This window comes from Algoriphagus sp. UBA3586 (assembly GCF_002376385.1).
Taxonomy (GTDB): Bacteria; Bacteroidota; Bacteroidia; order Cytophagales; family Cyclobacteriaceae; genus Algoriphagus; species Algoriphagus ornithinivorans.
Window position 1 is genome coordinate 314,277 of sequence record NZ_DFMT01000016.1, and the last position, 89,314, is coordinate 403,590.

The 89,314-nt window shown below is 39.5% G+C and carries 79 protein-coding genes (1 of these 79 running past the window's edge); 55 read left to right on the forward strand and 24 right to left on the reverse strand.

Annotated elements, in window-relative coordinates:
- From aceK to B2906_RS05980, 4 genes are all read left to right on the forward strand, one after another.
- Positions 1–221: the end of a bifunctional isocitrate dehydrogenase kinase/phosphatase gene (gene aceK / locus B2906_RS05965; protein WP_286935930.1), read on the forward strand. The gene continues 1,504 nt to the left of window position 1, outside the view; 221 of the gene's 1,725 nt are visible here — the last part of the coding sequence; its start codon lies beyond the left edge, outside the window; its stop codon occupies positions 219–221.
- Positions 222–282: 61 nt separating this feature from the next.
- Entirely contained in the window at positions 283–1,407 is a 1,125-nt protein-coding gene (locus tag B2906_RS05970; protein ID WP_286935931.1) for an alpha/beta hydrolase, read from the forward strand.
- Positions 1,408–1,412: 5 nt separating this feature from the next.
- Positions 1,413–2,834: a leucyl aminopeptidase family protein gene (locus tag B2906_RS05975; RefSeq protein ID WP_286935932.1), complete on the forward strand. Its 1,422-nt coding sequence runs from the start codon at positions 1,413–1,415 to the stop codon at positions 2,832–2,834.
- Position 2,835: 1 nt separating this feature from the next.
- Positions 2,836–4,053 carry an ATP-grasp domain-containing protein gene (locus tag B2906_RS05980; protein ID WP_286935933.1) on the forward strand — a complete coding sequence of 406 codons (1,218 nt, stop codon included), beginning with the start codon at positions 2,836–2,838 and terminating at the stop codon, positions 4,051–4,053.
- A gap of 2 nt (positions 4,054–4,055) precedes the next feature.
- On the opposite strand, the gene B2906_RS05985 is transcribed toward B2906_RS05980, so the two are convergent.
- The 4 genes from B2906_RS05985 to B2906_RS06000 form a co-directional block, all read right to left on the reverse strand.
- Complete coding sequence (locus tag B2906_RS05985) at positions 4,056–4,823, reverse strand: TIGR02757 family protein (RefSeq protein WP_219959078.1); 768 nt, start codon at positions 4,821–4,823, stop codon at positions 4,056–4,058.
- Positions 4,823–5,377 (reverse strand): hypothetical protein, encoded by a 555-nt coding sequence (locus B2906_RS05990; protein ID WP_091650090.1) that lies wholly within the window; start codon positions 5,375–5,377, stop codon positions 4,823–4,825. The genes B2906_RS05985 and B2906_RS05990 overlap by 1 nt, the downstream gene beginning before the upstream one ends.
- A gap of 95 nt (positions 5,378–5,472) precedes the next feature.
- A complete protein-coding gene (locus B2906_RS05995; RefSeq protein WP_219959079.1) occupies positions 5,473–6,075 on the reverse strand; it encodes a DUF6992 family protein in 603 nt (200 codons plus the stop codon).
- A gap of 90 nt (positions 6,076–6,165) precedes the next feature.
- Entirely contained in the window at positions 6,166–7,311 is a 1,146-nt protein-coding gene (locus B2906_RS06000; RefSeq protein WP_219959080.1) for a LysM peptidoglycan-binding domain-containing protein, read from the reverse strand.
- 220 nt (positions 7,312–7,531) lie between these two features.
- On the opposite strand from B2906_RS06000, the gene B2906_RS06005 reads away from it, so the two are divergent.
- The 8 genes from B2906_RS06005 to B2906_RS06040 all read left to right on the forward strand — a co-directional run bounded on the left by B2906_RS06005 (position 7,532) and on the right by B2906_RS06040 (position 15,628).
- Entirely contained in the window at positions 7,532–8,884 is a 1,353-nt protein-coding gene (locus B2906_RS06005; RefSeq protein WP_414631663.1) for an NfeD family protein, read from the forward strand.
- Positions 8,885–8,910: 26 nt separating this feature from the next.
- Complete coding sequence (locus B2906_RS06010) at positions 8,911–9,288, forward strand: cyanoglobin (protein WP_219959081.1); 378 nt, start codon at positions 8,911–8,913, stop codon at positions 9,286–9,288.
- On the forward strand, positions 9,281–10,027 hold the full coding sequence (locus tag B2906_RS06015; protein ID WP_339815813.1) for a lysophospholipid acyltransferase family protein: 747 nt from the start codon (positions 9,281–9,283) through the stop codon (positions 10,025–10,027). Before B2906_RS06010 ends, B2906_RS06015 begins: the two co-directional genes overlap by 8 nt.
- Positions 10,017–10,304, forward strand: a complete 288-nt coding sequence (gene gatC / locus B2906_RS06020) for an Asp-tRNA(Asn)/Glu-tRNA(Gln) amidotransferase subunit GatC (protein WP_286935934.1) — start codon at positions 10,017–10,019, stop codon at positions 10,302–10,304. The genes B2906_RS06015 and gatC overlap by 11 nt, the downstream gene beginning before the upstream one ends.
- Complete coding sequence (locus tag B2906_RS06025; RefSeq protein ID WP_286935935.1) at positions 10,304–13,093, forward strand: hypothetical protein; 2,790 nt, start codon at positions 10,304–10,306, stop codon at positions 13,091–13,093. Before gatC ends, B2906_RS06025 begins: the two co-directional genes overlap by 1 nt.
- A 71-nt stretch (positions 13,094–13,164) precedes the next feature.
- Positions 13,165–13,881, forward strand: a complete 717-nt coding sequence (locus B2906_RS06030) for an ABC transporter ATP-binding protein (RefSeq protein ID WP_091650073.1) — start codon at positions 13,165–13,167, stop codon at positions 13,879–13,881.
- Positions 13,882–13,940: 59 nt separating this feature from the next.
- Positions 13,941–14,489, forward strand: coding sequence for a cob(I)yrinic acid a,c-diamide adenosyltransferase (locus B2906_RS06035; RefSeq protein ID WP_286935936.1), 549 nt, complete (start codon positions 13,941–13,943; stop codon positions 14,487–14,489).
- 71 nt (positions 14,490–14,560) lie between these two features.
- Complete coding sequence (locus B2906_RS06040) at positions 14,561–15,628, forward strand: branched-chain amino acid aminotransferase (protein ID WP_219959084.1); 1,068 nt, start codon at positions 14,561–14,563, stop codon at positions 15,626–15,628.
- 214 nt (positions 15,629–15,842) lie between these two features.
- Here the strand turns inward: B2906_RS06040 and B2906_RS06045 are convergent, their stop codons facing one another.
- Positions 15,843–17,057 (reverse strand): arginine deiminase family protein, encoded by a 1,215-nt coding sequence (locus tag B2906_RS06045; RefSeq protein WP_091650065.1) that lies wholly within the window; start codon positions 17,055–17,057, stop codon positions 15,843–15,845.
- A gap of 194 nt (positions 17,058–17,251) precedes the next feature.
- On the opposite strand from B2906_RS06045, the gene B2906_RS06050 reads away from it, so the two are divergent.
- The 3 genes from B2906_RS06050 to B2906_RS06060 all read left to right on the forward strand — a co-directional run bounded on the left by B2906_RS06050 (position 17,252) and on the right by B2906_RS06060 (position 19,520).
- The gene (locus tag B2906_RS06050) at positions 17,252–18,013 is read left to right on the forward strand and encodes a DUF4197 domain-containing protein (protein WP_286935937.1); all 762 of its coding nucleotides are present in this window, start codon (positions 17,252–17,254) and stop codon (positions 18,011–18,013) included.
- A gap of 185 nt (positions 18,014–18,198) precedes the next feature.
- Positions 18,199–18,585 (forward strand): transposase, encoded by a 387-nt coding sequence (locus tag B2906_RS06055; protein ID WP_286935938.1) that lies wholly within the window; start codon positions 18,199–18,201, stop codon positions 18,583–18,585.
- A complete protein-coding gene (locus tag B2906_RS06060; RefSeq protein WP_286935939.1) occupies positions 18,582–19,520 on the forward strand; it encodes a DDE-type integrase/transposase/recombinase in 939 nt (312 codons plus the stop codon). The genes B2906_RS06055 and B2906_RS06060 overlap by 4 nt, the downstream gene beginning before the upstream one ends.
- Positions 19,521–19,636: 116 nt before the next feature.
- Here B2906_RS06060 and lysS read toward each other — a convergent pair whose 3' ends face one another.
- The gene (gene lysS, locus B2906_RS06065; RefSeq protein ID WP_286935940.1) at positions 19,637–21,343 is read right to left on the reverse strand and encodes a lysine--tRNA ligase; all 1,707 of its coding nucleotides are present in this window, start codon (positions 21,341–21,343) and stop codon (positions 19,637–19,639) included.
- Between the two features lie 100 nt (positions 21,344–21,443).
- Positions 21,444–22,619 carry a proline dehydrogenase family protein gene (locus B2906_RS06070; RefSeq protein ID WP_286935941.1) on the reverse strand — a complete coding sequence of 392 codons (1,176 nt, stop codon included), beginning with the start codon at positions 22,617–22,619 and terminating at the stop codon, positions 21,444–21,446.
- A gap of 157 nt (positions 22,620–22,776) precedes the next feature.
- Here B2906_RS06070 and B2906_RS06075 point away from each other — a divergent pair, with 157 nt between their 5' ends.
- From B2906_RS06075 to B2906_RS06160, 18 genes are all read left to right on the forward strand, one after another.
- The gene (locus B2906_RS06075; protein WP_286935942.1) at positions 22,777–23,856 is read left to right on the forward strand and encodes a bifunctional 3-deoxy-7-phosphoheptulonate synthase/chorismate mutase type II; all 1,080 of its coding nucleotides are present in this window, start codon (positions 22,777–22,779) and stop codon (positions 23,854–23,856) included.
- 391 nt (positions 23,857–24,247) lie between these two features.
- Positions 24,248–25,345 carry a chorismate mutase gene (locus B2906_RS06080; RefSeq protein WP_091650053.1) on the forward strand — a complete coding sequence of 366 codons (1,098 nt, stop codon included), beginning with the start codon at positions 24,248–24,250 and terminating at the stop codon, positions 25,343–25,345.
- An 89-nt stretch (positions 25,346–25,434) separates the two neighbouring features.
- Positions 25,435–26,469 (forward strand): 3-dehydroquinate synthase, encoded by a 1,035-nt coding sequence (gene aroB / locus B2906_RS06085; protein WP_339815821.1) that lies wholly within the window; start codon positions 25,435–25,437, stop codon positions 26,467–26,469.
- A gap of 25 nt (positions 26,470–26,494) precedes the next feature.
- On the forward strand, positions 26,495–27,724 hold the full coding sequence (locus tag B2906_RS06090) for a 3-phosphoshikimate 1-carboxyvinyltransferase (RefSeq protein WP_286935943.1): 1,230 nt from the start codon (positions 26,495–26,497) through the stop codon (positions 27,722–27,724).
- Positions 27,714–28,535: a prephenate dehydratase gene (locus B2906_RS06095; protein ID WP_219959092.1), complete on the forward strand. Its 822-nt coding sequence runs from the start codon at positions 27,714–27,716 to the stop codon at positions 28,533–28,535. The genes B2906_RS06090 and B2906_RS06095 overlap by 11 nt, the downstream gene beginning before the upstream one ends.
- The gene (locus B2906_RS06100; RefSeq protein ID WP_219959093.1) at positions 28,535–29,677 is read left to right on the forward strand and encodes a pyridoxal phosphate-dependent aminotransferase; all 1,143 of its coding nucleotides are present in this window, start codon (positions 28,535–28,537) and stop codon (positions 29,675–29,677) included. The genes B2906_RS06095 and B2906_RS06100 overlap by 1 nt, the downstream gene beginning before the upstream one ends.
- Positions 29,678–29,681: 4 nt before the next feature.
- Positions 29,682–30,530, forward strand: coding sequence for a prephenate dehydrogenase (locus tag B2906_RS06105; protein WP_286935944.1), 849 nt, complete (start codon positions 29,682–29,684; stop codon positions 30,528–30,530).
- Positions 30,531–30,640: 110 nt separating this feature from the next.
- Positions 30,641–31,642 (forward strand): Kelch repeat-containing protein, encoded by a 1,002-nt coding sequence (locus B2906_RS06110; RefSeq protein WP_219959095.1) that lies wholly within the window; start codon positions 30,641–30,643, stop codon positions 31,640–31,642.
- A gap of 37 nt (positions 31,643–31,679) precedes the next feature.
- On the forward strand, positions 31,680–31,889 hold the full coding sequence (locus B2906_RS06115; protein WP_144602665.1) for a heavy-metal-associated domain-containing protein: 210 nt from the start codon (positions 31,680–31,682) through the stop codon (positions 31,887–31,889).
- Positions 31,890–32,043: 154 nt separating this feature from the next.
- Positions 32,044–32,376, forward strand: coding sequence for an HYC_CC_PP family protein (locus B2906_RS06120; RefSeq protein ID WP_219959096.1), 333 nt, complete (start codon positions 32,044–32,046; stop codon positions 32,374–32,376).
- 81 nt (positions 32,377–32,457) lie between these two features.
- Positions 32,458–36,291, forward strand: a complete 3,834-nt coding sequence (locus B2906_RS06125) for an efflux RND transporter permease subunit (protein ID WP_286935945.1) — start codon at positions 32,458–32,460, stop codon at positions 36,289–36,291.
- Between the two features lie 4 nt (positions 36,292–36,295).
- Positions 36,296–37,702: a TolC family protein gene (locus tag B2906_RS06130; protein ID WP_219959097.1), complete on the forward strand. Its 1,407-nt coding sequence runs from the start codon at positions 36,296–36,298 to the stop codon at positions 37,700–37,702.
- Positions 37,703–37,705: 3 nt separating this feature from the next.
- Positions 37,706–39,481, forward strand: a complete 1,776-nt coding sequence (locus B2906_RS06135) for an efflux RND transporter periplasmic adaptor subunit (RefSeq protein WP_286935949.1) — start codon at positions 37,706–37,708, stop codon at positions 39,479–39,481.
- A 10-nt stretch (positions 39,482–39,491) separates the two neighbouring features.
- On the forward strand, positions 39,492–40,064 hold the full coding sequence (locus tag B2906_RS06140) for a DUF3347 domain-containing protein (protein WP_286935952.1): 573 nt from the start codon (positions 39,492–39,494) through the stop codon (positions 40,062–40,064).
- 43 nt (positions 40,065–40,107) lie between these two features.
- On the forward strand, positions 40,108–40,539 hold the full coding sequence (locus B2906_RS06145) for a CHY zinc finger protein (protein WP_286935956.1): 432 nt from the start codon (positions 40,108–40,110) through the stop codon (positions 40,537–40,539).
- Between the two features lie 51 nt (positions 40,540–40,590).
- On the forward strand, positions 40,591–42,564 hold the full coding sequence (locus B2906_RS06150) for a copper-translocating P-type ATPase (RefSeq protein ID WP_219959101.1): 1,974 nt from the start codon (positions 40,591–40,593) through the stop codon (positions 42,562–42,564).
- Positions 42,565–42,664: 100 nt separating this feature from the next.
- On the forward strand, positions 42,665–43,249 hold the full coding sequence (locus B2906_RS06155) for a DUF2911 domain-containing protein (RefSeq protein ID WP_219959102.1): 585 nt from the start codon (positions 42,665–42,667) through the stop codon (positions 43,247–43,249).
- Positions 43,250–43,295: 46 nt separating this feature from the next.
- Complete coding sequence (locus B2906_RS06160) at positions 43,296–43,994, forward strand: PepSY domain-containing protein (RefSeq protein WP_144602689.1); 699 nt, start codon at positions 43,296–43,298, stop codon at positions 43,992–43,994.
- Positions 43,995–44,128: 134 nt separating this feature from the next.
- Here B2906_RS06160 and B2906_RS06165 read toward each other — a convergent pair whose 3' ends face one another.
- Positions 44,129–46,405, reverse strand: coding sequence for a TonB-dependent receptor (locus tag B2906_RS06165; protein WP_219959103.1), 2,277 nt, complete (start codon positions 46,403–46,405; stop codon positions 44,129–44,131).
- A 131-nt stretch (positions 46,406–46,536) separates the two neighbouring features.
- Between B2906_RS06165 and B2906_RS06170 the strand changes: the two genes are divergently transcribed.
- Positions 46,537–47,205: a metal-dependent transcriptional regulator gene (locus B2906_RS06170; protein ID WP_219959104.1), complete on the forward strand. Its 669-nt coding sequence runs from the start codon at positions 46,537–46,539 to the stop codon at positions 47,203–47,205.
- Positions 47,206–47,208: 3 nt separating this feature from the next.
- Here B2906_RS06170 and arfB read toward each other — a convergent pair whose 3' ends face one another.
- From arfB to B2906_RS06190, 4 genes are read right to left on the reverse strand one after another with little or no spacing between them, the layout of a single operon-like run.
- Positions 47,209–47,634 (reverse strand): alternative ribosome rescue aminoacyl-tRNA hydrolase ArfB, encoded by a 426-nt coding sequence (gene arfB, locus B2906_RS06175; protein ID WP_144602697.1) that lies wholly within the window; start codon positions 47,632–47,634, stop codon positions 47,209–47,211.
- A 9-nt stretch (positions 47,635–47,643) separates the two neighbouring features.
- Positions 47,644–48,360: a LytR/AlgR family response regulator transcription factor gene (locus tag B2906_RS06180; protein WP_219959105.1), complete on the reverse strand. Its 717-nt coding sequence runs from the start codon at positions 48,358–48,360 to the stop codon at positions 47,644–47,646.
- Position 48,361: 1 nt separating this feature from the next.
- The gene (locus B2906_RS06185) at positions 48,362–49,414 is read right to left on the reverse strand and encodes a sensor histidine kinase (protein WP_286935964.1); all 1,053 of its coding nucleotides are present in this window, start codon (positions 49,412–49,414) and stop codon (positions 48,362–48,364) included.
- Between the two features lie 16 nt (positions 49,415–49,430).
- A complete protein-coding gene (locus B2906_RS06190; protein ID WP_219959107.1) occupies positions 49,431–50,300 on the reverse strand; it encodes a TraB/GumN family protein in 870 nt (289 codons plus the stop codon).
- A 283-nt stretch (positions 50,301–50,583) separates the two neighbouring features.
- On the opposite strand from B2906_RS06190, the gene B2906_RS06195 reads away from it, so the two are divergent.
- Positions 50,584–51,612, forward strand: coding sequence for a sugar phosphate isomerase/epimerase family protein (locus B2906_RS06195; protein WP_219959108.1), 1,029 nt, complete (start codon positions 50,584–50,586; stop codon positions 51,610–51,612).
- A gap of 49 nt (positions 51,613–51,661) precedes the next feature.
- Here B2906_RS06195 and B2906_RS06200 read toward each other — a convergent pair whose 3' ends face one another.
- On the reverse strand, positions 51,662–52,816 hold the full coding sequence (locus B2906_RS06200) for a methionine aminotransferase (RefSeq protein ID WP_219959109.1): 1,155 nt from the start codon (positions 52,814–52,816) through the stop codon (positions 51,662–51,664).
- A 134-nt stretch (positions 52,817–52,950) separates the two neighbouring features.
- Here B2906_RS06200 and B2906_RS06205 point away from each other — a divergent pair, with 134 nt between their 5' ends.
- Both B2906_RS06205 and B2906_RS06210 read left to right on the forward strand, forming a co-directional pair.
- Complete coding sequence (locus B2906_RS06205; protein WP_219959434.1) at positions 52,951–53,460, forward strand: YdeI/OmpD-associated family protein; 510 nt, start codon at positions 52,951–52,953, stop codon at positions 53,458–53,460.
- 4 nt (positions 53,461–53,464) lie between these two features.
- Positions 53,465–54,016, forward strand: a complete 552-nt coding sequence (locus tag B2906_RS06210; protein ID WP_219959110.1) for a dihydrofolate reductase family protein — start codon at positions 53,465–53,467, stop codon at positions 54,014–54,016.
- A 37-nt stretch (positions 54,017–54,053) separates the two neighbouring features.
- Here the strand turns inward: B2906_RS06210 and B2906_RS06215 are convergent, their stop codons facing one another.
- The gene (locus tag B2906_RS06215; RefSeq protein ID WP_219959111.1) at positions 54,054–54,179 is read right to left on the reverse strand and encodes a 30S ribosomal protein THX; all 126 of its coding nucleotides are present in this window, start codon (positions 54,177–54,179) and stop codon (positions 54,054–54,056) included.
- A 106-nt stretch (positions 54,180–54,285) separates the two neighbouring features.
- Here B2906_RS06215 and B2906_RS06220 point away from each other — a divergent pair, with 106 nt between their 5' ends.
- The 4 genes from B2906_RS06220 to B2906_RS06235 all read left to right on the forward strand — a co-directional run bounded on the left by B2906_RS06220 (position 54,286) and on the right by B2906_RS06235 (position 58,194).
- Positions 54,286–55,008 carry a LamB/YcsF family protein gene (locus tag B2906_RS06220; protein WP_091649985.1) on the forward strand — a complete coding sequence of 241 codons (723 nt, stop codon included), beginning with the start codon at positions 54,286–54,288 and terminating at the stop codon, positions 55,006–55,008.
- Positions 54,996–55,694: a 5-oxoprolinase subunit PxpB gene (gene pxpB / locus B2906_RS06225; protein ID WP_219959112.1), complete on the forward strand. Its 699-nt coding sequence runs from the start codon at positions 54,996–54,998 to the stop codon at positions 55,692–55,694. The genes B2906_RS06220 and pxpB overlap by 13 nt, the downstream gene beginning before the upstream one ends.
- Positions 55,691–56,566: a biotin-dependent carboxyltransferase family protein gene (locus B2906_RS06230; protein WP_219959113.1), complete on the forward strand. Its 876-nt coding sequence runs from the start codon at positions 55,691–55,693 to the stop codon at positions 56,564–56,566. The genes pxpB and B2906_RS06230 overlap by 4 nt, the downstream gene beginning before the upstream one ends.
- A 116-nt stretch (positions 56,567–56,682) precedes the next feature.
- Entirely contained in the window at positions 56,683–58,194 is a 1,512-nt protein-coding gene (locus tag B2906_RS06235) for a DUF4301 family protein (RefSeq protein ID WP_219959114.1), read from the forward strand.
- Between the two features lie 66 nt (positions 58,195–58,260).
- Here the strand turns inward: B2906_RS06235 and B2906_RS06240 are convergent, their stop codons facing one another.
- On the reverse strand, positions 58,261–59,421 hold the full coding sequence (locus B2906_RS06240) for a THUMP domain-containing class I SAM-dependent RNA methyltransferase (RefSeq protein ID WP_144602722.1): 1,161 nt from the start codon (positions 59,419–59,421) through the stop codon (positions 58,261–58,263).
- A 164-nt stretch (positions 59,422–59,585) separates the two neighbouring features.
- Between B2906_RS06240 and B2906_RS06245 the strand changes: the two genes are divergently transcribed.
- The 4 genes from B2906_RS06245 (at position 59,586) to B2906_RS06260 (ending at position 67,376) form a co-directional block, all read left to right on the forward strand.
- On the forward strand, positions 59,586–60,971 hold the full coding sequence (locus tag B2906_RS06245) for a 3-keto-disaccharide hydrolase (protein WP_219959115.1): 1,386 nt from the start codon (positions 59,586–59,588) through the stop codon (positions 60,969–60,971).
- 12 nt (positions 60,972–60,983) lie between these two features.
- The gene (locus tag B2906_RS06250; RefSeq protein ID WP_286935987.1) at positions 60,984–62,333 is read left to right on the forward strand and encodes a Gfo/Idh/MocA family protein; all 1,350 of its coding nucleotides are present in this window, start codon (positions 60,984–60,986) and stop codon (positions 62,331–62,333) included.
- Positions 62,334–62,667: 334 nt separating this feature from the next.
- Positions 62,668–65,685: a SusC/RagA family TonB-linked outer membrane protein gene (locus B2906_RS06255; protein ID WP_286935992.1), complete on the forward strand. Its 3,018-nt coding sequence runs from the start codon at positions 62,668–62,670 to the stop codon at positions 65,683–65,685.
- A 17-nt stretch (positions 65,686–65,702) separates the two neighbouring features.
- Complete coding sequence (locus B2906_RS06260; RefSeq protein ID WP_286935997.1) at positions 65,703–67,376, forward strand: RagB/SusD family nutrient uptake outer membrane protein; 1,674 nt, start codon at positions 65,703–65,705, stop codon at positions 67,374–67,376.
- A 95-nt stretch (positions 67,377–67,471) separates the two neighbouring features.
- Here B2906_RS06260 and B2906_RS06265 read toward each other — a convergent pair whose 3' ends face one another.
- Positions 67,472–68,494, reverse strand: a complete 1,023-nt coding sequence (locus B2906_RS06265; RefSeq protein ID WP_091650900.1) for a LacI family DNA-binding transcriptional regulator — start codon at positions 68,492–68,494, stop codon at positions 67,472–67,474.
- Between the two features lie 174 nt (positions 68,495–68,668).
- Here B2906_RS06265 and uxaC point away from each other — a divergent pair, with 174 nt between their 5' ends.
- From uxaC to B2906_RS06295, 6 genes are all read left to right on the forward strand, one after another.
- The gene (uxaC, locus tag B2906_RS06270) at positions 68,669–70,108 is read left to right on the forward strand and encodes a glucuronate isomerase (RefSeq protein WP_286935999.1); all 1,440 of its coding nucleotides are present in this window, start codon (positions 68,669–68,671) and stop codon (positions 70,106–70,108) included.
- Between the two features lie 2 nt (positions 70,109–70,110).
- The gene (locus B2906_RS06275) at positions 70,111–70,929 is read left to right on the forward strand and encodes an SDR family oxidoreductase (RefSeq protein WP_286936002.1); all 819 of its coding nucleotides are present in this window, start codon (positions 70,111–70,113) and stop codon (positions 70,927–70,929) included.
- Between the two features lie 41 nt (positions 70,930–70,970).
- Positions 70,971–72,149 (forward strand): mannonate dehydratase, encoded by a 1,179-nt coding sequence (uxuA, locus tag B2906_RS06280; RefSeq protein ID WP_286936012.1) that lies wholly within the window; start codon positions 70,971–70,973, stop codon positions 72,147–72,149.
- Positions 72,146–72,697 (forward strand): sugar O-acetyltransferase, encoded by a 552-nt coding sequence (locus B2906_RS06285; protein ID WP_286936014.1) that lies wholly within the window; start codon positions 72,146–72,148, stop codon positions 72,695–72,697. The genes uxuA and B2906_RS06285 overlap by 4 nt, the downstream gene beginning before the upstream one ends.
- Before the next feature lie 10 nt (positions 72,698–72,707).
- The gene (locus tag B2906_RS06290) at positions 72,708–74,483 is read left to right on the forward strand and encodes an acyl-CoA dehydrogenase (protein ID WP_286936016.1); all 1,776 of its coding nucleotides are present in this window, start codon (positions 72,708–72,710) and stop codon (positions 74,481–74,483) included.
- 104 nt (positions 74,484–74,587) lie between these two features.
- Entirely contained in the window at positions 74,588–75,520 is a 933-nt protein-coding gene (locus B2906_RS06295; RefSeq protein WP_091649949.1) for a UDP-glucuronic acid decarboxylase family protein, read from the forward strand.
- Positions 75,521–75,552: 32 nt separating this feature from the next.
- Here the strand turns inward: B2906_RS06295 and B2906_RS06300 are convergent, their stop codons facing one another.
- Entirely contained in the window at positions 75,553–77,238 is a 1,686-nt protein-coding gene (locus B2906_RS06300; protein WP_286936021.1) for an AMP-binding protein, read from the reverse strand.
- A 52-nt stretch (positions 77,239–77,290) separates the two neighbouring features.
- The gene (locus B2906_RS06305; protein WP_286936024.1) at positions 77,291–78,448 is read right to left on the reverse strand and encodes an acyl-CoA dehydrogenase family protein; all 1,158 of its coding nucleotides are present in this window, start codon (positions 78,446–78,448) and stop codon (positions 77,291–77,293) included.
- Positions 78,449–78,610: 162 nt separating this feature from the next.
- Between B2906_RS06305 and B2906_RS06310 the strand changes: the two genes are divergently transcribed.
- Positions 78,611–79,573: a phosphotransferase gene (locus tag B2906_RS06310; RefSeq protein WP_286936025.1), complete on the forward strand. Its 963-nt coding sequence runs from the start codon at positions 78,611–78,613 to the stop codon at positions 79,571–79,573.
- Between the two features lie 66 nt (positions 79,574–79,639).
- Here the strand turns inward: B2906_RS06310 and B2906_RS06315 are convergent, their stop codons facing one another.
- From B2906_RS06315 to B2906_RS06330, 4 genes are all read right to left on the reverse strand, one after another.
- On the reverse strand, positions 79,640–80,227 hold the full coding sequence (locus tag B2906_RS06315; protein WP_091649934.1) for a hypothetical protein: 588 nt from the start codon (positions 80,225–80,227) through the stop codon (positions 79,640–79,642).
- Between the two features lie 375 nt (positions 80,228–80,602).
- On the reverse strand, positions 80,603–81,118 hold the full coding sequence (locus B2906_RS06320) for an acyl-CoA thioesterase (RefSeq protein ID WP_144603206.1): 516 nt from the start codon (positions 81,116–81,118) through the stop codon (positions 80,603–80,605).
- 4 nt (positions 81,119–81,122) lie between these two features.
- Positions 81,123–81,752 (reverse strand): bifunctional nicotinamidase/pyrazinamidase, encoded by a 630-nt coding sequence (pncA, locus tag B2906_RS06325; protein WP_370627665.1) that lies wholly within the window; start codon positions 81,750–81,752, stop codon positions 81,123–81,125.
- Entirely contained in the window at positions 81,739–83,226 is a 1,488-nt protein-coding gene (locus B2906_RS06330) for a nicotinate phosphoribosyltransferase (RefSeq protein ID WP_144603203.1), read from the reverse strand. Before B2906_RS06330 ends, pncA begins: the two co-directional genes overlap by 14 nt.
- Positions 83,227–83,455: 229 nt before the next feature.
- On the opposite strand from B2906_RS06330, the gene B2906_RS06335 reads away from it, so the two are divergent.
- The 3 genes from B2906_RS06335 (at position 83,456) to B2906_RS06345 (ending at position 85,580) form a co-directional block, all read left to right on the forward strand.
- Positions 83,456–83,995 (forward strand): RNA polymerase sigma factor, encoded by a 540-nt coding sequence (locus tag B2906_RS06335; protein WP_250161269.1) that lies wholly within the window; start codon positions 83,456–83,458, stop codon positions 83,993–83,995.
- Entirely contained in the window at positions 83,988–84,737 is a 750-nt protein-coding gene (locus B2906_RS06340) for a hypothetical protein (protein WP_144603199.1), read from the forward strand. The genes B2906_RS06335 and B2906_RS06340 overlap by 8 nt, the downstream gene beginning before the upstream one ends.
- Before the next feature lie 108 nt (positions 84,738–84,845).
- Positions 84,846–85,580: a hypothetical protein gene (locus B2906_RS06345; RefSeq protein WP_245756357.1), complete on the forward strand. Its 735-nt coding sequence runs from the start codon at positions 84,846–84,848 to the stop codon at positions 85,578–85,580.
- A 48-nt stretch (positions 85,581–85,628) separates the two neighbouring features.
- Here B2906_RS06345 and B2906_RS06350 read toward each other — a convergent pair whose 3' ends face one another.
- Both B2906_RS06350 and B2906_RS06355 read right to left on the reverse strand, forming a co-directional pair.
- The gene (locus B2906_RS06350) at positions 85,629–88,289 is read right to left on the reverse strand and encodes a CHAT domain-containing protein (RefSeq protein ID WP_286936041.1); all 2,661 of its coding nucleotides are present in this window, start codon (positions 88,287–88,289) and stop codon (positions 85,629–85,631) included.
- A gap of 101 nt (positions 88,290–88,390) precedes the next feature.
- On the reverse strand, positions 88,391–89,314 hold a 924-nt coding region (locus B2906_RS06355), incomplete at its 5' end, for a hypothetical protein (RefSeq protein WP_286936043.1).

Below are 89,314 nucleotides of genomic sequence, written 5' to 3' on the forward strand. Positions count from 1 at the left end.
AACCTTGGTATGATATAGCTAAAAACGATGTGTTTCCGGAAGATTTTAGGCGTTGGATGATTGGAAGAAGTGATTTGAAGGAACATTTTTTAAGCTATCATCAGAATCTTTTTGATCCAGAGCATTGGAAAAAGATTCAACAAAGGATTTTGAAAGGCGAGCTTATACATGCCTTCCCATATCCGGATGAAATCCGCTTTAGGCCAGAAGAAAAAGTTTAAGTTTCTTATTAATGGTTCAAAGCTTACTTTTGCAAAGATTGAAAGGCAGCTCGCCTCACCTATGATTTCCCTAGAGACAGACCTAAAAGATAGCAGTATCAAAACCCGTAAACTGATTTTGCACACCCCCGATGATGATGAAAGACCTGTTTATATTTCAGGTAATTTCAATAATTGGGCTACGCAAGATTATCGGTTTAAAATGAAAAAAATCGATGAGGGAAAGTATGAGTTCGAATTTCCTGAGGAGGAGATTTTTCAGGGAGAATTGATTTACAAATTCACCAAAGGAGACTGGTCAGAAGTAGAAATAGATAGATATGGCAATAGAACTCCCAATAGAATATGGAGTGACTCCAAAACCTCACGAATTGAAAAAGTTGCCAAATGGAGAAAAAACTGGCTCCCTTATCGCCCTAGTCAACTTCCAAAAATTCATTTGATCTCTGAGGAATTTGAGATTCCTCAATTGAACAAAAAAAGAAAAATCTGGGCATTGCTACCTCACGATTATGAGAGTAGCGATGAACATTATCCGGTTCTTTATCTCCAGGACGCTCAAAACCTTTTCAACGAAAACGCTGAATTTGGAAACTGGCAGATCGACAAAAAACTGGCTGTTATGTCAGATTATGGAATTGGGAAAATTATCATCATCGCAGTAGAACATGCTGAATCAGAAAGAATTCAGGAATACAATGTTGGCAAAACTCTTTTAGGTAAGGGACAGGGGAAGCAGTATATCAGATTTATAACAGATACGCTTAAGCCATTTGTAGATAAAACCTTTAGAACCAAAACCGAAAGAGAGCACACAGGAATTGGTGGAAGCTCTATGGGAGGATTGGTCAGTATCTTTTCAGGCTTGATTTATCCAGAGGTGTTTGGCAAACTCATGGTATTTTCTCCTTCTCTTTGGGTAATTCCCAAAATCAAACTAGGGTTCTTAGATTTCTTTGATCCGCAAGAAACCAGACTTTATCTATATGCTGGAGGAGATGAGAGTGAAACCATGGTTGAGCATGTCAGTAAACTCCGAAAAAGGCTACTTAAAAGAGAGAGCCTACAAGGAAAAATGAAAATCCGGCTATCCATCAATGAGCAGGGGAAACATAATGAAAGCTACTGGAGTGATGAATTCCCCAAAGCGATAGAATGGCTTTTTTTTAGCAATAAAGAAGAATAAGACTTATGAAAATTCAAATTAATACTCAAGTTTCCAGCTCAACCTTTTTAAGAGTAATTCCATTTTTGGAGAAGGAAGAAATCAGCTTTTCTGCATCAAACGGAGTTTCTGTAAATGTGAAAAGCCCCATTTTTTCCGGGAAAAAAGACAGTTTTTATGTCCTGGAAGCGGAAAAGGAAATGGTGCTGCTTGTTGGCTTGGGAAAGGACCCTGAATACAAATCCATAGAAAATTCATTCAGAAAAGTGCTTCACAAGCATGATCATCTAATCGATCAAAGTATCCTGCTTGAATTCCCGGAAGGCTTTGATGAAAATTTCCTTGAACCAGCCTTAGTTGGCTTATTTCTAGGAGACTATCATCTTGATTTTTTCAAAAAAGAACGTAAAAATAATTTCGAAGAGCTAGAGGTGCATATCAAGTTGGCACATAAAAACGCTGAGAAATTGGTACAACGAGCTGAAAAAATCGCTAATGCAAAGAAGGAAGCATTTAGGCTTGTAGACTTACCTCCCAATAACCTTACCCCAGAATACTTGGCAGAATGGGCCGTAGAAATGGCAGGAAAATATTCCTTAAAATCAGAAGTAATTAGCGGAATAGATGCCAAAGATAAAGGATTGGAAGCTTTTTTGGCTGTGGGAAGAGGCTCGGCTAAGGAACCCAAATTCATTATTTTAGAATATAGGCACCCTGAAGCAAAAACTCATTTAGGCTTGGTCGGTAAAGGAGTAACCTTCGATACTGGAGGCCTGAATATCAAAACTCAGGGAATGCATCATATGAAATCAGATATGGGAGGAGCTGCTGCAGTATTGGGGGCAACTCAGGTGATTGCAGATTTGAAAATCCCTATCAATCTCACTACCATTGTTCCGGCTGTGGAAAATGCAGTAGACAAGGATGCCTATTTACCTTCCGAAATTATTGCATCTCATGCAGGATTAAGCATCGAGGTAGTGGATACTGACGCAGAAGGTAGACTGATTTTGGCGGATGGTCTCTCCTATCTCATAGAAACCTACAAACCTGATCAAGTCATTGATATGGCTACCTTAACAGGTAGCGCAGTAGGAACCTTTGGCTATGAGTGTGCAGCTCTTTTTTCCAATGATTCCAAGCTTTCTGAAACTATTCAAAACGCTGGAAAAGGTATAGGGGAAAAAACCTGGCCACTTCCAATTTGGGAAGAATATGCCAAAGAGATGGACTCCGAAATTGCTGATATCAGAAATTATCATGGAAAGCCAATTGCAGGAGCCATAACAGCTGCAAAGTTTTTGCAAGCCTTCACTCATGAGCATCCTTCTTGGGCTCATTTGGATATTGCTGGGGTGGCTTTTGCGGATACTGATTTTGCAAAAACCAAATCTGGAACTGCCTTTGGTGTGGGATTATTGCTTAAATTCATAGAAAATCAATTGTAATATGAATCAACAAGGCAAAACTTTTCTGTGCATTTCCAACTTTTTCAAAGGCAATGCATTTTTAACAGCATTGAAGAAACAGGGAAATCGAGTTTTTCTAGTTACCTCTGAAAAATTGAAAGACAAACCTTGGGTCTATGAATACATAGATGAAGTATTTTTTATGCCTGGACAGGATTTAGATTGGGATTTAAACCTGTTGCTTCAGGGAGTTGGTGGACTAATGAAAAACCATAAAATTGAATCCATCATTGCCTTGGATGATTATGATGTTGAAAAGGCCACTTACCTGAGGGAAAGTTTGAGAATACCGGGAATGGGACAGACCACCGGAAGATTTTTCAGAGATAAGTTGGCCATGAGAATTAAAGCTCAGGACTCTGGTCTTCGGGTTCCTGCCTTCTCCCCTCTTTTCAATGATGAGGACATCAATTTATTTGCAGATCATATTTCCGCACCTTGGGTCCTTAAACCTAGATCTGAGGCTTCTGCACACGGGATCATCAAGGTAAATTCGAAAGAAGAACTTTGGCACCATATCAACGAGTTGGGAGATAATCGCTTATACTATCTTGTCGAACAGTTCAAACCGGGAGATGTCTATCATGCGGATGGCTTACTATTAAATGGAAAAAGTCTGTTTTTAACTGTTTCAAAGTATTTGGCGACTCCTATGGAAATCTCCCAAGGAGGTGGAATTTTTCGTTCTGCAAATATCAAATACGGGTCTTCGGATGATAAAGCAATTAAGAAGGCCAATTTGGAAATTATGAAGGCATTTGGGATGAAATCAGGAGCAACGCATACTGAATTTATCAAATGCCATGAAGATGGAGAAATCTACTTTTTGGAAACATCATCCAGAGTTGGCGGGGCTCATTTGGCTGAAATGGTGGAAGCAGCAACAGACATCAATTTATGGGCTGAGTGGGCCAAAATTGAAGACTCTTTAGCCAAAGGCTACAAGTATGAATTGCCAAAAGTAGCTAAAAACTATGCGGGTATTGTACTTACTTTATCCAAGTATGAACATCCTGATTTGAGCAGTTTTGACGATCCCGAGGTATATTTTAGAGTTCCCTTAGAATATCATGCGGGGCTGATAGTTAGATCCAAAAACCAGCAAAAAATCATGGACTTGTTGGACAACTATGCAGAAAGATTTGCAAATGAATTTTCTACCTCAGCGGCTGCTCCAGAGATCAAAAAATTTCATTAAGCCTAGAACTTTTCTTCGATTCCAAGTCCAAAAAGAGCAAAATCATATTTGACTGGATCCATTGGATCAAAGGTTCTCAATTGCTCTGTCAGTTCCAGAGCTGTTAGCCAATCCGTTTGTTTACGTGTGATTAAGCCAAGTTTCCTCGCGACCCTATCTACATGCAGATCACAGGGACAAATCAATTGAGCCGGCTTAATCTGTTCCCAAATTCCAAAATCGACACCCTTCGAATCCTTTCTTACCATCCATCGCAAATACATGGTAATGCGCTTACATGCTGCTTTTCTTGCGGGAGTTGCTATATGTTTGCGGGTTCTAGATGGAGCATCGGGGAGGGAAAAGAAAAACTCATGGAATCGGGATAGAATTGATTCCATAGCATCAATTTCCCCGTTTTGTCCCAGCAAAAAGGCCTGTTCCAAGGAATCGTATTTTTTATAAAACCAAGTCAAAAAGTGGATGAAATAAAGCGTATCCACATCATTAAAGGTTCTATGTTTGAAACTGAGAAATGGCTTCAAGTCATCTTCCTGATGATTCATCAAAAATTCATGGGGAGCATTATCCATTTTCTCAAAAAGCTCCAAGCATTTATTGATGATGGTCTTTCTTTGACCCCAGGCTAATATTGCAGCAAAAAAACCTGAAATTTCTATATCCTGCTTTTTTGAAAAGCGATGCGGGATAGAAATCGGATCGTTGGCTATAAATCCCGGCTGATTGTAGAGTTCGACTTTTTCGTCTAAAAATCCCTTGATATCATTCATTAAAGAGCAACTTTCACCTCTCCGCCTTGAGTTCCGTCAAACCATTTAAAAGAAAGCTCATTTTCTACTTTCTCAGAAACATGCCAGTCAAAGCACTTAATATTTGTAAGCGATCTCAAGGAATCTTCATCTGGATTATACAAGCAAATGTCAAAGTCAGGAAGATCCTTGGATTCAGTGCTATTCCATTTTTCTAAAATAAATCCCTCTTCTATAACTCTGATTTTATTTCCAAAGACAAAATCCGATAAAACCGATGGAACCCCATCCATTCTTCTTAGTCTAAAACCAGAAGGGCCAAACATGATCTGTTTAACCAATTTAGCCTCCAGCATGTCATTGGAATAAGGGAGAACTTCCCATTCACTTTCCTTAATGACTATTTTTTTACCCTCAGGTCTCAACTTGGTCAAGAGTTGGGAAAGTTTGGAAAAGAGCCAAGTAAGGCCAATAAATAGCAAGCCAAAGCTTGCAAGGATTGGATAAGATACCACGAATATCAAATTCCAGATAAATCTAAATACGTGGTGAAAGAAGAGTTGTACTTTGTTCATAATGGGGTACTTGCATGCAAAGGTACCCTGACTAAATAAGAATGACAAACTAGAGCTACAGAGTAATAACTAAAATCTATTCAAAAAAATATGATTTATCTCAGGGGAATTCTCAAGGCTACTCCTGTTGGGCTTAAACTAATGTTTTGAACTATTCCAGGTAAGTCTTTTGCATTCGCACTGTGGAAGCTATACATGATGCCATCAAAGGCCAATAAAAATGCACCTTGTAAAATTACCGACTTCCCAAATCCAATCAATCGCTCATTTGATTTTCTCAGCCCTCTTTCTTTCAAGTATAAGCCTCCTCCCATATAAGCTAAATCTAATGCAGCATTAAAAAGGAGAATTTTTTCAATTCCATTTTGAGCATCCATTGTTTGCCAAAAATCGGTACCTGGACTCTCCTTGGTAGCTTGCCAATAACCCAACCCTGCAATAATCAGATTCACGGAGTTCCAATACAGGTTCATTTGGTGAAAGGCCTTGTTTTCTCCCATGCTTTGGCTTGCTCCTATCCCACCCCAAATCATATTTCCCACAGCCCAAGAGCCTAAAATCAACATCCCTTTTTGATTGTAATCTAATCGGGTCTGATTAAAAGATTCTAATGCAGGAATTTCCTGACTGAGGCTTTCAAAAGCAATAAAAAATAGTGCTAGAAAAAGGAGAGTTCGAAGTGGAGAAATAGCTTTCATATCAAACAAACTTACTGAAAAGCGGATAGTTATGATAATTAAAAAAAAAGCTCCGATAATTCGGAGCTCCAATTAATTTATCAAAACTTCTTAATACATCACCTCAACAGGGAATCTTCCATTCACAGCTTTGAGTTGATCAAATGCAGCTTGTGAAAGTTTAATGACCAACTTGGAGTTATCTCCAGTTTCAGGAAGTGTTCCCACCACTCTGGCAAAAATGGTCACGTCATTTTCTTCATTTTTCACTCGCATGATAGTTCCTACAGGCGCTGTTCTGTGAAGAACCAAATATTTTTTATGACCTCCTGTACCTTCTATCAGTTCAGCTTGGCCTGTTTCTCTAATATTTTTAAATCCACCTGAGTTCGCTCCATCAGGAACAACATGCATTTCTTCAGGGCTACTTACCACCTTCGGCTCACCTACAATCGGCACGTCTGATTGTTTGAGCTCTGCTCTCCCAACTTTCAACACCTGTCCGACAGTTAGATTATTTGAGACCAAACCATTCCAGTTGATAATGTCTTCCACTTTTGCATTGTACTGCCCAGCAATTGAAAACAAGGTCTGTCCGGTTTTAACTTCATGTGAAATCCAGTCTCCAGGAACCAAAACCTGACCTGTTGGTTGGGTTTTCGGCTCAGTCATTGGTCTTGTTTCTTCCTTTCTTGCAGGAGCTTCCTGCTTTACAGGACTCGGCTTTGGCTCCGGCTTTGGAGTAGTTTCTTTTTTTGCAGGAACACTAGCAGTGGTAGGTGCAGGTGTAGTTTCTTTCACTTCAGCTACCGTCTTTTGAGGAGCTGCTTGTGGTTTTTGAATGACCAATGCCTGGCCGACACTTAGATCATTTCCTTTTAAACCATTCCACTCCATGATCTCAGAAACTGTCACATCATATTTTTTGGAAATCGCAAATAGCGTTTCACCTGGAACTACTTTATGCAAGGCTGCACCTGAAGGAACAGTTTCTTTGGATACATAGGGAACTCTGATTTGCTGTCCGATTTTTAAACCCGATTTCAAAGAGGAATTTGCATCTACAATTTCTCCTACCGGGGTTTGATATCTTCTTGAAATTCCGAAAAGAGTCTCCTTAGGCTCAACATTATGGATTATAAAGGTTTTATCACCCACCCTTTCGATTCCTACAGAGTCCATTTCAGTCATAGCGAAGGTTGAAATGGAGATAAAAAGTGCAGGAACTAGGTAGAAAGTGCGTTTATTAATTTGCATATAGAAAGCTGATTTTGATGGGTTGTACTAAAATTCTATCCATATAAACATCAATAATTATGCTAAAAGACTAATTTTCTCGAATAAGAATCCCAGGTTATGGATCAAACGTCTTAAATCAACTGAAAGTCAAGGAATTTTAGAAAAAAAGCCTGATATCTTTCAAAAAATAAGTCCTAAAGGAAATTCATGCGTATCTTTTGTTTCTGATTAACTAACCATGAAAACATTATTCTACTGCCTTTTAATGTCAATTTTCTTTAGCAGCTTCTCAAGCACTAATGCCCAAGAAGCTGAAATAAAGAAAATATTCACTTTTAAAATTGACAGAGATATTGATCCTGCAATGAATAGAAGAGTGAAGCTGGCTTTGGAAGATGCAAAAGAAAAAAAAGCAGACTTGATTATCATCGAAATGGACACCTACGGAGGTGCGGTCAATGATGCAGATGATATTCGAACCATGCTTTTGGAATCAGAAATTTCGATTTACACCTTTATCAATAAGGATGCAGCCTCAGCAGGAGCCTTGATTTCGATTGCTACCGATAGTATTTACATGGCACCCGGAGCAAGCATTGGTGCTGCCACTGTGGTCAATGGGGCAGATGGAGCCGCAGCACCTGATAAGTATCAGTCCTACATGCGATCCATGATGAGAAGTACTGCCGAAGCGAAAGGAAGAGACCCCAAAATCGCTGAAGGAATGGTAGACGAAAAATTGGAGATTGAAGGTGTATCTGAAGCAGGTTCAGTCATTACACTTTCCGTTTCTGAAGCCATTAAGCTGGGTTTTTGTGAAGGAGAATACCGCTCCATCAACGCCATCCTTGAGGCCCAGGGGCTTCAAGACGCTGAGATTATTGAATATGAAGTTTCTCACACAGAACAAATCATTTCCTTTTTCCTAAACCCTGCAATCAGTGGGATATTGATCTTAATTATTATAGGAGGAATCTATTTCGAACTTCAAACTCCCGGAGTTGGCTTTCCACTTCTAGCATCAATCGTTGCCACCATCCTCTACTTCATCCCTTATTATTTAAATGGACTAGCTGAAAACTGGGAAGTAATTGTATTTGTGGCAGGTGTGATTTTATTGGCAATCGAGCTATTTGTCATACCAGGTTTTGGAATTTTTGGGGTTCTAGGGATCACTTGTATCCTTGCAGGTTTGGTCTTGGGTATGCTTCCGAATCAGAATTTCGACTTTGAATTTGTACCTGCCTCTCAATTATTCACTGCCTTGCTCACCGTGATCCTTTCGGCAATTGCTGCTGTGAGTTTGATCTTTTGGCTCACTCCCAAGGTGAATAAATGGCAGGCATTTCAAACCATTACTTTGGCCAGTACCCAACAGAGAACAGAGGGGTATACTTCCAGTTTTTACAAAGATGATTTAAAGGGAAAATCAGGTATCGTACATTCCAGACTAAGGCCCAGCGGAAGGGTAGAAATTGACGGAGAGATTTATGATGCCTATTCCAGAGGAGATTTTATAGACCAAGGTGAAAAAGTGATTGTAATATCCACAGAAGGAACATCTTTGAAAGTCAAAAAACTGGAATCCTAATTCCTGGCTTTTGTTAAGTTTGCGAAATGAACCCATTTCAGAGCATATATGAAGCAGTCGGAGAAGAAAAAATAAAACAACTGACCGCTTATTTTTATGAGGAAGTGTCCCAGAACGAAGAGTTGAGAAGACTTTATCCAGAAAAAGATCTGGCTCCAGCAGAAAGGAGACTTTTCTTATTTCTAATGCAGGTATTTGGTGGACCTCAAACCTATTCGGAAGAGCGGGGACATCCTCGGCTTAGAATGAGACATTTTCAGTGGAAAATAGATGGTAAAATGAGGAATCACTGGATGAATGCCATGCTCACAGCTTTGGATAAAATTCAGGTGGAACAGGAAGTCAGAGAGTTGATGATGAATTATTTTATCAAGGTGGCAAATCATATGGTCAATCATGATTAAACTTCTACGGATCATTTATTCAGTCTATGCCGGCTTATTATTCATTGGAAGCTTTTTGGCGATATTCCCTTTCTTTTTGATCTGTATTTGGATTCCTGGATGGCAAAGATTTGGAAGAAAAATCAACCGCTATTGGGCTAAAGTTTATTTCACCTTGATTTTTCTCCCCGTTCACATGGAGAAAAAATGCAAGCTAGAAAAAGGCAAACCTTACCTTTTTTTAGCCAATCACTTCTCTTACCTGGACATTGCCATGATGGGATTTATTCCTGGTGACGTGCAGTTTGTGGGAAAAGCCTCAATTAGGAAAGCTCCTCTTTTCGGCTACTATTTTAAAAAACTCCACATCGCAGTTGACAGGTCAAGACTTAAAAGCCGGGCTGAAACTATGAGGAGAGCAGGTTTAGCACTGGATAATGGAAGCAGTATTGTTCTTTTTCCAGAAGGAGGAATCTATTCCACGCAACCACCACAAATGGTTCCTTTCAAAAATGGGGCGTTTCGGCTAGCTGTTGAGAAACAAATACCCATCATTCCTGTCACTTTATCCTTTAATCATCTAATTTTGCCTGAAGGAAAAGGGCTCTTGCTCAACTTGAAAAGAGCAAAAATGGTCTTACATGAGGCCATACTTCCTACAGTAGAAGATACAGAAGACAGCCTGAAAGAGAAGTGTTTTGAAGTGATTCAAGCTCAACTCAATCGGGATAATTTAGGTAATGACACACATGAAGATTGACAAAGAAGCAATCAAAAAAATAGCGCATTTGGCAAGGCTAGAATTCGATGAAAGCAGTGCTGAAAAAATGTCGCAAGATATGAGTCAGATTTTGGACTGGGTGGAAAAGCTCAATGAATTAAATACAGATTCAGTGGAGCCATTGACCACTATGTCATCCGAAGTCAATGACATGCGGGAAGATCAGTTAGGTAAGCATTTAGACCACGAAGCAGGTTTGAAAAACGCCCCAAAAAGAGATTCTGATTATTTCCGCGTTCCAAAGGTTTTAGAATAATGCTGCAAAACTCCACCAACTTACTTTCTAAAAAAGCAATTATCCCGGCCCTCCTTTTGATTATTACGGGAGGGCTTTTTGCTTACTATTACTTTCTTTTCAATCCCTTACCTTACAGAAATATCCAAGCCGGGTACTTTTTGGATAGTATTTCTATCCCTTTTGATTGGTCTCAATTTGGACCCGTATCATTTCCTATTTTGGTAGATAATTTCCTGATTTTTCAGGAATTCAAAGATTTGGGGCCCAATATTTTTGTTGCTGAGTCTTTATTCTTTGGTATTTTAATGGGGCTCATTCTTGCCCTGATTTTGACATTAGTCAGCGAATTGAAAAAGTACTTTTTTCTGGCTTTTGGAATAGTTTGGATTGCCATTCTCACTTTTTCTAATCTGAACGGATTGAATATTGGGAGTCCAAGTAGCAACTACCCCCTCATCATTGCCATAGTTGGCACCTTAGTAATTCCTGTTTTTTTCCATATAACTGGCAAATCTCTTCGATTTGAGTTCAGGTTTCTTCTCAATTTGATTTGTTTGATGGTCACTGGCTATGCGTTGGAAACCTTGAGTCCGATTTCCAGACCCGAGCTTTTTCTAGCAGAACATCTAACTATGCCAGCTATACTTTTATCAATTGCTTGGCTCTTATGGAATGGACACGGAGTGATTTCAGGCATTTATATTTTACTGCTAAAAGCAGGAAGAAATTTATCATTGAAAGTATCCATTCAAATCACTCTAATAACAGCTGTTTACCTACTATTAATGGTAAATATTTTGATGGATTTCACAGGCTTCCCTATGGATTTTCTACCAAGCTTCAATCCACTGTTTCTTCTATTTCCATTAGGAATATTGGGCTGGTTTACTTTGAAAGAAAGAGTTGAATCAGGTCAGTATTTGGTGGGGTCTGAAAAGGCGTTGAAAGGACTGTATCTGATTGGCTTTGGACTGGTTTTATGGTTGAGCTGGAAACTCAAAATCTCCGGAAACCAACCCGCAGAAGAGTTTCTCAAACATATTTTCACTTACTCTCAAATCGGTTTCAGTCTATTTTTCTTGGTCTATATTCTTACCAATTTCTATGAGGTAATGAATTCCGGAAAAGCTGCCGAAAAAGTATTATTCAAGCCTCATTCCTTGCCTTATTATCATTTAAGAATTGGAGGTTTGATTGCCATGTTGGTAGCCACTGCTTACTCAGAAGGAATAGTTGGAGTGCAAGCCAATGCTATGAGCAGTAATATTTTGGGTGATTATTATTACGGATCAGGTCAAAAACTAGAGGCTAGTATTATTTATGAAAACTCCTGGTCCAGGTATAGAAATAACCCAAAAGCCAAGAATGCTACAGCACAGCTTCTTTTTCAATTAAACCAGCCTACTTTGGCTAAACAACACTTGGAAGAAAGCTTTTCTGAAGCTCCTCAGGTAGACAATATTATCCTTCTGGCAGACAGGCTTCATAGAGAAAATAAGATTTTTGAATCTATATTTTATTTAGAACGAGGCCTTCGATTTTTCCCTGAAAATGAATTATTGCTGAATAATTTGGCACTATTGCTCACCAAGGTAAACCGTGCTGAAGAGGCTTTGGCATTATTGGATTCAAGTTCAGTCTCACACCCTGTTTCCCAAAGTAATCTATTGGCTTTGAAAGCCAAAATGGGTCAAATTGAGGGTGAGTCCAAGGCCTTGAATTCATTGGCAGAAAAAATCAATGAAATAGCCAGACAAAACGCTCTGGGAAACTTTCCTGAAGAGAAACTTCTAGCGGAATTGAAGAATGAAATAGAAAAAGAAAATTCCCCCCTTTTGGTACAGGCTGCATGGAGAAATATCTTTTCTCAAAAAAACCATATCAACATTGAGTCCGACATTGCAATGCTTGACAGCTTGTGGAAGCAAGAGGAAATGCAGGATTATATCATGCAACTTCAGGAGACGGCTGTCATCAGAAGTCTGGGGGCAGGCAGGATAGCAGATGCAATCAAAAACCTGAATGGCTTGGCTTTTAGAAATCCCGGAGATGCTGGCTATTTTCTACATTTATCGACCAGCATTTTAGCTCAGCAAATGGACTTTAAAAAAGCTTCCAAAGAATTACTGGCGGCAGAGGAAAAGGGATTTCAGGCTTTTCAGTCTTACCATTGGAGTATTTTGAGCTTTGGTGGATATTATGAAAATGCGGAACTGATTCGAGTAAAATATGGTCTTCAAATGCCGGAATATCTAACTCAGCCAGATGAAGCAACCTTGTTTTACCTCGAGTTAATTCAAAAATTCCACGAAAGCCTGCCAAAAACTTTATACGATGAATGGAAAACTCTTCCTGATTCAGAGCTCAAAACTGATTTCGCAATTCGATTGATAGCCTTTAAAAGTCATGGAATCGACGCGTCTGATTTGAGGGAATTAGGGAAGCATATTCAAGATAAAAAGGGTATTCAGGAAGATCTGAGTAAATTTTTGGCCAATCCGGATTTGAAGAATAAAGAGTCTGTAGAAGCCCTGCTCAATTGGCTTCAATTGGGAGATGAGTTGACAGGCAACCCCTATTACAGCCCCTTGATTTGGTCCGCTGTAGCTATCAATCCAGATCCTTTGGCTCAATATGAAATCATCAATGCAGCTACTGAATTCAACCGAGACCCTATTCTCTGGACCAAAAAAGTTCAACTGGCAAGAGCAATAGGTTTGAGCAATTACGCAACAGATGCCCTGGTTGAAATGGCCCAATGGATAGATCCTGCCACTTTAGAAAGACTCCAATTAACCAACTATTAGAAGATAATCTCGTATTTTGACAGAAATGCTGTATTTTTAAAATTCAGCTGAAACCACTAACCCAACTTACCATGAGCAGAGTTATTGAGACCCATAATATCAACCGAACCTACAAAATGGGGGCAGAAATTATTCAAGCCCTTAAATCCGTTTCTATCACAGTGGATAGAGGGGAATATGTAGCTTTTATGGGTCCTTCAGGATCAGGTAAATCTACCTTGATGAATATCATCGGTTGCCTTGATACCCCTACTTCCGGCACATACATTCTCAATAATAAGGATGTCAGTGACATGACTGAGAATGAGCTGGCGGAGATCAGAAATAAAGAAATAGGCTTCGTGTTCCAAACTTTTAACCTTCTTCCGAGAGCCAGTTGCCTGGAGAATGTAGCCCTGCCCTTGGTTTATGCAGGTTTTAGCAGAGCCGAGAGAGAAGAAATGGCATTTCAGGCTTTGAGCAATGTTGGACTTGGTGATCGAACCAAGCACAGACCAAATGAACTTTCCGGTGGACAAAGACAAAGAGTTGCGATTGCAAGAGCTTTGGTCAACAATCCATCTATCATATTGGCGGATGAACCTACCGGAAACCTAGACTCTAAGACTTCCTATGATATCATGGAGCTTTTTCATGAGCTACACTCAAAAGGAAATACCATCATCATGGTAACTCACGAAGACGATATTGCCCACTATGCGCATAGAATTGTCAGATTAAGAGACGGCTTGGTAGAAAGTGATACGGTGAACCCAAATCCAACCCGAGGGGTAGGCGTTCACGCTTAAGTCAAACAAAGTATTATCAAATAGATTCTTATTTTTGTCGGAGAATTGAAGGGCTATTCATGAAAATTTATACAAAAACCGGAGATCAGGGAATTACCTCATTGTTGGGAGGAGTCAGAGTACCAAAATCAGATTTAAGAATCGATGCTTATGGTACCATTGACGAACTCAACTCTTATGTGGGACTTCTCAGAGATCAGGAAGTAAATAATTCCAGATCTGATATTTTGAAAGAAATTCAGGATAGACTCTTTACAATTGGAGCTGATTTAGCCACTGTTCCGGGAAAGGATAAAGTAAAAAAGCCAGATTTGCATGCTGAAGACATCCAAATGCTAGAGCATCAAATGGATGGTATGGAAGCTGATTTGGCTCCTCTTACAGCATTTATCTTACCAGGTGGACACCAATCTGTTTCATTTTGCCACTTAGCAAGGACGGTGTGTAGAAGAGCTGAAAGATTGGCAGTTGAACTCGCCTCTTACGAACAAGTGAATGAAATGGTGATCCAATATTTGAATAGACTTTCGGACTACTTCTTTGTTTTGGGAAGAAAAATGGCCCAAGAACTAGAGGTAGAGGAAGTAACTTGGAAACCTAGAGTTTAAAAAACTGGGTAAATTTTGCCCGTAGTAAAATAAAATTTCAACAAAGGCTTTTGGCCTGAATCCGATTTAGCATGAAAACCTCGCTAGCCATACCGGTACACAAGACAGCATCTTCCAGATTACCGCAAACTGATTTTTCCAATTTGGTTTTTGGAAAAACCATCTCTGATCACATGTTTGTGGCAGATTATAAAAATGGAGAGTGGACTGACTTGAGAATTGAACCTTATGCACCATTACAGCTAAACCCATCCAATGCCGCTCTTCACTATGGGCAGTCCATTTTTGAAGGAATGAAAGCATATAAAAATGAAGAAGGTGAAATTTTGATTTTCCGAGCGGATGCTAACTGGAAAAGAATGAATGAATCAGCTGAAAGGATGTGCATGCCATCATTGCCTGAAGAGGTCTTTATGGAGGGTATGCTTCAGCTTTTGGATTTGGATAGAGACTGGGTTCCGACTGCCAAAGGAGCCTCCCTTTATATTCGACCATTCATGTTTGCTACGGATGACTACATCGGGGTAAAACCATCTGACACCTATAAATTCATCATTTTCACCTGCCCAGTAGGAAATTATTACTCTAAGCCTGTTTCTGTAAAAGTAGAAACCAAGTTTACGAGAGCAACTGAAGGAGGAACGGGAGCTGCAAAAACAGCTGGAAACTACGCTGCTTCCTTATATCCGGCCTTACAGGCACAAAAAGCTGGTTACGATCAACTACTTTGGACAGATGGAAAAAGTCACAGTAACATAGAAGAAAGTGGTACTATGAATGTGATGTTTAAAATAAATGGAACACTCATTACAGCTCCTCTTCACACGGGTACGATCCTGAAGGGAATTACCAGAAATTCGGTGGTTCAATTGGCAAATGACTGGAATCAGCCAATCGAAGAACGATTTTTAAGCGTTTCTGAGTTGAAAGAAGCTTTGGAAAATGGAACTTTGGAAGAAGCATTTGGAACGGGAACTGCGGCGACTATTGCTCATATTGCCAAAATCCATATTGATGGAAAGGATTATGTCTTGCCAGAAAAACCAGCAGATGCTTTTTCACACAAAGTTTTAGCCGCATTGGATGGCATTAAATATGGAAGCCAAAAAGATCCACACAATTGGATCATTAAATTATAAAAATAAAGGCCAGTTGACTTAACTGGCCTTTTTTGTTCCTACACCCTAGCTCGGCTCAGTGGCATAGTCATACATCTCGGACCTCCCAACCTCGGGTTCTCTTTTCAGCCTGAGCGGAGTCGAAGGCAGTCCCCAATTATTCTGAATAAATTTCACCCGACTACAGGTAACTAGCCGCTAAAGGTCACATAAATTAATAGTCACTTTTTTATCCCTACACCCTAGCTCGGCTCAGTGGCATAGTCATACATCTCGGACCTCCCAAACCTCGGGATAATTCTGAGGAAGGAATTTCCAATACCTCCACTCCCATATTCCGTAAGGCTCTGTTGGTGTGAATGTTCCTATTATAGGATATCACTCTTCTCGGTCCAATAGCAAAAACATTAGCTCCATCAAACCATTGCTCACGCATAGAATAGTCTGGATTTCCATCTGCAGTTGCCAAAACCTCTAAATGAGGAATCTCCCTTTCCAAAACCGTTAAAAGTGACTCCTTCAGTACTTCGCGTTTGATATGCACCTTATCATCCTGCACCTCCTTTAAAGTGTAAAGAGATGTTTGAAGGACAGCATTCATAGCATCAGGATATGTCAGCACCAGGTTTTCATCTAAAACGGTAAAAACTGTGTCCAAATGCATATAATTTCGCTTTTCAGGCAAGTGAACCTCATAAACCCTTTTCACAGATCCCTCTGCCAGAAGAGCTTTGGCTGCATGGTAAATAGCTTTTTCATCAGTCCGCTCAGAGTTCCCTATAGCTACTGCCTCATGGGATAAGACTATGACATCTCCCCCTTCAATACTTGGAGGATTATCATGACCATTGATGGGGTATAATTTATTGACGTGGTCTTTGAACTCCGGGTGATTTTCAAAAACGGTCCTTAACAAATTTGCTTCTCGCTGTCTACCTTCCATTTTCATGGAAGAAAAAATAATTCCGCCCGGCGTGAGTGCCATAGGATCTCTTTGAAAATACAAATTAGGACAAGGAGTTATCACAAAAGCATAATCCAAAAGTTCTCCCTGATTCAAGTTTGGAATTTTTCTTTTCAATTCATGCACTTTTAAGCCCGCTGTCAAAATCCCTGCACATTCAGCTGTAGAATATCGCTCCAAAATATCCTCAGCCAAATGAACCATGTTGGATCGTCTAAGAGATTCCCTCATCAGTCTCAGCAATATCTCCCCGTCATATAATACGCGGATTAACAATTCTCTGAGTTGGTAAACCGTAGCTCCGGTTGATTCTTTAATTAAATTGGAAAAAACGTCATGTTCTTTTTGCAATGCCTCTAAGTAAGGAACATCTTCAAATAGTAAAAAGTCTTTGTTATAGGGAGTTAGCCTATCAATTTCCTTTCCCGGCCTATGCATCAACACTGCCCTGAGAGTTCCAAACTCCGAGTTTAATCTTAAATTCATTTATCAATATTTCATTAAATGACTCACTTTATTAAATTTTATCAATGATATCATCAATTTTAATAAAAAATTCTCAAAATTTTAAGACTTCCTGATTTTATCGTAAAACTTAAACTTCCCCTTGATATGGCTTGCTTTTAAAATCTTTTTGGCGTTTTTTCCGTTCTTTCAATCATACAATCAACCATCATCCCATGACCATGAGTCGACCATATAGAAATTTACTGTTTTTTTTAGGATTACTAATCTTCAGTTCTTGTCAATCCACAGCTCAGATAAACAAAGTAATCCAACAAACCTTAGGTACACCGAATAATTCTGAAATTGCAACGGGGCTGAAAGAGGCTTTGGAAAAAGGAACCGGAGTTAGTACAGAGCGATTATCTGCCGTTGACGGATATTTTAAAAATCCTGATGTGAAGATTCTATTTCCTGAAGAGGCCAAAAATGTTGAAAAAACACTTCGATCAATCGGCTTGGGCTCAGTTTGCGATCAAGCTATTGAAAGCTTAAACAAAGCCGCAGAGGAAGCAGCTAAGGAAGCTAAACCCATTTTTACCGCGGCTATTAAGCAGATGACCTTGCAGGATGTCCGGGGAATCTTATTGGGAGAAAATGATGCGGCGACTCAGTATTTCGCGCGAACCACCATTCAGGAGCTTACTAAGAAATTTTCACCCATAATTAATAGCAGCCTACAAAAAGTGAACGCCACCAACTATTGGTCTGATGTGATGACTCAGTATAACAAGATTCCTTTAGTAAAACCTGTTAATACCGACTTGACTGCTTATGTTACCCAGAAAGCTATAGATGGCTTATTTGTAGAAATCGCCAAAGAAGAATACAAAATCCGGGAATTGGTGACTGAGAGAACCAGTCCTCTACTTCTTAAAGTTTTTAGCTACGCAGAGAGGGAAAAAGAAGCGCGTAAAAAAGATAATCCAGGATTCTAAACAAAGACCCCGGCAATCAGAAATTGACCGGGGTCTTTTATTTATTCAATAATATGGATATCCGCCTTCTTACCTGAATTGACAAAAATATGGCTTATTGTCTGCTGAAAGGATCAGAATCCAGAAGCTTCTGACAATGCCTGAAAAAAGTTGACACATTTTGTTGGGACGATAAACCAAATAAGATGACAAAAAGATTTCAACTTAAAGCTCAGCGGATTTTCAGTGAGGATTTGCGTAGGCAGATTGTAGGTCAGATAGAACGGAAAGAGTTAACAGTTCTCCAGGCTGTTCGTGAATACGGAATAGGCGGAAAACAGACTGTATATACTTGGCTTTACAAATATTCGACTACCTTGAAGAAGGGGACAAGAATGGTTATGGAAAAAGACAGTCAGGACAATAGGGTTCAGGTATTAAAAAGTAGGATCAAGGAGCTGGAAGCTGCTTTGGGACGTAAATCACTGGAGGCAGATCTGTACCGGATCATAGTAGAGCAGGCATCAGATGAATTTCGTGTGGATTTAAAAAAAAGTTTTGGCGATCCAGCATCAAAGTCTCAGAAAAAATGATCCATCCGTATTCTTTTGAGATCAGCTCAGCCTGTAAGATATTGGGTTACAGCCGTCAGTCCTATTATAAAGTTGCCGCTGGTAAGCCAGAAATTGAAGATGAGGTCATTCGGCTGGCAGAATTGAACCTGCGTAAAGTCCGTAAAACTTGTCCCAGTCAAGGCTGCCGGAGTATGTATGAAGAGTTTGGTGATCAATTGCCCATAGGAAGGGACAAAAGTATAGCATTATTTATGGCGTTGGGTTACCGTGTCAAATATCCCAAACGTTATGGGAGAGCCACGCAATCAGGTACCCGGGAGTTTTCTAACCTGCTGGTTCAGAAAGATGTGAATGGAGTAAATCAAGTCTGGCAGGCAGATATGGCCCATTATCTATACGGAGACACTAAGCTTTACACGATCTATATCACCGATGTGTACAACCAAGAAATCGTAGGCTATGGAGCTTATGATTCCAATCATGCGCTCAATTATAGAGCAGTGATGCGAAAAGCAATCAGCAGAGCCGTGGGGAATGGAGTAAAACTTAAAGGGATGATTCATCATAGCGATGGAGGCAAGCAGTATGAGAGCGAGGTATACAAGGAGTTGTGTAATCGACACGGAATTCTCCAAAGTATGTGCATGTACTCTTACGAGAACCCCTATGCAGAGAAAACAAACGATCTGATAAATAGTGGATACTTGAATTACTGGAAGCCAAAGAAACTTGAAGAATTGAGAAAATGTCAGAAAAAAGCAGTCGCTGACCACAACAAGAAAAGAAGAAAGAAAGTACTCAATGGACTTTCTCCCCTCCAATATAAATCAATGTTGCAAACTCAACCTTCAATGGCATATACCTTGAAATTGAAGCCCAGAAATCCTGAACAACCAAGAAAAAGAGTACCTCAAAATATAAACAAATTAACAGTTCACAAGACGGAATTGTGACAACCAAAATCAGGCAAGGTCATTCCGTCTTCGGTCATCGGTCTTCCAACCTGTCAAGCAAGGAAAATAAGGCAGCTGGCATGATTGCGGATAATCAGATTCAATAATTAAGAGAACTACTCTGCCAAATCAATAAAAAGGTTTTCCCCTTCTTTTCGAACAGATACCACTCCTTTTTTGCTTAAGCCTTTCATAGCAACATCCCATTTTTTATTGCTCAAATCAGTCATACCCTTGATTTCAGGCAATAAAGCAGGCTGATTTCCCTTTACTAATTCAAAAATCATCTTTTCTTCCTCAGTCATTTCCACCTGCTTTTTCTCAGGTCTCATTTGAGGGAAGAATAATACTTCCTGAATAGTAGTCTTATTGGTCAGCAACATGGTCAATCTATCGATTCCAATACCCAATCCCGAAGTAGGTGGCATTCCATATTCCAAAGATCTCAAGAAATCCTCATCCATGGCCATCGCCTCATCATCTCCTCTTTCGGCTAGTTTCAACTGGTCTTCAAATCTCTCTCGCTGATCAATTGGATCATTTAATTCCGTGTAGGCATTTGCTATTTCTTTTCCATTCACGAACAATTCAAATCGCTCCACCAAGCCAGGTTCAGTTCTGTGCTTTTTCGCCAAGGGAGTCATTTCAATTGGGTAGTCAGTGATATAAGTTGGCTGAACTAAGTGTTCCTCAACTTTTTCTCCGAAAATCTCATCAATCAGTTTGCCTTTGCCCATAGAATCATCTACTTCAATGCCTAGCTCAGTACAAACTTTTCGGAGTTCTTCTTCTCCCATTTTACTCACGTCGATACCAGCATATTCCTTAATCGAATCGTACATTGTCAAACGACGGTATGGACCTGCAAAATCAATTTCCTTCTCTCCTACTTTGACTTTGGTATCTCCATGAATCGCTAGGGTAACTTTTTCAAGAAGATCTTCCACCATTTCCATCATCCAGATGTAATCCTTGTAGGCTACATAGATTTCCATGGATGTAAATTCCGGATTGTGAGTTCGGTCCATTCCTTCATTACGGAACATTTTCCCAAACTCATAAACTCCATCAAAGCCACCAACAATCAACCTCTTTAAATAAAGTTCATTGGCGATTCTCAAAAAAAGAGGCATGTCCAACGTATTATGATGAGTCTGGAAGGGTCTTGCAGCAGCACCACCATGAACAGCCTGAAGAATAGGAGTTTCTACCTCCAACCATCCGTGATCGTCAAAATATCTACGCATGGTAGAAATAATTTTGGATCTGGTGATGAAAGTTTGCTTCACTTCTGGATTGACAGTCAAATCGACATAGCGTTGTCTATAGCGCATTTCAGGATCTGTAAATCCGTCGTAGACATTCCCTTCTTCGTCTCTTTTAACTACAGGTAATGGCTTAACGGATTTAGAAAGAACCTTCAATTCAGTGACATGAAGGGAAATCTCTCCAGTTTGAGTAGTAAAAATATATCCCTTAACTCCTATAAAATCTCCTATACCCAATAGCTTTTTGAATACACTATTGTAAAGTGTTTTATCCTCTCCCGGACAGATATCATCCCTTCTTACATAAATCTGTAACCTTCCAGTAGAATCCTGAATCTCAGCAAATGAAGCTGAGCCCATGATTCTAATGGTCATCAATCGACCAGCAATTGAGATATCTTTGTAGTCGGTTTTATGATTTTCGTAATTTTTATGAATATCCTCAGAAGTGACATTGATTGGGAAAGCTTCCGCTGGGTAAGGGTTTATCCCTAATTGCATCAGCTCTTCCCTGTCTTTTCTTCGTTCGATTTCCTGTTCACTCAAAAGTTGCATGGTATAGATTTGAGAGTTCTAATTTTTATTTTATTCCTTGACTATTCTTTTTCAGCTTTCTGATTTCAAATTCAGCCTTCTGAATTCAGACTTCACACTTTTAATTCCTCTTTCTTCTTTTCATTTCCCTTTTCACCAGTTCAAACTCTCTGCTGCTTTGTCCAGCTATGGAACTGTTTTCTGCTGCTCTTCGGGTTAAATATGGCATCACTTTTTCTACAGGGCCGTAAGGAACATATTTTACCACCCTATATCCCGAGTTAGCCAGATTAAAGGAAATATTATCGCTCATCCCGTAAAGTTGAGAGAAGAAAACCAGGTCTGACTTAGGGTCTATCCCATTGAGGTTCATCAAATCTATCAGTTGAAGGCTACTTTTTTCATTATGGGTAGCACAAACCAGATAAATCCCGTTCTCAACACAATAAGCGATGGCTGCATCATAATCCCTGTCAGTGGCTGCCTTATTAGGTTGAATCGGATCAGGATAACCCATCTCCTCTGCCCTTTCCCGCTCCTTTTCCATATAGGCACCTCTTACAGGTTTGGCGCCCAACAAATAGCCTTTTTCTTGAGCTACCAAATGGGCTTTTTGCAATCTTGACAAGGAGTCGTGCCTATACATTTGATAGGTGTTATAGACTACACAACGGTCTTGATTGTATTTTTCCATGGCCTCATAGGCCAAATCATCTATAACGTTTTGGAACCAAGATTCTTCTGCATCCACAAGAATCCTTAATCCCAAGTCATGAGCAGCTTTGCAAAGTTTATCCACCCTAGCTTTCATCCTATCAAAAGCAGCTTGCTCTTCTTTACTTAACTTTTCCCCATCCTGGATTTTGATCATGATATGATAATCTCCCAGTCCGGTTACCTTAAATACACCGAAAGGCATGTAAGCGGTTTTGGCTGATTCGACCAAGGTCTGATAAATCTCCTCCGTAGTTTTATCAAAGCTGGCTTCATCTCCTTTTCCCTCTACCGAAAGATCGAGAATAGACTCTACCCCGTATTCCGCCAACTTTTTACAAGCTTGAATGGACTCCTTGATAGTTTCTCCTCCACAAAAATGACCAAACATGGTCTTTTTCATGATACCTTTGACCGGAAGTTTGAGTTTAAAGGCCAAATTTGCTAATCCAATACCCAGATCGGAGATCAGATTATTATTGAGGGTTGCGAAAATCAAATACATTTTACGCAATTCAGCACCGCTCTTGGAAGCGAAGGCTACTTCTAGATTCTCGAAAGAAATTTTGGGTTTTACTGGCATATTGCTCAAATAAAGGTGCAAAGATATTAAAAAAACCTCTTCAGCAGATGATTTGTTGGGATATTTGGGCGGAATCTGATACTGAAAAAATCAAAAAATCAGGAAATTAAACCTAGTCGCCCCTACTTGAGTTTTAAAGAACAAAAACCCGAATACTTTGGAAACCCTTTTCAATAAAAATTCCCATTCGAAGCCCTTAATTATTGCAGGTCCATGCAGCATAGAAACCCCCGAACAACTGGATAATACTGTTCAGGAATTGGTATCTCAAGGCATCAACTTAATACGCGGAGGTGTATGGAAACCAAGGACAAGACCAGGGAGTTTCGAGGGCTTAGGATCCATTGCCCTTCCTTGGATCCAGGAAATTAAAAATAAATACACAGTCAAATTTGCGATAGAGGTTGCCTCTGCCCAACATGTTGAGGAAGCCCTGGCTCATGAAATTGATATACTCTGGGTTGGAGCAAGATCCACAGTCAATCCATTTACCGTTCAGGAAATAGCCGAAAGTCTCAAAGGAGTTAATATTCCGGTGATGATTAAAAATCCTGTCAATCCAGATTTAAGCCTTTGGATTGGAGCGGTAGAGCGATTCCAAAAAATTGGGATTCAAGATCTGGCAGTAATACATAGAGGTTTTTCAAATTTTAGGGATCAAATTCACCGTAACTCCCCTCTTTGGCAGATCCCAATTGAATTCAGAACTCATTTCCCTGATTTGATGATGATCAATGATCCAAGTCATATCTCAGGAAAGAGAGACCTAGTGCCCATCATTGCACAAAAGGCCCTGGATCTAAATTTTGATGGCTTGATCATTGAGTCCCATTGTAATCCGGATCAAGCATGGTCCGACGCTGCCCAACAGTTAACTCCTAAAAACCTGGAATTCATGCTTTCTCAGTTGAAAACCAGAAAGGTGAAATTTGAAGCTGCAGAAATGCTCAATCAATTGGCAGAAATAAGAAGTCAGATTGATCAAGCAGATCATGACCTATTAGAAGCTTTGCACAGGAGAATGCAATTGGTTGAAAAAATAGGTGAATACAAAAAACTCAATAACGTGGCCGTATTGCAGATGGAGCGTTGGAAAGAGATTTTCGATAGCCGACCTAGGTGGGGAGAATCCTTAGGATTGAACCCAGAATTGATTCAGGAGATTTTCGGAATTCTACATCAAGAGTCTATTCGAACTCAAACAGAAATTTTGGATAAAATAGAATCAAACAATTGAAGCAAGTGACATAATGAAAGGAAGTATTCTTTTATTTGTTGAAAAATTATTTTTCAATATATAATTCCGTTACTATATTCATTAGTGATTAATTATTCTGAATTGATTCTATATTTTTATCTCATTTGAAATAAACGCAAAGAAGAGCCCTTCACTTTACATATTTGATAATCAATTGGTGAAAAAAATATTTTGCAATTAAAATTCCTCCGCTTACATTTACAGCATGTTAATCACAGCAGCGATCTATTTTACTTTCTTTTACTTTTACTTTCGAATGAAAAATCGAATCGGAGCTGTGTATTGTCTAGCCAAAAACTAAAAGAAAATAAATATCACAAAAGCCCGATTCGAAAGAGTCGGGCTTTTTTCATTTAAACGCTCAAGCCGTATGAAACCACACAAACAAATCAAAGATTGGGGATTGGGACTCAGCTCCCCTTTGATCATCGCAGGACCTTGTTCTGCGGAAACGCCAGAGCAGATCGAACAGATCTGCAAGGAGATGAAAGAGGAAAACACTGTTCCTCAATTATTTAGAGCAGGAATCTGGAAGCCTAGAACAAGACCAGGATCATTCGAAGGAGTTGGAGAAGAAGGATTAAAATGGATGGAGATCGTCCGCCATCACCTCAATATTCCTATTACAGTGGAAGTTGGAAATGCTGCACATGCTGAACTGGCACTGAAGCATAAAGTAGATGTATTGTGGATTGGAGCTCGTACCACAGTCAATCCATTCGCGGTTCAGGAGATTGCTGAAGCATTGAGAGGCTCGGACGTTCCTGTCATGGTTAAAAACCCAATGAATCCTGATCTAGACCTATGGATGGGTGCTTTGGAAAGAATGCATGCAGTGGGTATTGACAAATTAGCCGCAATTCACAGAGGTTTCTCTGATGCTTATGATAAGCGCTTCAGAAACAAGCCCAATTGGTCAATGCCTATCCACCTTAAGCGCGTTTGGCAAGGAATGGAAGTAATCAATGATCCCTCCCACATTGTCGGAAGAAGAGATGGACTTCTTGAAGTTGCTCAAAGAGCTATGAACTTTGGTTTGGATGGACTGATGATAGAAACTCATCATGACCCTGACAAAGCATGGTCTGATGCCAAGCAGCAAGTAACACCAAAAGCTTTGAAGCAGATGATTCAATCAATTGACTTCAAAGAGCCTTTGGAAAATATGAAGCCTGACGAAAGGTTGCAGGATTTGAGAAGAGCAGTAGATCATTTAGATGACCAGCTATTGGATATTTTGCAAGAACGATTTGCTGTGATTGATCAGATTGGTACGCATAAAAGAGAGCATCACTTGACAGTATTCCAATCTAACAGATGGAAAGAAGTAATGGAAAGCAGAACTCAAAAAGGAGTGGCAAAGCAGTTGAGCGAAAAATTCATGAAAGAACTGCTTTATTGTATCCACGAAGAATCTGTGAAGAGACAGGAAAAACAACTTCGGGAAGCAGAGCCTCTCAAGAAATAACAAATACGGCTGAGCACCTTAAAGAAAGGGAAGAATCTACCCTTCCCTTTCTTAATTTGATGTACCTTTAGGTTTTAAACTTGAGTTTTGTGAATCCAATCATAATTGCGGAACAGCCATCTAAAAGTCTATCTGAGGCACTTTCTTCCCTTACATTTTCTTCCCTATTTATCCTTACAGATGAAAACACCCAAGAATATTGTTTTCCTCTGATTAAAGATGCCTTACCGGAATCTTATTTTCATTTCACCTTTCCTGCGGGAGAAAAGCATAAAAACCTAGAAACCTGTGCTGAAATTTGGACAGAAATGACAGAGGCGGGCTTGGATAGAAAGGCTCTCGTCTTGAATTTGGGAGGAGGAGTGTTGGGAGATATGGGTGGTTTTTGCGCCAGTATTTACAAAAGGGGCGTTCGATTTATCAATTTGCCTACTACCCTACTTTCTCAGGTAGATGCCAGTGTGGGAGGAAAATTAGGGGTTGACTTTGAAGGTCTCAAAAATCATTTGGGTGTCTTCAATGAACCTGAACTTGTTCTTATTTGCCCGCAATTTCTTAATACACTTCCTTCGAACGAATTAAGGTCAGGCTTTGCGGAAATCATCAAGCATGGACTTATTCGGGATAAAGAATATTTTGAAAATTTAGATTTTCAAAATTGGAAAGAAAATGACTGGAAGAGTCTGATTTCACATTCCGTGGAAATTAAAAAATCGGTTGTGCAAGAAGACCCCAAAGAAGCTGGCTTAAGGAAGATCCTCAATTTTGGGCATACCATAGGACATGCCTTAGAAACACATTTTCTGGATGGTTCAAATCACTTGTTGCATGGAGAAGCTATAGCCGCAGGAATGATTTGCGAAGCTTGGTTGTCCAAAGAAAAATGTCAAATGTCTTCTGCCGATCTTCAGAAAATCACCCAGAATCTTTTGGAAGTATATGGAAAAATCAGACTCAATAAAGCAGATTTTGAACCCGTATTGAACCTTTGTCTCCAAGACAAAAAAAATGAAGGAAAGGAGATTTTATTTTCCTTACTGGAAAAAATTGGAAGTTGCACCTATAATGTTCCTGTGAACAAAAATGAAATAGCAGCTGCCCTAACCTATTATCAAAACCTATAACCTATTTACCTTGCCAACTGACACTATGGAGCTACTAAAACTGAATCAGAAATCAGCTTTTACTCCCACCACTATCCCTCTTCCTTCCTCTAAAAGCGAATCTAATCGGGTTTTGATCATAGATGCTTTGACTGAAGGTCAAAACACTATCGAGAACCTGGCAGAAGCGAGAGATACGCAAACTATGATTCGCCTGCTTCAAACCAACCCTCCTGTTTACGATGTATTGGATGCAGGTACTACCATGCGATTTCTAACAGCTTATGCTGCTGTCACCAATCAAAATAAAGTAATGACAGGTACGGCCAGAATGTGTCAAAGACCTATCGGAATTTTGGTTGATGCTTTGAGGGAAATTGGGGCTGAAATTCATTACATGAATGTGGAAGGTTATCCTCCTTTGGCGGTTCATGGACTTTCAGAGCAGACAAAATCTGCGGTAAAAATTCGAGGAGATGTGTCCAGTCAGTACATTTCCGCCATGTTGATGATTGCTCCTATATTACCTAAAGGACTGGAAATTGAGTTGGAAGGAAAAGTGGGAAGCCGCACCTATATCGAAATGACTTTGGAATTGATGGCCAAGTTCGGGATCAACTATACCTGGGAAAAAAATACCATTAAAGTTGAAAACCAAGCCTATCAGCCAACCCAATTCATGGTGGAGAGCGATTGGTCTGGGGCAAGTTATTGGTTTAGCCTTTTAGCCTGTTCAGATTCCGGACAACTTTTTTTGAAAGGGTTGAAAGAAAATAGCCTTCAGGGAGATTCTAAAGTTGTGGAAATCATGTCCAAACTCGGCGTGAAAAGCAGCTTCCAAAAGGATGGCGTTTTGTTAGAAAAAATCCCTGTGGAGGGATTGGAAGAGTTTGACTTTACAGATTGCCCTGATTTGGCTCAAACTGTAGCTGTTACCTGCGCAATCATTGGCCAAAATGCGAAATTCACAGGACTGGAAAGTCTTCGTATAAAGGAGACTGATAGAATTTATGCTTTACAGCAAGAATTAGCCAAGTTTAATGCTGAGCTTAAAGAAATTGAGCCTGAAGTATTTCAAGTGATTCCATCTGTGACTATGCCACACGAGGTAAAAATTCACACCTACGATGATCATAGAATGGCGATGGCATTTATGCCTCTTTTGACAAAAACTCAAGTACTAATTGAGGATCCGGATGTGGTAAATAAAAGCTATCCTAGTTTCTGGAAGCACTGCCAGCTTGCCGGAATAGATCTTTCAAACCATGAGTCTTAAAATTGCCATACAGGGAATCCCTGGTTCATTCCATCATCAAGTGGCCTTAAAGGCTTATGGAGATGAAGCTGAAATTCTTCCCTTCAATACTTTTGAAGCAGTGGCAAAATCCATTTCTCAGGGAGAAGCTGATTTTGGAGTGATGGCTATAGAGAATTCCATAGCTGGAGCTATTTTGCCTAATTACGATCTCCTCGATCGGTATGAGCTATTTATAAGTGACGAATTTTACTTGCCTATTGCTCATCAATTGATGGCCTTGCCTGGTCAGCAAATTGACAAGATTAAGGAGGTTCGCTCCCACCCAATGGCTTTATTGCAGTGTAAAACATTTCTTGCCCAACATCCAAATATGAAGCAAGTAGATGATATAGATACAGCAACGGTAGCCAAAAGAATTAGCCAGGAACAGAGTGAGGGCCTAGCCGCAATTGCTTCGGAAATAGCAGCAGAAATCTACGGATTGGAAATACTTGCAAGAGATATACAAACTGTTAAAAGCAATTTCACCCGCTTTATTTTATTGGCAAATAAGATCAATCCTTCAGATGAAGGATCGAACAAAGCCTCTTTCAAAGTAACCATCAAAAATGAGCAAGGAGGCCTCGCCCAATTACTCAGTATGCTGGCTTATAAAGGATTGGACTTAAGTAAAATTCAATCTATTCCAGTCATTGAAAAACCTTGGGAATATTCCTTTTTCATTGATGCAGTTTTTACGAATTATGAAAATTATCGGGATGCGATGATTCTTATCCAAAGGGATTTTGGGGATGTTAAAATTTTTGGAGAATACAGGAGCAGAAAATAATGAAGGGATTTGCAAAGCGCATTGAGGAGGTACAGGAATATTATTTTTCCGCCAAGCTCAAAGAAGTCAATCAAATGATTTCGGATGGGAAACCCATTATCAATTTGGGCATAGGAAGTCCTGATCTGGCTCCAGCCAAAGAAGTAATCCAAGCCCTAAACCATACAGCAGAAAATTCGCAATCTCATGGATATCAAGCTTATCAGGGTATCCCTGAACTTAGGGTGGCCATGGCTGAATTTTATCAAAGGGAGTTTCGGGTAAGATTAAACCCACAGACTGAAATTCTTCCTTTGATGGGTTCAAAGGAAGGTATTATGCATATCAGCATGACTTTCTTAAATCCCGGGGATCAAGTGCTTATTCCAAATCCAGGATATCCTACTTACCGGAGTGTTACCCAATTGTTGGAAGCTGAACCCATATTTTATGAATTGGATGAGTCAGGAAATCCAAATTGGGATCAATTGAATTCTCTTGACTGTAGCAAAGTCAAGTTGATGTGGGTGAATTATCCTCAAATGCCAACCGGAGCCTTGGGAAGTCTGGAACTGTTTGAGAATTTAATTGCCTTTGCAAAGCAAAATCAGCTGATCCTGATTAATGATAATCCCTATTCGCACATTTTGAATCCTCAGCCAATCAGCTTATTGGAAGTATCTGGCGCCAAAGAAGTAGCGATGGAGCTTAACTCTCTGAGTAAAACTTTCAATATGCCGGGATGGAGGGTAGGCATGCTTTGCGGAAAGGAAGAATGGGTGAAAGCTGTCATGAAGGTCAAATCCAACATGGACTCCGGGATGTTTTTAGGAATTCAAAAAGGTGCCATTACAGCTCTTAGGTTGGGAAAAAATTGGTTTCAGGATTTAAATGAGCTATACACAAACCGACGTAAGCTGGTTTGGAAGCTGGCAGACCTACTGGATTTATCTTATTCCAAGTCTAACGGTGGACTCTTTGTCTGGTGCAAAATTCCTGAAGGAAAATCAGGAGATGAATTGGTCGATTATCTATTATACGAGAAAAATATCTTTATCACGCCAGGAAAAATCTTTGGTTCAGGAGGAGAAAATTACGTGAGAATTTCACTCTGTATGCCAGAGTTCAAAATTTTAGAGGCAATCAAACGAATCAAACCTTAAAATCATGAATAAAATACATATTGTAGGATTAGGACTTCTGGGAGGTTCTTTCGGACTTGGGGCCAGAAGAAAATTCCCTGAAATGACCATCACGGGAACAGATATTTCTACCCAAAATCTGAAAGATGCTTTGACTTTGGGAATCATTACTAAGGCCCAAGAAAAGCCTGACCTAGACACTGATATTGTTATTCTAGCCACTCCTGCTGATACTTTGGGAGACTTGTTAATTCAAACTTTGGATCAGGTCGGTGAAAATACCTTGGTAATTGACTTAGGTTCTACCAAGTCCAAGCTTTGCCTTCAGTTGGCTGGTCATCCTAAAAGAAAGCAATATTTAGCAGGACACCCCATTGCCGGTACAGAGTATTCAGGACCCAAAGCAGCATTTGCGGATCTATTGGATAGAAAAGTGATGATCCTCTGCGAAATGGAGAAAACAGACCTCCACCTGAAAGAAAAGGCCTATGAGCTTTTTGATGCATTGAATCTCAAACTGAGATTTATGGATCCTGAGGAACATGATCGACACCTGGCCTTTGTTTCTCATTTGTCCCATATTTCCTCATTTATGCTAGGAAAAACTGTCCTTCAAAAAATGGAGGATGAAAAAAACATATTCGATATGGCAGGATCAGGTTTCGCTTCTACAGTTAGACTTGCCAAATCAAGTCCGGCAATGTGGGCTCCTATCCTTACTGAAAACAAGGATAATATTTTAGCATCCTTGGATGGCTATATTTCAAATTTGACAGCAATAAGGGAAAAAATAGCTTCTTCCGATGGAGAGGCCATATACAAAGAATTGGAAGAGATTAACAAAATCCGGGATATTCTGGATTTGGGAAGATAAGCTCTATTCTATCCAATTATCAAACCAGGACAATCTCCTGGTTTTTTTATTGATAAAAGGTATTGGGAGAGCCAATGTGAAATTGTAAATTCAGTCACTAAAATAAACCTATGAAACCTACCCTACTATTGATAATCGGCTTATTCTTTGGCTTAGGAGTACATGCCCAAAGTTCTTGGGAAAATATAGCAGTCCAGGGAGAAGCCATGACTAGGCATGAAAATTCATTTGTAGCATGTAAAGGAAAACTATATGCCCTGGGAGGAAGAGGTGTTCGCTCGGTAGACAAATTTGACCCCAAAACTCAAAAATGGGAAAAATATGCTAATGCTCCCATGGAAATCAGCCACTTTCAGGCGGTGGCTCTGAATGGAGAAATCTGGGTTATCGGGGCATTTACAGGATCTTATCCGCATGAAACTCCAATTCCTACAGCATTGATTTTTAATCCTCAAACAAGAAAGTGGAGAGAAGGCCCCAAATTACCGATGGGAAGGGAAAGGGGATCAGCAGGGGTAGTGGTAAAAGATGGCTTGATTTATATGGCAGGGGGTATTCAAGATGGACACTATGAAGGATTTGTTTCTTGGTTTGACGTACTAAATCCAAAAACAGGAAAATGGGAAGTCCTGCCAGATGCACCTAGGGCCAGAGATCACATCAGTGCTGCTATGGTAGGTGATAAATTGTATTTGGCAGGCGGAAGGACTTCCCATGCCGCTATTGGCAAAGTGTTGGAAACTACCATTGAAGAAGTGGATTACTTTGATTTCAAACAAGGAAAATGGATAAGTAACACCACACAAATCCCAACGCCGAGAGCAGGAAACTCTAACTTGGGAATTGGAAAGTACTTGGTGGTTATGAATGGGGAGAGCGCTGCTCAAGTCCCAGCTCACGCAGAAGTGGAAGTATTAGATACTGAAACTAATCAATGGATCATACTTCCAAGCCTTAATCAGGGTAGACACGGAACTGGAGCCGTAATTTTTAAAGGAAAAATCTACGTGGCAGCTGGCTCTGCAAATCGAGGTGGAGGGCCTGAATTGAATTCTTTAGAGATTTTGGATTGGAAAAAGGCCATTCAAAATTCAATAGAAGGGAACCTTTAGCTTGGAAAAGCTATTTTTGAATGGAAACAAACCAAGTATGAAAACACTAAAATTTAAAACCAATATCAATTGCGGTAACTGCCTTTCCAAAGTTAGTCCTATCCTGAATGCTGAATCTGGAATTGCTGAATGGAATGTTGATTTACAGGATCCCGAAAAAACATTAACCGTCAAAACGGTAGATTTAAATCCTGATGACATCAAAAAAACTGTGCTGAAATCTGGCTTTTTGGCCAACCCAAAGTAAGTTAAAGTACTGAAAATCAGATTTTATTAAGAATCACTTGAACATTTGGTGGATATTTGCGTAGATTTGAGCTGTTGAAAAAATTTATTTCCATAGCGCTCTCATTGATTGTTCTATTCTCCTCTGTGGGAATGGCAAAACCACGCATTTTTGTATGGGAGAGGAAATGGACAGTAAATTCAGCTTAGCCGCTAGTCATTTAGATTGTGGAATGGATAGTCCTAAATCCCACCAATCTCATGATGAAAAATCTCATGTAGATCCAAGCGGATGCTGTGAGAACCTGAGTCAGCATTTACAGCTTGACCAAGAATCATCTTTTAAGAAATCAAATTCACAGGTAAATATCCACTTTGCCTTAGCCTTTATTGAGGTCTTTATATGGAATACCACAGTTTTTCCGCAGGAAGATCAAAGAGTAAATGATTATTACCCCCCTCCTATTGAACAGGATTATCAGATTCTGTTTCAAAGCTTTTTGATATAAAATTCATTCTTGCGGTTCTTCCGCTTAGTGCATGGACCTAATGTCCATTTGTATTTTCAATTCGCACAATTAGAATGAATTATGCTCAATTCCATCATAAAATATTTCCCAGAAAATAAGCTAGTTACCGTGCTTTTGCTTCTCCTAATAATTGCTTGGGGAGTAGCCACAGCGCCTTTCAACTGGAATATCGGTATTCTACCTCGGGACCCGGTTCCTGTAGATGCCATCCCGGACATCGGAGAAAATCAACAAATCGTCTTTACTGAGTGGATGGGTAGATCCCCCCAGGATGTTGAAGATCAAATCACCTATCCACTTACCACATCTTTATTAGGACTTCCCGGAGTTAAGAGTGTACGCTCTAGCTCAGCACTTGGCTTTTCCAGCATCTATATCATCTTTGAAGAAGATATTGAGTTTTACTGGAGCAGGTCCAGAGTATTAGAAAAACTCAATTCATTACCTGCAGGTCTATTACCTGAAGGTGTACAACCTAAGCTGGGTCCTGATGCGACGGCATTGGGACAGGTTTATTGGTACACTTTAGAAGGAAGAGATCCTGAAGGCAATCCTGTAGGAGGCTGGGATCTTCACGAACTCCGAACCATTCAGGATTATTATGTCAGATATGCACTGACATCTGTGGCAGGCGTATCAGAGGTCGCATCGGTTGGAGGTTATATCAAAGAATATCAGGTAGATGTTGACCCAGCCGCTCTTAAAGCTAATGGAGTGAGCCTGATGGATGTGATGGAAGCGATGAGGAAATCCAACTTGGATGTTTCTGCCAATACCATCGAAGTAAATCGGGTGGATTATTTTATCCGGGGTTTAGGATATGTAGAAGAACTTTCTGATTTGGATCAGGCTGTAGTCAAAGTTACCAACAACGTTCCAATCAGGATCCAAGATGTAGCGCGGGTTAATATTGGCCCTCAGCCCAGAAATATGGGCGGAATCTTGGATAAATCCGGAGCTGAAGCTGTAGGGGGAGTTGTTATTGCAAGGTATGGTGACAATCCACTGGAAGTAATTGAGGGAGTAAAAGCAGAAATTGAAAAGCTGTCTGAGGGCCTACCTAGCAAGACATTAGCTGATGGCACGGTATCAAAGGTCACATTGGTTCCATTTTATGACAGAACGGGCCTGATCTATGAAACGCTGGGGACACTCTATGAAGCTATTTCACTTCAAATCCTGATAACCATCATTGTCATTATAGTGATGGTGTATAATCTAAGAGCCTCTTTATTGATTTCAGCATTGCTTCCATTAGCTGTATTGATGTGCTTTATTTTCATGAAGTACTTTGGAGTGGATGCCAATATTGTTGCTTTATCCGGTATTGCTATTGCCATTGGTACCATGGTGGATCTGGGTATCATTCTCAATGAAAATATACTCAGGCATCTGGAGCAGGCACCTGAGGGCAAAAGCAAATTGAAGATCGTTTATGAAGCAACAGCTGAAGTTTCAGGAGCAATTCTGACTGCAGTGAGTACTACGATCATCAGCTTTTTACCGGTCTTCACACTACAGGCTGCAGAAGGAAAGCTTTTTGGACCATTGGCTTACACCAAATCATTCGCATTGGTTGCTGCATTGATTTTCACGCTTTTGATCATGCCGGCATTTTCGCATTGGTTCTTCTCATTCAAAGGCTATAAAGGAAAGTTAAGCAGGTACTTTAATTATGCCTTGGTTTTGCTCGGTCTGGTGATCGCTTGGACTGTTTGGGCATGGGGAGGTTGGGTTCTGGTTGGATATGGACTGGTTCATACCCTTGCTTTTCATTTCCCTGAAAAAATAGAGCCTAGAAAGAAATTTCTGATTATAGCAGTAACCTTAGTGGCTGTAACAGGACTTTTGACTACAGAGTGGATGCCTTTAGGGGTGAGCAACAGCACTTTTGTCAACTTTCTATTTATAGGTCTCCTTTTACTTCTGGTTTTAGGAGGATTCTCTCTATTCATAAAAGCCTATCCAAGTCTCCTTACCTGGTGTTTAAACAATAAGAAGACATTCTTAATTTTCCCTGCGCTAGTAATCACCACGGCCGCCAGTATTTGGTTGGGATTCAATACGGTTTTTGGATTCATTCCTAAAACATTTGACCAAATTGGATGGAATATTCGCACCAGTTCAGTTTGGTCTGGATTAAGCCATACATTTCCTGGTTTAGGGGAAGAGTTTATGCCCTCTTTGAATGAAGGTTCATTCCTTTTGATGCCAACCACTATGCCTCACTCTGGAGTTCAGGAAAACAAGGAGGTACTCCAAAAACTGGATATGTTAGTAACTGCCATTCCAGAAGTAGAATTAGTAGTTGGAAAAGCGGGTAGAGCCGAAACTGCCATCGACCCTGCTCCTATTTCCATGTTTGAAAATACCATCAATTACAAGAGCGAGTATGCGACAGATATCAATGGAAACAGGATCAGGTATAAGGTCAATAAGGATGGGCATTATGAATTGAAAAACGGACTCTTTCATGATCCAGAGAATTCAGAACCTCATTTAATTAACACCTCACAGTTGATACCAGATTCTGATGGAGAATACTTCAGACAATGGAGAAAAGAAATCAAAAGTCCTGACGATATCTGGGATGAAATTGTAGGGGTAATTAATATTCCTGGAGTCACCTCCTCTCCTAAGCTTCAACCCATTGAAACCCGCCTGGTCATGCTACAAACTGGCATGAGAGTCCCTATGGGAATTAAGGTATATGGTCCTGATTTACAAGCCATTGAAGAGTTTGGATTAAAGTTAGAAAACTATCTCAAAGAGGTTCCTTCTGTCAAAAGTGAAGCGGTATTCGCAGACAGAATTGTCGGTAAGCCTTATTTAGAACTGGACATCAATCGAGAGCAAATTTCCAGATATGGAATGAATGTGGTCGATGTGCAGGACTTTATAGAGACTGCTATTGGCGGAATGAAATTAAGTACTACGGTTGAAGGAAGAGAACGCTTCCCAATACGTGTTCGATATGCCCGCGAATTCCGCGATGATCCTGACGCCATTGCCAATCTTCAAGTTCCGACTCCAATGGGAAATTATATTCCTTTGGGGCAATTGGTGGATATTACCTACAGACCCGGACCGGATATGATACGGGGTGAAAATTCCTTCTTGGTAGGCTATGTCTTATTGGATAAGAAACCGGGTTTTGCTGAAGTGAGTGTAGTAGAAGATGCCCAGCGCTATCTGAAAAGCAAAATTGATTCTGGAGAATTGGTAGTTCCTTCGGGAGTTCGATATCAATTCTCAGGAAGCTATGAAAATCAAATCAGGGCAGAAAAAAGGCTTTCCATTGTGGTTCCTTTGTCCCTCATCATCATATTTCTCATTCTCTATTTCCAATTTAGAGCGGTATCCACCACGCTTTTTGTCTTTACAGGAATTGCAATGGCTTTTTCTGGAGGCTTTTGGATGATATGGTTGTACGGTCAGGATTGGTTTATGGACTTCTCTCTATTGGGAACTAACATGCGGGAATTGTTCCAAATGAAAGTGTACAACTTATCCGTAGCGGTTTGGGTAGGGTTCATTGCCCTGTTTGGAATTGCCACTGATGATGGGGTCGTGGTTGCCTCCTATTTAGATCAAAGCTTTAAAAGCAATACTCCAAAATCAGCCCAAGAGGTAAGAGAAGCAGTATTGGAGGCCGGAAAAAGAAGAGTCCTTCCTTGCTTGATGACGACAGCTACTACCCTTCTTGCTTTGGTACCGGTATTTACATCTACCGGTCGAGGTTCTGATATTATGATTCCTATGGCTATTCCTTCTTTGGGCGGGATGGTATTGGAGTTAACGACCGTATTTATAGTACCCACTCTCTATTGCTGGTGGGCAGAAAGAAAGTTAAAAAACAATCCTACTGTTTTTGCAGAGGATGAAAATCAATAAGGATATGAGAAAGTCAATTATTATAGTACTCATGTCATGCTGCATTACCTTCCCAGCCTGGACACAATCCTTGGATGATTATTTGGTAATAGCGGGAGAAAACAATCCCGAACTCAAAGCTTATTATCAAGAATACTTAGCTGCTATGGAAATTGCGCCTCAAGTTGGTAGCCTCCCAGATCCAGAATTGAGTGTGGGAATATTCCCCTCACCCATGGAGCGTTTTATGGGAAATCAGGTAGCTGATATCAGATTGATGCAAATGTTCCCTTGGTTTGGGATGCTGGCAACTCAAAAGGAAGAAGCTAAATACATGGCTCAGGCCAAATACAGCCTTTTCTTGAACGCCAAAAATCAGCTATTCTATCAAGTTAAAGATTCTTGGTATGAGCTCTATGCTATTCAGGAACAGATTAGAATCAGTCAGGAAAACTTAGAGTATTTAAAGAAATATGAAACGCTGGCACTAAGTAAATTCAGAGCTGCCTCTGCCGGGAATAGTCCCAAAAGCGCCATGCCCCAAAACTCTACTAATACTCAAACTGTAAGCTCCGGTTCTTCCGGGATGGGCTCGATGGGCAACTCCCAACCTATGACTACCTCCAGCCCACAAGCAATGAATTCCGGGATGAGCAATAATGGTATTGGAATGAGCGATGTACTTCGTATTCGAATGCAAATCAGGGAACTGGAAAGTTCAATTGAAACCTTGAAAGATCAATTGACTCCTGTTCAAATTAAATTCAATAAACTATTAAATAGAGAAATCCAGGCTCCGATAGCTATTCCTGAGAAGTTGGATGCAACTGCATTAATATGGGATAAAATGGTGGTTTTAGACAGCATAACTACTCATAATCCCATGCTTCAAATGTATGAATCTGAACTATCAGCCTTGGATCAGCAAGAGAAAATGGCACGTTTAGATGGGAGGCCTATGTTTGGGGCAGGAGTAAATTATATGCCTTTTCAGCCCAGACCTGAAGGAAATATGTTGATGGGTGGAAATGATATGATCATGCCAATGGTGACTATGACCTTGCCTATTTACAGGAAAAAAACTCAATCGAGAATTAAAGAAACAAACTACCTGAAAGAAGCAACGGTATTGAGGAAAGAAAGGGAAAGCAATATGCTAGCAATGGAGTGGTCTATGGCTATCCGTGATCTAGAAGATGCTAATCGAAAAGTCAAACTTTATCAGGAACAAACAGAACTGGCCAATCAAACACTCAATTTAGTATTAACCTCTTTTACCTCTAATGGAAAAGACTTTGAGGAAGTATTGGCTACTCAGCAAATTTTACTCGATTATCAATTGAAAGCCATATTGGCAATTGTACAACAACATAAAAGTTTAGCCTTACTGGAATCCTTGGGAACCGGTAATCTATCTGGCTTAAATGACTAAAACATGAAAAAGCTACTTGAAAATAAATGGATAAAAATAGCAGGGCTTATTCTTTTGGGAGTGGCCTTGGGTTGGTTGGTCAAGCCAAGCGGGGAAACTTCACAGGAAGCTGGGCATGATCATTTAGGAACTCTTACTGACCAATTATGGACATGCTCCATGCATCCCCAGATCAAATTGAACGAGCCAGGAGACTGCCCAATTTGTGGAATGGATTTGATTCCAGTTGCTTCTAATTCCTCCTCTGGAAATTCCAACCCAATAGCATTCGAAATGACTCCTGAGGCTATTGCCATGGCTAATGTAAGCACAACTATAGTGGGAGGAACAGATGCAAAAGGTGACCTTTTTCTTACAGGTAAAATTCAGGCAGATGAAAGAGAAAATGCAGCGATAACTGCAAAGTTTCCTGCAAGGATTGAAAAACTTTATGTCACATTTACAGGAGAGCAGGTTAGAGTTGGGCAAAGGCTGGCAAGTATTTATTCACCTGAACTATTGACCGCACAGCGGGAATTGATCGAGGCTGTAAAAACCAAGGCCTCTTTTCCTGAATTATACCAAGCGGCAAAAGAAAAATTGAAGCTCTGGAAACTGAATGAAGCCCAAATCTCAGAAATAGAAAAGTCAGGTCAAGTCAAAGATAAAATTGATATCCTTGCTGAATTTAGTGGTGTAGTAACCCAAAGAAATATTGCTGTGGGAGACTATGTTTCCACAGGACAAGTTCTATTCAATGTAGTGGATCTATCCAGACTTTGGGTGCTGATGGATGCTTATGAATCAGATCTCCCATTTATCAAGGTTGGAAATGAAGTCAATTTCAATGTTGCAGGTATCCCAGGCGAAAATTTTAAAGCCAAAGTCACATACATAGATCCGATGATCGACCCTAATACAAGGGCTGCTTCAATCAGAGCGGAGGTTTTGAATCGTCAAAGCAATCTTAAACCGGAGATGTTTGTCACAGCTAGAATTCAAAGTACTCAAAAAGGAAGTCAAGCCAAGCTTTCAATTCCCCGTACAGCTGTACTTTGGTCGGGAAAAAGATCAGTTGTTTACCTCAAAGTGCCTAATTCAGAAATTCCAACCTATGAAATGAGAGAAATCACCTTAGGCTCTCGGGTCGGAGATAATTATCAAATAGAATCCGGTTTACAAGCTGGAGAAGAAATCGTCACCAATGGTGTATTTGCCATTGATGCAGCAGCACAGCTTTCTGGAAACTTTAGTATGATGAATCGACCAGAAACCAGGTCTTTAGAAGTTTCTTCGGCCTTCCGTGATCAAATCACTCAAATTGCTGATGCTTACTTTAGAGTAAAAAATGGCTTGGTCTCCGACCAATTGAACCAGAGTCAAAAAGACTTGACTGAGGTAAAAAAAGCAGTCTCTCAAGTAGATATGAAGCTTGTAGAAGGTAAAGCCCATGATTCATGGATGAAAGTCCAGGCCCAGCTGAACGCGGCTGTTGGAAATATGGATAAGGCCTCATCGATAGATGAAGCAAGGAAAGGCTTTTCCACCCTATCTGAAGCTGTATTGGAAATGACTGAATTATTCGGATTGAATAAAGAGGCTGTCTATAAAGACTATTGTCCTATGGCATTTGGGAATCAGGGAGCTTTTTGGCTTTCTGAAAGAAAAGATATTACCAACCCCTACTTTGGAGCTTCCATGCTCACATGTGGCGAGGTCAAGCAAACCTACCTAAAAGGTCAAGCAGTCTTGGCCAAAGAACAATCGAAAACTACAATTTCAACATCTCATAATCATTAAATTAAAACTCATGACAAAAACAGGTTTATTTTCCCTAGCATTGGCTTTTGCCCTAATTTCTTGTTCTGGCTCGAAAACTGAAGAGTCTCAAGATTCAAGTGAAATGCAGGAAACTGAAATAAATCAAGCCACTTCAGTTTCTAATAATTCTGGAACTTCAGGAATTATTGATGCTTATTTAGCTGTAAAAGATGCACTTGTGGCAGACAACTCATCAGATGCTGCTGAAAAAAGCAAAGCTCTAACAGAAGCATTAAAAGCTTATGATATTGCTTCTTCTCAGGGAGAAGACATTGAAGAATTGGAGAGAGTCCAAACTGAAGCTGCTCAATTTGCTTCCAATATTGCATCGGATGATATTGCTGTACAAAGAGAAAGCTTCCAGGCATTAAGCGTATTGGTGAAGGACTTTATTAAAATTACAGGTGCAGATAGAACCCTTTATCATCAATATTGCCCTATGTACAAAAACAACACCGGTGGAATGTGGTTAAGTGCCTCCTCAGATATCAAAAACCCGCTTTTTGGTAGTTCAATGCTAAATTGTGGAGCTGTGGAAGATACTTTAACAGTGAACTTATAATTTCAAAGTGAGCCTATGGGCTCACTTTTTATTTCCTCCCAATATGATCCGATTAATTCTTTTCTCTTTAGCCTGCTTTCTTTATTCATTAGAAGCTTATTCCCAAACCAAAGTTTTGGAACCTTTAAAAGTATCTCAAATCCGAGGTATCAATGTTTTTGGAAAACCGGTAGATAATCAAACCAGATGCGTCCATTGGCATTCCGAATTGGATGTGATAGCTATCAAGTTTAAGTGTTGCGAGAAGTACTACCCCTGCTTTTCCTGTCATGAAGAAGAGGCCGACCATACTCATCAAGTGTGGCCTAAAAAAGAGTTTGACCAAAAAGCCATCCTATGTGGTGTTTGTGGAACAGAGTTGAGTATCAAAGATTATATGAACTCCAACAATACCTGTCCAAATTGCCAGGCAGCTTTTAACCCTGGATGTAGCAAGCATTATCATTTGTATTTCGAAACACCTGAGAATAAATAGACCATATCTATTTAAATTTCAATATTTTAAACTAACCTGATTAATCTTTTTATGGAACATTCTAACCATCAACATCACCAGGAAAACCACCATGATCATCATGCCCACATGATCAAGGATTTTAAAATTAGGTTTTGGATCTCACTAATTCTAACGATTCCAATTCTTCTTTTTTCAGATATGATTCAAGATTGGTTGAGCTTCAACATCCAATTTGAAGGAAAAGATTATGTAATATTTGGGCTTGCCAGTATTCTTTTTTTTTATGGCGGTTGGCCATTTCTCAAGGGGCTAAAAGAAGAGTTGTCAGATAAAAATCCCGGAATGATGACTTTAATAGCCCTTGCTATTACAGTAGCATATTTTTATAGCTCCGCTGTGGCTTTTGGCTTAGAAGGGATGGGCTTTTTTTGGGAACTGGCCACACTAATTGTCATCATGCTCCTTGGGCATTGGATGGAAATGCGCTCAATTATGGGTGCTTCCAAAGCTTTGGAAAAATTGGCGGATTTAATGCCCAACGAGGCTCATTTGATTGTCGATGGAGAAACAAAAGATATCTCTGCGGGCGAATTAAAAAAGGGGGATTTGATTTTGGTGAAAGCTAATGAAAAGATTCCTGCTGACGGTACCATTGAAGAGGGTGAAAGTCATCTTGATGAAAGTATGTTGACGGGTGAAAGTAAGCCGGTAAAGCGAGAGAAAGGAGACGAGGTCATAGGTGGATCAATCAACGGTAAACAATCTCTCAAAATCAAGATCTCCAAAACTGGTGAAGACTCCTACCTGAATCAGGTAATCAATATGGTCAAGGAGGCGCAGCAAAGTAAATCCAAGACACAAAATTTAGCTAATGTCGCAGCTAAATGGCTGACATTCATATCTATTGGTGCTGGAATTATTACTTTATCAGTTTGGCTTATTTTAGGAAAGGATTTTGACTTTTCCCTAGGCAGGATGGTAACTGTTATGGTCATCGCATGTCCTCATGCTTTGGGATTAGCCATTCCGTTGCTTGTTTCTATTTCCACTTCCCTATCAGCAGAAAAAGGGCTTTTGATTCGAAATCGAACTGCCTTTGAAAATGCAAGAAAAGTAAGTGCTATTGTATTTGATAAAACAGGAACTCTTACTGAGGGGAAATTTGGAGTAACTCGAATTCATATTTCAGGAGAATGGAAAAAAGATCAAATTTTGAAAATTGCTGCCTCTTTGGAATCCAGTTCTGAGCATCCAATCGCTCAAGGAGTCCTAGAAAAAGCTAAAGAGGAAAATATCACATTAAAGGAAGTCTCCAACTTTGAATCCATAACAGGTAAGGGAATTCAAGGAGACATCGATGGTAAAACCTATCAAGTAGTCAGTCCAGGTTATTTGGAAGAAAACTCAATCTCAATACCTCAGGAGACAGATTCTGATGAAGCAGAAACAATTGTTTTTCTCTTAGAAGAAAAGAAACTACTTGGTTTCATCGCATTGGCAGACAGCATTCGTGAAGAAAGTCATCAAGCTATAAAGACCCTAAGAGAAAAGGGAATTAAATTATATATGGCAACCGGTGATAATGAAAAAACTGCAAAAGCGGTAAGTGAACAACTAAAATTAGATGGGTATTACAGCGAAGTGCTTCCGGATGAAAAAGTAAAAGTCATTGAAGAATTACAGAAAAAAGGTGAATTTGTCGCTATGACGGGTGATGGTGTCAATGACGCCCCTGCTTTGGCCAAAGCTAATATAGGAATTGCTGTAGGTTCAGGAACAGACGTCGCTGTAGAGACAGCTGATATTATTTTGGTCAACAGCAATCCTCAAGATATAGCCAAATTAATTCTCTTTGGAAAGGCAACTTATAACAAGATGATTCAAAATCTAGGATGGGCAGTCGGATATAATGCAATTGCCTTACCCCTTGCCACAGGATTTATTCCAGGCTTGATGATTCAACCTGCTGTTGGAGCCGCATTGATGAGTTTAAGTACCATCATTTGCGCAGCGAACGCTCAACTATTACGAAGAAAAATATAACCAAACCCAACATATGAAATGCCCATGAGGAAAAATCTCACACAGGGGGATGATTATACGAGGCATTCCATCTGACCACTGAAAAACAAATTATAATCATATGAAAAACAGAATTCTATTATTCACCCTTTTTGCGGCAATTGCTTGCAGTCCAAAATCCTCCGATTCAAATGGAGAAATGAATCATGAAGACCATGCAAATCATGAAGCTCCGGCCGAGAAAGCTACTCCCTCCAAAAGCCCTAGGACTAGCGCTATGGCAATGATAGATGGCAACCATGTACACATAGATTACTCCTCTCCAAGCGTAAGAGGAAGACAAATATTTGGTGGACTAGTCGCTTACGGAGAAGTGTGGGTCACAGGAGCACATAAAGCCACCTCAATTCAATTCGACAAGCCTGTCAGCATTAATGGCAATGAAATTCCAGCCGGGAAATACGGAATCTTTACCATTCCCGGAGAAAATGAATGGACCATCATTCTAAATGAAAACTGGGATATGCACTTAGCTGATGACTATAGCCAAGAAAAAGACATTTTACGATTTACGGTCACACCCAAAGAGCTCGATCAACCTGTTGAATCTCTGACCTATTTTGTTCAGGAAACAGCTCCTGGCATGGGAGAAATTACGGTTAGCTGGAATACAACCCAAATCAAATTTGATTTCAAAAACAGCTAAATACTAACAAATTTTACTGAAGAGAAAACTCACCTATCACCCACCTATGAGAAAGAACAATCAGTACTTCGCCCGTAAAATCCATAGATTTTTAGGCGTATTTATAGGAATCCAGTTCCTATTGTGGACCATCAGTGGACTTTATTTCAGTTGGACTGATATTGATGAAATTCATGGTGATCATTTTCATCAGGAACATATGATGCATGAATCTCCAAGTAATTTGATCAACCCTTCAAGTCTGGACTCAACTTTACAAATCTCCTCTTTAGAACTTCGATTTGTCAATCATCAACCCTATTATTGGGTCAATGACAATGTCCTTTATCATGCTCAAAATGGCCTTAAAAAAGAGGAAATCACTGAAAAAGAAGCTCGGGAAATAGCTCAGATTTACATCAAAGGTAATCTTCAAATCAAGGAGGCTGAATATCTCACTGAGACAGGTTCACATCATGAATACCGAGGACGTCCTTTGCCTGCCTGGGCAATTCATTTTGAGCACCCTGAAAATTTAACAGCTTACATTGACGCTAAGAGCGGGAACTTTGAAAGAGTAAGACATAGAAGTTGGCGCTGGTTTGATTTCCTATGGATGTTTCATACCATGGATTATGCAGGCAGAGATGATTTCAATAATTTACTCTTAAGAGCATTTTCACTATTTGGTTTAGCTACAGTTTTTTCTGGCTTTACCTTGTTTTTTATGACCAGAAAAAAGAAGAAAAAACGAAGCTTGTTTTAAAACACAAAAGATGCTGTCTCATAAATCAGTTTAATGTCAGCCTGAGCGGAGTCGAAGGCCATTTTTATTGTAATTAAGCACATTTCGACTTCGCTCAATGTGACAAGTTTCACCTTTGAGACAGCATCTTATATTTAATCCAAAATGGTAAATCTTAATCCTAAAAACCCTCGAATTCCCTGATTGGGAGCAAACATATAAGTGGGGTCAAAGGTCAGCGCATTCGGATTATTTGGCGTTGGAATAACCGATCCATCTGATCCGAACTCAACTCCCCTATCAAAAGGGTCAAAGGCTCTGGCAATGCTATTGGCAGGCGGGGTAAAATTTAAGAGATTTTTAACTCCACCATAAACCTCCCATTTTTTGCCAATGGATTTAGTGAGTTGAATATTCTGTATACTCCACCAAGGAGAAAACTCAGGCCTGTCATCCAATTCCCCCAATAAGGGTAGGCGCATTGGACTATAGAGGTTTCCGGTATAGTCAATTTTCAAATCCAGAGGATAAATGGTATAACCAATATTCCATACAGTTGAAAACCTCTCTGATAAAAGCTGCCTTGTGCTGATTCCTTCTTCTGTAAAAGTCACATCCATCAGCGTGGCTCCAACACTTCCTTCCAAGCCACTTGGCATTGCAAAATTAGAATTTAATGAAACTCCCTTCGAAACCGCATGACCATCCAAATTGGCATAGATGATTTGGTTTGGATTGGTTTCGTAATCTGGAATGATCCTATTGGTGAAATAGGTATAGAATAGCGAAGCATCTAAACTGAGAAATGCCCCTTTGCTGCTGTAATATTTCTTGATGGCATTCGCATTGACATTCCAAGAACGTTCTGGCTGCAATTCCTCTTCAAATACCACTTCTCTGGCTCCGGTCAAAGCAGCATGATCTTCCGTAAATACATTAGCTACCCGAAAGCCATTTCCCGCTGATAATCTAAAAACCATCGTCTGATCAGCGGATGAAATTTTATAATTCAGGCGAGGACTGAAAATGGCTCCATGAATGGAATTATAATCTGCTCTTGCCCCTAAGAGTAAACTTTGACTAGTAGTCAATTTGATCTCGTCTTGAACAAATACTCCGGGTAAGTGAATGATTGAAGGTTGATTTAAATCCAACTCTACCGAAGAGGTTGCTGGAGTATTATCATCGTATTTAGTATATCTATAAGCCAAACCGGAGAGCAATTGATGATTTCCTAAATTTTCAGCCCAAGTCAATTGTCCAAAAGCGATGGTTTGATCTGCGATGTAAATGACATCACCGTACACAGAGTTTTGATTATGCCCGTTTGCTGAAAATTGAAAATTCAACTTTTCACTGCCCGGAAGTTCATAATTCCCAAAAACCTCCCAGCGACTGGTGTAAATACTCTCTCCGTAAATTTCATCTCCTCCGCGGTTAGCAGAAGTCCAATTCATCTGGCCACCCCATCTATCCTCATACAAATAGCGAAGCCCTAGATTCAGGGCTTTTTTACTAGCCCTATCCACAGTCATTTTTTGAAAAACCGATATCCGCTTTGCAAGGGTCAAATCCGTCATGCCATCTCCATTATTATCGATGGGATTATCATAATAAAAAGCATTAATTCCTGTCAAAGACTTTACGGACCTTCCCCACTTGGAACGAATACCTAGATCCAAATTATACTCTCCCCATCCAGTGCCAAAAGCATCTATTCCTACTTTGGGTGCTAAGTCAGGATTTTTAGTAATGATATTGATCAAGCCACCAACTGCCTCCGAACCATACAAAGTAGATGCAGGTCCTTTAACCACTTCAATTCGATCGATTAAAGACTGAGGGATTCCTGTCAGACCATAAACAGTTGACAAACCAGAGACAATAGGCATTCCATCAATCAATACCATAGTGTAGGGCCCCTCCAAACCATTAATATGGATGTCCCCTGTATTACAAATGTTACAATTGATTTGAGGTCTTACTCCGTTAATATTCTGTAAGGATTCAAATAAGGATGGGGTTGGATTGGCTTTAAAAAAGCCCTCCTTATAAACCTCCACCGGAACAGGGCTATTTAGCCTAGAGACTTCCTGTAAAGTTCCACTGACTACCACCTCATCCAAACTTGAATCCAAAGATTCCATTTCAACAATCATATCACCCTCGTATGGAATCTCTACCTCAGTGATATATCTTCTAAATCCTAAAAGGGAAACCTCGACTTTTAGCCGCCCTTTCTGTAATCCAAAAATCTGGAAATGCCCATCGGCTTCTGAAACTGCACCTTTCCCAGAATCGGGTAAAAATATAGTGGCAAACTCCACAGCCTTTCCCCCTGAAAGTACCCTACCCTTTAAGCTATGTTGCCCTTGGGCAGTATCATTCAAAAGATAACAAAATGAAAGAGTAAGCAGTAAGCGAGTGATCATAGTTTCTTGTAAATAAATAAGATTAAAGAGCTAACTATTTTAATTAGAATTACAAAATTACAATGTTAGAGTTATCTAACAAATTTATTCTATCAATTTTTTTCACATATTTGAGTACTCAAATTTTAATTATGGCCTCAACCACGGAAGAAAATTATCTCAAAGCCCTTTTTAATCTGTCGAATGAGCAAGGGGAAGTCAATATTTCTGACCTGGCGAACCAACTTCAGGTTAGCATGCCTACTGCCAACTCCATGGTCAAAAATTTGCAAAAGACCGGACTATGTGTTTACGAGAAATACAAACCAGTCATACTGACGTCTAAAGGGAAAAAAGAGGCTGCTTTGATTATCCGAAAGCACCGATTGACAGAAATGTTTCTAGTGACTAAAATGGGCTTTGGATGGGAAGAGGTACATGAAATCGCTGAGCAGGTGGAGCATATTCATGCCCCTAAATTTTTTGAAAGGATGGATGAAATGATGGGATTTCCAACGGTGGATCCTCATGGATCTCCTATTCCAGATAAACAAGGAAGAATTCAAGACTTAAGATTCAAAAACCTTTCAGAAGCTAAAGCGGGACAGGAAGTAATTTTAGCTGCTTTGGCAGATTCCAGCACAGAATTTTTGGAGTATCTCAATAGCCGAAACTTGACTTTGGGAACAGAATTAAAGGTGATTTCAAAGGAAGCTTTTGATCAAAGTATGGTCATCAGTTACGGAGATGTTGAAAAGGAAACTCTCAGTCAAAAAGTATGTGAAAAACTCTTGGTAAAAACCTTTGGGTCAGAAGAATAGAGTTTAATAGTCTTTGGTCCAACCCCTACCGGCTTTTTTCTCGGATCTGGCTTTTTTTTCCTTAATTCTCTTTTCTACTGCTGCTTTGGTGGGTTTGGTTGCTTTCCTGATTTTTCTTTTTTCAAATGCCTTTCTAAGCAAATCGTAAAACTTTTTTACTACCAATTCCTTATTCTGAATCTGAGAGCGTTTTTCTTGACTTTGCAGCTGTAACTTACCCTCTAGATCTATCTTGTTTTTGAATTTTTGAGAAAGTTTTTCTTTTTCTTCCTCAGATAAAACGGTAGAGTTTTGTACATCAAAATACAATTGAACTTTACTTTCAACTTTATTTACATGTTGTCCTCCCGGACCTGAACTTCTGGCTGTCTGAAAGTCCAATTCCTTCAAAAATTCTCCCTCTGCAATTCTTTTTTCAAGTGATTTCATTTTGCCTTTTTAGATACCCGTAATCTCTCTGAACTTCACGCTTTGACGCTGACTTAAGTCAATTTCATGACCTGATTTCAATTTTATCAACAAGGTACTGTTGAAGTAGGGTTCAATTTTCTGAATAAAATCCATATTAAATATGTACTGACGATTTGCCCGAAAGAATAGATCTGTAGGAAGTCTGGATTCCAAATAGCTTAAAGATTTATGTAAAAGTGGCTTTTGGTTTTCATAATGAACCCGCACATAATTCCCCACGCTTTCCAATAAAAATATTTTATATACCGGTACGAAATGACAAGAATCTCCATCCTTGATGAAAATCTTCTTTTCTGGAGAAAGCCTTTCTTCTGTACTCTCCACATCTGATTCTCTGGACAAAAAGCGATTGACAGCTTCTTTTAACCGTATGGGATTAAGGGGTTTCAGTAAATAATCCAAAGCGTTAATTTCAAAAGCTTTGATGGCGTATTGATCATAGGCTGTTACAAAAATGACAGAGTTTACCTCATCCAATTGCTCGAGAAACTGAAAGCCATCCATTCCAGGCATATTGATATCCAAGAAAATCAAGTCCGGTTTTAGTTCATTGCATTGAATAATTGCCTCCTGAACACGATCAGATTTACCGATTATTTCCAATTCCGGAAAAGGTTGAAGTAGTACCTGTAACTCCTTTAGAGCCAAATTTTCATCATCCACAAGGAAAACCCGCTTTTTCATGTTAATTGATTGGTAGATTGATAATAGCCCGAACTTCATTGGAAGAGTTACTGTCGAGCATGAATTTTGAATTCTCCCCAAAAAGAGATTCTAATCTTTTTTGAACGTTTTGAAGGCCGATTCCCAAGTTGAAAGTATCATTCAACTGCCCTGAGTTTGTCACCTCGACAATTAAATTTTTTCCTCTTTTTTTGCTGGATACATGGATAGCCCCCCCATCAGGAAGCTTCGTAATCCCATGTTTGATCGCGTTTTCAGCTAAGGTTAAAACCATGGCCGGAGGCACTTTCAAATCCAAGGTTTCCTCTTCCAGCTGAATATGAACATCCAATCTTTTTCCAAATCGGATTTGCTCCAGCAAAAGATACTTTTCTACCTCCTTCATTTCATCATTCAAAGCTATTAAAGGAGCTTTCTCATAATTCAGAGAGAATCTCAGCAATTCCGAAAGCTTGATTATCGCATCTCTTGCCTTCTCCTGATCAATTAAAACCAAGGCCTTGATACTATTGAGAGAATTGAATAAAAAATGAGGATTCAATTGATTTTTCAAGAGTTCCAACTCAGAAGTTTTGGCCAAATTCTCCAGCAAAAGCTTTTGCTCGGTCACCTCTTGCGTGTGCTTCATGATATGGAAAAGATAATAGATAATCACCCAACCCATCACGTAGCGTCCCAAATTCATGAGTTGTCCAAAGTAGCTGATAATAAACTGAGAGTTAAGCCCCTCAAAATCAGAACTCATGATTAAAGGGAGATACAATAAAGCCGTCATGATGAATGTAATCCCAAAAACATCCACTAACCCTTTCACCCAGATTCTGGAAAGTTTCTTTTGAAATTGAGATTTAGGGATAAAATAGGTTTTGTAAAAATGAGATACAGTCAATCCTAGAAATGACATGATCAAAAACTGCATCACATATTCCCAAATAAACTCTCCGACAATAAAGAAGGTATAATTGATGGTTTCAATAAAAACAATGGAACTCCAGCCAAGCACCTGTAGAACCCAGTAAAGATGTTTTTCAGATATTTTTCCCTGAAACCCCATTGTTTTGAAATAGCAATTAATTAACTGGTGAAAGCGTATAGCCAGCTTCTTTCAAAAGATTCAAGACTCCTTTTTGACCAGCCAAATGGCCTGCCCCTACTGCAAAAAAGGTAGATTTTTCTCCCATTTTTTTCTCCATTTCCGGGATCCATTTTTCATTTCTTTGATCCAAAAGCACTTCTGAAAAATTACCGGTCATTGAATTTTCCCTGATGGTTTGGTACAACTTATCCAAGTCCTGATCAACATAAGCCTCAACCATAGTCTGAAACTCTTTCATGGACTCATCTGTGGTTACCATTTTCCCAAGCTCTTCCAACTGAACATTCAAAGGAATCTGATCAAAAATTCCTACTTGGAATGCTACATCTTCCAAACCTAGAATTTCTTTTCCTTGCTGCTGAGCCATCTGCGTAAAAAAGAACTCATAACTCTCCATTTGATCACAAGGCAATTGCTTCATCAAGACCATTGAAGTCAATACAAAGGGCTTCAGTATTCCCATTTGTGCCAATCCTGCCCCATAATTTTGAGTTAAAAACTCATCCAAAGCCTTGGATTGTTCCTCTTTCATTTCTCCTTGGATATTTTTCATTCCAGAATTGATAGATACCGCCTGCATCTTTTGCTGCAGTTCTGGATCATCCATATCCAATTCTAAAACCAACTGTTCAGTACCAGTGAAAGCACCCTTAATTTCCTCATTCATCAAAAATTGATCAGGACAAATCATGTGAATGGTACCAAATACATAGGAATCTTTTTCTAATCCATTCCCGCTAATCTTCCAAAGAAGACTTTTCTCTGTTTGTGCTTGCAGCTGAAACACAAAACCTATGCAAAAAAGCAAGGTTAATCTTAAAATGTTACAATAGTTCTTTTTCATGATCTAAATGATTAATAAAACAAATATGAATATTGCCGAGCTTGAAAAAATACTTAATTCCTTCAATGCAGAAATTTAGCGATAAATGCAGTTTTCTTTTTTTATTTTTTTAGGTTATGCTTGCTTTCTTTTCAAAGAAAGGTTTATATTTAATCCTTAGTTTCTTGTTTTTAGGCCTTTAAAGCTCTTCTGTTAAATATTTCAATTGAAATACTCGTATATACGAATCTATTTTGTTAATTTGAAACAATAGCTTCAAACCTAATTTAACCTGCAAACGACCATGAAGAACAGAAGAGACTTTCTTATTAAATCCACTTTAGGAGCCGCTGGCTTAGCCTTAGCTCCTGCTTGGCTACAGGGAGCCCCCTCGATCATCAAAAATTACAATAAACCGGATAGTCAGATTAATGGAGTTCAGATTGGATGCATTACCTATTCATTCCGATCACTTCCTGACCAAAGTGCCGAAGCAACCCTGAAATATATAACAGACTCAGGTTTAAGTGCTGTTGAACTAATGGGAGATCCAGCGGAATCATTTGCAGGTATGCCTTCCCCTACATTTGACAGGATGAAAGCATGGCAATTGGGTGGAAGAGAAAGAAGAGGAGAAACTCTCTCAGACAATGATAAGAATGAATTGGCAGAAATCAGAAAAGCTGCTGAAGCATATTCTCAGGAAGTTGCACAATGGAGAGCGAATGCCTCTATGAAGCCTTTCGAACAATTGAGAAAAATGTACAAAGACGCTGGTGTGAGTATCTATGCTTTCAAACCAAGCGCATTTGGAATGAATAATACGGATGCTGAAATCGCTTATGGAATGAAAGCAGCCAAAGCTCTCGGAGCCAGTCATGTAACCTTAGAGCATCCCTCAAATGATGCCCATACCTTGAAATTGGGTAAAATGGGTGAACAGTTTGGTATGGCAGTTGCCTATCATGGACACGAACAACAAACCTTTGACTTTTGGGATACAGCCTTGGCTCAAAGCCCAAAAAATGCACTGAATTTGGATATGGGACATTATATCGCAGCAGGGCACAAAGATTTACTTCAATTGATTGAAAAACAGCAGAAGAATATCCTCAGCATGCATACCAAAGATCGTCAGAGGCCTGAAAATGGCAAAGGAAACGTGGTATGGGGAAGCGGAGACACTCCTATAGGAGATGTACTCAAACTCATGCAAAAAAATAAATACAAGTTCCCAGCAACTATAGAACTGGAATATCAGGTACCGGAAGGATCTAATCCAGTAGCTGAAGTGCAAAAATGCCTGGAATTTTGTAGAAAGAGCCTGGCCTGATTAGGAAAGGATGCTTAACACGACCGCGGCGGGGAGAAATCTCTGCCGCTTATTTTTTGAATAAATCTCCAAGATTCTTCAGACGGACCAAAGCCTCTTCCAAATCTGAATTTTCTTTGGCAAAACAAAAGCGAATGATCTTGTCATCTTTTTGATATTGATAAAAAGAGGATACAGGAATGCAGGCTACTTTCAATTCCTTGGTCATTTTCTCTGCTAGCTCTCTGTCCCCAATTTTTGAAAGATGTCCATAGCTGGCTGTTTGGAAAAAACTTCCTTGGGTAGCCTGAAACTCTAAGCCTGTTTCTTTCAAGCCAGTTAAGAATAAATCCCTCTTTTCTTGATAAAAACCAGGAATCGACTCATATCGCTCAGGTTTTTCCAGATATTCCGCAAGAGCATATTGTAAAAAAGTAACCGAGCTGAAAGTTACATATTGATGGATTTTCCGAAATTCTTCCGTTAGCTTTTCAGGAGCGATACAGTAGCCCAATTTCCATCCCGTTACATGAAAAGTCTTTCCAAAAGACCCACACACAAAGGATTTTTGTCTCAATTCCTCATGTCCAACTAAAGAAAGATGGGGCCGGCCATCAAATGTGATATGTTCATATACCTCATCACTGACCACATAGATATTCCTTTCTCTGACTAATTCGGCCAATTGATCCAAATCATCTTGAGTCCATGCATATCCGCTTGGATTATGAGGACTATTGATGACAATCAATTTAGTCTTAAAGGTGATGGAGTTTTTCACCCTTTCCCAGTCAACCGAAAAATCACTTGAATTCAATGGAACTCGAATTGGAATACCTCCACTCAATAATATAGCTGGCTCATAACTATCATAGGCGGGCTCCAGTATAATCGCCTCATCACCAGGATGTATCATCGCAGTAATTGAAGAAAAAATTGCTTCGGTCGCCCCTGAAACTATGCTTACTTCTGTTTCAGGATTCACCTTGGCACCATAGCACCTTAGCGTTTTTTCCGCCATTTTTTCCCTTAAAGAAGGAATCCCACTCATGGGTGCATATTGATTATATCCGGCTTTGGTATACTTGGCCACCATATCCAATAATTCAGGATCGGCACCAAAGCCCGGAAAGCCTTGGGATAAATTAATTGCTCCTTCCTCCTGAGCCATTTTAGACATGATTGTAAAAATAGTCGTCCCGATGTGGGGCAATTTTGAGCGCATATTTCTAAAATTTTGACTCTTACAAGTAATCAATTTTAATTTGAAAAAAGGAGAATTTAACCTTATTTCCTTGACCTAGATTCGGAGTGAAAGCTGAAAAAGCTAAATCAATTATTATCTTGATAAGAAAAAGAATGCTCAATTTTGAAAGTCGGCTAGGTAAATTTGATTTCAATCATTGGCACTATCATTTTCCGGTTCCAGATGTAATTGCCGCGCAGATGATGGATAAAAATCACAGAAGAGTGTTGGTCAAAATAAATGGAAGCCAACCTTTTCATATGGCCTTGATGAAAGCAAAAGAATGCTGGTATATCCTTATCAATCAAGAGCTCCGCAAAAAACTTGATTTGGATGAGAACAAAAAGGCAACTATCCAAATGGAGCGGGACTTGAGTGAATATGGACACGAAGTTCCTGAGGAATTTTTGGTATTGATGGATCAGGATGAAGAAGGCAGTGCTTTCTTTAAATCACTTACTCCCGGGAAACAAAGATCACTGATTTACTTGGTGACTAAAGTTAAAAATCCGGAAAGTAGAATGAAAAAATCCCTTGCAATTATGCATCATCTGAAATTAGCCAAAGGGCAATTGGATTTTAAGCAATTAAACGAGTGGATCAAATATTATAATAATCTTTAATTTCATGGCAGAAAAGGCAAAAAACAAGGTATTCATTGCTACAAGCATGGATGGCTTTATTGCGGATAAAAACGGCGGAATAGACTTTTTGGAATCAGTTCCGGAACTCAACACAGTCGATTCAGGCTATGCAGCATTCATGCAAAGCGTGGATGCACTTGTAATGGGAAGGCATACTTTTGAAACAGTATTGGGTTTTGACATTCCTTGGCCATACGAAAAGCCTGTTTATGTCATGAGTACCACGCTCAAACAAATTCCAAAAGAGCTACAAGACAAAGTTTTTCTGGTCCAAGGAAATTTGAAGGATGTCCTTAAGGATATTCATTCGAATGGTCACTTGAGTTTATACATCGATGGGGGTAAAACTATTCAAAGTTTTCTCAAAGAAGACCTAATCGATGAAATAATAATAACCCAAATTCCTGTGATTTTGGGAGAAGGAATCTCATTATTCGGACCTCTTGATCAAATGCTAAAATTCCAATGTATCTCCAGCCAAATTTTCGTAGAAAAAGTACCTCAGCTACATTATATTAGGTCACATGAAAAATAAAAAAGAGGGCCAAAACCCTCTTTTATTGATCAATGCTTTACTTCTTATTCAAACCCATTTTGGCCTTTCTGGTCTGACGATTGGCCTCTTTTTTGGGTCTGCTTGCTCCGAAAGTTCCACGATTGATTTTTCCTCGTCTAGATTTCAAATCTCCTTTTCCCATAATTTTCAGGTTTAAGTTAAAAGATACTCAAAGTTAAAAAACAGCGCTTAGGATGTCAATTTGGGGATTAATGAATCTTTTCCTGTTTTCTTTCTTAATTTAGAATATGGAAAAAGCCAAAATTCAGATCAACTGTGATTTAGGTGAAGGGGTAGAAAATGAAGCCCAAATCATTCCCTTGATTGATGCAGCCAGCATAGCCTGCGGAGGGCATTTTGGGGACCAGAGTACCATTGCCCACACACTTTCTCTCTGTGAAAAATTCGGGAAAGCAGCAGGTGCACATCCCTCCTATCCTGATCTGGAAAATTTCGGCAGGAAATCCATGGATATTTCTGATGAATATCTAATCGATGCCTTAGCCAGTCAATTGGAATTATTCGAATCCGTAAGGCAAAATACCCGACTTGAATTAGATCATATCAAGTTTCATGGAGCTTTGTATAATGATGCAGCCAAAGATTCCAGATTAGCGGAATTACTTTGCCACTTTTTGATCGAAAACCTTCCTGAAACCACCGTCTTTGTTCCACCGGGTTCAGAGATGGAAAAGGCAGCAAAATTGGCTGGATTGGCTATCAAAAGAGAAATTTTCGGCGACCGTACTTATGGGGAAGATCTAAAATTAAGGCCTAGATCAGAGGCAGACTCTCTTTTAACAAAGTATGATTCTGTTGAAAAACACTTAGAACCCATATTGAACTCAGGCAAAATCCAAACGGTCAATGGAACCATGATTTCGGTTCCTGCTGATACCCTTTGTTTTCACGGAGATAACCCCGGATTATTGAATTTTTTACCGAAAATCAGGAAGAAATGGTGGAATTGACTCCTTCAGTTTTTCAAATTGGTCCTCAATACACCGAAATAAAATGGTCCGAACAAGTAAGTGATTCTCTTCTAATTAAAAGATTATCATTGGAAAAATCCCTGCAGAATGAACTGGGAAATGAAATAAATGATTTGAGGGTAGCCTATCAATCAATTGTCGTTAAGTGGAAAAATCAATTTCCTGAAGATCAGTTTCAAAAGCTGATTAAAACTACCTCCGCTCAAACAGCTACTCTTTCAGATACGGTTTGGAAAATTCCCGTATGTTACGGAGGCCAATTTGGAAAAGACCTTCTCAATTTGGCTTCAGAAAAAAAAATGTCAGAGGAGGAAATTGTTCAACTGCATAGTCAGACCAATTATAGGATTTTCTTCTATGGTTTTTTACCTGGGTTTATGTATCTCTCAGGTTTAGACCCCATACTTTCTACTCCCAGAAAATCCATACCAGACCGCAGCATTCTTTCAGGCTCTGTGGCCATTGGAGGAGATCAAACAGGTGTTTATCCCCTGGAATCCCCCGGTGGCTGGCATATCATAGGAAGGAGCCCTATTCCTTTTTTTACTCCCTCTTCTATCCCACCAGTTTGGGGAAAAGCAGGTGACCTGATTCAGTTTACTCCTATTTCTGAATCGGAATATGAGCGGTTAAAGCGAAACCCAAAACTCCCAGAACAGCTATGATCAAGGACATAGCTTATTTGAACCTTATTCAAACAGGCCCAGGGACAAAAATCAGGGATTTAGGAAGAACTGGCTTAGCCCAATTTGGAGTGCCACAATCAGGTCCTGGAGACTTGGAAGCTTTTTTATGGAATAATCATTTACTAAAAAACTCACCTGGAGACGCCCAAATGGAAATCCAACAACCTGGATTGAAATTACAGTTTGAGCAAGCCTGCCAAATTTGTATTTCGGGTGCTTCATCTACCATCAAGCTCAATGGGAAAAATATAGCCTGTAACGGAGTTATAGAGATTCAAGAAGGTGATCTTTTAGAAATAGGAAAATTTCTGCGCGGTTCTTTAATTTATTTGGGAATTCGGGGAGGATTTCAAACCCAAGAGATCTTAGGTTCCAGAACTCAACTAAACGGCATCACAGATGCTGCATCTATTACAAAAGGAGCAAAAATCCCATTTTTCACCAACCTCTCAGACCCGATAAAAACTACTTATTCACATCCTAAATGGGATAATAGCTATTTGGAAAAAGAAGAAATCAGGGTTTACCCTGGTCCGGAGTGGTACTTATTGGATCCCACCGCACAAAAGATGCTTCTATCCAGGGATTTCCATATTTCAAATATGAAAAATACGATGGCAATCCAACTGGAAGAATTGGTCTCCAATCAAATCTCAGATATTCTAACTGCTCCTGTTTATCCAGGGACTATTCAATTGACATCGGGTGGAAAACTATTGGTGCTGCAGCAAGATGCGCAAGTAACAGGAGGCTATCCAAGAGTTTTACAAATTGATGAAAAGGACCTGAGAGTTATAGCTCAAAAGGCTCCGGGTCAAAAAATTCGTTTCCAGCTAGTTTCCGAAGATTAAATTTTGAGCCCACCCAGAAAAAAATCAACATCACTTCTTAATAAATTACTCTTGAAATTTGAGTGATGCCCTCCGACCTGTTAAATTACAGTTTTTACCATTAACCCTAAGACCACATGGATACCCTGTTGAAAGACAAAATTATCGCCCAAGGAATGGATCCTGATACAGTAGCGGAGCAAATTTCAAACTTTAAGGATGGTTTTCCTTATTTGAAAATAACAGGCCCAGCAACTCCTCAGGATGGCATTCAGGTGCTTTCGGATGATCAATTGAAGCATTTTGTAGAAACTTATCCCAAAAAAGCGGCATCTATAGAAGTAGTGAAGTTTGTTCCAGCTTCAGGCGCTGCATCCAGGATGTTTAAAGATCTCTTCTCCTTTTTGGATGGAGATGGTGACTTGAGCAAATCGGCTTTTGTACAGAAGTTCATAGACAAAATCGAAAAATTCGCTTTCTATGATGATTTGAATGCGACATTGAAAGAAAAGAATACTTCGATTGCCGATTGTCTCGATAGAAAGGATTATAAAGAAATAGTAGGTACTCTTTTGGAAGACTCTGGACTAGGTTATGGAAACCTTCCCAAAGGCCTTTTAAAATTTCACCAATACGAATCTGAAGCAAGGACACCTGCCTATGAGCACTTGTTCGAAGGCTCACAGTATGCAGTGGGAAAAGGTAAACTTGTCAAAATTCACTTTACCGTTTCACCGGAACATGAAGAAAAATTCAGAAAAGAAATAGGAAGCATCGTTCCAAAATTGGAGTCCAAAACAGGTCTTAAATACGAGGTAACTTATTCACAGCAGAAAAAATCAACTGACACCATTGCCGTCTCGATGGATAATGAGCCATTCCTTGAAGAAGATGGATCTATTTTGTTTCGTCCAGCCGGACATGGTGCTTTGTTGGAAAATCTAAATGATATTTCTGCTGACTTAATTTTCATCAAAAATATTGACAATGTAGTTCCTGACCGACTTAAACCAGATACAAAAACCTATAAAATGGCCATTGGAGGGCTATTGCTGGAAATTCAGGAGAAAGTTTTTGAAGCTTTAAAAGAATTGAGTCAGGAGATATCGGATGAGTCACTGAAAAAGGCAAAAAATGTCTTTACTGAAGTATTAGGAGCAAAGCTTCCAAATGAGTTTGAAAACCAACCTTTGATGGAAAGAGCCAATTTTCTGAAAGGAAAGCTCAATCGACCGATCCGTGTCTGTGGCATGGTGAAAAATACTGGAGAACCTGGAGGAGGACCTTTTTGGGTGATGGAAAAAGATGGCAGTCAGTCCCTTCAAATCCTCGAAACAGCCCAAATCGATCTTTCTGACCCTGAGTCAAAAAAACATTTTCAGGCTGCTACCCATTTCAATCCGGTAGATTTGGTTTGTGGCACCCGTAATTTCAAAGGAGAAGAATTTGATCTTTTGAAATACAGAGACATGAAAACCGGATTCATTACAGAGAAATCAAAAAGCGGTAGAGAACTCAAGGCTTTGGAATTACCTGGTTTATGGAACGGTGCAATGGCAGGCTGGAATACCTTGTTCGTTGAAGTTCCTTTGATCACTTTCAACCCGGTGAAAACAGTCAATGATCTACTCAGAGATGAACACCAATAAAGGCTGAAGTTTGAAGTTAGAAAGCTGAAAAATTTCAGCTTTCTAACTTTATCTTTCATACTTCCCTTAGTCCCGTTTTCCCTCGTACAAATCGTATTTCAGCAATCTACAGTCGATTGTACCATTCCAAAATTCAATTCTTCGGCTGGCTTTTAGTCCTACTTTTTTGGCCAATTCAAGGTTTCCGGTAAAAATATAACCACGATACCCCGCGCATTTTTGTTTCATGAAATCTCCTATCCTGCGGTAGGTTTGCTCCAATTCCGTCTCCTCTCCCAGCCTTTCTCCATATTCGGGATTAAACATGATCACGCCTCTTGGCTTCTCTGGAATCTCAGTTTCCGCAAAATCACAAACCTGAAAATCAATCATATGATCCACTCCGGCAGTCATGGCATTTTCTTTCGCAAATGAAATAGCTTGTAATGAGATATCAGATGCTATAATCTTGACTTCAGGAACCTCCACTATTTTGGCCTCCAACTTCTTTATTTTAGCTTGATAGGCAGACTCATCATAACCCAGAATTGACATAAAGGCATAATGGGATCTATATAAACCTGGAAATCTTTTTGTAGCCATCAGTGCTGCTTCTATGGCCAAAGTACCTGAACCGCACATGGGATTGATAAAAGGTACTCTCGTATTCCATTCGGTAGCATAAATGGTAGCCGCTGCCAAATCCTCCATCATAGGAGCTTTGCCTGGAATTTTTCTATATCCATGCTTGGCCAGCGTGTCTCCAGAGGTATTAATGTATAAGGTGGCTTGCGTATCCTTCCAGAACATCTGAAAAACGGCCCCGCTAAATTCTGAGCCAGAATCAGGTCTCCTTCCAAATTTTTCTCTGAAACGATCTACAATAGCATCTTTAATTTTCACATTGACAATCAAAGGGGTAGTGACACTTTCATTGTCTGCCACTGAATTAATAGAAAAATAGCCATCCACATCCAGATAATCCTCCCAGGTGATAGCTTTTACTCTGCGATAAATATCATCCGCATGACGCAGATAAAAAGACTTGATTTCGAAGAGTACGTGAGAGGCTGTTCTGAGATGAAGATTCAAATCCATGCAATCTTCCATACTGGCAATAAGTTCTATCCCTGTCCTTTGTACAGATTCAGGAACAAAACCTAACTCTCTTACTTCCTTTTCCAAGTAGGTCACCGATCGGTCCTTGCAAGTAATAAAGACCTTTCTTCTTTCATTAAAATCAAGCATGCACAAAAGTAGGGATTTCAGGCCAAAGGATCTTCGAAGATTTTTGCTAGCTGCTCATGTAAAATCAAAGGTAAAACTCGCAAACGATTGCGTAACTTACATCATGCTCAACTTGTACCTAAGCCTCGAAATTTTCAATTTAGAATGTATAAACAAGACTTTGTATGAATATAAAATCAATTTACATCCTTGCCCTTCTCGGTAGTATTTTCCTTTTTTCATGTTCTTCCGGTGAAAAAGAAAACGCGGATGGATGGAAAAACCTATTTAATGGAGAAGATTTAAGCGGTTGGAAGGCAGTAGCCGGAACAGCCACTTTTGCTGTAGAAAATGGCGAAATCATTGGAACCGCAGTTGCTGGCTCTCCCAATACATTTTTAATCACTGAAGATACATTCGGGGATTTTATTCTGGAGCTAGAGCTTAAGGTAGAGCATGTTTCTTCTAATTCCGGAGTAATGGCCAGAGGACAATTTGATCCCAATGGAAGGGACGGAAAAGGATTGGTTTACGGTTACCAAATTGAGGCTGACCCAACCGAGCGAGCTTGGTCAGCTGGTATATATGATGAAGCCAGAAGAGGCTGGCTATATCCTTTGGAGCTCAATCCTGAAGCAAAATCAGCTTTCAAATTAGGTGAATACAATCAATATAGAATTGAAGTAATTGGAGATGAAATCAAAACCTGGTTGAATGGACAGGAAGTTGCTTATGTCGTAGATGACATGGACAAAATGGGTTTTATTGGTCTTCAGGTTCATAGTATCCAAAAGCCAGAAGATGCAGGTCGAAAAACCTATTTCAGAAATGTAAGGATCAAAACAGAAAACTTAGATCCTCAACCTTTCAACAAAGACATTTTCGTGGTCAATAACCGTTTGAATGAATTGACAGATTATGAAAAAACTCAGGGTTGGAGACTTTTATTTAATGGTCAAAACTCAGAAGGATGGGTTGGAGCCTATAAAGACAGCTTCCCTGATTTCGGTTGGTCTGTTACAGATGGAATATTGACCATTGCAGCCTCAGGTGGCGGAGAATCCACAAATGCTGGAGATATTGTAACCACAGAGGAATTCAGTGCTTTTGACTTAGCTTTTGATTTTAAGTTAACGGAAGGAGCCAATAGCGGTATGAAATATTTTGTCACTTTGAAAGAAGAAAATTCAGGTTCAGCGATTGGCTTGGAATATCAGATTTTGGATGATGAAAGACATCCAGACGCCAAAATGGGAAGAGAAGGTAACAGAACCTTAGCTTCCTTGTATGATTTGATCAAAGCAGAAAAACAGCCTAGATTTTTGAAACCAATCGGAGAATGGAATAAGGGTAGAATAGTCGTGCATCCTGATAATAAAGTGGAACATTATCTAAATGGAATTAAAGTAGTTGAATATGTCAGGGGTTCCCAAGAGTACAAAGACCTAGTGGCAATCAGTAAGTATAAAATCTGGGAAAACTTTGGCGAGGCAGAGCAGGGCCATATCCTTTTGCAGGATCATGGTGATGAAGTCAGCTTTAAAAATATCAAAATAAAAACATTGAACTAAGACCCAATAACCATGAGCAAGCAAAATAGAAGAGAGTTTATCAAAAAAAGTACGGCAGCCACCCTAGGCTTATCGGCTTTAGGAGCTGTGGGCTTTTCAGCCAAATCCTATGGTAGAATCATTGGTGCCAATGAACGATTGAATGTAGCTATAGCAGGTTTGGGAAGGAGATTGGGAGCTTTTTACGAGCCAATCGCTTTAGAATCCAGCAATGTGAATTTGCTTTACCTCTGTGATGTAATGCAAAGCCAAATGACCAAAGCAGCAGGCAATTTTTCCAAGCATATTTCTTATCAGCCCAAATTGGAAGGGAACATCATGAAGGTTTTGGAGGACAAGGACTTGGATGTTTTGATTAATGCTACTCCGGATCATTGGCATGCACCGGGAACTTGGCTTGCAATGGAAAGAGGAAAACACGTATATGTAGAAAAGCCTTGCTCCCATAATCCAAAAGAAGGAGAACTGTTGATCGCTTTACAGAAGAAATACAATAAGGTAGTTCAAATGGGAAATCAGCAACGCTCAGCTCCTGAAAGTAGAGAAATCATTGCCGCCATTCATAATGGAGCAATCGGTAAAGCTTATAAAGCAGTTGCCTTTTACAGTAATCAGCGTGGAAGAGTAGTCAACCCCTCTCCTGCTCCAGTGCCAGAAGGTTTGGATTGGGACATGTTTCAAGGTCCCGCTCCAAGGAGAGCATACACTCATGACACTTGGGATTACAATTGGCACTGGTATGGTTGGGATTATGGCACTGCAGAGACAGGCAATAATGCTACTCATGAATTAGATGTGGCAAGGTGGGCTTTGCAAGTAGATTATCCTTCACAGGTCATGGTTGATTCTGGAAAGTATCATTTTGTGGATGATGGCTGGACTATGTACGATACCATGGAAGCAACTTTTAAGTTTGGTAAAGACAAGACGATCACATGGGACGGTAAAAGTAGAAATGGCCTGAATACTTATGGAGCAGATAGAGGGACAATCATCTACGGTTCTGAAGGAAGTGTATTTGTCAATAGAAATGGCTACAAGCACTTTGACCGAAATGGAAAACTGATTACGGATAGTCAATCTTCAGGTTCCGAAGGTGGTACGCAACTCGGAGGTGGTGGCGACATGAGTACCACTCACGTAGTCAACTTCTTTAACGCAGTAAGGGGAAAAGAAAAACAAAACTCCAATATAGAAGAAGGTGCCGTTAGTACTCTGCTTTGTCATTTAGCCAATATTGCTTCAAGAACTGGTGAAATATTACAATGTGATCCCAAAAATGGTCATATCACCAACTCCAAAGCTGCCATGGCCTTATGGACACGTCAATATGAAAAAGGTTGGGAACCTCCCAAGGTTTAATTTATATTGATTAACAAAAAAAGGAAGATTGAATTATATAATTTGGTCTTCCTTTTTTTATTTCCTGAGACGATATTTTAGGTTATTGTTTAATTTATTTTTCAAACTCATTCATATTTTTTTATGATTCTTAGAAAAATACTATTTAATTGATTTTTAGCTATTTGCAAACGAAATCGATTCCGTAATCTATACTATTAGACACCTTGCTATGGGTTTTATATATAGGTAAATTATAATCATAAATAAAGTTCTAAAGTATCATTAATACACATTAGGAAAACTCTATTTATAACCATAATCTATCTATCAATTAACAATAAACCCTTATCCAATGCGTCCAAAATTTTACACTTACCTCACGGTAGTGCTTTTTCTTTTGCTTGGTGTATTCCAGGCAAAAGCACAAGACCAGCAAGTAAGCGGAACCGTTTCCGACGAAACAGGATATCCCCTTCCCGGGGTGACCATTCTATTGAAAGGAACTACCCGCGGCACAACCTCCGACTTAGATGGAAAGTATTCCATCTCAGCCCCTTCAACCGGGGTTTTAGTATTTTCCTTTATTGGCTATGACCCAAAAGAGGTCACAGTTGGTAATCAGACTACTATTAATGTAAGCCTCAATCCAGATTTATCTGATTTGGAAGAAGTGATTGTGGTAGGATACGGAACAGCCAAGAAAAGTCAACTGACAGGTGCAATTTCTTCAGTTGGAAACAAAGAAATCCAAGAGCTCCCGATCACCGATGCCAGGCAGGCATTACAAGGAAGAGCTGCAGGAGTTGATGTTACTCAGCCCGGATCAAAGCCAGGCTCACCACCTCAGGTTCGTATCAGAGGAAGACGATCATTCAATGCATCCAACGAACCTTTGTATGTAGTAGACGGAATTCCGATTGTAGGTGGATTGGATGACATCAACCCTCAGGACATTACTTCCATGGAAGTTCTGAAAGATGCCTCTGCAACAGCTATCTATGGTTCAAGAGGGGCGAATGGAGTGGTTTTAATCACTACCAAAAGAGGTACAAAAGGCAAAACAGTAGTGTCTTTAGACTCCTATTATGGAATCAATGAAGAATTGGGAAGAATTGAAGTTTTTGATGGACCTGCATTCGCAGAATACAAAAGAGAGTCCAGAAGAGCTACAGGAAACTATCCTGAAGGTCCGGCCACTCCAGAAGCTGATGCAAATATTTTTGAACCAGTAGAATTAGAAAGCTTAGCCATGGGAAGAAGCACCGATTATATCGGAGGTCTACTTCGCACCGGTGCAATCCAGAGTCATCAAATTGGAGTAAGTGGGGGGAGTGATAAAACAACCTTCTTTGTTTCTGCCAACTACTTCAATGACAAGGGAGTAGTAATCAATCAGGATTTCAGCCGCTATACATTTAGGGTGAATATCGATCATCAAATCAATGATAAGTTTAAGATAGGAACCTCCACTCTGGTATCTTACAGTGAAAGAAATGGAGAAGACTTTAACCCACTAGGTGGTGCACTGCAAGAAAATCCATTAGGTAAGCCTTTTGATGATGAGGGTAATTTGATCTTTTTACCTACGTCTGATGGTCTGAGAACCAACCCTTTTGCAGAAGTTGTACCAGGGGCCCAAGTCGATCTTACCAAAAGATACAGGATCTTCAATTCCATTTATGCCAATTGGCAAATTGCAGAAGGTTTGACATACAGGTTTGTTTTTGGTCCTGATTTTAACATAGCCAGGTCTGGAAGATTCACAGGATCTCAAACCAATGCAAGACGTGGTGGGGCAGCTACAGGAAGTGTTAATGAGCGTTTTCGATTCAATTACACGCTAGAAAATATCCTGACATACACTAAAAAATTCAATCAGGATCATAATATTAACATCACTGCCCTTCAGTCCATTCAAAAGGACAATTTTGAGCAGACCACGGTAAGTGTATTAGGCATACCAGCAGAGTCCCAACTATTCCATCGTTTAGGAGATGCTTCCCAAATCACAGGAGCAAACACAAATTTGGTTCAATGGGCTTTGATGTCATTCATGGGAAGGGTTAATTATGATTATAAAAACAAACTCCTTCTAACAGGTACAGTAAGGGCTGACGGTAGCTCAAGATTTGGAGAAAACAATAGGTACGGGGTATTCCCTTCTGTGGCAGTTGGCTGGAATTTATCTGAGGAAGCTTTCCTGAAAAATTCCTCATCCGTAGATCAATTGAAACTGAGAGTCTCTTATGGATCGATTGGAAATCAAGCAATCAATCCTTATCAAACGCAAGCACTTCTTGGTCGTACTACTTATGCTTTTGATAATACTCCTGCATTTGGTTATCGTCCAAACTCAATTGGTAACCCGGATTTGAGATGGGAGACTTCTACAACATTCAATACTGGGGTTGATTTTGCCCTTTGGAAAGGAAGAGTAATAGGTGCTTTGGAATATTACGTCACCAATACTTCCGATCTTTTGGCACCTCAACCATTGCCGAATTCAACCGGATTTGGAGGTTTTATTACCAATATTGGCGAAACCCAAAACCGGGGAATTGAATTAACTCTATCTACCTTAAATGTTGAAAAAGGAGATTTCACTTGGTCCACAGACCTGATTTTCACAAGAAACCGAGAAGAAATCATTTCACTACCCAACGGAGATGATATCGCTGCAGGTAGATTTATTGGGCGTCCATTGACTGTTTTTTACGACTTGAAGAAAGTTGGAATTTGGCAATTAAGCGAAGCTGATGTAGCTAATTCATTTGGCGATGTTCCTGGCGAAATCAAGGTGGAAGATTTCAATGGCGATGGAAGAATCAATGCAGATGACAGACAATTTCTAGGCTCTGCAGTCCCTGATTTCTCAATCGGTATGACTAACCGTTTTGCCTACAAAGGATTTGATTTCAACTTCTTCATCTTTGGAAGATTTGGTTCCATGATCAGATCAGCCTTCCATGATAATTTCAATACGCTGTTTGGAAGATATAATAACCTAGCCGTGAATTATTGGACTCCTAATAATCCGACTAATGATTATCCAAGGCCAAATCAAAATCAAGAGCGTCCGAAATATAATACCTCCATGTCCTACTTCAGCGGAACTTTCGTGAAGGTTAGAAATATCAATTTCGGTTATACTTTCTCTCAAGAAGCAGTTAAAAAGATTGGTTTGCAAAGCCTGCGAGTTTATAGCAGTATTCAGCAGCCGTTTATATTCTCAGAGTACAGAACAAAGCATAAGGGTATAGATCCAGAGGTTTTCATCGATGGAGAGCAAGGGGTCGAAGGTGGTGTAGTCAATGCTAACATATCCCCTGCTGTTACCCAGTTTACTTTTGGAATCAATGCTAAGTTTTAATCAGAAAAATCAATCTCATGAATAAGCAATTAATCAATAATATAAAGTATGGAGCTAAAGCCTGTTTTTTGGCTTTGAGCCTCTCCATGGCTGTTTCCTGCGATGGATTATTGGAGGAGGATGTCATTTCACAAATCGGGAACAATTACCTCAACACTCCAAAAGGTCTAAATGACGGCATAAATGCAGCCTATAGCACTATGAGGAGCTGGTATGGAACAGAAAGAGGAAACAATTTCAGCATTTTCGGAACTGATATTTATACCAATGGATCAGACGGTAGCTGGAAATTTATGAATACCTATACCAATCAATTTGACTCCCAGAATGGGCATGTTCGTGAGCTTTGGGATGAATTGTACAGAGGTATCAATACCTGCAATGCTGTAATCGAAAGAGCCGAGAACGTAACCGGAATGTCCTCCCAATTAAAAGCTCAGAGGGTTGCAGAAGCTAAATTTATAAGAGCTCATCACTATTTCTTATTGGTACAACTTTTTGGAGCAGTGGACCTCCAATTATCCGAAACCAAAGTTCCTACCAAAGAAGTAAGCAGAGCACCTGTTTCCGAAGTTTATGCTGCAATCATTCAAGATCTTCAGGAGGCCATCCCTAATCTGGAAGCCAAAGCTAAATCAAGCGATTATGGAAGAGCTACCAGACCTGCTGCAGAGCATTTACTGGGAAGAGTTTATTTAACCCGTGCAACATCACCTGCAGGCAGCGCAGCAGATTATGCGTCAGCAGAACCTTTATTGAAAAATGTAATTAATAATTACGGATTACGATTATTACCTGATTTTGGAGATGTACATCGCTTTGGAAATGAGATCAACGATGAGGTAATCTGGTCGGTTCAATATACCAGAGACCCTCTTACCAATGGTGGCGGCAATAATGCTCACGTTTTCTTCTTAATGGAATATGATATCCAACCAGGTATGATTCGGGATACTCAAAATGGTAGGCCTTTCAAGCGCTATAAGCCAACTACTTATTGCTTGGAAACTGTATTTGGAGAAAGAGTAAATGACAGTAGATATAAAAAATCATTTGTTGATCATTTTCTTGCCAACAGACCAGGTACATACAATACCACCTTTGACCCGACAAAGCAGAAAGTAACCTTTGCGCAAGGAGACACAACTATTTATCTACCCGGGTTTGAAATGCCTTTGGATGAGCAAGCAAAAAAGCCCTACCAGGTTCTTACCCCAAGTAGATATACGGAAAAGCTGTATCCATCTTTAAACAAGCATTTGGACCCCGGAAGAGTTGATAGAACACAATTTCAAGGTGGAAGGGATTATATCGCTATGCGCCTTGCAGACACTTATCTTCTTTTAGCAGAAGCCCAATTTAGACAGGGTAAAGTTGCTGAAGCTACCGAAACCATCAATGTGGTGAGAAGAAGAGCTGCTTTTCCAGGAAGAAGTAGTCAAATGGAAATTACTCCATCTCAGATGACTTTCGAATTTTTGACTGAAGAAAGAGCAAGGGAATTGATTGGCGAGCAAACTAGATGGTTAGACTTGAAACGCTGGGGTATTTTGGTAGAAAGAGTTAAGGCATTCAACCCTCAAGGAGCTCCAAATATTCAGGATTTCCATACTCTTAGACCTATACCTCAAAATCAAATAGATCGGGCTGAAGGTGGAGCAAGTGCTTTCCCTCAAAACCCCGGTTATTAAAAATTAGCTGGTTTTCAAACAAAAAACTGCTTCGATTTTCGGAGCAGTTTTTTTATTTCCAGCACACTAAAGCTGACTTATAATTTCTAAACCTTTTATCTCACAAGTGTCGACTCCCTAATCGTAATTTTACTGGGAATGGTAATTACCTGATTCAAAAGATCGGGCTGTCTGGGCTTTGTTAGCTTTTTGATTAAAAGCTTTGCACACTCCTCCCCTATAGTTTCTGCAGGTTGAGTGATTGTAGTTAGGGATGGATTTAGCAATCCGGCAATACTCATATTTGAGAAGGAAATAATCTTCAAATCATCCGGAATGCTCAAGTTTGTTTTTTTGACTGCCTGATAAGTAGCTAAAGCCAATTTTTCAACAGAAGAAAGTATACCATCCGGTCTGTTTGAGGACAACAGCAACTCTCTAATCAACTGAGTATTATCTTCATCACTATGACAGCAATGTAGGCTAAATGCGGGTTCAGGTTCCATTCCAGCCATTTTCAAGGCATCTACATAGCCTCTGTGCCTTTCTTTGGTAATGGAAAGTTCTTTACTAAGCATTAAAAATGCGATCTTTTTACATCCTTGCTGAATCAAATGCTTAGTTCCTTCGAAAGCACTTTCATAGTCATTTGTGATGAATTTGGTGGTGGGAATTTCTGAACAAATTCGATCAAAAAATAATATAGGCAAACCTCTATCATGCAAGCGCTTCAAATGAGAAACATCACTTGTTTGGCTGGAAACAGACATGACTATTGCATCAGCTCTGCCATTTTGAAGCAAAGAGAGGATTTTCTTTTCTTTCTCTACATCCTCGTGGGTACTGTAGACCAGCAAATGATAGCCATGCTCAGAAGTAATTTCTTCGATTCCATCGATCACCTGAGAGAAAAAGTAATTAATACGCTCAGGGATAATTACTGCAATGGTTTTACTCTTATTCTCCCTCAAACTTCTGGCAAATGGATTAGGCTGATAATTCAGTTTTTCCGCCATGCTAATCACCTTTTTTTTGGTGGCTTCGGAAATTTCGTAACTGTCATTTAAAGCCCTGGATACGGTAGATGGCGCCAAATTCAACTCAGCTGCCAATTCCTTGAGACTGATTCCATTATTCATGACTATTTTGGGTTTGTTAGTATAAAAGTCATTGAAAATACGAATCATTTTCGCTCTCTTGGTAAAATGGTTCGGAAAATTTCGCAAACGTTTTCGTATTTAAATCTTCAAATGCTCTCGATTCGGGGTAAATTCAAGTTTGAAACGGAATGCTAATTTGATGACCTTTTTCCCATGATTTCAACTGATTCGCAAGTGAATTTTCTATCCGAAGACTTCTTATTGCAAAACTCTTTTGCTAAGACGCTATACCACGATTACGCTAAAAATCTACCCATCATAGATTATCACAATCACCTTTCTCCCTCAGAGGTCAATTCCAACAGGCAATTTGATAATATGAGCCAAATTTGGCTGGCTGGAGATCACTATAAGTGGAGAGCTATGCGGACCTTGGGCGTCTCTGAAAAATATATTACAGGCAATGCCACTGATTCAGAGAAGTTTAAAAAATGGGCTCAAACCGTTCCTTACACCATGCGTAATCCGCTGTATCATTGGACTCATTTAGAGCTGAAAAGATATTTTGGAATTGAAGAAATATTAAATGAATCCAATGCAGCTGAAGTTTATCTTCATTGCAATGAATTACTTCAAAAGCCGGAATATGCCACTCAAGGATTATTGGGGCAAATGAAAGTGGAAGTAATCTGTTCAACAGATGACCCCATTGATTCTCTACATGATCATGTTGATTTTAGTAGAAAAAAAACAGAGCTATCCATGTATCCTGCATTCAGGCCGGATAAAGCTTATGCCATAGAAAACCCGGATGCCTATCTTTCCTATTTAGAAAAACTGGGAGAAGCAGCAGGAATTAGCATTCAGAATTATGAAGATCTTTTGGCTGCTCTAGAAAATAGAATTGGATATTTTCATGAGAGGGGTTGTAGGCTAAGTGACCATGGTTTGGAGCAGTTATATTTCTTTGAAAAAGACGAATTCAATCTTCAGGATCTATTTGAGTTAATTCGCTACAAAAAGAAATTAGAACCCAAAGAAATCCAGTATTTCAAATTCAAAACCTTGCAGGAAATTTGCAAAATGTATCATTCCAAGGGCTGGGTTCAACAGTTTCATTTGGGAGCTTTGCGGAATACCAATACACGAAAATTGGATGAATTGGGACCGGATACGGGATTTGATTCCATCGGGGACTTTGATCAAGCCAAAGCATTAGCAGGCTTCTTAAATTCACTTGATAGCAAGGATCAATTAGCTAAAACTGTCCTTTATAATCTCAATCCAAGAGATAATGAAGTAATTGCAACCATGATTGGAAATTTTAATGATGGAAGCACCAAAGGGAAAATTCAATTTGGCTCAGGTTGGTGGTATTTAGACCAAAAAGACGGGATGGAAGCCCAGATGAATGTATTGTCAAATATGGGATTGATATCATGCTTTATAGGTATGTTGACCGATTCTAGAAGCTTTTTATCCTTTCCAAGACATGAGTATTTCCGAAGAATCCTTTGCAATCTATTTGGAAAAGATGTAGAAAATGGAGAACTCCCCTGGGATGAAAAATGGCTGGGAAAAATCATTATTGATATTTGCTACCAAAATGCCAAAAACTATTTTGACTTTAATTCAAAAAATATAACCGTCTGATAATGGGTAACTCTCTTTTCAACCTTTCTGGAAAAATAATTGCCTTCTCCGGCGCTACAGGAGTACTGGGCGAAGCTATGAGCAGGTATTTAGCTAAAGAAGGTGCTACGATTTTGATCCTAGGAAGGAATGAAGTCAAAATAGAAGATCTCATTGTCAAAATAAAATCAGAAGGCGGAAAAGCGGAGGGCTTTCAATGTGATGTTACCGATGAAGACCAAGTAAAAAAGGCTGCAGAAGAAGTAAAAAAAGCAGTCGGTAGCATTGATATCTTGATCAATGCAGCAGGTGGAAATATGCCGGGTGCTGTAATCAGACCTGATCAAAATTTTCTTGATCTGGATGCCAAAGCTTTGAAAAAGGTAATGGATCTCAACTATTTGGGAACAGTGCTTCCAACCAAGCATTTTCTCCCTTTGATGCTGGCGCAGAACAAAGGAAATATTATCAATATCAGCTCCATGGCTGCCAGTAGACCTATGACGAGAGTAATGGGATATGCTTCCGCCAAAGCAGCTATAGATAATTTGACCAAGTGGTTGGCTGTGGAATTGGCGAAGAAACATGGTCCTGATTTCAGAGTGAACGCGATTGCACCTGGATTCTTTCTCACAGAACAAAACCGGACTTTATTAACAGAAAATGACGGATCACTAACCAGTCGAGGAAATCAGATCATAGAACATACTCCTATGGATAGATTTGGAAAACCAGAAGATCTCTTTGGAGCATTACAATGGCTTTGTTCAGATGCCTCTGCTTTTGTCACTGGAACAATCATTCCGGTTGACGGAGGCTTTAGCGCATTTTCCGGTGTTTAATTTTCATGATCTCAACCCAATAAACCCTAAAAGAAAAATCAATGGCACTATTCAAAATGGAACAAACCATGCGATGGTATGGTCCTAATGATCCAGTCAGTTTAAGAGATATTCGTCAAGCAGGTGCTACAGGAATTGTAACTGCCCTTCACCACATCCCAAATGGGGATATATGGTCAAGAGAAGAGATCCAGCTTCGAAAAAAAACTATTGAAGATGCCGGATTAAACTGGTCTGTGGTAGAATCTGTTCCAGTTCATGAGCGTATCAAAACCAGATCTGGTAACTTTCAGGAACTGGTAGCCAATTACCAACAAACCATCAGAAATCTGGCATCTGAAGGAATTTTTACTGTTTGTTACAATTTCATGCCCATACTTGACTGGACTAGAACAGATTTGGAACGAGAACTTCCAAATGGATCCAAGGCTTTATTTTATGAAAAGAAGGCGGTTCAGGCATTCGACCTTTTTATTTTGAAAAGACATGCAGCTTTGGAGGAATATACTCCCAAGGAAATTGAGGAAGTGCGAAAGTATTATGAAGTCCTTTCTCCTGAAAAGAAGCAACTAATTATTGATAACATTCTGAAAGGCTTACCTGGTTCTGAAATTGGTTACACCTTGGATGAGTTCAGAGAAATGCTTTCAACTTATGAAGGCATCAATGCACCTAAACTTCAAGAGCATCTTAGGCTTTTTTTGGATGCTTTAGTTCCTGTAGCCGAAGAGGTGGGCGTTTACATGACGATACATCCAGATGATCCTCCTTTCTCGCTGTATGGCTTGCCTAGAGTAGTGTCAACAGCTGCAGATGCAAGAAGAATAATAAGAGACAACCCAAGTCCTCATAACGGATTGTGCTTTTGTACCGGAAGTTATGGAGTAAGACCAGACAATGATTTACCTGCAATGGTTGCAGAATTTGGTGATCATATCAATTTCATCCATCTGAGAAGTACTAAAAGAGATGAGGGAGGGAATTTCTTTGAAGACAATCATTTGGAGGGCGATGTGCCAATGGTTGCCGTAATTGATGAAATACTGAAAATTCAGGAAAAAAGGGGAAAAAGTATTCCTATGCGTCCTGATCATGGACATCAAATGCTGGATGATTTAGGTAAAAAAACGAACCCTGGCTACTCTGCAATTGGAAGATTAAAAGGTTTGGCTGAAATTAGAGGAGTGGAGCAAGCACTTCTTTACAGCAAAACCAAATGACAGAAAAAGAAAAAATGCTCGCCGGCCAACTCTATCAGGCCGGCGATCCTATTTTATCATCAGAGAGGCTAAGAGCAAGAAAGCTATTAAAGGAATTCAATTTTTCAGATCCGGAAGAATCCGAGAAAAGGCAAAATATCTTGAGCCAATTACTGGGCAGCATCGGTGAAAACTGCTGGATCGAGCCCCCTTTTTCCTGTGATTATGGTTATAATATTTCTTTGGGCAACCATGCCTTTTTTAATTTCAATTGTGTGATATTGGATGTTGTCCCTGTTACCATAGGGGATAGAACTTTAGTGGGTCCAAATGTTCAATTTTATCCAGCAACCCATCCTATCGACTCAAAAATCAGAGGAGAGCTTTGGGAGTTCGGCAAAGAAATTCATGTTGGATCAGATGTTTGGATTGGAGGTGGAAGCATTATCTGCCCTGGTGTAAAAATTGGTAATAGGGCAATTATTGGAGCAGGATCTGTGGTAACCAAAGATGTTCCCGAGGATGTGATAGTTGCAGGTAATCCCGCCCGAATAATCAAAAAAATATAAGCTAAAAACCATGACTCAATTTTATTCTAAGCGAGACCTTAAGTTTCAACTTTTTGAATTGATAAAAGCTGATGAGTTAAATCAAATCGAATATTTTAAAGATCATAATCGGGAAACCTTTGAAATGATCCTTGAAGCTGCAGATCAAATAGCTCAAAAGTCTTTAAGACCTTTACTTACCGAGATGGATCGCAATGAACCCCAATTGGAAAACGGGAAAATTAAGATTCACCCAAAAATGAAACCCATTATCCAACAATTTGGAAAGGATGGATGGATTAATGCTACTTTTAGCTATGAAGAAGGCGGTCAACAATTACCTTGGACTATACATATTGCAGCGGGGTTCATTCTTCAGGCAGCAAATTACTCAGCCTCTGTATTTCCTTTTTTGACTACTGGAGCTGCCAACTTGATACGAACTTTTGGTAGTAAGGAATTAATAGAAAAGTTTACACCAAATCTCTACTCTGGGCTTTGGCAGGGCACCATGGCTTTGACTGAGCCTGATGCAGGAAGTTCCCTCTCAGACCTAAGCACTACTGCGTTTCCGACAGATGAAGCTGGAGTCTATAAAATTAAAGGTCAAAAAATCTACATATCCTGCGGAGATCATGATGCCTGTGAGAATATCATTCATCTCATGCTGGCCAGAATAGATGGCGCACCTGCTGGAACAAAAGGAATATCTCTTTTTGTAGTTCCCCAAAAGCGAATTGATACAGAAGAAAGTAACGATGTATTAACTCAGGGAATTTATCACAAGATGGGTTATAAAGGAGCCCCAATAGCTCATCTGATGATAGGTTCAGAAGATCAGTGTGAAGGATATCTTGTGGGTGAAGCAAATCAGGGCTTGAAGTACATGTTTCAAATGATGAATGAGGCAAGACTTGGAGTAGGTATGAACGGGGTTGCAATTGCTACTGCCGCTTATTATTCCTCTTTGGCCTATGCGAAAGAACGCCCTCAGGGAAGGAGAATTAACAATAAAGATCTCAATCAACCACAAGTTCCCATAATAGAGCATGCAGATGTAAAGCGTATGCTTTTGTTTCAGAAAAGTGTCACTGAGGGTTCTTTGGCACTCTTGCTATACTGCTCCAAACTTGCGGATGAAGTCCAGCGGGAACCAAACTCAGAGAAGAAAAAAGCCAAGGAAGCATTGCTGGACTTATTAACCCCAATTGCAAAAAGCTACCCATCAGAAATGGGTGTTCATAGTACATCTGCAGCTGTTCAGGTTTTAGGTGGGGCTGGCTACACTACGGATTTTCCTGTAGAGCAATATTATCGTGAAGCCCGAATACATCCTATTCATGAAGGAACTACAGGGATTCATGGATTAGATCTTTTAGGAAGAAAGGTCTTGATGTCAGAAGGACTAGCTTGGAAATTACTTCACCAAGAAATATTGAAGAGCCTAAATCAGTCAAGCCTTGACCCTAATTTGAAATCAAGATTTGAAAAATACCATAGGATAGTTTTAGAAACAGCGGAGAAAGTATTGGCAAGGAGTAAAAAAGGCCTAGAATATTATCTTGCCGATGCCACTTTATTCCTAGAAATGTGCGGAATCCTTTGCGTAGCTTGGAAATGGCTAGATCAATCCCATATCGCCCAAAGTCAATTAAATGGTGGATCTCCGGAGAAAGCTTTCTATCAAGGTAAAATAATGGCCTCAGAATATTTTATGGAATATGAGCTAACAAAAATAGAATCCCTTGCAGCAAGGCTTCAATCGGAGAACTACCCTACTCTTGAAATGAAAAATGATTGGTTTTAATCCTTCAAAGTGAGAGCTACTGTTTAAATCGATCTTTATCCATGAATATTGAAAAACATTTGCTTATTTTGGCGAGCAATAAATTTTAACATCATTTAATATTAATGAAAAGAGTTTTAGTAAGTGGTGGTGGCGGATTTTTGGGTAGCCATCTATGCGATAGATTATTAAAGGAAGGTAACGAAGTACTATGTGTGGATAATTTTTTCACGGGAAATAGAAGAAACATTCACCATCTTTTAGACAATAAGAATTTCGAATTATTGAGGCACGATGTGACTCATCCTCTTTATGTGGAAGTGGACGAGATTTATAATCTCGCTTGCCCTGCCTCTCCAATTCATTATCAATTTGACCCTGTTCAAACGACCAAAACCTCCGTGATTGGTGCAATGAACATGTTAGGTTTGGCTAAAAGGCTGAAAATTAAAATCCTTCAGGCAAGTACTTCTGAAGTTTATGGAGATCCAGAAATCCATCCTCAACCTGAATCCTATAGAGGTAATGTAAATACGCTTGGTCCTCGTGCTTGTTATGATGAGGGAAAGAGGTGTGCAGAAACTTTATTCTTTGATTATCACAGACAGCATGGAGTTGCGATCAAAGTGATGAGAATATTCAATACTTATGGTCCAAGAATGCACCCGAATGATGGCCGAGTTGTCAGCAACTTTATTGTTCAGGCATTAAAAAATCAAGATATCACTATCTACGGCGATGGAAAGCAAACTCGTTCTTTCTGTTATGTAGATGATAATATCGAAGGAATGTACAGGTTGATGAACTCCAGAGACGGATTTACTGGTCCGGTTAATATTGGAAACCCCGGAGAATTCACCATGTTGGAGCTAGCCAACTTGGTAATCGAACTGACCAACTCGAAAAGCAAGCTGGTTCATATGCCATTACCACAGGATGATCCAATGCAGAGAAAGCCAGTTATCGATCTTGCAAAGAAAGAATTAGGCTGGGAGCCTACAATTCCACTCCGAGAAGGTTTGGTCAAAACAATTGAATATTTCGAAAGTATTATATAAATCAAAAGCCACCCTCTCGGGTGGCTTTTTTTTTATTTGTCTCCGTGCTTTTCTATATGAGCCTCTTTGATTTTTCTCCTCAGAATTTTACCCACATTGGATTTAGGCAGCTCATCAGTAAAATATACTTCTTTTGGAATCTTATAGTTGGTCAAAGATTCGTGGCAATGTGCTATAACAGCCTCAGCCTTCAGACTTTGATCTTTTGCTACTACATAGGCTACCACCTTTTCAGTTGATTTTGGATCCGGCATTCCTATGACTCCGACTTCTAGTACTCCTGGACAGGAAGCTATACAATCTTCAACTTCATTAGGATAGACATTAAACCCAGAAACTAGTATCATTTCTTTCTTTCTATCCACGATTTTGAAGAAGCCATCTTCATCCATAACTCCAATATCTCCTGACTTAAACCACTCTCCATGCATTACATTTGCGGTTTCCTCGGGACGATTCCAATAGCCTTTCATCACTTGAGGTCCTTTAATCAAAATCTCTCCTCTTTCTCCTAATCCCAATGGTTCACCCTCGTCATTGGCAATCATAACTTCCGTATTTGGCAAAGGAATTCCAATTGTTCCAATTCTCTCAGTTCCATCAATAGGATTACATGTAGCTACTGGTGCAGTCTCTGTCAAGCCATAACCTTCTGCTAAAGGAACTCCAGTGACTTTTTTCCACTTTTCAGCAGTAACTTTCTGAACAGCCATCCCTCCACCTACTGCGATCTTTAATTTGCTGAAGTCAAGATTCAAAAATGCTTCCTGATTGAGCAAACCATTGAACAAAGTATTGACTCCTGTAAAGACCGTAAACTGATGTTTAGATAAATCTTTACAAAAAGCCTTCATATCCCTTGGATTGGTGATCAAAAGGTTATGTGCTCCAATTTTTAGCATAGCCAAACAATTCACTGTCAAGGCGAAAATATGATATAATGGCAAAGCAGTAATTACAATTTCCTCTCGCTCTTTCAACTTAGGTTTCATCCAAGCAGAAATCTGCTGCATGTTGGCTACTATATTGCCATGGGTTAACTCTGCACCTTTGGAAACTCCTGTAGTTCCTCCTGTATATTGCAGGAAAGCGGTATCTTGAAGAGAAATCTTTGGTTTTTTGAAGCTATGCTTAGCTCCTTTTGAAAGTGTGGATTTCAAGGAAACAGCATTGGGAATACTGTAAGCAGGAACCATTTTTTTGATATGCTTCACCACCAAGTTTACCAATGTGCCTTTGAAACCGCCCAACATATCCCCCAATTCTGTAACTATGACATGTTTAGCGGGGATTTCATGAAGGATTTTTTCCAAGTTGTAGGCAAAGTTGGCTACAATGACAATAACATCAGCTCCGGAATCATTGAACTGATGCTTCATTTCGGAAGATGTATAAAGTGGATTGGTATTAACTACAACCATCCCTGCCCTTAAGGCACCAAACATCACCACAGGGTATTGAAGAATATTAGGCATTTGGATAGCAACGCGGGAACCCTTTTTCAACTTTAATTCCTCTGTCAAGTAGGCAGCAAAGTGAGCACTGTATTCATTTACTTGATTGAAAGACAGTGTCTTACCCATACATTCATAGGCGACTGCATCTTTGTATTTCTCAACGCTTTCATCGAATAAATCTGCAACACTGGAGTATGCTTCACAATTCACTTCTTTTTCAACAGAGGCAGGGTAATGTTTAAACCACGGAAAATCCTTCATCGATTGGCTAATTTGGGTGTAACGTTATATTTAATTAAAGCCTAATATAATTCTATTTTAAAATTTTTCGGGCAATTAACTCCTTCATAATTTCATTTGTACCTGCATAAATTCTCTGAACTCTCGCATCTGCATAAGCTCGAGCTACTCCATACTCCCACATGTACCCATATCCTCCGTGTAATTGTACACATTCATCCGCCACCTTGCACTGAAGTTCGGTCATATTGTATTTAGCTGCAGATGCCATAGCAGGATCAACTAATTTGGAATTATGCAACTGCACCAAATGGTCACAATAGATCCTTCCCTGCTCCAAAGCTGCTGTCATCTCTGCTAATTTGAATCTGGTATTTTGGAACTCTGAAATACTTTTATTGAAGGCTTTCCTTTGCTTCACATATTCAACAGTGGATGCCAGCATATATTCTCCCAAAGCAACTGCCGCCAAAGCGACTACCAGTCGCTCTTGGGCAAGTTCAGTCATCAAATATTTGAACCCTTCTCCCAACTTACCAAGAAGGTTTTCCTTTGGAACTTTCACATCTTCAAAGAATAATTCGCAAGTATCTTGGGCATGAAGGCCTACTTTCTCAAAAGGCTTTCCTTTTGAAAATCCTTTCATATCCTTATCAATCAAAACCAAACTAATGCCTTTTGCACCTTTTGCAGGGTCAGTTTTAACCGCAACAACCACAACATCAGATAGATAACCATTTGTAATGAAAGTTTTACTTCCATTAACCAAAAAATGATCTCCTTTATCCTCAGCTGATGTACGCATTCCCTGTAAATCAGAACCAGCACCGGGCTCAGTCATTGCAACGGCACCGATAAAATCGCCTGAAACCATCTTGGGGATATACTTCCTCTTGGCTTCTTCTGTGCCATAATGCAAAATATAAGGCATCACAATGTCACTGTGAAGGGGATATCCAATCGCAGGTCCTGAGCATCCACTCAATCCCAATTCTTCGATTAATATCGCATTGTATCGGAAATCCTGTATGTTCATTCCTCCCAATGACTCGGGAGCTTGTATGCCTAAGAATCCGTTTTCACCAAATTTTTTCCAGGATTCTCGAGAAACCATTTTTTGTTTCTCCCATTCTGCATTGTAGGGGCTAATCTCTCTGGCAATAAAATCTTTTACACTCTGCCGAAAAAGCTCATGCTCTTCGGTAAATAACATTCGTGGTAGTCCAAACATTGGGTTTATATCGTTTTTAATTCCCTCAAAAATAGAAAATTCAGCTGTTTTTGAGGTTAATTAAGGGTTTTCATTTAAGGAAAAATAAACAATTCCTTTTCTGAAAAATTGATTAACAAGACTTATGTTTAAACTTCAACCACAAAGACATCTAGCTTTCCTATGACCGAGTTAAGTATCAACAGCCCCATTTCTGATTTAGAAGTACTGGATTTTTGGAAAAAAGGAGAAAAAATCCTCAATGTATTGCCTGCCGGCGACAGTAATATGAACCTGGTTTTAAGAGTACAGACAAATGAAAGGTCTGTCATCCTCAAGCAATCCAAACCTTATGTCAGGAAATTCCCTCAAATCCCTGCTCCCATCGAAAGAATTGATGTAGAATACCAATATCTCAGCAGGATTAATCAGCAGGAAAGTCTGCGTCCCTACTCCCCGGAAGTATTGGCTTATTATCCTGATCAACATATTTTAATTACTGCAGATTTGGGGACAGAAGGAGACTTTTCGAAAATGTATCAAGCTGATTTTTCTTTAAGTCAAAATCATGCAAAATCCATCTTTCAATATCTCAATTTCCTACATCAGGTTGATGGGTTGGGTTTTCCTGAAAATCTAGAAATGAAGAAATTAAATCATGAGCACATTTTCAATTTTCCTTTCTTAGAAGAAAATGGCTTTGACTTAGATAGCGTTCAGCCTGGCTTGCAGGATTTGAGTATGGCTTGGAAAAGGGATACACAGCTGAAATCCAAAATCACTGAATTAGGTAAAAGATATCTTTCTACCGGAAAGACTTTACTTCATGGTGACTTTTATCCAGGTAGCTGGATAGAATCTCAAGGTGATTTAAAAGTCATTGATCCTGAATTTGGTTTTATGGGTGATGCCGAGTTTGATCTAGGCGTGGTCTTGGCACATGGAGATCTCAGTGGAAACTCTGAAATTATTCAGCAAGCTTTCCAGGATCATTATACCCTGCCTTATTCCCAAGCTTTGTTGGATCAATATCATGGGGTTGAAATCTTGAGAAGGTTGATAGGAATAGCCCAGCTTCCAGTAAATTTTGATCTGGAAGCAAAGAAAAAATTATTGGAAAAGGGAAGAAAGCTCATTCTTGGCTAAGTTGCCGTGAAAAACAAAAAAGCTCCAAACATCTGCGTCTGGAGCTTTTTTTCTTCAATTTTTGAATTAGAAATGGAGAATTTTCATTCTTCCTTTAGAGTCTGTTACCTCCAAATAAACTTCTTCAGGACTTAATCCCTGCAATTTGAAATCCTTGGTAAAGCCTTCTGAAACATTGATTCTTTCAGAGTGCAAAATTGCATCAGAATCTTCATGACGAACTTTAACTCGAACTCCAGGTTCGGTCAATCCAAACACAGATAAATTGATGGTCTGATCGTCCACTTTCTTACCGTAAGCTGCCAATGGATACTCATCAATTATTTTTTTGCGCTCAAACGTTTCCACCTTGTAAGTTACTTCCTCATCCTCCGTAGTAATTTTGACCTGATATTCTCCACAAGGCATTTCATTCAAGTCATAAGGAACGATTACTTGCTGGTCCTTTACATTTACTTTTCTTTGGTGGAGCATTTTTCCATCCTCATCAAGGATTGCTACTTTGGCTTTCCCAATACCTTCTTTAAGAAGGACGTTTACTTTTTTAAACTTGGCGCTGGCAGTAGATAAAGCCATCAAGTCTTCATTTGAATTTGAAGCTAGAGTGCTAGTTGCTAAAAGTCCGGCCATTGCGATTGTGAATAAGGTTTTCATAATGTGAGTTGGTTTAGTGTTTCAATGTCTATCCTCTTGCGAAGGACATACCAACTCTGAATAATCCCAGTTTCTCATTAGAACTGAGAAAATACATTTTTCAAAAAATTAACAATTGAACAAAATTAAATTTGGATAACGTGTCAAAAAATTAACAAAAACTGTATAACTACTGGGCAAATCCCCGTTCGCTTGTATCAGTTCCGAACAAAATCCTTGGATTTCTTACTGGAAGAAGGTTGCATGATTGCCGGTATTGTTAAGGAAAATTAATTCAAAAAAAATTTCCATCGCATCATGCCAATTTTTACAAATAAAAAAACCTGTACGCTTCTGTACAGGTCTTGTTCGTCGCGGGACAATTAAATTCTTCTTTTAAGATTTCTTAAACTCTGAAATCAACATTTTTACTCGATCTTTGATATCTAAATTGCTGATATCCAGGTTTCCGGAAGTGGCCTTTAAGAAATCTTCTACTGCACCTTCATGATCTGTTGACTTCCCTTCAGCCAACGTTACATAGCGCATAGTAGACCAAAGCAAGGTCTTGAGCTGAGTCTTGCTATCATCAGTCATGTAGTATTCAACCACTATAGTATTGTGATTGTGCCAGATGATTCGGCTCATGATGCGAACCCACTCCCCCACCATAGCAGGTTTGACATAGCTGATATTATGATTGTACACCACCCAGGCAGCTTTATACTTTCGGATCAAATCAATAACTTCCAAGCCATACAGCTTTGGCACCTGATCCTCCCTCGCATTGAAGAAGTAATCAAAATACTTCGCATTATTTAAATGCTGTAAAGGATCGCAATCTTGAAAGCGGATTACAACTCTGCTTTCCGTTTCTTGGGGATAGTATTTGTCTGGGTTAAATTCAAACATTCTTTTAAAGGTCTTTTGAGGTAATTAAATGAATTCCTGCATCCTGCATTTCTTTCAAGGCAACATCTCCATCTTCCGCTTTAAGGTTTACAGGCTTGGTCGCATCCGTAATTAAATAGGTTTCAAACCCCAGGCTTTTCGAATCCATGGATGTAAACTTCACGCAATAATCTTGTGCAAGACCGCAAACATATACCTTTTCCACTCCAATATCTTCTAAAAATTTTCCCAAACCTGTATCCCCTCTTCTGGCATTATCGAAAAAGCCTGAATACGAGTCTACTTCCGGATTAGTCCCTTTTTGAAAAATATCCTCCCATTGAGATTGATTAAGGTCCGAGGAAAATTGGGCTCCTTTGGTAAACTGTACACAGTGAACTGGCCACAAAACCTGAGTCAATCCATGGAGATCAATCAGCTCCCCAGGATTCTTGCCTTCATGATTGGCCGCAAAGCTTTGATGATCTACTGGATGCCAATCCTGAGTCGCTATGATCAATTCAAATTTTTCCTGAATTGAATTAATGATGGGTACAATTTGATCTCCATCAGAGACCGCTAAAGCGCCTCCCGGTAGAAAATCATATTGAACATCTACGATTACCAAAGCTGACTTTGAATTATGCATTGCCATTTTCCATCTTTTTTGCCTGTAAAACCAATTCCATTCTCAAATGGTGCAAATTTTCCTCCAAGCCCACTGGATATAGATGCGGATTGACCAATCTCTTATGTGTTTTATCAAAGGAATCCAGCTGTTTCTGCGCTCTTTCACGGATTTTTTGAATATCAGGACTTTGATAAACTGCTTTCCCATTTTTGAAAATAGGTTTTAATAAATCCTCTTCCTGATAAAATGCCGGCATGATTCTTTTTCTTCTAGTCGGATCAGTTGGATCAATAATGACCGTACCTCTCGGGTTGATCTCCTCATTTTCCAAGTAAATCATATCAGCCACTGCTTTGTCATTGGAGTAGTATCGCTTCACATTGTGAATTCCCGGAATATTGATTTTCAGGGATTGTTGACTGATTTTAATCTTAGGCTGAAAAATTCCATTCTCGGTTTTAATAGCTGACAACTTATAAACGGCGCCCAAGGCAGGCTGATCAAATGCTGTCACCAGTTTGGTTCCAACACCCCATACATTGATTGAGGCCTCCTGCCCTTTCAAAGAAGTAATGATATGCTCATCCAGGTCATTGGAAGCTACAATTTTTGCCTCAGGAAACCCTGCCTCATCCAAGAGTTCTCTTGCTTGATTGGAAAAATAAGCCAAATCTCCACTGTCAATTCGGATCCCCATCATCTCTTTCCCTTTTTTTCGCAAAGCTTGGCCAACCTTAATTGCGTTTTTGATTCCATTGATTGTATCATAGGTATCTACCAAAAAGACACATTGATTGGGAAATGCATCTGCATAGGCTTCGAAAGCTTCCAGTTCAGTCTCAAATGACATGATCCAGCTATGGGCATGTGTTCCGGAAACAGGTATTCCAAATAGTTTTCCTGCCATTACATTACTGGTAGAAGCACACCCTCCAATATAGGCCGCTCTACTTGCTGCCAATGCTCCATCTATGCCTTGTGCCCTTCGTAAACCGAATTCCAATACCGGTTCTCCTTTTGCTGCCAAATTAATTCTAGCAGCCTTAGTAGCGATCAATGATTGGAAGTTGAGGATATTCAGAAGGGGTGTTTCCAGCAACTGACACTGGATTAAAGGGCCTTTTACACGCACCATAGGTGCATTGGGAAATACCACGGTTCCTTCCTCCACCGCATCTATGTCACAACTGAATTTTAATTCGCTCAAATACTCCAAAAACCCCTTTTCAAACTGTTGGCTTCCATCAGGGGCTTTCATTTGTGAGAGGTACTCTATATCCTCTTTCCCAAACCTAAAATTGCTGCAATAGTCAATGACATAATCCAGTCCAGCTGCCAAGGTAAAACCGCCTTGAAATGGATGTTTTCTGAAAAACAGATTAAAAACAGCCTCCTGCTCACCTTTTCCCGATTTCCAATAGGCATATGCCATGGTAAGCTGATAAAAGTCAGTGAGAAGGGCCAAACTTCCCTGATATAAGTCTTTCGTGATTTTCATAAATTCAATTCTGACTTAAAAATATAACAGACATTGATTCTTCCCTAAAGTTTTCTAAACACATTTCCGGACAAATGAAGTTTTATCACTGATGAACTGTTTTTTTTGGATATTGTGGTTACAAAATTCCAAGCTGTATCGACCTAAAGATGAATAGCAAATGAAGCTAAATCCAAATTTCACTGATCAGGAACTGGTGGAAATGATCCTAACCAAAAACCGGCAGAATATGGCAATAACTTTACTTTATCGACAATATTACGGAGTCTTAGAAAATTACATTTTACAGAATTCCGGCAGCTCAGACGATGCGGCAGACATCATTCAGGAAGTGATGCTGATTTTTGTACAAATGATTTCTGAAGGAAAATTCAGAGCAGAGTCCTCCATCAAATCCTTTCTTTACAGTATTTGTAGAAACCTTTGGATCACAGAATTAAGAAAAAGAAAAAGCTCTGCTGCAAGGCAAGAGAAATATGAAGAAAGTACTGAAAAAGTAGATTCAGATGTCTCGGAAAGTATAGCAAAAACCGAGAGTCTCAAATACATCATGGGACTCTTTCAGGAGTTGGGAAACAAATGCAAGCAGATTCTTCAACTCTTCTACTATGAAGAACTTCCAATGAAGGAGATTTGCGAGAAACTTGACTTTAGTTCAGAGCAAGTTCTCAGAAACAAAAAATACAAATGCCTGAAATCATTGATTGAAAAAACACAGGCTTCACCTCAAGTATATCAAAACCTTCAAAAAGCTTTACGCCATGAATAATATAGACTTGGAAACATTGGAAGCTTATTTGGATGGAAAATTAGCTTCTGAAGAAAAAATACTACTTGAAAATAGCTTAAAGGAAGACGCCTCTTTAAGAGAGGAACTGGAATTACTAAAACTCTCAAGAGAGGCAATAGCTATGAACTCCTGGGCAGAATTGATCTCCGGAACTCAAAAATCATTTTTGAAGGAGAGAAAAAAAGCAGATTCAAAAGCAAATCCACTTTGGTCTTGGGCTGGAAGAATCGCCGCAGGTCTGTCTTTTTTACTGGTGGTGGCAACTGTGGCACTATTCGTCACAACGTCCCAAAATTCCATGGTAGAAAATTTTTACAGCTATCAAATTCCTGTGATGAGAGGAGAACAAAATACATTCTCACAAATTCAGGATGCCTACCTCAGCCAGGATTATGAGCTGATAGAGTCCTTAAGAAGTCAGGTCAGTCAATCAGATTTAGAATCCCTATTTATTTTAGCCATGGCTGATTTGGAAAACGAAAAGTCAGCTTTGGCTGAAATCATATTAAAAGATCTAGAAACCAGAAATTCACAATTGGAAGAACCAGTATTTTCTGAGGAAATCGATTATTACCTGATCCAGTCATTACTTCAGCAGGAAAAATATGATGAGGCTGAATCACGGCTTGAAAAGATCTTGCAGGATCCTTCACATCGATATTTCAAAAACTTTACGAAGTCGGACTTATGGAAAATAAGAATTCTAAAGTTGAAAAAGTGAATTGAATAAAGCGAAAAACTCCCCTATGGGAGTTTTTTTAATTTTTTTTCAGTTAAGTGGTTACATATTTGCAATTGACTCCGACAAAGGATTAAACCAACAAAAATTATGAGAACACTAATCAAATTAACACTAAGCACATTTTTGATTATCGGGCTAGCTGCCTGTAACAATGATGAAGATCCTCTTTCCTTAGGTGAAGGAGAAGTGAGAATGGGTGTTGGAGTCAAAATGAACTCCGGGACTAACCCAGGCGCAAGAATCCAAAATTCCGGACTTGATATCAACTCAGGCTTTTTACAAGTGAAAAAAATTGAGTTGGAAACAGAAGGAGTTGACGAAAATGGAGAATTCGAGCGTGAGCTTGAATATAAATTTCCGGAAATTCTGAAAATCGATTTCAATGAATTTGATTCAGGAGCCGACTTCTTTATCAATATTCCTGCTGGAAACTATTATGAAGTTGAATTTGAAATTGACTTGATTGATAACAGAAACGAGCCAAGCATTCAGCTAGACGGTACTTTTAATAAGGAAGACGGAAGTTCAGTACCATTTAGACTTCAAGTTTTTGGAGATGATGACGAGGACTTGGATTTTGAAGTTGAGTTGGAAGCCGAAGATGATGATGAATTATTCTTCCTCGATGCAGTAAATAATCCTTTGGCAATGTTAGAAATTAATGCAAAAGGCTGGTTCTCTAGTATCTCAAATTCTGAATTGGAAAATGCAGAATTGACTGATGGTGTCTTGCTAATTTCAAGAACAAAAAATAGAGAAATCTATGAAAGAGTATTGGATAAAATAGAAGCTTCAAGCGAAATTGAGCTGAAACTAAAATAGGGCTAATTTTCAGCGAAATAATCCGGCAGAGCAATTTGCCGGATTTTTTTATTCCTTTTTATTTGACCTGTAAATTATCCAGACTATACCCGCTAGAATAAAGAGAACCAAAGCTATCCTACCTATTACTTCTTTCACTTTTCGCTCAAAAGAAACTACTTCAGGCTGACCAATTAACACATAATTTGCCCAATAACCGGGATGTGAAAATTGCGACATTTTAGGATCGCTTAGTAGATCCAATTTTGCCAATCTTAATGCTGAGGCATAGGATTCTCCCTTTTGCAAATGTTTATAGAAGGCATCTGATAAATACACAGCTACCTGATTTTCGGTTAACCACAATGAGGTAATTAAGTGATCCGCTCCAGCCAGAGCGAAGCTTCTAGCTAAACTGATCAACCCCTCAGAATCACTCAACTGCCCCGCTCCTGTTTCGCATGCACTGAGAAATACAAATTCAACCGAGTCCAAAGCCTGATAGCTCAATTCCTGAGAAAAAAGCCTAAATTCTTCCAGACCGGGATAGAATGCGATAAATGAAGAATTGATGTCCCCGGGCTCAGCTTTTGCATGCGTCGCCAAATGGATATAGGGATAATTAGGGGCTTCTTTCAAGAAAGTTTCCAGATCTGCAGACTCATCTGTAAACACGGTAAATCCTTTCCTGCTTATTTCCTCTTTGGATCCGGGCAACCTTGATAAGCCTTGAAATCCCTTTTGCTCAAATGGAGAAAAACCCAAAACAGCATTGGAAAACCATTCTTTCTTGGGTTCTGATTTAACCAAAGCAGCAGAAAACTGATATAAAACTGCAATTCGCTCAATTAAATATTCTCTATCAATGGGTAATACCTCAAAAGGAATAGGATTAAACTGCGCATGAGGAACTACAATCAACTGATTCCGGCTTTTCATTCTCAACAGCCAAGGGTCAAAAAGTGTTTTCCCAAATTGACTGATGAAGGAACCAGCATCATACTTTCTGCCCAAGTTAGGAGTTTGTAATGCCTTCCTCCAATTTTCAAGTTCTCTGAAATTGATTTCTTTGATATCCAACGCTTTGAAATCGAAAAAATCAGGCTCAACCCAAAAAACAAATAATTTTGAAGAAGTTTGAAATAGAGATAAACTCGCCTTCCTCCTACCCAATTGATCCTGATATCTAGCTAAGCTGAAGACATCTGCATTTTCAAAATCAGGCAAAAAACTCTTGAATTCTTCACGTAACCTGGACAAGTCAACTTGCAGTTTGATAAATTCCTCCTGAAGCTTCTTTAACTCTTCGGGATCATTGGATAAATATTGTCTCTGATAATTTTTTGAAAGCAGAAATTGGAGATTTTCCTCTTCCTGAAGCTTCGCTAAAGGGATTCCAGACCTTCTTTTGAGTCTTTCAAAATAGGCACTTTGCCTCAAAGCCCCAGCTTTGCTTTGCTCTGCCCAAACAAAAGCCTGTTCCATTAAATCCAATTCATCTCTCTCTAGAGCAATATTGTAAATCTTCTCGATGGCGTTTTGATAAGCCTTGAGAACTTGGTCGCCCAAAAAAATCCTAGCCTCATCATTATCAAAATTGAAGCTGATGTAATTTGCAAAATCGAAAGCACTGAGATAGGTACTCAAGCCCAACCTGAACCATTTGGAATCTTCTTCTTTTTCATAAAGCATCCAGGCTACTTCCGCCTTTGATGCTAAAACTTCAAAGAGCGTGATTGAGGACATTCCTAAGGATGATTTTTCAGGATTTTGAAAAATGTCCGGATTTTCAAAAGTAGGATGCAGCTCTATTATCGCTTTTTGGTAAGAATTCAAAGCCTTCTGATACTCCTTTTTCTGTTCATGGAGCTGGCCTCTAAGATTATAATAGATACCTCTCTGAAGATCTTTTTTCCTCATCAACTTGATCATGAGAGAGTCCCTAGTCCTATCCAAAGCCAATTCAGCAGCTTCAAAATCCTTTTTTAACAAATAACCTTTCGCAAGTAAATTCCAATGCGAAAACTTTAAAGGCTCGGAGGTTTCACTAATTTGATTTAATACATCCAGTGCTTGATCAGGATTTCCCTCTTCCAAATGAGTGTTTGCCAGATTGATTCGAACTTGATTTGGATTAATCTCCCAAGTCAGTAAATCCTCATAAATCTTTTTCGCACTATCGTATTTTTCCAGATTATACAAGGCTGATGCCTTATTACTCAAAAAACTATAGCGTGCATATCGTCCATAATCCCCTAAAGAAGAAGGCAATGCTGACTCTGCCCTACTGAAATAGCTGATACTTTGGCTGTAATTTCCTGTTTCAAAATAATAGACTCCCAAAGCATTAAATAGTCGTTCGGGCTGAGTCTTTCCCTGAATCAATTTCTGAAGACTTTCAGCTTCTTTTAAATGGTAAATAGAACTGTCCAGCTTACTCAAGCTAAAAAGAAGCTCTCCCAAAAATAGATGGGATGAGTAAATTAAAGTATCTGGAAGTTTAAATGCTTTGGCTAGTTGAATTCCTTTTCTGTAAGATTTGGCTGCAGCTTCATTTTCTCCATATACAGAAAGTAACACTCCTAACCTTTCAGAGCCTCTCAAGAAAAGCTGAACCTCTTCAGAATTGGGAGTTTCAGCCAAAGCCTCAGAGTACAGCATGATGGCAAGCCTATCATCCTCCTCAGTAGGTGAAGGCAACTGGTAAAGAGAGTCGGCTTTTTTCAGCAAATCCAGGTTTCCTTGCGCTAATACGCATATGGGTGAGAAGCATAAGCTTAGGAAAATGGAAAGATAAAGTCTCTTTAAAAACACGGAAATAGGGACAAACCCTACTCCAGACGAGCTACGATTACCACAAAAGGAGGTCTCGGCTTGCCGGCAGGTCGGGTTTCATTTAGTGATCTAAAATTAACCCAATTTCCTCCTCTTCGCTCATTGATAAGGTCATTTTTTTCCTCAATATCATCTAATAATGCTTGAGGAATGTCTGCCACAGTTTCAAAATAGAAAAATCTCAAGGGGATAGAATTGAGTGCCAGATTGCTTAAATCAGGTAATCTATAAAGCAATTCAACATCTAGGACTTGTCCGTTTACGGGAATAGCACCAAATGTCCCATTTTCAACTGTTTTTTGAAGGTCAAAAACACCTTTGGATGAAATCTCAAAGCCTAGATCCTCTAGAGAAATACCGTTTTGATCCTCTACATCAAAATCACAGCTGGTATCATCATCGTCGTCATCATCTCCATCATCGCAGGGAAGTAACAAACCCGGAACTCCATTATAAATCGGAGCTGCCTGTATTTGATTCTGCCCAAGGACATAAATACCATCCCGGTAATTCACCCCTCCGACGGTAACGAAAGTCTCACAGGAACTGGAGCTTCCTTCCGGAGTAAATGTTACTTTATATTTCAATCCGGTTTCACTTGCATTTACGTCAATTGCTCCCGTCTCTCCATTGATAGCCAAGCCATCAGGACTGGCAGTGAAAGTTCCTGATGCGTTGGTAATAGGATTTACAATGACATTTTGGGTCGCATTGATGTAATAAATGGTGTCTGTGTAAGCAAATAACTCGCAATCAAATGAATTATCTCTGATCTGATTATCCTGAACACAAGAAAAAGACAGCAAAGCCAATAAGGCAAAAGTCAAAGTTGAAAGTAAAGCATGTGGGCGCATGAGTTCCTTTTTTATTTTAAGTCGATTCCACTTATAAAATTGTAACCCAGATTCAAGTAATAATTG

Excerpts from the sequence above, each read along its gene's own strand:
- B2906_RS05970 (WP_286935931.1), top strand. The coding sequence starts at position 283 with ATGATTTCCCTAGAGACAGACCTAAAAGATAGCAGTATCAAAACCCGT.
- B2906_RS05975 (WP_286935932.1), top strand. The coding sequence starts at position 1,413 with ATGAAAATTCAAATTAATACTCAAGTTTCCAGCTCAACCTTTTTAAGA.
- B2906_RS05980 (WP_286935933.1), top strand. The coding sequence starts at position 2,836 with ATGAATCAACAAGGCAAAACTTTTCTGTGCATTTCCAACTTTTTCAAA.
- B2906_RS05985 (WP_219959078.1), bottom strand. The coding sequence starts at position 4,823 with ATGAATGATATCAAGGGATTTTTAGACGAAAAAGTCGAACTCTACAAT.
- B2906_RS05990 (WP_091650090.1), bottom strand. The coding sequence starts at position 5,377 with ATGAACAAAGTACAACTCTTCTTTCACCACGTATTTAGATTTATCTGG.
- B2906_RS05995 (WP_219959079.1), bottom strand. The coding sequence starts at position 6,075 with ATGAAAGCTATTTCTCCACTTCGAACTCTCCTTTTTCTAGCACTATTT.
- B2906_RS06000 (WP_219959080.1), bottom strand. The coding sequence starts at position 7,311 with ATGCAAATTAATAAACGCACTTTCTACCTAGTTCCTGCACTTTTTATC.
- B2906_RS06005 (WP_414631663.1), top strand. The coding sequence starts at position 7,532 with ATGAAAACATTATTCTACTGCCTTTTAATGTCAATTTTCTTTAGCAGC.
- B2906_RS06010 (WP_219959081.1), top strand. The coding sequence starts at position 8,911 with ATGAACCCATTTCAGAGCATATATGAAGCAGTCGGAGAAGAAAAAATA.
- B2906_RS06015 (WP_339815813.1), top strand. The coding sequence starts at position 9,281 with ATGATTAAACTTCTACGGATCATTTATTCAGTCTATGCCGGCTTATTA.
- gatC (WP_286935934.1), top strand. The coding sequence starts at position 10,017 with ATGAAGATTGACAAAGAAGCAATCAAAAAAATAGCGCATTTGGCAAGG.
- B2906_RS06025 (WP_286935935.1), top strand. The coding sequence starts at position 10,304 with ATGCTGCAAAACTCCACCAACTTACTTTCTAAAAAAGCAATTATCCCG.
- B2906_RS06030 (WP_091650073.1), top strand. The coding sequence starts at position 13,165 with ATGAGCAGAGTTATTGAGACCCATAATATCAACCGAACCTACAAAATG.
- B2906_RS06035 (WP_286935936.1), top strand. The coding sequence starts at position 13,941 with ATGAAAATTTATACAAAAACCGGAGATCAGGGAATTACCTCATTGTTG.
- B2906_RS06040 (WP_219959084.1), top strand. The coding sequence starts at position 14,561 with ATGAAAACCTCGCTAGCCATACCGGTACACAAGACAGCATCTTCCAGA.
- B2906_RS06045 (WP_091650065.1), bottom strand. The coding sequence starts at position 17,057 with ATGAATTTAAGATTAAACTCGGAGTTTGGAACTCTCAGGGCAGTGTTG.
- B2906_RS06050 (WP_286935937.1), top strand. The coding sequence starts at position 17,252 with ATGACCATGAGTCGACCATATAGAAATTTACTGTTTTTTTTAGGATTA.
- B2906_RS06055 (WP_286935938.1), top strand. The coding sequence starts at position 18,199 with ATGACAAAAAGATTTCAACTTAAAGCTCAGCGGATTTTCAGTGAGGAT.
- B2906_RS06060 (WP_286935939.1), top strand. The coding sequence starts at position 18,582 with ATGATCCATCCGTATTCTTTTGAGATCAGCTCAGCCTGTAAGATATTG.
- lysS (WP_286935940.1), bottom strand. The coding sequence starts at position 21,343 with ATGCAACTTTTGAGTGAACAGGAAATCGAACGAAGAAAAGACAGGGAA.
- B2906_RS06070 (WP_286935941.1), bottom strand. The coding sequence starts at position 22,619 with ATGCCAGTAAAACCCAAAATTTCTTTCGAGAATCTAGAAGTAGCCTTC.
- B2906_RS06080 (WP_091650053.1), top strand. The coding sequence starts at position 24,248 with ATGAAACCACACAAACAAATCAAAGATTGGGGATTGGGACTCAGCTCC.
- B2906_RS06090 (WP_286935943.1), top strand. The coding sequence starts at position 26,495 with ATGGAGCTACTAAAACTGAATCAGAAATCAGCTTTTACTCCCACCACT.
- B2906_RS06095 (WP_219959092.1), top strand. The coding sequence starts at position 27,714 with ATGAGTCTTAAAATTGCCATACAGGGAATCCCTGGTTCATTCCATCAT.
- B2906_RS06100 (WP_219959093.1), top strand. The coding sequence starts at position 28,535 with ATGAAGGGATTTGCAAAGCGCATTGAGGAGGTACAGGAATATTATTTT.
- B2906_RS06105 (WP_286935944.1), top strand. The coding sequence starts at position 29,682 with ATGAATAAAATACATATTGTAGGATTAGGACTTCTGGGAGGTTCTTTC.
- B2906_RS06110 (WP_219959095.1), top strand. The coding sequence starts at position 30,641 with ATGAAACCTACCCTACTATTGATAATCGGCTTATTCTTTGGCTTAGGA.
- B2906_RS06115 (WP_144602665.1), top strand. The coding sequence starts at position 31,680 with ATGAAAACACTAAAATTTAAAACCAATATCAATTGCGGTAACTGCCTT.
- B2906_RS06120 (WP_219959096.1), top strand. The coding sequence starts at position 32,044 with ATGGGAGAGGAAATGGACAGTAAATTCAGCTTAGCCGCTAGTCATTTA.
- B2906_RS06125 (WP_286935945.1), top strand. The coding sequence starts at position 32,458 with ATGCTCAATTCCATCATAAAATATTTCCCAGAAAATAAGCTAGTTACC.
- B2906_RS06130 (WP_219959097.1), top strand. The coding sequence starts at position 36,296 with ATGAGAAAGTCAATTATTATAGTACTCATGTCATGCTGCATTACCTTC.
- B2906_RS06135 (WP_286935949.1), top strand. The coding sequence starts at position 37,706 with ATGAAAAAGCTACTTGAAAATAAATGGATAAAAATAGCAGGGCTTATT.
- B2906_RS06140 (WP_286935952.1), top strand. The coding sequence starts at position 39,492 with ATGACAAAAACAGGTTTATTTTCCCTAGCATTGGCTTTTGCCCTAATT.
- B2906_RS06145 (WP_286935956.1), top strand. The coding sequence starts at position 40,108 with ATGATCCGATTAATTCTTTTCTCTTTAGCCTGCTTTCTTTATTCATTA.
- B2906_RS06150 (WP_219959101.1), top strand. The coding sequence starts at position 40,591 with ATGGAACATTCTAACCATCAACATCACCAGGAAAACCACCATGATCAT.
- B2906_RS06155 (WP_219959102.1), top strand. The coding sequence starts at position 42,665 with ATGAAAAACAGAATTCTATTATTCACCCTTTTTGCGGCAATTGCTTGC.
- B2906_RS06160 (WP_144602689.1), top strand. The coding sequence starts at position 43,296 with ATGAGAAAGAACAATCAGTACTTCGCCCGTAAAATCCATAGATTTTTA.
- B2906_RS06165 (WP_219959103.1), bottom strand. The coding sequence starts at position 46,405 with ATGATCACTCGCTTACTGCTTACTCTTTCATTTTGTTATCTTTTGAAT.
- B2906_RS06170 (WP_219959104.1), top strand. The coding sequence starts at position 46,537 with ATGGCCTCAACCACGGAAGAAAATTATCTCAAAGCCCTTTTTAATCTG.
- arfB (WP_144602697.1), bottom strand. The coding sequence starts at position 47,634 with ATGAAATCACTTGAAAAAAGAATTGCAGAGGGAGAATTTTTGAAGGAA.
- B2906_RS06180 (WP_219959105.1), bottom strand. The coding sequence starts at position 48,360 with ATGAAAAAGCGGGTTTTCCTTGTGGATGATGAAAATTTGGCTCTAAAG.
- B2906_RS06185 (WP_286935964.1), bottom strand. The coding sequence starts at position 49,414 with ATGGGGTTTCAGGGAAAAATATCTGAAAAACATCTTTACTGGGTTCTA.
- B2906_RS06190 (WP_219959107.1), bottom strand. The coding sequence starts at position 50,300 with ATGAAAAAGAACTATTGTAACATTTTAAGATTAACCTTGCTTTTTTGC.
- B2906_RS06195 (WP_219959108.1), top strand. The coding sequence starts at position 50,584 with ATGAAGAACAGAAGAGACTTTCTTATTAAATCCACTTTAGGAGCCGCT.
- B2906_RS06200 (WP_219959109.1), bottom strand. The coding sequence starts at position 52,816 with ATGCGCTCAAAATTGCCCCACATCGGGACGACTATTTTTACAATCATG.
- B2906_RS06205 (WP_219959434.1), top strand. The coding sequence starts at position 52,951 with ATGCTCAATTTTGAAAGTCGGCTAGGTAAATTTGATTTCAATCATTGG.
- B2906_RS06210 (WP_219959110.1), top strand. The coding sequence starts at position 53,465 with ATGGCAGAAAAGGCAAAAAACAAGGTATTCATTGCTACAAGCATGGAT.
- B2906_RS06215 (WP_219959111.1), bottom strand. The coding sequence starts at position 54,179 with ATGGGAAAAGGAGATTTGAAATCTAGACGAGGAAAAATCAATCGTGGA.
- B2906_RS06220 (WP_091649985.1), top strand. The coding sequence starts at position 54,286 with ATGGAAAAAGCCAAAATTCAGATCAACTGTGATTTAGGTGAAGGGGTA.
- pxpB (WP_219959112.1), top strand. The coding sequence starts at position 54,996 with ATGGTGGAATTGACTCCTTCAGTTTTTCAAATTGGTCCTCAATACACC.
- B2906_RS06230 (WP_219959113.1), top strand. The coding sequence starts at position 55,691 with ATGATCAAGGACATAGCTTATTTGAACCTTATTCAAACAGGCCCAGGG.
- B2906_RS06235 (WP_219959114.1), top strand. The coding sequence starts at position 56,683 with ATGGATACCCTGTTGAAAGACAAAATTATCGCCCAAGGAATGGATCCT.
- B2906_RS06240 (WP_144602722.1), bottom strand. The coding sequence starts at position 59,421 with ATGCTTGATTTTAATGAAAGAAGAAAGGTCTTTATTACTTGCAAGGAC.
- B2906_RS06245 (WP_219959115.1), top strand. The coding sequence starts at position 59,586 with ATGAATATAAAATCAATTTACATCCTTGCCCTTCTCGGTAGTATTTTC.
- B2906_RS06250 (WP_286935987.1), top strand. The coding sequence starts at position 60,984 with ATGAGCAAGCAAAATAGAAGAGAGTTTATCAAAAAAAGTACGGCAGCC.
- B2906_RS06255 (WP_286935992.1), top strand. The coding sequence starts at position 62,668 with ATGCGTCCAAAATTTTACACTTACCTCACGGTAGTGCTTTTTCTTTTG.
- B2906_RS06260 (WP_286935997.1), top strand. The coding sequence starts at position 65,703 with ATGAATAAGCAATTAATCAATAATATAAAGTATGGAGCTAAAGCCTGT.
- B2906_RS06265 (WP_091650900.1), bottom strand. The coding sequence starts at position 68,494 with ATGAATAATGGAATCAGTCTCAAGGAATTGGCAGCTGAGTTGAATTTG.
- uxaC (WP_286935999.1), top strand. The coding sequence starts at position 68,669 with ATGATTTCAACTGATTCGCAAGTGAATTTTCTATCCGAAGACTTCTTA.
- B2906_RS06275 (WP_286936002.1), top strand. The coding sequence starts at position 70,111 with ATGGGTAACTCTCTTTTCAACCTTTCTGGAAAAATAATTGCCTTCTCC.
- uxuA (WP_286936012.1), top strand. The coding sequence starts at position 70,971 with ATGGCACTATTCAAAATGGAACAAACCATGCGATGGTATGGTCCTAAT.
- B2906_RS06285 (WP_286936014.1), top strand. The coding sequence starts at position 72,146 with ATGACAGAAAAAGAAAAAATGCTCGCCGGCCAACTCTATCAGGCCGGC.
- B2906_RS06290 (WP_286936016.1), top strand. The coding sequence starts at position 72,708 with ATGACTCAATTTTATTCTAAGCGAGACCTTAAGTTTCAACTTTTTGAA.
- B2906_RS06295 (WP_091649949.1), top strand. The coding sequence starts at position 74,588 with ATGAAAAGAGTTTTAGTAAGTGGTGGTGGCGGATTTTTGGGTAGCCAT.
- B2906_RS06300 (WP_286936021.1), bottom strand. The coding sequence starts at position 77,238 with ATGAAGGATTTTCCGTGGTTTAAACATTACCCTGCCTCTGTTGAAAAA.
- B2906_RS06305 (WP_286936024.1), bottom strand. The coding sequence starts at position 78,448 with ATGTTTGGACTACCACGAATGTTATTTACCGAAGAGCATGAGCTTTTT.
- B2906_RS06310 (WP_286936025.1), top strand. The coding sequence starts at position 78,611 with ATGACCGAGTTAAGTATCAACAGCCCCATTTCTGATTTAGAAGTACTG.
- B2906_RS06315 (WP_091649934.1), bottom strand. The coding sequence starts at position 80,227 with ATGAAAACCTTATTCACAATCGCAATGGCCGGACTTTTAGCAACTAGC.
- B2906_RS06320 (WP_144603206.1), bottom strand. The coding sequence starts at position 81,118 with ATGTTTGAATTTAACCCAGACAAATACTATCCCCAAGAAACGGAAAGC.
- pncA (WP_370627665.1), bottom strand. The coding sequence starts at position 81,752 with ATGGCAATGCATAATTCAAAGTCAGCTTTGGTAATCGTAGATGTTCAA.
- B2906_RS06330 (WP_144603203.1), bottom strand. The coding sequence starts at position 83,226 with ATGAAAATCACGAAAGACTTATATCAGGGAAGTTTGGCCCTTCTCACT.
- B2906_RS06335 (WP_250161269.1), top strand. The coding sequence starts at position 83,456 with ATGGCAATAACTTTACTTTATCGACAATATTACGGAGTCTTAGAAAAT.
- B2906_RS06340 (WP_144603199.1), top strand. The coding sequence starts at position 83,988 with ATGAATAATATAGACTTGGAAACATTGGAAGCTTATTTGGATGGAAAA.
- B2906_RS06345 (WP_245756357.1), top strand. The coding sequence starts at position 84,846 with ATGAGAACACTAATCAAATTAACACTAAGCACATTTTTGATTATCGGG.